99 protein-coding genes, 1 tRNA gene and 1 pseudogene (2 of these 101 cut by a window edge) are annotated in these 115,343 nt (G+C 55.6%); 43 read left to right on the top strand and 58 right to left on the bottom strand.

The features are described from left to right. A protein-coding gene (locus CPA56_RS03845; RefSeq protein WP_229707394.1) for an MFS transporter crosses the window boundary here: on the top strand, positions 1 to 521 show its end. The gene continues 877 nt to the left of window position 1, outside the view; 521 of the gene's 1,398 nt are visible here — the last part of the coding sequence; its start codon lies off the left edge, out of view; it ends in the stop codon at positions 519 to 521. Between the two features lie 70 nt (positions 522 to 591). Here the strand turns inward: CPA56_RS03845 and ubiA are convergent, their stop codons facing one another. Next, positions 592 to 1,509, bottom strand: a complete 918-nt coding sequence (gene ubiA / locus CPA56_RS03840; RefSeq protein WP_182040729.1) for a 4-hydroxybenzoate octaprenyltransferase — start codon at positions 1,507 to 1,509, stop codon at positions 592 to 594. 90 nt (positions 1,510 to 1,599) lie between these two features. Here ubiA and CPA56_RS03835 point away from each other — a divergent pair, with 90 nt between their 5' ends. The 3 genes from CPA56_RS03835 to CPA56_RS03825 all read left to right on the top strand — a co-directional run bounded on the left by CPA56_RS03835 (position 1,600) and on the right by CPA56_RS03825 (position 4,486). Then, on the top strand, positions 1,600 to 2,316 hold the full coding sequence (locus CPA56_RS03835; RefSeq protein WP_229707392.1) for a 16S rRNA (uracil(1498)-N(3))-methyltransferase: 717 nt from the start codon (positions 1,600 to 1,602) through the stop codon (positions 2,314 to 2,316). A 141-nt stretch (positions 2,317 to 2,457) separates the two neighbouring features. Continuing rightward, positions 2,458 to 3,843 (top strand): glutamate--cysteine ligase, encoded by a 1,386-nt coding sequence (locus CPA56_RS03830; protein WP_182040727.1) that lies wholly within the window; start codon positions 2,458 to 2,460, stop codon positions 3,841 to 3,843. A gap of 13 nt (positions 3,844 to 3,856) precedes the next feature. Beyond that, positions 3,857 to 4,486 carry a LolA family protein gene (locus CPA56_RS03825; RefSeq protein ID WP_229707390.1) on the top strand — a complete coding sequence of 210 codons (630 nt, stop codon included), beginning with the start codon at positions 3,857 to 3,859 and terminating at the stop codon, positions 4,484 to 4,486. Here the strand turns inward: CPA56_RS03825 and rsmI are convergent. Next, a complete protein-coding gene (gene rsmI, locus CPA56_RS03820; protein WP_229707389.1) occupies positions 4,483 to 5,382 on the bottom strand; it encodes a 16S rRNA (cytidine(1402)-2'-O)-methyltransferase in 900 nt (299 codons plus the stop codon). The two genes, CPA56_RS03825 and rsmI, sit on opposite strands and share 4 nt — an antisense overlap. Positions 5,383 to 5,462: 80 nt before the next feature. Between rsmI and CPA56_RS03815 the strand changes: the two genes are divergently transcribed. After that, entirely contained in the window at positions 5,463 to 6,893 is a 1,431-nt protein-coding gene (locus CPA56_RS03815; protein WP_229707387.1) for a penicillin-binding protein activator, read from the top strand. Between the two features lie 86 nt (positions 6,894 to 6,979). Here the strand turns inward: CPA56_RS03815 and CPA56_RS03810 are convergent, their stop codons facing one another. The 4 genes from CPA56_RS03810 to CPA56_RS03795 form a co-directional block, all read right to left on the bottom strand. Next, positions 6,980 to 7,378, bottom strand: a complete 399-nt coding sequence (locus CPA56_RS03810; RefSeq protein ID WP_182040726.1) for a hypothetical protein — start codon at positions 7,376 to 7,378, stop codon at positions 6,980 to 6,982. Positions 7,379 to 7,547: 169 nt separating this feature from the next. Further along, positions 7,548 to 8,453, bottom strand: coding sequence for a lysophospholipid acyltransferase family protein (locus tag CPA56_RS03805; protein ID WP_229707385.1), 906 nt, complete (start codon positions 8,451 to 8,453; stop codon positions 7,548 to 7,550). Then, positions 8,450 to 9,430, bottom strand: coding sequence for a tetraacyldisaccharide 4'-kinase (gene lpxK / locus CPA56_RS03800; protein ID WP_182040724.1), 981 nt, complete (start codon positions 9,428 to 9,430; stop codon positions 8,450 to 8,452). The genes CPA56_RS03805 and lpxK overlap by 4 nt, the downstream gene beginning before the upstream one ends. Beyond that, entirely contained in the window at positions 9,427 to 10,707 is a 1,281-nt protein-coding gene (locus CPA56_RS03795) for a 3-deoxy-D-manno-octulosonic acid transferase (RefSeq protein ID WP_182040723.1), read from the bottom strand. Before CPA56_RS03795 ends, lpxK begins: the two co-directional genes overlap by 4 nt. A gap of 173 nt (positions 10,708 to 10,880) precedes the next feature. On the opposite strand from CPA56_RS03795, the gene fabI reads away from it, so the two are divergent. The 5 genes from fabI (at position 10,881) to CPA56_RS03770 (ending at position 17,350) form a co-directional block, all read left to right on the top strand. Further along, positions 10,881 to 11,732, top strand: a complete 852-nt coding sequence (gene fabI / locus CPA56_RS03790) for an enoyl-ACP reductase FabI (RefSeq protein WP_182040722.1) — start codon at positions 10,881 to 10,883, stop codon at positions 11,730 to 11,732. A gap of 6 nt (positions 11,733 to 11,738) precedes the next feature. After that, on the top strand, positions 11,739 to 12,833 hold the full coding sequence (aroC, locus tag CPA56_RS03785) for a chorismate synthase (protein ID WP_182040721.1): 1,095 nt from the start codon (positions 11,739 to 11,741) through the stop codon (positions 12,831 to 12,833). Positions 12,834 to 13,032: 199 nt separating this feature from the next. Next, positions 13,033 to 14,940, top strand: coding sequence for a ribonucleoside-diphosphate reductase subunit alpha (locus CPA56_RS03780; RefSeq protein ID WP_407645647.1), 1,908 nt, complete (start codon positions 13,033 to 13,035; stop codon positions 14,938 to 14,940). Positions 14,941 to 15,045: 105 nt separating this feature from the next. Continuing rightward, positions 15,046 to 16,068, top strand: a complete 1,023-nt coding sequence (locus CPA56_RS03775; protein ID WP_182040719.1) for a ribonucleotide-diphosphate reductase subunit beta — start codon at positions 15,046 to 15,048, stop codon at positions 16,066 to 16,068. Between the two features lie 334 nt (positions 16,069 to 16,402). Continuing rightward, positions 16,403 to 17,350 (top strand): polyprenyl synthetase family protein, encoded by a 948-nt coding sequence (locus CPA56_RS03770; RefSeq protein ID WP_182040718.1) that lies wholly within the window; start codon positions 16,403 to 16,405, stop codon positions 17,348 to 17,350. Here the strand turns inward: CPA56_RS03770 and murI are convergent. Further along, positions 17,347 to 18,171, bottom strand: coding sequence for a glutamate racemase (gene murI, locus CPA56_RS03765; protein WP_182040717.1), 825 nt, complete (start codon positions 18,169 to 18,171; stop codon positions 17,347 to 17,349). The genes CPA56_RS03770 and murI overlap by 4 nt on opposite strands. A gap of 79 nt (positions 18,172 to 18,250) precedes the next feature. Beyond that, positions 18,251 to 18,994 carry an orotate phosphoribosyltransferase gene (locus CPA56_RS03760; RefSeq protein WP_052349051.1) on the bottom strand — a complete coding sequence of 248 codons (744 nt, stop codon included), beginning with the start codon at positions 18,992 to 18,994 and terminating at the stop codon, positions 18,251 to 18,253. A 204-nt stretch (positions 18,995 to 19,198) separates the two neighbouring features. On the opposite strand from CPA56_RS03760, the gene CPA56_RS03755 reads away from it, so the two are divergent. Continuing rightward, on the top strand, positions 19,199 to 19,453 hold the full coding sequence (locus CPA56_RS03755) for a hypothetical protein (protein ID WP_182040716.1): 255 nt from the start codon (positions 19,199 to 19,201) through the stop codon (positions 19,451 to 19,453). Between the two features lie 126 nt (positions 19,454 to 19,579). Here the strand turns inward: CPA56_RS03755 and CPA56_RS03750 are convergent, their stop codons facing one another. The 13 genes from CPA56_RS03750 to CPA56_RS03690 all read right to left on the bottom strand — a co-directional run bounded on the left by CPA56_RS03750 (position 19,580) and on the right by CPA56_RS03690 (position 36,384). Then, entirely contained in the window at positions 19,580 to 21,784 is a 2,205-nt protein-coding gene (locus CPA56_RS03750; RefSeq protein ID WP_182040715.1) for a pyrroloquinoline quinone-dependent dehydrogenase, read from the bottom strand. Further along, positions 21,777 to 22,157: a glycerol dehydrogenase gene (locus tag CPA56_RS03745; RefSeq protein ID WP_182040714.1), complete on the bottom strand. Its 381-nt coding sequence runs from the start codon at positions 22,155 to 22,157 to the stop codon at positions 21,777 to 21,779. The genes CPA56_RS03750 and CPA56_RS03745 overlap by 8 nt, the downstream gene beginning before the upstream one ends. A gap of 169 nt (positions 22,158 to 22,326) precedes the next feature. Then, positions 22,327 to 24,537, bottom strand: a complete 2,211-nt coding sequence (locus CPA56_RS03740) for a pyrroloquinoline quinone-dependent dehydrogenase (RefSeq protein WP_182040713.1) — start codon at positions 24,535 to 24,537, stop codon at positions 22,327 to 22,329. Beyond that, entirely contained in the window at positions 24,530 to 24,910 is a 381-nt protein-coding gene (locus CPA56_RS03735; RefSeq protein ID WP_326831290.1) for a glycerol dehydrogenase, read from the bottom strand. The genes CPA56_RS03740 and CPA56_RS03735 overlap by 8 nt, the downstream gene beginning before the upstream one ends. A 125-nt stretch (positions 24,911 to 25,035) precedes the next feature. After that, on the bottom strand, positions 25,036 to 25,374 hold the full coding sequence (locus CPA56_RS03730; protein ID WP_182040712.1) for a chorismate mutase: 339 nt from the start codon (positions 25,372 to 25,374) through the stop codon (positions 25,036 to 25,038). Next, positions 25,364 to 26,053 carry a metallophosphoesterase gene (locus CPA56_RS03725; protein ID WP_182040711.1) on the bottom strand — a complete coding sequence of 230 codons (690 nt, stop codon included), beginning with the start codon at positions 26,051 to 26,053 and terminating at the stop codon, positions 25,364 to 25,366. The genes CPA56_RS03730 and CPA56_RS03725 overlap by 11 nt, the downstream gene beginning before the upstream one ends. 114 nt (positions 26,054 to 26,167) lie before the next feature. After that, the gene (locus tag CPA56_RS03720) at positions 26,168 to 30,715 is read right to left on the bottom strand and encodes an AAA family ATPase (protein WP_182040710.1); all 4,548 of its coding nucleotides are present in this window, start codon (positions 30,713 to 30,715) and stop codon (positions 26,168 to 26,170) included. 48 nt (positions 30,716 to 30,763) lie between these two features. Next, the gene (locus tag CPA56_RS03715; protein ID WP_182040709.1) at positions 30,764 to 31,414 is read right to left on the bottom strand and encodes a thioredoxin domain-containing protein; all 651 of its coding nucleotides are present in this window, start codon (positions 31,412 to 31,414) and stop codon (positions 30,764 to 30,766) included. A gap of 77 nt (positions 31,415 to 31,491) precedes the next feature. Further along, the gene (locus CPA56_RS03710; RefSeq protein WP_182040708.1) at positions 31,492 to 32,373 is read right to left on the bottom strand and encodes a hemolysin family protein; all 882 of its coding nucleotides are present in this window, start codon (positions 32,371 to 32,373) and stop codon (positions 31,492 to 31,494) included. A 61-nt stretch (positions 32,374 to 32,434) separates the two neighbouring features. Further along, positions 32,435 to 32,923 carry an rRNA maturation RNase YbeY gene (gene ybeY / locus CPA56_RS03705; RefSeq protein WP_182040707.1) on the bottom strand — a complete coding sequence of 163 codons (489 nt, stop codon included), beginning with the start codon at positions 32,921 to 32,923 and terminating at the stop codon, positions 32,435 to 32,437. Continuing rightward, entirely contained in the window at positions 32,895 to 33,998 is a 1,104-nt protein-coding gene (locus tag CPA56_RS03700; RefSeq protein WP_182040706.1) for a PhoH family protein, read from the bottom strand. Before CPA56_RS03700 ends, ybeY begins: the two co-directional genes overlap by 29 nt. Further along, positions 33,995 to 35,380: a tRNA (N6-isopentenyl adenosine(37)-C2)-methylthiotransferase MiaB gene (miaB, locus tag CPA56_RS03695; RefSeq protein ID WP_182040705.1), complete on the bottom strand. Its 1,386-nt coding sequence runs from the start codon at positions 35,378 to 35,380 to the stop codon at positions 33,995 to 33,997. Before miaB ends, CPA56_RS03700 begins: the two co-directional genes overlap by 4 nt. Before the next feature lie 35 nt (positions 35,381 to 35,415). Then, a complete protein-coding gene (locus CPA56_RS03690) occupies positions 35,416 to 36,384 on the bottom strand; it encodes a lysophospholipid acyltransferase family protein (protein WP_182040704.1) in 969 nt (322 codons plus the stop codon). A 248-nt stretch (positions 36,385 to 36,632) separates the two neighbouring features. Here CPA56_RS03690 and CPA56_RS03685 point away from each other — a divergent pair, with 248 nt between their 5' ends. The 3 genes from CPA56_RS03685 (at position 36,633) to CPA56_RS03675 (ending at position 43,706) form a co-directional block, all read left to right on the top strand. After that, positions 36,633 to 38,666: an autotransporter assembly complex protein TamA gene (locus CPA56_RS03685; protein WP_229707378.1), complete on the top strand. Its 2,034-nt coding sequence runs from the start codon at positions 36,633 to 36,635 to the stop codon at positions 38,664 to 38,666. A 53-nt stretch (positions 38,667 to 38,719) separates the two neighbouring features. Beyond that, a complete protein-coding gene (locus CPA56_RS09560) occupies positions 38,720 to 42,988 on the top strand; it encodes a translocation/assembly module TamB domain-containing protein (protein WP_182040703.1) in 4,269 nt (1,422 codons plus the stop codon). A gap of 73 nt (positions 42,989 to 43,061) precedes the next feature. Further along, complete coding sequence (locus tag CPA56_RS03675; protein ID WP_182040702.1) at positions 43,062 to 43,706, top strand: YceI family protein; 645 nt, start codon at positions 43,062 to 43,064, stop codon at positions 43,704 to 43,706. 179 nt (positions 43,707 to 43,885) lie between these two features. Here the strand turns inward: CPA56_RS03675 and CPA56_RS03670 are convergent, their stop codons facing one another. The 3 genes from CPA56_RS03670 to CPA56_RS03660 form a co-directional block, all read right to left on the bottom strand. Continuing rightward, entirely contained in the window at positions 43,886 to 44,686 is an 801-nt protein-coding gene (locus CPA56_RS03670) for an SDR family NAD(P)-dependent oxidoreductase (protein WP_182040701.1), read from the bottom strand. Between the two features lie 87 nt (positions 44,687 to 44,773). Beyond that, positions 44,774 to 45,364, bottom strand: coding sequence for a CarD family transcriptional regulator (locus CPA56_RS03665; protein ID WP_182040700.1), 591 nt, complete (start codon positions 45,362 to 45,364; stop codon positions 44,774 to 44,776). 82 nt (positions 45,365 to 45,446) lie between these two features. Beyond that, on the bottom strand, positions 45,447 to 46,322 hold the full coding sequence (locus CPA56_RS03660; protein WP_182040699.1) for a bestrophin family protein: 876 nt from the start codon (positions 46,320 to 46,322) through the stop codon (positions 45,447 to 45,449). A 111-nt stretch (positions 46,323 to 46,433) separates the two neighbouring features. Here CPA56_RS03660 and CPA56_RS03655 point away from each other — a divergent pair, with 111 nt between their 5' ends. Together CPA56_RS03655 and fghA are read left to right on the top strand one after the other, a co-directional pair. Then, the gene (locus tag CPA56_RS03655; RefSeq protein ID WP_182040698.1) at positions 46,434 to 47,555 is read left to right on the top strand and encodes an S-(hydroxymethyl)glutathione dehydrogenase/class III alcohol dehydrogenase; all 1,122 of its coding nucleotides are present in this window, start codon (positions 46,434 to 46,436) and stop codon (positions 47,553 to 47,555) included. Further along, positions 47,552 to 48,403, top strand: a complete 852-nt coding sequence (fghA, locus tag CPA56_RS03650; RefSeq protein ID WP_182040697.1) for an S-formylglutathione hydrolase — start codon at positions 47,552 to 47,554, stop codon at positions 48,401 to 48,403. The genes CPA56_RS03655 and fghA overlap by 4 nt, the downstream gene beginning before the upstream one ends. A gap of 55 nt (positions 48,404 to 48,458) precedes the next feature. On the opposite strand, the gene hisI is transcribed toward fghA, so the two are convergent. Both hisI and ygfZ read right to left on the bottom strand, forming a co-directional pair. Next, entirely contained in the window at positions 48,459 to 48,881 is a 423-nt protein-coding gene (gene hisI / locus CPA56_RS03645; protein WP_182040696.1) for a phosphoribosyl-AMP cyclohydrolase, read from the bottom strand. After that, the gene (gene ygfZ / locus CPA56_RS03640) at positions 48,878 to 49,729 is read right to left on the bottom strand and encodes a CAF17-like 4Fe-4S cluster assembly/insertion protein YgfZ (RefSeq protein WP_182040695.1); all 852 of its coding nucleotides are present in this window, start codon (positions 49,727 to 49,729) and stop codon (positions 48,878 to 48,880) included. The genes hisI and ygfZ overlap by 4 nt, the downstream gene beginning before the upstream one ends. 108 nt (positions 49,730 to 49,837) lie before the next feature. Here ygfZ and CPA56_RS03635 point away from each other — a divergent pair, with 108 nt between their 5' ends. Genes CPA56_RS03635 through CPA56_RS03615 form a run of 5 tightly spaced genes read left to right on the top strand, consistent with a single transcriptional unit; the run spans position 49,838 to position 55,517 of the window. Continuing rightward, complete coding sequence (locus CPA56_RS03635) at positions 49,838 to 52,201, top strand: cache domain-containing protein (RefSeq protein ID WP_182040694.1); 2,364 nt, start codon at positions 49,838 to 49,840, stop codon at positions 52,199 to 52,201. Next, positions 52,198 to 53,016, top strand: a complete 819-nt coding sequence (locus CPA56_RS03630) for an MlaE family ABC transporter permease (RefSeq protein WP_182040693.1) — start codon at positions 52,198 to 52,200, stop codon at positions 53,014 to 53,016. Before CPA56_RS03635 ends, CPA56_RS03630 begins: the two co-directional genes overlap by 4 nt. Beyond that, the gene (locus CPA56_RS03625) at positions 53,016 to 53,750 is read left to right on the top strand and encodes a P-loop NTPase family protein (protein ID WP_182040692.1); all 735 of its coding nucleotides are present in this window, start codon (positions 53,016 to 53,018) and stop codon (positions 53,748 to 53,750) included. Before CPA56_RS03630 ends, CPA56_RS03625 begins: the two co-directional genes overlap by 1 nt. Positions 53,751 to 53,760: 10 nt before the next feature. Further along, positions 53,761 to 54,732 (top strand): MlaD family protein, encoded by a 972-nt coding sequence (locus CPA56_RS03620; RefSeq protein ID WP_182040691.1) that lies wholly within the window; start codon positions 53,761 to 53,763, stop codon positions 54,730 to 54,732. Next, positions 54,729 to 55,517, top strand: coding sequence for a hypothetical protein (locus tag CPA56_RS03615; protein ID WP_182040690.1), 789 nt, complete (start codon positions 54,729 to 54,731; stop codon positions 55,515 to 55,517). The genes CPA56_RS03620 and CPA56_RS03615 overlap by 4 nt, the downstream gene beginning before the upstream one ends. Before the next feature lie 63 nt (positions 55,518 to 55,580). Here the strand turns inward: CPA56_RS03615 and bioB are convergent, their stop codons facing one another. Then, positions 55,581 to 56,576: a biotin synthase BioB gene (bioB, locus tag CPA56_RS03610; protein ID WP_182040689.1), complete on the bottom strand. Its 996-nt coding sequence runs from the start codon at positions 56,574 to 56,576 to the stop codon at positions 55,581 to 55,583. Positions 56,577 to 56,696: 120 nt separating this feature from the next. On the opposite strand from bioB, the gene CPA56_RS03605 reads away from it, so the two are divergent. The 8 genes from CPA56_RS03605 (at position 56,697) to mltG (ending at position 65,202) form a co-directional block, all read left to right on the top strand. Beyond that, the gene (locus CPA56_RS03605; RefSeq protein WP_182040688.1) at positions 56,697 to 57,533 is read left to right on the top strand and encodes an acyl-ACP desaturase; all 837 of its coding nucleotides are present in this window, start codon (positions 56,697 to 56,699) and stop codon (positions 57,531 to 57,533) included. Between the two features lie 28 nt (positions 57,534 to 57,561). Beyond that, the gene (locus CPA56_RS03600) at positions 57,562 to 59,667 is read left to right on the top strand and encodes a M13 family metallopeptidase (RefSeq protein ID WP_182040687.1); all 2,106 of its coding nucleotides are present in this window, start codon (positions 57,562 to 57,564) and stop codon (positions 59,665 to 59,667) included. A gap of 121 nt (positions 59,668 to 59,788) precedes the next feature. Then, positions 59,789 to 60,514 (top strand): glycine betaine ABC transporter substrate-binding protein, encoded by a 726-nt coding sequence (locus CPA56_RS03595; RefSeq protein WP_182040686.1) that lies wholly within the window; start codon positions 59,789 to 59,791, stop codon positions 60,512 to 60,514. 46 nt (positions 60,515 to 60,560) lie between these two features. Beyond that, a complete protein-coding gene (fabD, locus tag CPA56_RS03590) occupies positions 60,561 to 61,505 on the top strand; it encodes an ACP S-malonyltransferase (protein WP_182040685.1) in 945 nt (314 codons plus the stop codon). A 12-nt stretch (positions 61,506 to 61,517) separates the two neighbouring features. Further along, on the top strand, positions 61,518 to 62,261 hold the full coding sequence (gene fabG, locus CPA56_RS03585) for a 3-oxoacyl-[acyl-carrier-protein] reductase (RefSeq protein ID WP_182040684.1): 744 nt from the start codon (positions 61,518 to 61,520) through the stop codon (positions 62,259 to 62,261). 161 nt (positions 62,262 to 62,422) lie between these two features. Further along, positions 62,423 to 62,665 (top strand): acyl carrier protein, encoded by a 243-nt coding sequence (locus tag CPA56_RS03580; RefSeq protein ID WP_182040683.1) that lies wholly within the window; start codon positions 62,423 to 62,425, stop codon positions 62,663 to 62,665. 129 nt (positions 62,666 to 62,794) lie between these two features. After that, a complete protein-coding gene (fabF, locus tag CPA56_RS03575; RefSeq protein WP_182040682.1) occupies positions 62,795 to 64,078 on the top strand; it encodes a beta-ketoacyl-ACP synthase II in 1,284 nt (427 codons plus the stop codon). A 44-nt stretch (positions 64,079 to 64,122) separates the two neighbouring features. Further along, entirely contained in the window at positions 64,123 to 65,202 is a 1,080-nt protein-coding gene (gene mltG, locus CPA56_RS03570; RefSeq protein ID WP_182040681.1) for an endolytic transglycosylase MltG, read from the top strand. Positions 65,203 to 65,297: 95 nt separating this feature from the next. On the opposite strand, the gene CPA56_RS03565 is transcribed toward mltG, so the two are convergent. Further along, complete coding sequence (locus CPA56_RS03565) at positions 65,298 to 65,987, bottom strand: lipid-binding SYLF domain-containing protein (RefSeq protein WP_182040680.1); 690 nt, start codon at positions 65,985 to 65,987, stop codon at positions 65,298 to 65,300. 46 nt (positions 65,988 to 66,033) lie between these two features. Next, positions 66,034 to 66,840, bottom strand: a complete 807-nt coding sequence (locus CPA56_RS03560; RefSeq protein ID WP_182040679.1) for an inositol monophosphatase family protein — start codon at positions 66,838 to 66,840, stop codon at positions 66,034 to 66,036. Between the two features lie 158 nt (positions 66,841 to 66,998). On the opposite strand from CPA56_RS03560, the gene CPA56_RS03555 reads away from it, so the two are divergent. Continuing rightward, complete coding sequence (locus tag CPA56_RS03555; protein WP_182040678.1) at positions 66,999 to 67,886, top strand: glucosamine inositolphosphorylceramide transferase family protein; 888 nt, start codon at positions 66,999 to 67,001, stop codon at positions 67,884 to 67,886. Between the two features lie 45 nt (positions 67,887 to 67,931). Here CPA56_RS03555 and CPA56_RS09555 read toward each other — a convergent pair whose 3' ends face one another. The 6 genes and pseudogenes from CPA56_RS09555 to CPA56_RS03530 form a co-directional block, all read right to left on the bottom strand. Continuing rightward, positions 67,932 to 68,204, bottom strand: coding sequence for a hypothetical protein (locus tag CPA56_RS09555; protein ID WP_326831300.1), 273 nt, complete (start codon positions 68,202 to 68,204; stop codon positions 67,932 to 67,934). A 162-nt stretch (positions 68,205 to 68,366) separates the two neighbouring features. Then, a pseudogene (locus CPA56_RS09550) lies at positions 68,367 to 68,576 on the bottom strand (hypothetical protein); the annotation flags it as partial. Positions 68,577 to 68,683: 107 nt separating this feature from the next. After that, positions 68,684 to 69,490: a sterol desaturase family protein gene (locus tag CPA56_RS03545; protein WP_182040676.1), complete on the bottom strand. Its 807-nt coding sequence runs from the start codon at positions 69,488 to 69,490 to the stop codon at positions 68,684 to 68,686. Next, positions 69,487 to 70,587, bottom strand: a complete 1,101-nt coding sequence (locus tag CPA56_RS03540; protein WP_182040675.1) for an LptF/LptG family permease — start codon at positions 70,585 to 70,587, stop codon at positions 69,487 to 69,489. The genes CPA56_RS03545 and CPA56_RS03540 overlap by 4 nt, the downstream gene beginning before the upstream one ends. A 3-nt stretch (positions 70,588 to 70,590) precedes the next feature. Beyond that, complete coding sequence (locus tag CPA56_RS03535) at positions 70,591 to 71,757, bottom strand: LptF/LptG family permease (RefSeq protein ID WP_182040674.1); 1,167 nt, start codon at positions 71,755 to 71,757, stop codon at positions 70,591 to 70,593. Then, positions 71,751 to 72,605, bottom strand: a complete 855-nt coding sequence (locus CPA56_RS03530; RefSeq protein ID WP_182040673.1) for a metallophosphoesterase family protein — start codon at positions 72,603 to 72,605, stop codon at positions 71,751 to 71,753. The genes CPA56_RS03535 and CPA56_RS03530 overlap by 7 nt, the downstream gene beginning before the upstream one ends. A gap of 203 nt (positions 72,606 to 72,808) precedes the next feature. Here CPA56_RS03530 and CPA56_RS03525 point away from each other — a divergent pair, with 203 nt between their 5' ends. Together CPA56_RS03525 and CPA56_RS03520 are read left to right on the top strand one after the other, a co-directional pair. Then, a complete protein-coding gene (locus CPA56_RS03525; protein WP_195805096.1) occupies positions 72,809 to 73,798 on the top strand; it encodes a diacylglycerol/lipid kinase family protein in 990 nt (329 codons plus the stop codon). Continuing rightward, complete coding sequence (locus CPA56_RS03520; protein ID WP_182040672.1) at positions 73,791 to 74,726, top strand: hypothetical protein; 936 nt, start codon at positions 73,791 to 73,793, stop codon at positions 74,724 to 74,726. The genes CPA56_RS03525 and CPA56_RS03520 overlap by 8 nt, the downstream gene beginning before the upstream one ends. 76 nt (positions 74,727 to 74,802) lie before the next feature. Here the strand turns inward: CPA56_RS03520 and spt are convergent, their stop codons facing one another. The 3 genes from spt to CPA56_RS03505 form a co-directional block, all read right to left on the bottom strand. After that, positions 74,803 to 76,002, bottom strand: a complete 1,200-nt coding sequence (gene spt / locus CPA56_RS03515) for a serine palmitoyltransferase (RefSeq protein ID WP_182040671.1) — start codon at positions 76,000 to 76,002, stop codon at positions 74,803 to 74,805. After that, a complete protein-coding gene (locus tag CPA56_RS03510) occupies positions 75,999 to 76,253 on the bottom strand; it encodes an acyl carrier protein (RefSeq protein WP_182040670.1) in 255 nt (84 codons plus the stop codon). Before CPA56_RS03510 ends, spt begins: the two co-directional genes overlap by 4 nt. A 77-nt stretch (positions 76,254 to 76,330) precedes the next feature. Further along, positions 76,331 to 78,079: a fatty acyl-AMP ligase gene (locus CPA56_RS03505; protein ID WP_182040669.1), complete on the bottom strand. Its 1,749-nt coding sequence runs from the start codon at positions 78,077 to 78,079 to the stop codon at positions 76,331 to 76,333. A gap of 400 nt (positions 78,080 to 78,479) precedes the next feature. Between CPA56_RS03505 and alr the strand changes: the two genes are divergently transcribed. Both alr and CPA56_RS03495 read left to right on the top strand, forming a co-directional pair. After that, entirely contained in the window at positions 78,480 to 79,520 is a 1,041-nt protein-coding gene (alr, locus tag CPA56_RS03500; protein ID WP_326831299.1) for an alanine racemase, read from the top strand. 122 nt (positions 79,521 to 79,642) lie between these two features. Next, positions 79,643 to 81,019, top strand: a complete 1,377-nt coding sequence (locus CPA56_RS03495; RefSeq protein WP_182040667.1) for a peptide MFS transporter — start codon at positions 79,643 to 79,645, stop codon at positions 81,017 to 81,019. A gap of 4 nt (positions 81,020 to 81,023) precedes the next feature. On the opposite strand, the gene CPA56_RS03490 is transcribed toward CPA56_RS03495, so the two are convergent. From CPA56_RS03490 to mutM, 10 genes are all read right to left on the bottom strand, one after another. Next, complete coding sequence (locus CPA56_RS03490; RefSeq protein ID WP_182040666.1) at positions 81,024 to 83,609, bottom strand: cation:proton antiporter; 2,586 nt, start codon at positions 83,607 to 83,609, stop codon at positions 81,024 to 81,026. A gap of 124 nt (positions 83,610 to 83,733) precedes the next feature. Beyond that, positions 83,734 to 85,557: a glutamine--fructose-6-phosphate transaminase (isomerizing) gene (gene glmS, locus CPA56_RS03485; RefSeq protein ID WP_182040665.1), complete on the bottom strand. Its 1,824-nt coding sequence runs from the start codon at positions 85,555 to 85,557 to the stop codon at positions 83,734 to 83,736. Further along, the gene (glmU, locus tag CPA56_RS03480; protein ID WP_182040664.1) at positions 85,557 to 86,885 is read right to left on the bottom strand and encodes a bifunctional UDP-N-acetylglucosamine diphosphorylase/glucosamine-1-phosphate N-acetyltransferase GlmU; all 1,329 of its coding nucleotides are present in this window, start codon (positions 86,883 to 86,885) and stop codon (positions 85,557 to 85,559) included. The genes glmS and glmU overlap by 1 nt, the downstream gene beginning before the upstream one ends. Positions 86,886 to 86,913: 28 nt before the next feature. Continuing rightward, a complete protein-coding gene (locus CPA56_RS03475) occupies positions 86,914 to 87,669 on the bottom strand; it encodes a DUF3108 domain-containing protein (protein WP_182040663.1) in 756 nt (251 codons plus the stop codon). 133 nt (positions 87,670 to 87,802) lie between these two features. Then, complete coding sequence (gene gyrB / locus CPA56_RS03470) at positions 87,803 to 90,250, bottom strand: DNA topoisomerase (ATP-hydrolyzing) subunit B (RefSeq protein WP_182040662.1); 2,448 nt, start codon at positions 90,248 to 90,250, stop codon at positions 87,803 to 87,805. Positions 90,251 to 90,378: 128 nt separating this feature from the next. Next, complete coding sequence (gene recF, locus CPA56_RS03465; protein ID WP_326831297.1) at positions 90,379 to 91,473, bottom strand: DNA replication/repair protein RecF; 1,095 nt, start codon at positions 91,471 to 91,473, stop codon at positions 90,379 to 90,381. A 15-nt stretch (positions 91,474 to 91,488) separates the two neighbouring features. After that, a complete protein-coding gene (dnaN, locus tag CPA56_RS03460; protein WP_182040660.1) occupies positions 91,489 to 92,613 on the bottom strand; it encodes a DNA polymerase III subunit beta in 1,125 nt (374 codons plus the stop codon). 74 nt (positions 92,614 to 92,687) lie between these two features. After that, positions 92,688 to 94,133, bottom strand: coding sequence for a chromosomal replication initiator protein DnaA (gene dnaA, locus CPA56_RS03455; protein WP_195805095.1), 1,446 nt, complete (start codon positions 94,131 to 94,133; stop codon positions 92,688 to 92,690). 270 nt (positions 94,134 to 94,403) lie between these two features. Then, a complete protein-coding gene (gene rpsT, locus CPA56_RS03450) occupies positions 94,404 to 94,673 on the bottom strand; it encodes a 30S ribosomal protein S20 (RefSeq protein ID WP_182040658.1) in 270 nt (89 codons plus the stop codon). Positions 94,674 to 94,734: 61 nt separating this feature from the next. After that, positions 94,735 to 95,634: a bifunctional DNA-formamidopyrimidine glycosylase/DNA-(apurinic or apyrimidinic site) lyase gene (gene mutM, locus CPA56_RS03445; RefSeq protein WP_182040906.1), complete on the bottom strand. Its 900-nt coding sequence runs from the start codon at positions 95,632 to 95,634 to the stop codon at positions 94,735 to 94,737. Between the two features lie 30 nt (positions 95,635 to 95,664). On the opposite strand from mutM, the gene ubiE reads away from it, so the two are divergent. The 5 genes from ubiE (at position 95,665) to CPA56_RS03420 (ending at position 101,017) form a co-directional block, all read left to right on the top strand. Beyond that, complete coding sequence (gene ubiE, locus CPA56_RS03440; protein WP_182040657.1) at positions 95,665 to 96,453, top strand: bifunctional demethylmenaquinone methyltransferase/2-methoxy-6-polyprenyl-1,4-benzoquinol methylase UbiE; 789 nt, start codon at positions 95,665 to 95,667, stop codon at positions 96,451 to 96,453. 25 nt (positions 96,454 to 96,478) lie between these two features. Continuing rightward, a complete protein-coding gene (gene coaBC, locus CPA56_RS03435) occupies positions 96,479 to 97,663 on the top strand; it encodes a bifunctional phosphopantothenoylcysteine decarboxylase/phosphopantothenate--cysteine ligase CoaBC (protein WP_182040656.1) in 1,185 nt (394 codons plus the stop codon). 24 nt (positions 97,664 to 97,687) lie between these two features. Continuing rightward, positions 97,688 to 98,140 carry a dUTP diphosphatase gene (gene dut / locus CPA56_RS03430; protein WP_182040655.1) on the top strand — a complete coding sequence of 151 codons (453 nt, stop codon included), beginning with the start codon at positions 97,688 to 97,690 and terminating at the stop codon, positions 98,138 to 98,140. 81 nt (positions 98,141 to 98,221) lie between these two features. After that, the gene (locus tag CPA56_RS03425; RefSeq protein ID WP_182040654.1) at positions 98,222 to 99,694 is read left to right on the top strand and encodes an ABC transporter permease subunit; all 1,473 of its coding nucleotides are present in this window, start codon (positions 98,222 to 98,224) and stop codon (positions 99,692 to 99,694) included. 3 nt (positions 99,695 to 99,697) lie between these two features. Beyond that, positions 99,698 to 101,017, top strand: a complete 1,320-nt coding sequence (locus CPA56_RS03420) for an ABC transporter ATP-binding protein (protein ID WP_182040653.1) — start codon at positions 99,698 to 99,700, stop codon at positions 101,015 to 101,017. A 46-nt stretch (positions 101,018 to 101,063) separates the two neighbouring features. Here CPA56_RS03420 and msrA read toward each other — a convergent pair whose 3' ends face one another. Next, entirely contained in the window at positions 101,064 to 101,603 is a 540-nt protein-coding gene (gene msrA, locus CPA56_RS03415) for a peptide-methionine (S)-S-oxide reductase MsrA (RefSeq protein WP_182040652.1), read from the bottom strand. A 167-nt stretch (positions 101,604 to 101,770) separates the two neighbouring features. Here msrA and ilvD point away from each other — a divergent pair, with 167 nt between their 5' ends. Beyond that, on the top strand, positions 101,771 to 103,624 hold the full coding sequence (ilvD, locus tag CPA56_RS03410; RefSeq protein ID WP_182040651.1) for a dihydroxy-acid dehydratase: 1,854 nt from the start codon (positions 101,771 to 101,773) through the stop codon (positions 103,622 to 103,624). Between the two features lie 106 nt (positions 103,625 to 103,730). Here the strand turns inward: ilvD and CPA56_RS03405 are convergent, their stop codons facing one another. Both CPA56_RS03405 and CPA56_RS03400 read right to left on the bottom strand, forming a co-directional pair. After that, the gene (locus tag CPA56_RS03405; protein WP_182040650.1) at positions 103,731 to 106,436 is read right to left on the bottom strand and encodes a valine--tRNA ligase; all 2,706 of its coding nucleotides are present in this window, start codon (positions 106,434 to 106,436) and stop codon (positions 103,731 to 103,733) included. Between the two features lie 96 nt (positions 106,437 to 106,532). Continuing rightward, on the bottom strand, positions 106,533 to 107,948 hold the full coding sequence (locus CPA56_RS03400; RefSeq protein WP_229707406.1) for a TolC family outer membrane protein: 1,416 nt from the start codon (positions 107,946 to 107,948) through the stop codon (positions 106,533 to 106,535). Positions 107,949 to 108,168: 220 nt separating this feature from the next. Here CPA56_RS03400 and CPA56_RS03395 point away from each other — a divergent pair. Next, positions 108,169 to 108,242 (top strand) — tRNA-Cys (locus tag CPA56_RS03395). A 122-nt stretch (positions 108,243 to 108,364) separates the two neighbouring features. Here the strand turns inward: CPA56_RS03395 and CPA56_RS03390 are convergent. The 3 genes from CPA56_RS03390 to CPA56_RS03380 all read right to left on the bottom strand — a co-directional run bounded on the left by CPA56_RS03390 (position 108,365) and on the right by CPA56_RS03380 (position 110,946). After that, positions 108,365 to 108,976 carry a phosphatase PAP2 family protein gene (locus CPA56_RS03390; RefSeq protein ID WP_182040649.1) on the bottom strand — a complete coding sequence of 204 codons (612 nt, stop codon included), beginning with the start codon at positions 108,974 to 108,976 and terminating at the stop codon, positions 108,365 to 108,367. Between the two features lie 92 nt (positions 108,977 to 109,068). Then, a complete protein-coding gene (glk, locus tag CPA56_RS03385; protein WP_326831296.1) occupies positions 109,069 to 110,061 on the bottom strand; it encodes a glucokinase in 993 nt (330 codons plus the stop codon). A 90-nt stretch (positions 110,062 to 110,151) separates the two neighbouring features. Further along, positions 110,152 to 110,946 carry an SDR family NAD(P)-dependent oxidoreductase gene (locus tag CPA56_RS03380; protein WP_229707369.1) on the bottom strand — a complete coding sequence of 265 codons (795 nt, stop codon included), beginning with the start codon at positions 110,944 to 110,946 and terminating at the stop codon, positions 110,152 to 110,154. Between the two features lie 84 nt (positions 110,947 to 111,030). On the opposite strand from CPA56_RS03380, the gene CPA56_RS03375 reads away from it, so the two are divergent. Beyond that, entirely contained in the window at positions 111,031 to 112,209 is a 1,179-nt protein-coding gene (locus tag CPA56_RS03375) for a GNAT family N-acetyltransferase (RefSeq protein WP_182040647.1), read from the top strand. A 43-nt stretch (positions 112,210 to 112,252) separates the two neighbouring features. Here the strand turns inward: CPA56_RS03375 and thiL are convergent, their stop codons facing one another. Genes thiL through nrdR form a run of 3 tightly spaced genes read right to left on the bottom strand, consistent with a single transcriptional unit; the run spans position 112,253 to position 114,170 of the window. Next, positions 112,253 to 113,203, bottom strand: a complete 951-nt coding sequence (thiL, locus tag CPA56_RS03370; protein ID WP_182040903.1) for a thiamine-phosphate kinase — start codon at positions 113,201 to 113,203, stop codon at positions 112,253 to 112,255. An 11-nt stretch (positions 113,204 to 113,214) separates the two neighbouring features. Beyond that, complete coding sequence (gene nusB, locus CPA56_RS03365) at positions 113,215 to 113,694, bottom strand: transcription antitermination factor NusB (RefSeq protein ID WP_182040646.1); 480 nt, start codon at positions 113,692 to 113,694, stop codon at positions 113,215 to 113,217. After that, positions 113,691 to 114,170: a transcriptional regulator NrdR gene (gene nrdR / locus CPA56_RS03360; RefSeq protein ID WP_182040645.1), complete on the bottom strand. Its 480-nt coding sequence runs from the start codon at positions 114,168 to 114,170 to the stop codon at positions 113,691 to 113,693. The genes nusB and nrdR overlap by 4 nt, the downstream gene beginning before the upstream one ends. A gap of 153 nt (positions 114,171 to 114,323) precedes the next feature. Here nrdR and CPA56_RS03355 point away from each other — a divergent pair, with 153 nt between their 5' ends. Then, positions 114,324 to 114,812 (top strand): copper chaperone PCu(A)C, encoded by a 489-nt coding sequence (locus CPA56_RS03355; RefSeq protein WP_182040644.1) that lies wholly within the window; start codon positions 114,324 to 114,326, stop codon positions 114,810 to 114,812. Positions 114,813 to 114,833: 21 nt separating this feature from the next. Here CPA56_RS03355 and recQ read toward each other — a convergent pair whose 3' ends face one another. Then, on the bottom strand, positions 114,834 to 115,343 hold the 3' end of the coding sequence (gene recQ / locus CPA56_RS03350; protein WP_407645646.1) for a DNA helicase RecQ. The gene runs 1,326 nt beyond the window's last position; the window shows 510 of its 1,836 coding nt (coding positions 1,327-1,836); its start codon lies beyond the right edge, outside the window; the stop codon is at positions 114,834 to 114,836.

The raw sequence follows: 115,343 nt of genomic DNA, 5'->3' as shown, positions 1-115,343 counted from the left end.
ATATCGTGGCCATGCCTTTCACGCTGGCCATTGCTTTCCATAAAAATCCGGCAACGGTTGGTCTGCTGATCGCCCCCTGGGCTGTGGGCGTGGCCGTGATGTCATTCATGGTTGGCAGGATTGCTGACCGTTTTCCGGCCTCCATGCTGTCCTCCATTGGTCTGCTGGTGACCTGCACAGGGTTCATACTGCTCTGCACATTGCCGCTGGATGCCAGCAACATGGCCATTGCCTGGCGGACGCTCGTGGCGGGCATGGGCTTCGGTTTCTTCCAGCCGCCGAACAACCGGGCCATCATGGTGACGGCCCCTCCCGGCAGGGAAGGTGGGGCAAGCGGAATGCTCTCCGTGGCCCGTCTTTCAGGTCAGACGACCGGTGCGCTGTTGGTGGCTGGGCTGTTCACGCTTTTTCCCCATCCAGCCTTCATCTGTCTTGGGGCGGCAGCGTTCGTGGCCTTCTGTGGAGCGGCCCTGAGTGCGGGACGGACCCTTCTGAAAAATCGGCCTGTCCAGCCAGTTTGAGTGGTTCCGGCTTTTCGGGCATGAAAGGAGCCTCCCGTGGGGAAGGCTCCTTTTTTGTGCGGACTGGGGGTCAGACAAGCCGCCCCAGAATGAAGGCGACGGCCAGGATCATGCCGACCAGCACGTTTTGCCGGAAGAAGTGAAGGCAGAGCGGTGCATCATGCGGAGCAAGGCGGACCGTCTGCCGGGCCAGGATGGCGCAGGCCAGCAGGAAGGGAGGCCAGAAGAGGGGATGAAGCCCGGCTGCCAGTGCTGATGCGGCGAACAGCCCGAGGGCCGTGGCATAGCAGAGGCCGACGAACAGGTGGGCGTGATCCAGCATCAGCCGGGAGGTGGATTTGACCCCTATGCGGGCGTCATCTTCCATGTCCTGAAAGCCGTAGATGGTGTCGAACCCGAGCTGCCAGATGATGACGCCTCCATAAAGCAGGAAGCCGGGTAGGTCGATGGTGAGCTGGCTGGCGGCATATCCCATCGGAGCACCAAAGCCGAAAGTGAACCCCATGACGAGCTGCGGCCACCATGTCAGCCTTTTGGCGGCCGGATAGAAGGCGACCAGAAGCATGGCCAGAGGAGCGAGTGCCCAGCAGAGCGGGGGAAGGGCCAGAAGGACGGCCAGCCCGCCCAGCAGGAGGATTCCGAGGAGGCCAAGCCCCTGTTTCAGGGTGAGGGCACCACTGGCCAGGGGTCTGCCTGCAGTGCGGGACACCTGGGCGTCGATTTTTCGATCCCACATGTCGTTGATCACGCATCCCGCCGAACGCATGAGCAGCGAACCGATGGCAAAGAGCACCGTATGGATGATGCGCTGTGTCAGGGAGGAAGGGTTCTCAGCCAGAAAGATGCCGAATATGCCGGGAAGCAGAAGCAGCCATGTGCCGACAGGCCGGTCCAGCCGTGCCAGCAGGGCGTAGGAATGCCAAGGCTCTTTCAGCCGGCCGATGAATCCGTTTCTGTGGATGTCTGTGTGGGGATGTATCAGGGACATGAGGACGAGTGATTGGACAGAAACGGGGGGAGGTCAATATTTTATCGTGGATGCTGGAAACTGGTCGGGGAAAACGGTATGCCCGAAATCATGAGCCGCACCGATCCCCGTCTTTTTGTTCCTGATGAATCGTCTCCCTGGAAAGAAGGAGGCGTGATTTCCCTGTCGGCTGGACAGGCCCATTATCTCGGCAAGGTCATGCGCCTTCAGCAGGGTGATGGTGTCGTCCTGTTCAATGGGCGGGATGGAGAGTGGCAGGCGACGCTTGATGAGATAGGGAAGAATCAGGCCGGAGTACGCCTTCTGTCCTGTCTGCGTCCCCAGCAGGAAACCGAAGGCGTGGAGCTGCTTTTCGCACCGCTCAAGCGGGATGCGACGGAACTGGTCATCCGCATGGGGACGGAAATGGGTGTTACGCGTTTCCGTCCGGTCCTGACAGCCCGGACCAACACGCACCGTCTGAATCTCGAACGCCTGGGCCTGATCGCTCAGGAAGCGGCGGAACAGTGCGAACGGCTGGATGTCCCCGCCATCATGCCGCTGGAGCCTCTGGCGACCGTCCTTGCCCGCTGGCCCGTGCGACGCAGACTGGCCGTTGCGCTGGAGCGGCGGGACGGGGGAGAGGCCCCTGGTCACTGTGATGCCCTGCTCATCGGCCCCGAAGGGGGGTTCTCCGAGGAAGAGGTGGTGCGTCTGTCCCGGCACGAGGCCGTGCAGTCCTTTTCTCTTGGGCCACGCATATTGCGGGCCGATACGGCCGCCTGTGCCGCTCTGGCCCGGATCGGAAGGACCGGTCAGGTGATGTGAAGAAGGCGGGGCACATGATGAATATGTGATGCTCCCTTGAATGGAGGCAAATGTGACCCCTACTATAGAACATCTGGCTTACGGACAGTCTGAGCGTCCTGCGGCATGTGGTGGTGGAATTTAGCCGGTAAGGTTTTGTGAATGTCCAATCCAGGTGAGAGCAACACGACACTGATCGAGAGCAGGGCGCAGCTTGTTGACGTGCTGGCCCGTGGCTGCAAGCCGCAGGAAGAGTGGCGTATCGGGACGGAGCATGAGAAGTTCGGTTTCCGGCTGCCTGAGCGTGCCAGAGGGGAGCTGAAACCGTTCGCTCCGCCTGCCTATGAGCCGGAGGGCATCGGTGCCCTGCTGGGTGCTCTGGAAGGGCCGGACTGGCAGGCCATCCGCGACAATGGCCATCTGATCGGCCTGAAAGGGGCGGGGCCGCACAAGGGCCGGTCCATTTCTCTGGAACCGGCAGGGCAGTTCGAGCTGTCTGGTGCTCCTGTCAGGATCCTTCAGGAAACCGAGCAGGAAATGATCGCTCATTTCCAGCAGATTGCGGAACCGGCCAGGAAACTGGGTCTGGGATTTGCGCCTCTTGGGTTCCAGCCCCTCTGGGAGCGTGACGCCATACCGTGGATGCCAAAGAGCCGTTACGCCATCATGCGCCGTTACATGCCCAAGGTTGGTCGGCGTGGGCTGGACATGATGACCCGGACCTGCACCGTGCAGGTCAATCTGGATTTTTCCAGCGAGGCGGACATGGCCCGCAAGATGCGGGTGTCTCTTGCCCTCCAGCCGCTCATCACGGCCCTGATGGCGAACTCGCCTTTTGCGGATGGCAGGCCGACGGGGCGTCTCTCCAACCGGGCTTACATCTGGCTGGATACGGACAACCAGCGCAGCGGCCAGCCGACCCTTTTCTTTGAAGAAGGGTTCGGGTTTGAGCAGTATGTGGACTGGGCACTGGATGTGCCGATGTACTTCGTGCATCGGGATGGCCGGAATATTGATGCTGCCGGCTGTTCTTTCCGCAAATGGCTGGATGGTGTGGAGCAGGAGCCTCTCATCGGCCTGCGACCGACCATAGGTGATTTTGAAGACCATCTGACGACCCTGTTCCCGGATGTCCGTCTCAAGCAGTTTCTGGAAATGCGGGGGGCTGATGCCGGGCGGCCCGACATGATGGTGGCCCAGTCTGCCTTCTGGGTCGGGCTGCTGTATGATCCTGACGTGCTGGCAGAAGTGGAGCGTGTGGTGAGGGAACAGCCCTGGCTGCGTTACCAGTCACTGGCGGAGCTGGTCGTGGAACAGGCCATGGATGCTCCGTTCCCCGGCGGTCTCCGTACGCTGGCGAAGCGTATTCTGGACCTCTCCGAGCAGGGACTTCAGAAGCGTGGTTTTGGAGAGGAATATTATCTTGCTCCGCTCTATGAGATTGCCGACGGCGCAAAAACGCAGGCGGAGCGGTGGCTGGAACGCTATCATGGTGTCTGGAAGGAAGATGTCCGGCATATTTTCCAGGAAGCGGATGTTGTCCTGTAAGGTGAGGAGCGGGATGATGATGTTGCGGCGTGCTGCTGTGGCCTGTGGGCTGGCCCTCGTGCTGGGTGGAACCGTCATGCCGGGAAGACAGGCGGAAGCGGCGGCGAGCCTGACACCGGCACAGCAGGGTTGGGTCGGTCGGATTGAAACCAGCCTTGCCGAGACGAAAAGTTTCCAGGCCCGGTTTGAACAGGTGACCGAGCAGGATGGCCGTTCGGTCGGCACCGTTCTGCTGGAGCGTCCGGGGCGGATGCGTTTCTCCTATGATCCACCAAGCCCTCTTCTGCTCGTGGCCAATGACGGGAAGGTCGTCTTTCAGGACCGCAGCATAGGGCAGATCACGACGATCCCGTTAGACCACACGCCGCTGGGTCTGCTGCTGCGGCCCAATCCCCGTTTTTCAGGGGACGTGTCCATTCTGGGGTATGAGCAGCATGGCAGTGAGATACAGCTGCGTGTGACAAGGACGGAGAATCCGGGTGAGGGGGAGATGACCCTGTTCTTCTCCACCCGCCCGCTCGGTCTGAAAGGATGGACGGTTCTTGATGCCCAGGGCCACAGGACGGTCGTGCATTTTTCTGAGGCCCGGACGGGAGTCAGCATTCCGGAGAGTAGTTTCGACCTGCCGAAGGATGAGGACTAGTCGTTCTTTTCTTCTCTGGCCAGCTCAAGAGCCCGGTTATAGACGGTGCGCTTGGGCAGGCTGACGATGCCCGCCACCAGAGTTGCGGCATCCTTGACGGAGTGGCTCTTCAGGGCCTCTTTCAGGACGGTGTCGAGTTCCTGTGCACTGGTATCGTCCCTGGCCGGTGGGCCAAGCAGCAGGGTGATTTCCCCCCGTGGAGCCGTTTCCTCAAAACGGGCGATCAGGTCGGCCACAGTGCCACGGACCATTTCTTCAAAATGTTTTGTCAGTTCCCGCCCGACGGCGGCAGGCCTGCCGGCCCCGAAAACTTGCTGTAGGGTTCTGAGCGTTTCCAGCAGGCGATGGGGGGACTCATACCAGATGAGCGTGGCGGCAAGCCCTGCCTGTTCGACAGCCCGCAGGGCTGCGAAATTCTGTCGACGTGCCTCTCCCCGTGGAGGAAAGCCGAGGAACATGAAAGGCAGGGGTGGCAGGCCGGACAGTGTCAGGGCCGTGACGGCGGCATTGGCTCCCGGAAGGGAGGTGACGGCGAGACCTTCTTCCTGCGCTGCCCGGACAAGCCGGTATCCGGGATCGGAGACGATGGGAGTGCCGGCGTCGGACACCAGGGCAAGACGCTGTCCCTGATGGAGACGGGTCAGGAGGCCGGGGGTTCTGTCCTGCTCATTATGGTCATGCAGAGGAATGAGCTGGTTGCTGATGCCATAATGCCGTAGAAGTTTTGTCGTAACGCGGGTGTCTTCGCAGAGGATGGCATCGGCCATCCGCAGGGTGTCCAAGGCTCGCTGGCTGATATCGGCAAGATTGCCGAGAGGCGTTGCCACCAGCATGAGCTGCCCGGTAGAAGAAGGAGACGTTCCGTGATCGGGGGGAGTATATGGTTTTTCAGACATCGCTATCCTCAATGAGCCGCTCCGGCCCTTATAGCCGTGACAGACAGGGGTACGGCAAGAGAGGAAAGAGCCAGACCGCATTGGCGGCGGGTATTTTCCTTCTTCTGGGGGCCTGTTCCGGGGGAGGCGGTCATGAAAACAGTGAGGCTCCCCGGGTGGTATCGCCCGTACCTGTGGAGAAACCGGCCCGTGTGGGGCTGATCGTGCCTCTCAGCGGGCCTCATGCGGCCATCGGGCAGCGGATGAGGGATGCGGCCCGTCTGGCCCTGCCGGACAACCAGCCGCCTTCGATGGACGTGTTTGACAGTGCTCAGCCAGCAGGACCGGCCCAGGCGGCCCGACAGGCTCTGGAGGCCGGTGACGGGATCGTGCTCGGCCCCCTGACGGCAGGTGACACGCAGGCCGTGGCGTCTGTCCTTCAGCCGGCGAACGTGCCGGAGCTTGCCTTCACCAGTGACGTGACACAGGCAAGGCCGGGTGTCTGGGTCATGGGGCTGACGCCGGAGCAGCAGGTCCGTCGTCTTGTTGATGCCGCCCGGCTGGATGGCAGGAAGCATTTTGCCGCTTTCCTGCCCGATACGGCCCTGGGCCATTCCATGGGTGAAGGGCTGACACTGGCCTGTCAGGAAGCCGGACTTGATGTGCCGCAGGTCATGTTTCATGGTGACAGCATTGATGACATCACGCAGAAAATGGCTCAGCTGAGCCGCAGACCTTCTGCGGCAGCCTCCGGGTCGGCGTCATCGTCTCAGGCCGGGGATGGCCCTTCTGCTGCCGATCCCATGAATGAGGATGGTGGTGCGGCGGTTTCTGCACCTTCAGGAGCGCAGGCCTCCGGCTCCGGCACGTCAGGCAGCACCGTGAATCCGCCGCCGTTTGATGCCCTGCTTCTTGGTGATACCGGGCTGGAGCTGGCGCGGGTGATCGTGGCCCTGAAAAATGATCAGCTGCTCGTGCCGCAGGTACGTATCCTCGGTCCCATGCTCTGGCGTTCTTTTGACGGCAAGCTGGGCGATCTCCGGGGGGCCTGGTACGTGGCCTTTGATGAGAGGCAGCGGAGAGGCTACGTGCAGAGCTACCAGAATGCCTATCATCAGAAGCCGTCGCCTGTGGCTGATTTTGCATATGATGCGGCCGCTCTTGCTGGAGCCCTGATCCGTCAGAACAAGCTGGATGTGGCGACGCTCACCCAGCCGAAGGGGTATATCGGCGTGAACGGCCTGTTCCATCTGCGTCTGGATGGCCGCATGACACGGGCTCTCGGTATCTATCAGATCGCACCCGGTGGCGGCAGTCAGCTGATTGTTCCTGCTTCCCGTGATCTGACGTCCTCGTCGTCCCTGTCCGCCTCTTCATCTGGAGCAGCTCCTGTGTCGTCAGCTGGTGTTGCCGATGTTCCTGTCTGGTCTCCTCGCAGGCAGGCACAGGGAACAGGCTCTTCTGATGTTGCCGTGTGGTCTCCGGCCCGGCAGGCTCGACCTGCTGCTGTGAGGGTGCAGCCTGTCCCCTGATGGGAGGCTGGAACGGTTTCTTCATGAAAAAGCCCGCCTGAAAAAACAGGCGGGCTTTTTCATGAGGGCATGATCTGGTGCTGCTGTCAGCAGGAAGCCACTCCGGTCTGATGCAGGGGAAGGACGGGACGGATGGTATGGAGAGCCTCGGGGAGGTCCCCGTAGCGTCCCAGTTCATTGTCCCTCAGGCAGTCCGTCAGGACCCATTGCGGGCCATGCAGGCTGATGACGTAAGCCGGATTGGCATTTTCTCGGACCCAGACAACCACAAGGTGGGAGTCGGCAGCTGATGGTTCTGGTGCATTCTCGATGGCGACATCAAGGATACCCATTCGTTCGCTGGCGGCGAACCACTGGGCGAGATAGCGATGATGGCGGGGGAGAAGTTTCTGGCGGAACGGGATGACGGTACCGGTCCTGTCATTCCGTGTGCTGGAGGAAGGGACCGTGGCGTGATCTGCCACGCGGAACGCTTTCTGAGCCATGTCAGTGTCTCCTTACATGGGAACAGGGAAGCCCTGTCACATCATCGTCCGAACAATTCCATGAGTACCGAAGCGCACTTTGTGAAAACTGGTCAGGAGGGCTTGGCAGTCAGAATATCGTTCGCATTTTGCAATCCTACCATGTTTCTGTTGCATGGCTAGGGAAAATTTACTTTTTCTTATTCTGGTAGAACGTTTTCTCCCACCGGCGATGCAGCCACAGCCAGTTTTCCGGGCGTTCGGTAATCCATCGTTCCAGTTCATCATTGAGTGTCTGGGTAAGCTGGTGGATCATTTCCTGACGGGGTGCAGGACTGACATCCTGCGGATCGAGACAGGAGGCCACATCCAGGACGAGACGGGCAGGGCCTTCCCGCCAGACATGTCCCGTGACGATCAGGGCTTTGAAGCGGAGAGCTAGGGCGGCGGCGGCTGGAGCCGTCATGGTGGGGTGTCCGAAGAGCGAGGCTTCGATACCGTCGTTCATCTTCTGGTCGCCCAAGACGCCAAGATGGCCTCCGTTGGACAGATGACGGACCGCATCCCGTGCACCCTGCCGACCTTTCGGGAAGAATGACGTGGGAACACCGGCAATCTTCTGGCGCATCTGGCGGAGAAGATGGTCCACATGCCTGTTGTTGGGAGCACGGTAGAAAGGCGAGAACCCCAGACCATAGCGGGCCACGATCAGGGGCATGAGTTCCCAGTTTCCCAGATGGCCCGAGAAGAAAATGACGGGCCTGCCGCTCCTGCGGGCCTGATGCAGGATATGATCGTTCAGGACACGCCAGCCCGGCCCGGTTGCCGGACTGGAGGGAAGGTCTGGCAGGTGGGGGAGTTCTGCCAGCGTACAGCCCAGGTTCTTCCAGCATCCCCGGATGATGTTCTGACGCTCCCATGCTCCAAGTTTGGGGAAGGCCCGTTGCAGGTTGAGGTCTGCAATACGGGATGAGGGAAGGAAAGGCCCGAGATGGCGGGCCAGTGCTCCTCCCAGGCGGGATGCTGAGGAGGCGGGCAGCATTCTGGAAAGCTGGAAAAGGCTTCTCAGGCCCCATGCCTCAAGATGATGTCTCATGCTGCCAGAAAACGGTCGAGCAGCTCGCTGGCCAGAGCCGGATTGTTCCATCTGGGTTCGATGTCCAGGCTGGTCACGAAATTCTGGAAGAGTGGCGGCAGCTTGACGTAATCTTTTTCGGTCGTGACCAGAACGGTGTCCGGGGCGTGAGCAAGCTGGGCCAGCTGTTTCAGCTCACGTCTGGAATAGATGTGATGGTCAGGAAAGGTCAGGGTGCGCAGCAGCGTGAGACCGGCATCCTGAAGCGTGGAAAAGAATTTCTGTGGGCGGCCGATGCCTGCAAAGGCGATGATCTGATGGCCCTGCAGTTTCCGGATGGCAGGACCGGCAGACAGCGTTCCTCTGAGCAGTGGCATGTCTGGAGGAATCTGGTTGATGATGTGGTGAGGATCCTTGCCAAAGAGGGTGACGGCATGCAGACGTGGCAGGGCGTCAGCCAGGGTTTCACGCAGGGGGCCGGCGGGCAGGAGACGCTGGTTGCCCAGCCCGGCCGGGCCGTCAATGACCAGAATGTTCATGTCCTTGTGCAGGGAGGGATCCTGAAGGCCGTCATCCAGAAGCAGGCAGTCTGCTCCAGCAGCGATGGCCTGCATGGCACTGGCCTGACGGTCCGGCCCTCTCCAGGTGGGGGCAATGCGGGCCAGAAGCATGGTTTCGTCGCCGACATCGATGGCTTTGTCCCGTTCCGGTCGTATCAGTCCGGTCCTGCGGGAGCGGCCACCATAACCACGGGTGATGGCATGGGGTGTGCGCCCCCTTTTGATCAGCTGCTGGAGCAGGTACAGGGCCAGCGGGGTCTTGCCGGCACCGCCAACGGTGATGTTGCCACAGCAGAGGACGGGTACGGGCAGTTTCAGGGAAGGCTGTTTCTGCCGCTGCCGGGCCATATGTCCCGTTATCCAGCTCACTGGAAGAAGAAGGTTGGATAATGTGGTTGGGGCAGGTTTCTGCCAGAAGGAAGGTGCAGTCAGTTTCATTTGTGGGCTTTATCGGGCTTAACTGTGTCTTTTATGTGACATGCGGCCTGTATGATGGCGTGGTTTCCGTGAAGTGGCCGGGGCCGGGGAAGAGAGGGGATTTTCAGCCATCGTGCGAGTGAGGCGGCATCCTCAACTGGATGCAGGGAAGCGGCGTGACGGGTACACAGATCATTCCAGTTCTGCATGTAGGGGCCAATGGCCGTTGGCCGCCGGAAACGGAGTGGCTCGAGAGGATTGTGGCCTCCGCCGGGCGCAAGGAGGGAATTGCCCACGAGAACACGCTCGGCAAGCTGAAGGAAGAGGCCAACCTCACCCAGCGTATCCGCAATCCATAGCGTATCATGGGGAGCAGGGCTCTGTCCTGTGGAACGTCGTGGTGCCTGAGTCTGGCCGGCCAGTTCGGCTCCCCGTTCTGGGTGACGGGGAATGATGATGGTCAGAAGGTCAGGTCTGGTCGCACGGGCCTCCCGGGCTGCGGCGAGGATGATTTCCTCTTCCCCGGGATGTGTGGAGGTCGCCACGAAAACGGGACGGAAGCCGAGTTTCTGGCGCAGGGTCATGGCCTCCTCCCTGTTGAAGGGAAGCGGGGGAGCATCCTCTTTCAGGTCGGCTGGAGGAAGCAGGCGATCTTTCAGTCCGAATCGGGAAAAGGCCCGGGCGTCTTCCGGGCTGCGGGGCATGACCCAGCGGATGGGGCGCAGGAGGTGATGAAGGAGGGGAGCAGCCAGCTGCCAGTATCGGGCGGAGCGGAAGGACAGGCGACCGTTGACCAGCATGACCGGCAGCTGTCTCTTCTGGCACAGGCAGAGGAGACCCGGCCAGAGTTCGCTCTCTGTCAGGACCAGTCCGATGGGCCGCCAGTATGAGAGAAAACGGTCGAGAAGACAGGGAACATCATAGGGAATGAGCTGATGTACCAGACGCCCGGTCTGGACTGCCGGATGCGACATGACGGTCTGTCCTCCCGTCAGGGTGGCCGTCGTCATGAGGATGGTCAGTTCCGGCCAGTCTGACAGGAGACGTTCGGCAACAGGGAGGATGCAGCGGCTTTCACCCACGCTCGCCGCATGAAGCCAGAGAAGTGGACCGGCGGCAGAGGGCTTTCGCAGCTCGGGATGACCGAAACGTTCCGGCAGGCGGGAGACGGTTTCTTTCCCCTGCCGGAGCCTCCTGTGGGCATGATGGTATAGCCACGGCATGGCGGCGTGGCCGATCAGGGACCAGAGCCACAGGACGGGATCGACCGGGAAGGAAGGCTGGGAAAAGCGGCTCATTGAACGTCCTGCCTGACACGGTGGTGCATTTTCGCATCATCTGCCGGGCACAACAGGGAGCGAAGCAGAAAAACTCTTTCTCGTGATAAGAGAGCCCTTGCCGTGTGACCATCCTTGTGCGACGAGATGACCCAATTATTACAGATGCAAGATTATCCTCAAGGGGGCTGACCATGTCAGAAACAGAAACGCATTCACAGCAGGAAACGGCCAAGGGGACGCTCATGGCTGGCAAGCGTGGTGTCATCATGGGCGTGGCGAACAAGAATTCCATTGCCTGGGCCATAGCCAAGGCCTGTGCCGATCAGGGAGCGGAGATCGCCTTCACCTATCAGGGGGAGGCTCTGGGCAAGCGTGTGCGTCCTCTGGCCGAAAGTGTCGGGTCCAGCATGGTTCTGGCCTGTGATGTTGGCGATGATGCGGCCATCAATGCAACATTTGATGAAATTGAGAAGAGCTGGGGCAAGATTGATTTTGTCGTCCATGCCATCGGCTGGGCAGACAAGCAGTATCTGCGTGGGCGTTATGTGGACACGCCCCGTGAGGCCTTCCTTCAGGCAATGGATATTTCCTGCTTCTCCTTCACCGCAGTGGCCCGTCGTGCGGCGGCGATGATGAACGAGGGTGGCTCCATCCTGACGCTGACCTATCTCGGTGCCGAGCGTGTCATGCCGCATTATAATGTGATGGGCGTGGCCAAGGCGGCCCTGGAGGCTTCCGTCCGCTATATGGCGGTGGATCTTGGACGTGACAACATCCGTGTCAATGGTATCTCCGCCGGGCCGATCATGACGCTGGCGGCGAATGGCATTGGCGACTTCCGCTACATCCTGCGCTGGAACCAGGTCAATGCCCCGCTGGAGCGCAACGTGTCCCTGAAGGATGTGGGCGGGTCCGGCCTGTATCTGCTTTCTGACCTGTCAACGGGCGTGACCGGTGAGATTCATCATGTTGACTGTGGGTACAACATCATCGGCATGAAGAATCCCGACGCTCCCGACATGAGCCTTTCATCGGGGGAATAAGGGTCAATGTCTGAGAACAGTTTCGGGCGTCTGCTACGTGTCACGACATGGGGAGAGAGCCATGGCCCGGCCATCGGCTGTGTCATCGATGGCTGTCCGCCGCGCCTGAAACTGTCGGAGGAGGACATCCAGCCGTGGCTGGACAGGCGGCGGCCGGGGCAGTCCCGTTACACGACCCAGCGTCGGGAACCGGATGAGGTCAGGATCCTGTCCGGCGTGTTCGAGGGACAGACGACAGGTACGCCCATCTCCCTGATGATCGAGAACACGAACCAGCGTTCCCGTGATTATGGGGAGATCGCCCGGCAGTATCGTCCCGGCCATGCCGACATCGCCTATGATCTGAAGTATGGCATCCGTGACTATCGTGGTGGTGGCCGGTCCTCCGCCCGGGAGACGGCCATGCGTGTGGCAGCCGGAGCTGTGGCCCGGGTCATTCTCCGGGAGCTGGTCGGGCCACAGCTTGTCATCCGCGGTGCCCTGACGGGCATCGGGGATCAGTGCGTGGAGCGTGACCGCTGGGACTGGGATGAGGTGGAGCGGAACCCGTTCTTTTCGCCAGATGCCGAGATGGTTCCGCTCTGGAGTGAGCAGCTGGAAGCGGTCAGAAAATCCGGGTCTTCCGTCGGGGCCATGTTGGAAGTCGTGGCGGAGGGCGTGCCTGCCGGTCTCGGTTCTCCCGTCTATGGCAAGCTGGATGCAGAGCTGGCTGGCGGGATGATGGGCATTAACGGCGTGAAGGCTGTCGAAATCGGGGACGGTCTGGCCGTGGCGAAGCTGTACGGGCAGGAAAATGCCGACCCTATCCGGCCATCAGGGAATCCCATGGAGCCTGTCTTCCTCAGCAACCATGCTGGCGGGATTCTGGGAGGGATATCGACGGGGCAGCCTGTCGTGGCCCGTATGGCCATCAAGCCGACCAGTTCCATTCTGGTGCCGGTCCCCAGCATCACGAGGGATGGTGAGGCGGTGGATGTGAGGACAAAGGGGCGGCATGACCCCTGCATCGGCATCAGGGCCGTACCGGTTGCCGAGGCCATGATGGCCTGCATTCTGGCGGATCAGCTGCTGCGTAACCATGCCCAGTGCGGCTGGCTCTGAAAACTGTTGCCAGCCGGTTGAAAATCTACTCGTCATTAACAAGATGTAGTGTCAGGGGGTGTACATTCACCCCCATATCTTCTTCGAAGACATAACTGCGAGAGAAAAACAAGCCTTGAAATGTGCTCTTCATCCGTGGGAGATGAAGGAACCTTTTAAGCCGAAAATGATGCCGAAATGAGGGGCTCGATTCATGAGAATGCATGATGCGCAGACGTTCGCTCAGCCGATGGGCGGAGCCGAAGACCCTGAGCTCTTCCCCAATGTCGTCCAGCTTCCGGGGCGTCATCCTGTCCGCACGGTTCCGGAGCGCGATGCCCTTCTCACGGATTTCGGACGGGCCACGCTGGATGACCGGTATCTGCTGGATGGCGAGACCTATCAGGGGCTGTTCGCCCGTGTGGCCTCACGGTATGGAGCGGATGAGGGACATGCGCAGCGGATCTATGATTACATGTCCCGTCACTGGTTCATGCCCGCTACGCCGGTTCTTTCGAATGGTGGAACGAATCGTGGTCTGCCCATTTCCTGTTTCCTGAATGAGTCCGAGGACAGTCTCGAGGGGATCGTCGGTCTCTGGAACGAGAATGTCTGGCTGGCCGCCAAGGGAGGCGGGATCGGTTCCTACTGGGGGAATCTGCGTTCCATCGGGGAGAACATAGGCCGGAATGGCAAGACATCTGGCGTGATTCCGTTCATCCGGGTGATGGACAGTCTGACGCTGGCGATCAGCCAGGGCAGCCTGCGCCGTGGGTCTGCGGCGGTCTATCTGCCGATATGGCATCCCGAGATTGAAGAATTTATCGAGATGCGTCGTCCGACTGGTGGCGATCCGAACCGTAAGGCCCTCAACCTGCATCATGGTGTTCTGCTGACGGATGATTTCATGCGGGCCGTGGTCGGGGATGAGGAGTGGCCGCTGATTTCTCCCAAGGATCACAGTGTCATCCGTAAGGTGTCAGCCCGTGCCCTGTGGATTCGGCTTTTGACGGCCCGTATGGAGCAGGGGGAACCGTATATCGTGTTCTCCGACACGGTGAATCGTGCCCGGCCCGAACATCACAGGCTGGCGGGGCTGGAGGTGAAGACGTCCAACCTCTGTGCCGAGATCACCCTGCCAACGGGGGTCGATCATCATGGCAAGACCCGTACGGCGGTCTGCTGTCTGTCGTCCCTGAATCTGGAATACTGGGATGAATGGAAGGACGAGCCGCATTTCATCAGGGATGTGATGCTGTTCCTCGACAATGTGTTGCAGGATTTCATCGACAATGCTCCAGACGACATGGCTCATGCCCGCTATGCCGCCATGCGGGAACGTTCCGTCGGTCTTGGCGTGATGGGATTCCATTCTTTCCTCCAGTCCAGGATGGTGCCGTTTGGCAGCGTCATGGCGAAGGTGTGGAACAAGAAGTTCTTCGAGCACATTTCAAAGCAGACAGCGGAGGCCTCCCGTGAGCTGGCCGCAACACGTGGCCCGTGCCCGGATGCCGAGGAATACGGGTTCCAGGAGCGTTTTTCCAACAGGATGGCTGTTGCGCCGACAGCGTCCATTTCCATCATTGCGGGCAATGCCAGCCCGGGTATCGACCCCATCAGTGCCAACGTGTTCCTGCAGAAGACACTGTCCGGCTCCTTCACGGTGCGGAACCGCCATCTGGCGAAGCTCCTTCAGAAATATGGTCGGGATACGGATGAGGTCTGGTCGTCCATTACCCTGAGCAAAGGGTCAGTCCAGCATCTGGATTTCCTGACCCAGGATGAGAAGGATGTCTTCAAGACGGCTTTCGAGATTGATCAGCGTTGGGTGGTTGAACATGCGGCAGATCGTGCACCGTTCATCTGTCAGTCGCAGTCGGTCAACCTGTTCCTGCCGGCGGACGTGCACAAGCGTGACCTTGTCCGCATCCATTATGAGGCATGGAAGAAGGGCGTGAAATCGCTTTATTACTGCCGTTCCCTCTCCATCCAGAGGGCCGACACGGTTTCCAACGTCGCCGTGAAGCGTGACATCATGGAGGGTGATGATGACCACCTTCCGCAGGCCACGCCACGTCATGCCGAGACTGGTGCCGGAAGCTATGAGGAATGTCTTTCCTGCCAGTAAGGCAGGAAGCGTGAGGGCGGGGACCTGCCTTTCAGGGTCTCTGCCGGCCGAGGAAGAATGAATCCAGCCCGGAGGGGGCTGTTCCAGAGAAAAAGGTTTCGAGAGATGACAGAAGGCACTCCATTGCCGCAGGCTCCTGAATCTGCCGAGCAGGCCAATCTTCTGGTCGAGAACCCGGTGTACAAGCCGTTCCGTTACCCTTGGGCCTATGATGCCTGGCTGACCCAGCAGCGTCTGCACTGGCTGCCTGAGGAAGTCCCGCTGGCGGAGGACGTGAAGGACTGGCACCGCAAGCTTTCGGAAGCGGAGCAGAATCTTGTCACGCAGATTTTCCGTTTCTTCACGCAGGCTGACGTGGAGGTGAATTCTGCCTACATGAAATATTACAGTCAGGTCTTCAAGCCGACGGAAGTCCTGATGATGCTCTCCTGTTTCTCGAACATCGAGACCATCCATATTGCGGCCTATTCTCACCTTCTGGACACGATCGGGATGCCGGAAACGGAGTATTCCGCCTTCCTGAAATATAAGGAGATGAAGGACAAGTATGATTTCATGCAGTCCTTCAACATTAACAGCAAGCGTGAGATTGCCAAGACTATGGCTGCCTTCGGGGCGTTCATGGAGGGCCTCCAGCTCTTTGCTTCTTTTGCCATCCTGCTGAACTTCCCCCGGTTCAACAAGCTGAAGGGAATGGGGCAGATCGTTTCTTGGTCCGTGCGTGATGAAACACTGCACTGCCTTTCCATGATCCGGCTGTTCCGCACCTTCATCCGGGAAAATCCGGAGATATGGACGGAAGACTTCCGGGCCGAGCTGGTGGAAATCTGTCGGCAGACAGTGTCCCATGAGGATGCGTTCATCGAGCTGGCTTTCGAGATGGGACCGGTGGAAGGTCTGTCCGCCGAGCAGGTGGAGCGTTACATCCGTTTCATTGCGGACCGTCGTCTGATCCAGCTGGGGCTGGACCCGATCTATGGCATTGAGGAAAATCCGCTGCCGTGGGTGGATGACATGCTGAATGCCGTCGAACATACGAATTTCTTTGAGAATCGTGCGACGGAATATTCCCGTGCCTCCACCCAGGGAACATGGGAAGATGCCTTCGAGAGTGGGGTCTTCTCCTGAAGGACGGGCAGAGGGAAATACCTGCCAGCTGGGCGGTTTATGAAGCGGACTGTCTTGACCGTGGCTTCTTTGCTGCTCATATGGATGGAACTATTTTCTAATCAGGGATGGCCGTCATTGTCCCTGTCGATGTGCCGTGAAAAAGGCAGAGAGGACAGGGAGGCAGCCATCCGATACTGCCCGTCCCGTCAGGCCGGGATGGGCAGAACTGGAGTTGTGCGTTTTGGTTTCTTCCTCATCAGGGCCCCACATTGCATCTGGCGGTGAGGCTGCGGGTAGGGAGGTCAAGGGGGAAGACGCCCTGAAGGCCCTCTCAGCCTATCTTGCCGATGATATGACAGCCTGCAATCAGGCCATCATAGACAGGATGCAGAGCTCCGTGCCGCTCATTCCCCAGCTTGGTGCGCATCTTGTGGCGGCCGGAGGAAAGCGGCTGCGTCCTCTTCTGACACTCGCTTCTGCCCGCCTCTGCGGGTATGGCGAGCAGGAAGGGCAGAAGAGGCACATCGGGTTGGCGGCCTGCGTCGAATTCATCCATACCGCCACGCTGCTGCATGATGACGTGGTGGATGAAAGTACGCTGCGGCGGGGCATGGCGTCGGCCAATGCCCTGTTTGGGAACAAGGCTTCCGTTCTGGTGGGAGACTTCCTGTTCGCCCGTTCCTTCCAGCTGATGACAGCAGACGGCTCCCTAGAGGTCATGGCCATCCTGTCGGCTGCGTCGGCGACGATTGCGGAAGGTGAGGTCCTTCAGATGTCCACGCAGAATGACCTCTCCACGCCGATAGAGCGTTATTTGGAGGTCATTCACGGCAAGACGGCGGCTCTTTTTGCTGCGGCCTGTCGTGTCGGGGCGGTGATTGCCCAGCATGACCGCAAGGCTGAGCTGGCCTTGGAGCAGTATGGAACCAACCTGGGCATGGCCTTCCAGCTGGTTGATGACGCGCTGGATTATGCCGCTGACCAGCAGGTGCTGGGCAAGACGGTCGGAGATGATTTCCGGGAAGGAAAAATCACGCTTCCCGTTCTGGCGGCCTATGAACAGGGAACGAAAGAAGAACGGCAGTTCTGGAAACGGGTGATCGAGGATAACGAGCAGACCGAGGCTGATCTGCCCCATGCTCTGGAGATCATTGCCCGCAGGGACGCCATCCGTATCACGATCGAACGTGCCCGTGACTATGCTGGGAAGGCCGTGGAAGCTCTGGCCTGTTTCCCGGAAAGCACCCTGAAAAATCTGTTGCGTGAGACCGTGCTGTATACGGTCGAACGGGCCCGTTAAGGGAAGACCTGCCACCCGCTGGTGAAGCCCAGCCATGCTATGTGGCTGGCGAGGTTCTGCCCTTCTGGTGGAGGAGCTGTCAGGAAAAAACGGTCCGATGGCGAGGCTGGGTTTGAAGCTGCTGGCGGTTTTGCGATTTCTTCCAGTCGCCTCAGGGCCTGCTGGGCGACGGCAGGGGCAGGGTCAAGCCACATGAGGCCTGCCGGGCCAAGACGCTGAAAATAGGGCATCAGGAACGTATAATGCGTGCAGCCTAGCCCGATGGTATCAATATGGTCTCCGCCAGACTGCTGGAAAAGGCAGCCCAGCTCCTGCTGGACTTCGAGCGATTCGAGCGGCTCTCCCCGGAAGGCCCGTTCGGCCATGTTGGCCAGATGGCGGGAGCCATGGACGATCAGCCGACAGTCAGCAGCGAATTCTTCATGCAGCTGTTTCAGATAGGGACGACGGGCCGTTGCGCTGGTTGCCAGAAGACCGATGGTGCGGGTGGTGGATACCCGTCCCGCCCAGCGTATGGGAGGGACACAGCCCACGATGGGCAGGGTCAGCCGTTCCCGTAGCAGGGGCAGGGCCAGCGTGCTGGCCGTATTGCAGGCGATGATGGCCAGTGAGGGGTGCAGTTCTGCGCAGGCCTGTGAGACCAGTCCGACGATGCGTTCCCGCAGCACATCATCCTGCTGTTCCCCATAGGGGAAGAGGGCGGTATCGGCGAGATAATCGACCGTCAGCGAGGGAGCCAGACTGCGCAGGGCCTGAACGACACCAAGCCCTCCGATGCCGGAATCAAAAACCAGAATGCGGGGCGAAGATGATGTCGGCATGGACTGTTCCCTGAGGATGGTGGTCTGGCGGGGAAAAGGGATGAATTCCCCGGCCGGACATCACGGAGAGCAGGAGGCGTCAGCCCCGCTTGAAGGCCAGGGCTTCTTCTGCGCTGCCCACACCACCATGTGCCTTGGACCAGCTGCATGGGTCTTCTAGGAAGCGGCGGACTTCGGCACTGTCTTCAGCTGAGAAATACTGACCGTCCGCACAGGCTTCCAGCACATCCCACCATGTGCAGAGGGCGTGCAGGCTTATGCCCATGTCCTGCAGGGTTTTCTGGGCACCCGGGAACACGCCATAGAAGAACACGACAAACGTGTGATCCACGATGGCCCCTGCCTCACGCAGGGCGTTGGCAAAGCGGATCTTCGAGGCACCGTCCGTTGTCAGGTCTTCCACCAGAAGGGTGCGCATGCCTTCCGGCACGTCACCTTCAATCTGTGCGTTGCGGCCAAAGCCTTTGGGCTTCTTGCGGACATAGGCCATTGGCGTCATCAGCCGGTCGGCAATCCATGCGGAGAAAGGAATACCTGCCGTCTCACCACCCACGACAGCATCGATGCTTTCATACCCGATGTGGCGGCCAATCTTTTCGACGGCCAGTTCCATCAGTTTCTTGCGGGCACGGGGGAAGAAAATGATCTTGCGGCAGTCGATGTAGACGGGGGATTTCCAGCCGGATGTCAGGGTATAAGGTTCGCTGGGGCGGAAGTTGATGGCCTTGATTTCCAGAAGAATGCGCGCCGTCGTCAGCGCAGCATCACGGTCCCACTGTGTGGGGCGGATGCCCAGATTGGATGCTGTGCCAGATGCAGGCATTATTCTCTCCGTAATCTCGAAAAATGGTTCCTTTGGAGACATCTACCCGTTAGAAGAAGGGAGGGGTAGGGCAAAGATGCCTTTTTTGCCCATTCTCTTATTGATGACGCTTTACTCTGTCATTTATGGGGGCGATAAGAGCTTTCATCCTCCCTGAGTGGAGGTCTTTCCTTAGGGAAACAGGGTATCGTAGGGGTATAGGATATGAAAGTTGATACCGGACATATCGGTCGTAAATGCGAACGCGCCGTAATCACAGCGTATCAGGAACTGCACGACATGGGGCAGAGTGAGATGAAAATCTTTGCTGCCTGCACGACACTGTACCGGATCCACCATCCGGAAGCTTCTCTGCCGGAGGCCCGGCTTCTCGTATCGGAATGGATCGATCATCATATCATCCGGCGTTCCAATGCTCCTACACGTGGCTGCAACTGCCCGCCGACCCACCCACGCTGAAGATAGCCGGTCAGAGCCGGAGACAGTGAGAAGCGGAACCTCGGGACATCAGAGGTTCCGCTTTTTTTGTTTCAGCAGCATTCCTTCCGGCCACCCGGTAGAAGGGTGGTCGGAAGGAACGGTCTGTCATTTCTTCTCTTCTGGCAGGGCGTAGACAACAAGAGCATCAGACACGGGCGTTCCCATCAGATGATGCCCTCCTGCCATGATGGCGACGTACTGGCGGCCATTGACGGCATAGGTCATGGCATTGGCCTGTCCACCGCCGGGCAGGACATCAGTCCAGAGCGTCTTGCCGGTCTTGAGGTCGATGGCATGAAGCTGGTTGTCGGTAGCGGCACCGATGAAGGCAAGGCCGCTGGCTGTCATGAGAGAGCCGCCATTGTTGGGCGTACCGATCGTTACAGGCAGGTGAGTGGCGATGCCCCATGGCCCATTGGCGCGGGCAGAGCCGAAAGGATGCTGCCACAGAACCTTGTGGGCCTTCAGGTCGATGGCCGTGATCATGCCATAGGGCGGAGCATTGCACATCATCCGTGTGAAGGTGTTCCAGAACGGACCAACCAGGGCACCGTAGGGTGTTTCGGCCTGGGAGGCATTGCCGGCCGTGATGCCGTGGCGTGGCGTGTACTCGGGAACGTCAATGGGGAAGAGTTTCAGCTTGTCGGCCTCCTTGCGGCTCACAAGCTGGTCATACATGGGCATGTGGCTCCAGTTGGCGAACAGGATGCCCGTCTGGGGGTTGTAGGAGATGCTGCCCCAGTCATTGCCACCATTATAGCCGGGGTCTTCGATCCAGGGCTGCTTGATGGTGGGCGGTGTGAACTCGCCGACATAATGCGCCCTGCGGAACTTGATGCGGCAGGCCAGCTGGTCCAGCGGGGATGCTCCCCACATGTCCGCTTCGGTTAGGTTGGGGAATCCAAGGCGGGGCACACCCGTGGACCAGGGCTGCGTCGGTGCCCGTGGGTCATCCTTGACAAAGCCTGGGTTGGGAGCCGGTTTTTCGACAACGGGGAAGTCAGGTAGGGGTTTGCCGGTCCGACGGTCCAGAATGAAGGTCTGTCCCCGCTTGGTCGGCATGATGAGGGCAGGAATGACGCTTCCGTCATCGGCATGATAGTCGAACAGGGTCGGCTGAGAGCCGATGTCATAGTCCCAGACATCCTTGTGGACGGTCTGGAAGACCCAGCGGGGCGCACCCGTGCGGACATCAATGGCCACGACGGAGGATGAGACTCTGTTTTCGGCCTCACTGCGCAGGGCACTGTAATAATCGGCGGCTGAATTACCCGTGGGGACATAGACGAGGCCGAGAGCATTGTCGCCTGTCATGGCCGCCCATGAATTGGGTGTCCCACGGCTGTAATAATGATCCTTGTCCGGCTGGTGGTGATTGTCCGGATTATTGACATCCCAGGCCCAGAGGAACTTCCCGCTTTCAGCATCATAGCCACGGACAACCCCTGATGGTGCCCAGCGGCGCTGGCCGTCCAGTACCTCATGATTGACGACGATCACGCCATTCACGATGGGGGACGGGCTGGTCACGCCAACAAAACGGGGGACTGACCATCCCATGCCCTGCATGAGGTTCACCTGCCCACCATGGCCGAACGTTTCGCAGAGTTTGCCGTCCTCGGCATCGACGGCGATCAGACGGTTGTCCAATGTTCCTTCGATGATGCGGTTATGGCAGGGCTGGCCTTCCGGTACCGTTGAGGACGTATAGTAGGTGACGGCCTTGCAGGCTGAGGTGAAGGGAATGGCGTCATAGCTTTCATGGGAATGGAAACGCCATTTCTCCTGCCCTGTGGCGGCATCGACACGCATCATGTCGTTGGTGGCGGAGCAGAGATACAGGGAGTCACCAACCTTGATGGGGGTCGTTTCCGCCGCAAGCCTGTTGATCTTGCCTTTGGGAGGGAGGCTGCCCGTGTGGTAGATGAAGGCCCGCTGGAGCTTGCCCACATTTTCCGGCGTGATCTGGGTCAGGGGTGAATAACGTGTGGCCCTGTCATCACGGCCATAAGCCGGCCAGTCATCCGGTTTCGGGTCTGCGCTTTCCTGAGGGACGGCCTGAGGCAGCTGGTCGATTGGCAGCTCGTCAATGTCAGGCAGGTTGGCGGCATTGACGCCTGCAGCCTGAGGCGTGTCGGGGGCCGGGTCATGAAAGAGGCTGGAAGCCGTCAGGGAGTCAGGAACGGTCTTGTGGCTCGTGCTGGGAGGGGTATCCTGCGGAGCGGGTGACTGGGCCTGAGCGGAGGAGAGGGAAACACCGAGGATGGTCCCTCCCAGCAGGGCACCGAGAAGATAGGCCTGATTACGCATCGAAATGTGCTTTCTGGTTATGAAGGAGACGGGGGAGGAAGGCTGCGACGACAATGGCGATCAGCGTGGGACCGAAAAGGCGGGGGAGCCATCCCCAGAAATGAAAGCCGACCTCGTAGATGGTCCACGGAATGGTCAGTGCCCAGGCGAGGAGGTAACTCCATGCTCCCACCGGGTTCTGGCGGAAGAGATAGACACCGGAGATGCAGAGCAGGATGCCGCATGGGGTGTAATACCAAGACCCGCCCAGCAGGATGAGCCATGACCCGAAAATGACGAAATAGAGGCCGAACAGCAGGATCAGCGCAGCGAGAGCCCAGATGGCCAGGTCGGCAGGCTTGGGCCTGGACCCGGGATAAGAAAGAAAGGACACGGTTCTGTCTCCAGTTTATCAGAAAACATGATGTAACTATGAGGGTAATGAAGAAAGGCACGGAAATTGATAGATGAGGTTAATATCCACTTTCCATAGGTCTGACAGGTTAACCATCATAGTATTCCGGCCACATTTTATTGATGATGTGGCCGGAAATGTTAATACGTCATTTCTCCTTTTCTGGCAGGGCGTAGACAACCAGAGCATCAGAGACCGGGCTACGCATGAAGTGATGCCCTCCTGCCATGATGGCGACATACTGGCGACCATTGACGGCATAGGTCATGGCATTGGCCTGTCCACCGCCGGGCAGGGCACCGGTCCAGAGCGTTTTGCCGGTCTTGAGGTCGATGGCGTGGAGCAAGTTGTCGGTGGAGGCCCCGATGAAGGCAAGGCCGCCGGCCGTCATGACCGATCCGCCATTGTTGGGCGTACCGATGTTCAGCGGAAGTCCTGTGGCGATGCCCCATGGTCCGTTGGACCGGGCCGTTCCCAGGGGCTTCTGCCACAGTATCTTGTGGGCTTTCAGGTCGATGGCGGTGATCATCCCGTAGGGAGGTTCATTGCACATGATCTGGGTGAAGCTGTTCCAGTATGGCGTGACGACAATCCCATAAGGTGTCTGGGCCTGGGCACCATTGCCTTCTGCGCCGCCCGCACCGGGATTGTACTGCGGTGAGTCAATGGGGATCAGCCCCATTTTGTCAGCCTTCTTGCGGCTCACGAGCTGGTCATACATGGGGAGTATGCTCCAGTTGGCCAGCATGATGCCCGTCTGGGGGTTGTAGGAGATGCTGCCCCAGTCACTACCACCATTATAGCCGGGATATTCAAGCCAAGGCTGTTTGATGGTGGGCGGTGTGAACTCGCCGACATAATGTGCTCTGCGGAACTTGATGCGGCAGGCCAGCTGGTCCAGCGGAGAGATGCCCCATGTGTTGGCTTCCGTCATTTTCGGTATGCCAAGGCGGGGCACACCCGTGGACCAGGGCTGTGTCGGTGCCCGTGGGTCATCCTTGACAAAGCCCGGGTTGGGGGCCGGTTTTTCGACGACGGGGAAGTCAGGCAGGGGCTTGCCGGTCCGGCGATCCAGAATGAAGGTCTGTCCCCGCTTTGTTGGCATGATGAGGGCAGGAATGACGCTTCCGTCATCGGCATGATAGTCGAACAGGGTGGCCTGAGAGCCGATGTCATAGTCCCAGACATCCTTGTGGACGGTTTGGAAGACCCAGCGGGGTTCACCTGTACGGACGTCAAGGGCAACGACGGAGGATGAGACTCTGTTTTCCGCTTCACTGCGCAGGGCACTGTAATAATCGGCGGCCGAGTTGCCTGTAGGGACATAGACGAGGCCGAGAGCATTGTCGCCTGTCATGGCTGCCCATGAATTGGGTGTTCCTCGGCTGTAATAATGATCCTTGTCCGGCTGATGATGATTGTCCGGATTATTGACATCCCAGGCCCAGAGGAACTTTCCGCTTTCGGCATCATAGCCACGGATCACTCCAGACGGGGCCCAGCGGCGTTGGCCGTCCAGCACCTCATGATTGACAACCACCACACCATTGATGATTGGAGGGGCTGTTGTCATGGCGACGAAACCGGGGACTGACCATCCCATGCCCTGCATGAGGTTCACCTGCCCACCATGGCCGAATGCCTCACAGAGTTTGCCGTCCTCGGCATCGACGGCGATCAGACGGTTGTCCAGCGTCGCTTCGATGATGCGGTTATGGCAGGGCTGCCCCTCTGCTGCGGTGGATGAGGTGTAGTATGTGACGGCCTTGCAGGCGGCCGTGTAGGGGATGGCGTCATAACTTTCATGAGCATGGAAATGCCATTTCTCCTGCCCGGTGGCGGCATCAACGCGCATCATGTCGTTGGTAGCGGAGCAGAGATACAGGGAGTCACCAACCTTGATGGGGGTTGTTTCCGCTGCCCATTTGTTGGGTTTCCCTTTCGGAGGAAGGCTGCCCGTATGATAGACGAAGACCTGCTGGAGCTGGCTCACGTTCTTCGGTGTGATCTGGGTCAGGGGGGAGTAGCGTGTTGCCTGGTCGTCACGCCCATAGGCCGGCCAGTCATCCGGTTTGGGGTTGGCACTTTCCTGTGGGACGGCCTGAGGCAGCTGGTCGATTGGTAGTTCGTCAATGTCAGGCAGGTTGGCGGCATTGACGCCAGCAGGCTGAGGTGTGCCGGGGGCCGGATCATGAAAGATTCTGGACTCGGCCTGTTTTGATACGGGCGTATCATCATCATCCGATCCGGGTGTGCCCTGCGATGGAGGGACCTGAGCCAGAACTGGACGGGCTGGCAGGGAGGCTCCCAGAATGGTTCCGCCAAGCAGGAGACCGAGAATATAGGCCTGATTACGCATGGATGTTGTCCTTCTGGTTACGGAGAAGGTAAGGCAGGCACGTTGCGACGGCGATGGCGATCAGCGTGGGGCCGAAAAGGCGGGGGAGCCATCCCCAGAAGTGGAAGCCGACTTCGTAGATGGTCCACGGAATGGTCAGTGCCCAGGCGAGGAGGTAGCTCCATGCTCCCACAGGGCTCAGGCGGAAGAGATAGACACCGGAGATGCAGAGCAGGATGCCGCATGGGGTGTAATACCAAGACCCGCCAAGCAGGATGAGCCATGATCCGAAAATGACGAAATAGAGGCCGAACAGTAGAATCAGCAGGGCGAGGGCACGAATGGCCAGACTTGCAGGTCCTAATGTTGGTCTGGAAGATGATAACGACGACACAATGCTATCTCCAGTCTAGCAGAAACCATGTAGTAACTATGGAGCCAGTTCTGGAGGAGGGAAAAATAAATAGATAAGATTAATCTATATGTTTAATAGGTAGAACAGATTAAACTGCTGTCCTGTCAGGGCGTGATATTGGATTCAGGGCCGTGTTCTGCGGCAATGGCCTTATGGTTGGCAATGACCTCACTGACCAGAAAAGCAAAAAACTTTTTGGTGAAGAGGACATCCAGTCCGGAATCCTGAGCCAGGGCATGCAGGCGGGTCAGCTGTTCTTCTTCCCGTGCCGGGTCACAGGCGGGAAGCTGGCAGGTGGCTTTCAGTTTTCCCACGTCTGCCGTGCAGCGGAAACGTTCGGCCAGCATATAGATCAGGGCTGCGTCAATATTGTCGATACGCTGACGGAGCGCAGCCAGCTCCAGTGAAGGGTCTGGACGGGTATTGTGCTGTTCAGAAGTCATTGAGGTCTATCCATGCAAGATGGCCGCCTTTTCCGGCACCAAGGTCCATGAAGATGGCCTTGCCTCCCAGCCGTCCCGTGCGGTGGAGGGGGCGGCCATCTAGGGAGCGTCTGTCATGCCCCACATAGACGGTGATCCCTTCCGGAATACGGTTGATCCAGCTCAGCCGTCGTTCCGGATAGCCGTCGGGCTGAAGGCGGCTGGTGGTCTCCCCGAAAAGGGCACGTGACAGGGGAGCAGACATGTCTGCCAGACCTGTGGGAGGTGGTGGCCCGGCCAGCATGGCCGTATGGAACCCTCCATGGACGAAGAGCAGGTTGCCGAGCCGCTGCCAGGCGGGAGCCTGGGCTATGGCCTCGTAGGAACGGCGGGCGAGGTCTTCGGCCGTGGAGGCCTGTATCTGCCTGAGGGTGGTTTCCAGGGGGAGGTCCCGGCGGAGGCGTCGGCCCTCCAGCGCACGTCCCAGCTTGCGGTCATGGTTGCCAAGAACGAACATGCCACGGCGGGTTTCCAGCAGGTCCAGCATGGTTTCCAGTACGCCGGCACTGTCAGGTCCATGATCGACCAGGTCGCCAAGCTGGACGACGAAACGCTTCGTGGCGATGGCGTGACGGAAGGCATTGAGATCACCGTGCACGTCTCCCACAATGCGAAGACCATGCTTGCGAATATGGGACAAAACCGATTCATCAAGCCGTGGTTCTGAAAAGATAGGTCGATCGCTCACGGTTTTGGAAACTCAGCCTCCAGTTGCCTTAAAGGGCACTAATTGTCTGATGATAATGGCAGAAGGTCAACCATTTACCATACGGATGCTTTCATCAAGATTCACGGAGAGCAGGCGGCTCACGCCCCGCTCCTGCATGGTGATGCCGTAGAGGCGGTCCATGTGGGCCATGGTCAGCTGATGGTGGGTGATGACCAGAAAACGGGTGCCCGTTTCTCTGGTCATGTCCCGGATCAGGGTGCAGAAGCGTTCCACGTTGGCATCATCAAGGGGAGCGTCCACTTCATCCAGTACACAGATGGGAGCCGGGGTACACTGGAAGGCGGCAAAGATGAGGGACAGGGCGGTGAGGGCCTGTTCTCCGCCGGAGAGAAGGGACAGGGTGGAGAGTTTCTTGCCCGGTGGCTGGGCGAAAATTTCCAGTCCGGCTTCCAGCGGATCGTCGCTGCCGACCATCTGGAGATGGGCTTTGCCGCCGCTGAACATGCGTGTGAAGAGCTTCTGGAAATGTTCGTTGATATCCGCAAAAACGGCCATGAGGCGTTGTCGGCCTTCACGATTGATGGCACCGACCCCGCCACGCAGCCGGGCGATGGCGGTGGACAGGTCCTGATGCTCTTTGGCGATTCGTTCGGCTTCCTGCTGGGCTGTACGGAATTCGTCCTCGGCACAGAGATTGACCGGTCCCAGCTCTTCCCGCCGCTTCATGGCCCGTTTCAGGGACTGTCGGAGGGACTGTTCAGCGTCTGCAGAAACCGTTTCCGGAGCTTCTGCGTCTTCTGGCAGAGGAGCATCGTGACGCAGGAGGGCAAGAGCCTCTTCGGCCTGCTCAGCCCGTTCTTTCAGGCGGATGGTCTCTTCACGGTAGCGGCTGCCGCTTTCCCTGTGATGGTCAAGCAGTGTCTGCTGCTCCTGTAGGGTGGCGATTGTCTGTGAGAGGCTGGTGGCAAGGGTCTGCTCTTCCGCTTCCAGTTTCTCAAGAACCTTCATGTCGTTCTGGATCTGTTTTTCGTGCTGGGCAAAACCGTTGCCGTCTGTCTGGGCCGTCGCCGTTTGCTGTAGGGCGCCACGGCGTTTCTTCAGGTCCGTGATCAGGGCCTGAAGCTGGGTATGGCGTTCTCCCTGTTTCAGACTGTCAGCCTGTAGATGGTCATGACGTTCTTTCAGCAGGGAGAGTTCCTGTACCAGAGCCTGATGGTCTGCCTGCTTCTGTTGCAGGGTCTCTCTCGTACTGGTCAGGGCTGCGGCTGTCTGGTCGAGCCATTCTTTCAGGGCGGCCATGTCTGGCAGACTGGCCTGATCTTCCAGGCAGGTTTTTTCTTCTGTGAGCCGTTCTTTCAGTGCGGCTTCAAGTGTCCGTTTCTGCTGGGACAGGCTTTCATATCGTGCCTGCAATCCTGTAAGAAGGCGGGTCTGTTCCTGAAGGTCCTCTTCCTGCCGGGAGGCTGCCTTGCGTACGTCTTCCGCCCTGCGGGCGGCTTTCACGCTGTCGTGCCGGGCCTGCTGGAGTGCAGACCGGGATTTTTCCATGTCTGCCTGAAGGGCGGCGATGTCGATCCGTGACAGTCTGTCCAGCAGGGTCTGTTTCTGGCTGGTCAGTTCCGTCAGGTCATGCTCCAGCTGGGTGACGGTCTGTTTCAGTTCGTCCAGACGTGTGATGAGAGACCGGTTTCTGAAGAGAGCCTGCTGCCGTTCGTCTGTGGTCTTCTGCAGCTGGGTTCGGGTTGTTTCAAGCGTCTGGCGTGCCAGCTGTTCCTGTTCCCGCAGGGCCTTCAGGTTTTTGGCGGCATCAGCAACCCTGCTGTCCGTCTCAGGAAGAGAGGACAGTTCCTTGCGTGTTGAGTCATGCTGGGCTTTTGTGTGTGCCTGCTGTTCAGCCTGTGTGGCCACTTCATTCTGAAGGAGTGCCAGCTGTTCCTGCTGCAGGGCATGACGCTGTTTCAGCCCTTCCAGGTGATGACGGAGACGTGCCTGCTCCTCCCGGTTTTCTTCATGTTTCTGCCGCTGCTCTGCCAGTGTCTGTTCCAGCTGTTCACGCTGCTGCCGCACCGTCTCTGTCAGCTCTGTCTGCGTTTCCAGCTGCTGCTGAAGTGTCTGTAGAGCCGTTTCGGTCTTTTTCAGTCTCTGTGCCTGCTGGAGGCGGACCATTTCAGCTGTGGGCGTGTTGGGCTGGCGGATGAAGCCGTCCCATCGCCAGAGTGCCCCATCTTTTGACACGAGAGACTGGCCGGGCTGGAGTTGTGTCTGCAGGGTTTCACCTTCTTGGTTGTTCTCAAGAAGGAAAATGGCCTGAAACGCCCTTCTCAGAGGGGCTGGTGTTTCAATGAGTGTCGCCAGACTAGGCAGGGATGACAGGGCCGTTCTGGGTGTATCCTGCTCTGTAAGAGGCGGCAGCGTGCACCATAGACGTGGTGTGTCGGCCAGCTTTTCTCCCTTCTTGGGAAGCGAGGCTTCCAGACCGTCAGTCAGGGCACTGGCAACGGCATTTGTCAGATCATCAGGAATGCTGAGCCGTTCCATGACCGGATGGGGAATGGCGAGCAGGCTGCCCTGAAGGCTGCGCTTCAACCCTTCATGTTCCCCTTTGCAGCGTAACAGGTCGCTTTCGGTCTTCTGTCGGGCGGCCTGTGTTTCCTGCTCCTGCTTCAGAAGGGAGGCGTGCTGTTCCTCAGTCTGGATGATGTGTTCATGCCGGGTTTTTACCTGCTCCTGCAGAGTGTCGAGGTCTGATTGGACTTTCTGTAGTTCGGCTTCCTTAACGGCTCTGGAGCCGGCTTCCTCTAGGGCAGTTTGTGCTCTGACATGGCGGCTTTGCTGTTCTTTCAGCCGTTCTTCAAGGCGGTCCAGCTCCTGTTCCAGGAAAAGACGACGTTGCTGCCGTTTTTCCCGATCAGCCTGTTCCCTGAGCCAGAGCTGTTCTGCTTTTTCCCGCTTCTGGACCAGTTCCTTTTCATTTTGTGCTGCACGTTTGGTCTGCTGTTGTGCGTCCTCGCAGGCCTGATGCAGCTGTTGCTCCCTGGCCTTGTCGAGTAGGTTGCCGCTGATCTGTCCGATCTGCTCCTGATCGGCTTTCAGGCGGGCCTGATGTCTGGAAATGGTCTGGGTCAGTTCTTTTTCACGCTGCTGGAAGTGCTGGAGCTGGTTCTGCGCTTCCTGGAGGTCTCGCTGCGTCCGTTCGCTTAGGAGACGCTGTTCCTGGAACCGGGTGTCGGCTTCCTTTGCCTGACGTTCGTAGGAAGCTGCCTGTTCCAGACTGTCTGATGCCTGCTGACGGGAGAGTTCGGTTGGAGTGTTTCGTTTGCATTCCTGTTCAAGAGTTTGCAGTTCACTTTCCAGACGAGTGAGCGCATGCCGGTCATCGGTTATCTGCTTGGCAAGGGCCTGCTGATGGCTCTGGAGACGTTCCTGCTGGAGGGTGCCCGCCTGATACTGGGAGGAAAGGGCCTCATAGGCAGTCTGCTGCTCGTTTTCCTGTTTTTTCAGGGCGTTCAATGCCTCGGTCAGGGCTGGAGAGGTGCTGGCAAGTGTCTGCTGCTGGCTGGTCAGCTGTTCCAGGGCCTGTGCCGTTCTGGCCTGCTGTTCCGTGAGCTGGGCCAGTTCTTCTGCCTGACGGGTAATATCCTCGTCCAGCTGGGTACGTTGGCGGGCATTGTCCTCGGCAGCCTGCTGCCTGTGCTTGAGTGAAGCCTGGGCGACGTTGATGCGGATGCGCTGCTGCTCAAGCTGCGGACGTAGAGTGGCCAGCTCCTTTTCCTGCTGCTGCTGTTTTTCGATCTGCGCCTTGACCTGTTCCTGTGCTGCCTGAAGAGCCTGCTCGCTTTTTGCCAGGGTCTGCCTGGCTTTTTCCAAGGCTGCCTGACGGCTCTGGACAAGCTGTTCGGCTCTGGCATGCTGCAGGATTAGCAGGGAACGTTCATGCTGACGTATCTCTTTCGAGACATTCCGGTAACGCTGGGCCTGTTCTGACTGTGTGGACAGCGTCCTGATCTGCTGGTCGAGTGTCTGACGGTGTTCTTCAGCCCGTTCAAGGTTGCTTTCAGCCTGTCGGAGCTTCAGTTCCGCATCACGGCGACGGACGTAAAGTCCGGTGATACCGGCCGCTTCTTCCAGCAGGAGGCGTCGTTCTTCCGGCTTGGCGGCAATAAGCTGACTGACACGGTTCTGGCTGATGATGGAGGAACTGCGGGCTCCAGAGGAAAGGTCTGCAAAGATGGTCTGCACATCCCGTGCCCGCATGACACGGTTGTTGATACGGTACGTACTGCCTGAACCACGTTCGGCCTGTCGGGAAATCTCAAGCTCATCTGCCTGCTGGAAAGGGGCTGGAGCCAGCCCTGTCGCTGAGCCCAGATGGAGGGTGACACGGGCCAGATTGCGGGCTGGACGACTGCCCGTACCCGCAAAGATGAGATCATCGCTTTCTCCGCCACGGAGGGCACGGGCAGAGGTTTCTCCCATCGTCCAGCGCAGGGCTTCCACTATGTTGGATTTGCCGCAGCCATTGGGGCCGACAATTCCGGTCAGGCCGGGAAGGATGTCCAGATGGACTTCATCAGCAAAGCTTTTGAAACCGACAATATCAAGGCGGGTTGTGGTCGCTTTGTGCTGTGTCATTGAATCCCGTCACGAACTGGAACGATGGAGAGAGGAAGGGGGAGAGGCTCAGGCCTTGCTGACAAGCTCAGCAAATTTTTCCAGTGTTTCAGGGTCCTGAGCGAAGGGCGTCTTGTTGAAACGGAAATAGGGCGTACCCTTGATGTCGTATGTCTGTCCATCCTGCTGGGTAAGCTGATACAGTTCCTGCCCGAAGGTCATGTCCTTGCTGATCCTGTCGAATTCATCAGGAGCGATGCCGGCCAGAGCGGCTTCCTGTTTGAGGTGGACGACAGGATCGCCACTGGAGAACGCCCACTGCATCTGGCGGGAGAAGAGGGATTCGATGAAGGGCAGATAACGGTCTTCCGGGAGGGAGCGGGCCACCATGGCGGCAATCAGGGCAACCTGATCCAGAGGGAAGTCATGGAACTGGTAGCGGATCTTCCCCGTGTCGATGAACTGTTCCTTGACCTTGGGGAAGATTTCCGTCGCAAAATGGGCGCAGTGGGTGCAGGTGAGGGAGAACCACTCCTGCACCAGCACGAGAGCCTGCTCGCTGCCAATGATGCGTGGAGCAAGACGTGGGTCCTTGGGGGCCGGTGTCTGAGCCAGAGCCGTTCCAGGAACGGTGAGGCTGGCTGTGGTCAGACCTGTAGCCAGAAGGGCAGAGCCATTGGTCAGAAAGTGGCGGCGTGACAGAGGGAAACGGGTTGTCATGGTGGGTCCTTTACGCTGGATCATGCAACGGGATGGAGTGCATCGCTGGGCCATGAATGGTAGGAAAGGGTCTGCCGTCAAGAGGCTGGCCCGGATGATGGCAGCTCTTCGGATGGATCGGGCTGGCGTCTGAGATGAGGAGGAACACGCATCCTCAGGGTCAGTATGTGACGGGCGTCAGAATCAATGACACGGAATTCCAGTCCGCTGGGGTGGACCAGAACCTCATCCCGGGCGGGGACATGTTCGGCCAGATGGAAGACGAGCCCGCCAACGGTTTCGATTTCGGCTTCCCGTTCCTCCCGGGTCAGGACCGGGCCGAGACGTTCCTCCAGTTCCTTGACAGGAAGGCGGGCATCCAGGTCGATCGTGCCGTCCGGACGATTGAACCAGGGGGTGGTGACGGGTTCGTCGTGTTCGTCCGAAATGTCCCCGACAATGGTTTCGATCAGGTCTTCTATCGTCACGAGGCCGTCGATGCTGCCATATTCGTCGATGACGAGAGCCATATGGGTGCGCCGCTGCCGCATCTGAAGCTGAAGATCCAGCACGGGAATGCTGGGGGCCACCAGAAGGGGCTGGCGCAACAGAGAACGGAGGTTGAAGGGGGCATCCGTACCGATATGAGCGACCAGATCCTTGACGTGGATCATCCCTATGATGTCGTCCAGCTCCCTGTGATAGACCGGCATGCGGGAATGGTTTTCTTCCCGCATCAGTCCCAGAGCCTCATCGAATGAGAGGTCATCCGGCATGGCTATGATGTCAGCCCGGGGGATCATGACGTCGTCGGCCGTGATCGTGCGCAGACGCAGCACGTTCATGATGAGGGCACGTTCCTGTCTGTCCAGTTCCTGAGAATCAGGGTTTGTCTTTCCCAAGCTGGCAGCTTCCCGGACGAGGTCAGTGATATGCTGCCTTATGGTCTTTGTGCGTGCCTTGCGACGGAAAAGTTTCATTGGAAGGGTTGTATTCCTGTTGATGGGCAGAAGAAGAAAAGTGGGTTGGAATGACCTCAGGTCAGATATGACTGTGTGGGCGTGGTTTCCAGGGGTCTCCAAAACCCATCCTGCGCAGGATGAATGTTTCCAGTCCTTCCATCCGCCGGGCTTCGCCGGGATGATGATGGTCGTGACCGGCGAGATGAAGCAGTCCATGAACGATCAGATGGACCGTGTGTGCCTTGAGGGTTTTACGGGCCTGTCGGGCTTCCCGTTGCACGGTCTGGTAGGCGAGAATGATGTCGCCGCCCAGCATGGGGGACGGCGGCTCGAATGTCAGGACATTGGTGGGTTTGTTCTTGCCACGGAAGCGGGCATTGAGATGCTGGACATGCCGGTCATCGGCAAAAACGAAGGAAGGACCGGGAACACCTGCCGAAAAGACATGACCATGACGCTGGGCCATCCCACAGGCACGCTGGACAAGCTGCGGCACGTTCCCCAGTGCGGCCCGCCAGCGTGGATCAGAAATCAGGACCTCAGCGTGAGGAACGGTAGGGCGTTTCATGGTGAGTCCGGTAGGAGTGGTGATGATCAGGTTCCTCATCGGTGGCCTGCCGATCGTAAGCCTCGACAATACGGGCGACAAGGGGGTGGCGGACAACATCGGCGGCCGTGAGTGGACAGATGGAAATGCCTTTCACGCCTTCCAGAGTGTCGATGGCATTCTTCAGGCCAGAGGTCACTCCACGGGGAAGATCGATCTGGCTCAGGTCGCCCGTGATGGCCATGCGTGTTCCGGATCCCATGCGGGTGAGGAACATCTTCATCTGGGCAGGTGTGGTGTTCTGCGCCTCATCGAGGATGACGTAGGCATGGCCCAGTGTCCGGCCACGCATGAAGGCCAGGGGAGCAACCTCGATTTCTCCGCTGGCCATGCGGCGGGACACCTGGTCGCCGGGCATCATGTCATGCAGGGCATCATAGAGGGGACGGAGATAGGGATCGATCTTTTCCCGCATGTCTCCTGGCAGGAAGCCCAGCCGCTCTCCGGCCTCCACGGCAGGACGGGAGAGAATGATCCTGTCCACCTGTCCGGCCTGAAACATGGCGACGGCCTGTGCCACTGCCAGATAGGTCTTTCCCGTACCGGCGGGGCCGACACCAAAGACAAGTTCCTGGCTGGCCAATGCTTTCATGTAGGTGCTCTGTCCGGGGGAGCGTGGCGCGATGGCTCCACGTTTTGTCTGGATGTGTGGAAGGTTGTCCAGGGAGGAAGCATCCATGGCGGGAGTCGTTTCTTCAAAAGAAGGGGAGCGTTGGGTTCGGCGGTGAGACGGAAGGGCTGTCAGCCGGATGACGCCATCGACCTGATCACCGTCGAGGGGCATTCCCTTGCCAGCCTGCTGATAGAGAGCCTGAAGGACAGCCTGAGCCCGGTTCACGGACTCTGTTTCGCCAGAAATGGCGACACGGTTGCCACGGCAGACCAGACGCACCCCCGTTCCCTGTTCCAGACGGATGAGATGACGGTCGTGGTCTCCGAGGACTTTTTGCAGACGATGATTGTCCTCAAAGCGCAGGGTTGTCGTACGATGCCCTTCCTGACCGGAAGAAAAGGAAGTTCTGGGGGAACGGCTCAAACGGCTTTACCTTCCTGTTCATGGAGGTGACCACCAAGGGAATTGGTGAAGGGAGCTGTGATATGGACCTTGACGATCTGTCCGATCAGGGATTTATCGCCATCAAAATGGACGGGCTGGAGGTAGGGAGAGCGGCCGTTCAGCTGCCCCGGCTTGCGTCCGATTCCGGTCACCAGAATATCCTGAACCGTCCCGACAAGAGAAGCGTTGAATGCATCCTGCTGCTCCCGCAGGAGAGCCTGGAGGGCAGCCAGCCGCTTTTCCTTCACGTCTTCGGGCACCTGAAAAGGCTGTCCGGCGGCTGGTGTGCCAGGCCGTTGGGAATATTTGAAACTGTAGGCACTGGCGAAGCGGACATCACGGACCAGCTGCATGGTGGCCTCGAAATCCTCATCCGTTTCGCCGGGATGGCCGACGATGAAGTCGGATGTCAGGGCAATGTCAGGCCGTGCTTTTCTGAGGCGACGGATGATGTCCCGGTATTCATCGGCCGTATGCCCCCGGTTCATGGCCTTGAGTACCTTGTCGGATCCGCTCTGGACCGGCAGATGAAGGTAGGGCATGAAAATTGGATTGTCCCTGTGGGCGTCTATCAGGGACTGCTCCATGTCTCTCGGGTGAGACGTGATGTAGCGGAGCCGTTTCAGGGTTGGAAGCTGCTCATGCAGAAGAGTGGCCAGTTCTGGCAGGCTGGCGGTACGGTCTTTCCAGTCGCCGTGATAGGCGTTCACGTTCTGCCCCAGAAGGGTGATTTCTTTCACACCACTGGCAACAAGACGCTGCGCCTCGGCCAGAATGGATTCCACGGGCCGACTTGTTTCAGCCCCCCGTGTATAGGGAACCACGCAGAAGGAGCAGAATTTGTCACACCCTTCCTGGATGGTGAGAAAGGCCGTGAGGTTGCCTTCATTCTGGGGGGCGGCCTCTTCCGGGAGGAGGTCGAACTTGGATTCGACAGGGAAATCCGTATCAATCACGCTGCCACCAGCCCGGGCGATGCGGGCGACCATCTCCGGCAGGCGGTGGTAGGTCTGTGGCCCCAGAACGAGGTCCACATATGGGGCTCGTGCCAGAAGTTCCTTGCCTTCGGCCTGAGCGACACAGCCCGCCACGGCAATGAGGGTGTCTTTCCCTTCCAGCTTGCGGGCTTCACGGATCTGGCGGAGCCGCCCGAGCTCAGAAAAGACCTTCTCGGCAGCCCGCTCACGGATGTGACAGGTGTTGAGGATGATCATGTCCGCATTGTCAGGCAGGTCGACCGGGCTATAACCAAGAGGACGCAGAACATCCGCCATGCGCGCACTGTCATAGACATTCATCTGACACCCCCAGGTGATGATGTGCAGACCGCGTGACGGAGAGGAAGAAATCTGTTCTGGCATGATGGTTATGACAAGCTGTTCCGTATGGTTGTAGGTCAGGAGAGTGTGTGGTCGGGAGACGTGGCGTCTTCCCTCAGTCTGTTCTGACGAAGGTCTTCACTGCCCTGTTCGATGATGGCCCGGGCAGCGTTGGAAAGGGCTTTGCGGGAGGGATAGTCCTCAGGCTTGATGGGGGGATGATACAGGACCGTGGCCCGCATGGAACGCCACTTGCCCAGCTGCATCAGATGGGGGCCGAAATCCATGTCACCAAACCATGAGAAGACGAATGAGCGGCGATGCCGCCCGACGGGAAGCCCTTCCAGCCGGTCATAGGCTACCGTCACGGGCTGGATGATGCAGGATGGATGATCATCAGGTGTCGTGTCATTGCGACGTCGGACAGGTTTGGCTATGGCGAACAGGGAAGACATGAAGGGAAGCATCCCGTTGCCTTTGGATGTTGTTCCCTCGGGGAAAAAGGCGATGTCATATCCCTTGCGCAGCTGCTCGATGATCTCCTGAACGTCCTGCCCGGATTCCTGACGGTTGCGGTTGATGTAGATGGTGCGTCCAAGAAAGGTCAGGTAGCCGATGACAGGCCAGTGGCGCACTTCCTGTTTGGCGATGAAGAAGGCCGGCAGGACCTGGCCCAGAACGAGAACATCCAGCCATGAGCAGTGGTTGGCGACATAGATGACACGGCGTCCATCCGCACGTGGCGTCAGGGAGCCGGCACGTTCACCGATCGTACGCACCTTTATGTGGAGGATGCGGTTGGCCACGCTCCAGAAGAAGAGAGGGAAGCGTCGGTACATCTTGCCAGGCATGAGCAGGCTAGAACCCTGCCCCACGATGCCGGCAGCGGCCCAGCTCAGCAGGGTACACGCCCGCACCCGTGCTCGCAGACGGTCCAGGAAGGTGTCCTGTGAGGCACGTTCATCTTCGGCAAAAAGGCGGTCTGGATCAAAGACAGGCCGGTTATTGTTTCGTTTTCTGGTTGGATAAGGCTTTGCAACGGACATGGCTGACTAAATAAGCATTTTATGAAGGAGAGACAATCTTTATCAGCAGGTGCGACTGATCTTCCTCTTCAGGCGTGGAGAAAAGGTTACAAATGACAGAACAGAAACTTTTTTAAGGTAGAAGGGTCTGCCATAAAGGGCCGGACTGGCCAGATATCCGGATGACGGATGGGGTAGAAGGCTGGAGAAACAGGTGTGAACATAGCGGGTGTCATTTGATAGGCGGGATGGAGAAACGGTCAGGTCACTTGGCAGGGCTTCTGCTCTGCATAAGCATGCTGGGCTGGGACATCGTGCCAGCGCAGGGTGAGGATGGCGACATGCCTGTCGTTCATGAGCTGGTACGGCAGGCTGTTTCTTATGACGCCAGTGTGGACCCGACGGCCGACAGTGCTGTCAATGACAGCCTGAAGGCGGCCTCCCAGCTTGTCAGCCTCCAGAAGACCCAGAAGGTGGGACCGTATGCCTTGGCGGGGCGGATAAGGTCGGATTATGACCGTCTTCAGGGGGCATTGCAGTCACGGGGTTATTACGGTGGCCATGCCACCATCAGGCTGGAGGTGGCCGGCAGGAGTATTGATGGTCACTCTCCTGATCTCGCTGCTTTTCTGACCTCCGTGAAGTCCGGTGAAACGGTGCATGTTCATCTGGGGGGCGTGCTTGGTGACCAGTTTACGGTGGGGCGGATCATTGTGGCTCCTGAAGATGGCGGTGCTGGTGCCAGCCAGACTGGCTCTGCTGGGGAGGCTGCGGCTTTTTCGGTTGTCAGGAATACGGTGACCCTGTCAGATGAGGAGCGGGATAGCCTGGGACTGAAGGAAGGAGTCCCAGCCATTGCGGCGGATGTGCTGGCCATGCAGGGGCGGCTGCTGACACATCTTCAGGAGGAAGGGTATGGTCTTTCAGATGTGCAGACACCCCAGGCCATTCTTCACCCGGAGAAAAAGCAGATTGATGTCCAGCTGCGGGTAAGGCGCGGACCCAAGCTGGTCATTGGTCCCATGACGCTGAACGGACTGAAGAAGGTCCGGCCTGATTATGTCAGGAGACGGATGCTGCTCAGGGAAGGTCAGCTCTATCAGCCGTCCGCCATTGAGCAGGCCCGTCTTGATTTGGGAAGTACTGGTCTTTTTGCGGCAGTTGTTCAGCATAATGGGGACAAGGTCCTGCCTCTGTCCTCGCCGCCTCAGAAGACCACCTCCGGAAAGAAACCTGCTGCGCGGCCTGCCGGAGTGGAGGGAGAGCTGCCGATTGATTTTGATTTCACCGAGGGCAAGCGTCATCGTGTGACCGGCGATGTCGGTTATTCAACCGATCTGGGTGGACGGGCTGGTGTCTCCTGGCTTCACAGGAATCTCCTAGGGCGTGGTGAGCAGCTGCGTGTCTCGGCCATGGCGACCGGGCTGGGTGGCACAGCACAGCAGGGGCTGGGATATGACGGATATGTCGATTTCATGAAGCCTGACTTCATGGAACGCAGTCAGACATTGGGCCTACGTGTCGAGGCCGTGCGGCAGCTTCTTTATTCGTATCACCAGACGGCTCTTCTGGTTCAGGGGCATGTGTCCCGTCCTCTGTGGAAAGATTTTTCCGGCAGTGTGGGGGTGACGCTGGAACAGGAGCATATTCGCCAGTTTGGGAGAAAGGCTGAGTATTTCATAGGCTCCATACCGATCAGGCTGGATTATGACGGAACGCATCGGGCCAGTCCTATTGAACCGGCAACACATGGTTTTCGGATGACGCTGGGCATCACCCCATCCGTTTCACTGGAACACAAGACGTCGTTTTTCATTCCCATGAACGGGCAGGCCTCTACCTATTTTGACCTGCATCATCTGGGGATGGGAAAACCGGGGTATAGCATCATTGCCATGCGTGTCATGGTGGGGTCGATCCAGGGAGCATCCACGTGGAATCTGCCTCCTGACCAGAGGCTTTATGCTGGTGGCCCGGGGTCGGTTCGTGGTTTCCGTTATCAGGGCGTCGGACCACAATATGGTACGACCAAATATGCCATTGGTGGCACATCCATGGACGCCGGAACCATTGAATTCCGCCAGCGTCTGCCGAAAAACTTTGGGCTGGCAGCGTTTACGGATGCCGGGCAGGTCAGTTCCAAGTCCATGCCTGGACATGGAAAGCTGCGTGTGGGGTGTGGCGGAGGTGTCCGTTATTTCACGCCGATCGGTCCGGTGCGTGTGGATGTGGCCGTACCACTCAACCGTCCCAATCGTGGGGACAAGTGGGAACTCTATCTTGGCCTTGGGGAGACTTTCTGATGCGGGGACTGGGGCGCAGGCTATGCAGATATGGTCTCATTTTTCTGGGAGGAGTGATTCTCCTTCTCGCCATCGCATTGATGGGTATCAATCTGCCACCGGTGAAGCGGTTTGTGGAACAGAAACTGCCGGAATGGTCGGGGGGGATGGTGCAGGTGGAAGGAATGCGGGGTACGCTGCCCTGGCATCTTTCCCTGTCCCATGTGGTATTGAAAGACCCGCAGGGTGTGTGGCTTGAGGGGCGTGATGCGAGCCTGCGGCTGGGGCTTCTTGCCCTGCTGCACAAGCAGGTACATGTACGCAATCTTTCTGCCGACCGGCTGGATTATAGCCGTAATCCGTCTTTCCCTCCTGATCCGGCAGCTCAAACAAAGCCCTCCACGGGCCTGCCAGACTGGGGGGTGCGGATTGACAGGCTGAACCTTGATTTCCTGGCGGTGGGACCGACCGTATTCGGGCAGGCGGCCAGTTTCAGGATTGGGGGAAGGGCACGTCTTGAAAGTCTGAGTGCTCTGACGAGGATGCCTTCCTTTGGGAAGATGTCCAGAATTGAACTGCTTCTGAGGGCGGAGAGGCTGGATGATCCGGCTCATCTCCTGATTGATCTTGATGCGGGGCGGCATAAGGTGGAGGGGCGTCTTCATTATGATGAAGGGGCGCAGGGTTTCGTCACTTCTCCGGGGCGTCTGGGGGTTCTGGATCCTCTGGCTTTTGATCTGTCCCTGACTGGCCCCTACCAGGCCGTAGCCGTCAAACTGAGGGCCAAGGCCGCCACACGTAAGGACAGTCCACTGGTGATGGCTCTGGGCGGCAGTCTAGACCTTGTTCATCTGAAGGATGATCTGACGCTGGCTTTCCATGCTCCTCCCATGACTGTCATGCCGGGTATTGGTTGGGAGGCACTGGATATTTCTGCCGCTCTGCACGGTGACATGCTGGATCCAATGGGGACTGTCCAGCTTGATGGAACGGACCTGATGGCAGCGGGGACCGGAGCCGGGCATCTGCATGTTCAGCTGAAGGGTCAGGACGGTGGAGTGCAGGCCATTCTCGCTCGGGACGAAGCGTCTCTTCAGAAGGTCAGTCGTGGGAGGAATATTGATGGCAGACTGGCCTTATCGGCCAGACTGGACGGTATCAGTCTGCCGGGGAAGGCCTCTTCCATTCTTGCTGCTGCCCCACTGGTCCTTGAAGCCACGATGCAGCCCTATCATGCCGATCGGCCCTATCAGATACATCTGGAGCATGATGCCGTGAGACTGGATGTGGCCGGGACCATGGGGGGCGTTTTGGCGGGGCACATGAATCTGGACGTGGAAAAATTGCCAGACCTTACGGTTCTCACAGGACAGAAGCTGGCGGGGATGGCCTCTGTTGGTGGGGATTTTACGCTTCCTCTGAAAGCGGCTGGAGACATGACAGCTGTGCTTGACGGACATTTTGGTCTCAGGGAGGGACCGGCGCAGGCTGTTTCCTTGATCGGTGATCAGGGTACGCTGCGTGTCCGTGCAAGGAAACAGGGTGATGGGACGATTGCCTTGGAAGAAGCTTCGTTGGGAGGGAAGGCATTTCATCTGGATGGAAAGGCGCGGATGAATCCGAGGCAGCAGCTATCTGCTTCCTTGAAGTTGACCCTGCCCGATCTGAAGGCTCTGTCACCTGCCCTGCGTGGGCGGGCGGGTCTGGAAAGTGATGTGACGGGTTCTCTGACGGATCTTGCGGTGAAAGCTCATCTTGGTGGAGAGCTTGGCCTTGCTCATGCTGGTGTGCCTATACCGGAGGCTCCGCTGGATCTGAATCTTGAGCTGGTTCATCTTCCGTCACGACCGGAGGGAACGTTGCAGATGTCCGGCACGCTGGACCGTTCTCCGGTGAATCTGCACATGGCTTTTGCCCGCAAGGCTGATGGGGACATGGTGGCCACGCTTGACAGTCTTGCGTGGAAAGACCTTCAGGGGAAGGCGAACGTGTTTCTGCCCGCCGGGCGGCATATTCCACAGGGCGACGTCGAACTGCACGTCGCCAGGCTGGATGGATTCAGTCATCTTCTGGGGCGACCGATGTCAGGGCATCTTCAACTGGACATGCATACATTGCCGGGTGTGCAGAAAGGAGCAGCTGAGAACGTTCCTCATGACCGGCTGATTCTGGGGCGACCGATGTCAGGGCATCTTCAACTGGACATGCATACATTGCCGGGTGTGCAGAAAGGAGCAGCTGAGAACGTTCCTCATGACCGGCTGAATCTTGGACTTGATGGTCAGTTCCGAATGGGTCCTTACGCTGTGAACATGATCCGGATGAAGGGAGACATTCAGCACCTTCAGGAAGATCCCGTGGCGGATGTGGCTCTCCAGCTTTCTGGCCTGAAGGCCAACGATATTGGAGGCAATCTGAAGATGTTTGTGAGGGGACCTCAGTCCGCTCTTGGCGTACAGGTTGATGGGGCGTTCGAGAATGTCATGAAATCCCCGGCCCATGTCAGTCTGTCGGCACAGGCTAATATTCCGGATCAGGAAGTCAGACTGACAAAACTTTCTGCCGATCTGAAAGGTGATTCGGTCCGGCTTCTGTCGCCGACCGTACTGAAATATGGACGGACTTTGGGGATTGATCATCTGAATGCTGAATTGCGGCCACCTCATGGTCCTGCGGGGCGGATCAGTCTCAATGGGGGCATCAAGCCTGATCTGAATGTAGAAGCACGACTGGAACATATCACGGCCGCCTTGGCGGAACCGTTCATTCCATCTCTGCATGTGGCAGGAGAAGTGGGGGCTACGGCCCGATTGAAAGGGAGCATGACGGCTCCCGTGGGGCGTGTCACTCTTGATGGCACGGGGTTGCGCTTCATAAGTGAGCAGACGGAGGCTCTCCCCGCCGGGCGACTACATGTTCAGGCCGATATGGATGGAAAGCAGGCTCTGCTTCGAACGGAGTTCCGGGCTGGGGATCCCATGGCGTTTCTGGTGGCGGGGAAAGTTCCTCTCTCTCCTGCGGGGGCAATGGATATTACGGCGAAAGGGAAGGTGATGCTCTCTGCCGCCAATGCCTTCCTCGGTGCCAACGGTATGGGCGTTGGAGGGCAGCTTATTCTTGATCTGGGGGTAAGAGGGCCTGTGAAGCAGCCACAGGTCACGGGAAGCATACAGATGCATAAAGGATCATTTGATCAGTATGCTGATGGTGTGCATGTGCATGATATCGATGTTCTGGTGACGGCCCGGGGAGACAGCTTCAATATCGATCATTTTACGGCTCGTGCAGGGCAGGGTTCGCTGGGCCTGACGGGAATGGTTGGTGTGCTGCGTCCCGGCATGCCGCTGGATCTGCATTTTGTCATGGAGAAGGCACAACCCATCCAGAGTGACATGCTGACGGAAATGATCAACAGTCGTCTGCACATTTTTGGCCAGGCCACGACACGCGTTGACGTCGAGGGGGACATTACGGTGCCTGAGGCGTCCATAACGTTGCCGGATTCCATGCCGGCCTCGGTGCCCCAGCTGGAAATCATAACGCCGGAACAGGCAAAGGCGGCACCACATGCAGCACCCAAGATGATAGTTGGTCTGAACATCAATTTCATGTCTCCGGGACGACTGTTCGTAAGAGGGCATGGTCTGTTTGCCGAGATGCAGGGGAAACTGCATATAGGTGGTGTCAGCACTGCGCCGGTCGTGACGGGGGGAATCAACCTGAAAAGGGGTAATTTCAATCTGGCAGGCATCAACCTCAATTTTACATATGGCCAGGTTGGTTTCAGCGGTGCCAGTGCCGCTCACAAGCTGGACCCGACAATAGATTTTCGGGCGGATCGCAATGCCAACGGAACGTTGGCCAGCCTGCTTGTGAAGGGCTATGCCAGTGATCCAAAGATTGACTTCGTCTCCAATCCGAGCCGTCCTCGGGATGAGGTTCTGTCCATCCTTTTGTTTGGAACAGAACGGAGTTCTCTGTCGTCCACACAGCTAGCGTCTTTGGGACTTGCCATCGTGCAGATTGGTGGAGGTTCAGCTTTCGACCCGATGGGAAAGGTTCGTGGTGCTCTGGGGCTTGATCACCTTGCCATTGGTGGCGGTGGTAGTGTGGGGAATGGGGCGGCCAGTGTGGAGGCGGGGAAATATGTCATGAAAGGTGTTTATGTTGGAGCGAAGGAAGGTCTGTCAGGGAAAGGAGCTCAGGCCCAGGTCAAGGTAGACCTCACGAAAAGGCTCCAGCTGAATACTACGGTTGGCACGGGTGGACAGGTGACAGGGTTCACGACGCCTGAGAATGATCCCGGTTCAAGCATCGGGCTGTCTTATGGGATAGATTATTGATGGCAGCCTCTGTAAACAGGAGGGACTGTTGCCTCATGGTCTCGTGATGGCCGTTTTGGAAGGATGATCTGTCATGCTGTTCCGGCTACCTGCTGTTTGTGCTGCCGCTGTTTTTGCCTGTTTCATTCCGGTGGCAGCGTCGGCGCAGGTGGTGACGGATTCCGCCCAGATACAGCCTGGCTATTATAAGGTTGAACCTCAGCATACTCAGGTCAGTTTTTCGGTCCTTCATTTTGGGTTTACTGTCTACGAAGGGCTTTTCTCTGGTGCTTCGGGCACGTTGCAGCTGAATCCTCAGCAGCCAGAGTCTTCCAGTCTGTCCGTTTCTGTTCCGGTCTCCTCAGTAATGACAACCAGCAAAAAGCTGACTGAGGAGCTGCGTGGAAGTGAATGGCTGGCTGCTGGGCAGTTTCCGAGAGCAGAGTTTGTATCTGTCAGTGTTAAACTGACGGGGAGGGATGATGCTCTGGTTACAGGTAACATGACAATGCACGGCATAACTCATCCTGAAACGCTGCACGTCCATTTTGTCGGGGCAGGCGTCAATATGCTGGATAAGAAATATACGGTTGGATTCGATGCAACGGCAACAATCAAGCGTAGTGATTTTGGCATTAAGATGTTCATTCCGTATGTCAGTGATGAAGTGGAGTTGCGGATTGCTGGGGCTTTTGAACGGCAGGATGTGGCCCTCTCGACGAATTCGGATGATATGTAAAATTTAGGAATGTTTCTCTTGAGGGAGAGAGGCAGAGATATTGTTGGCATAATAAGTTGGCATAAAGCTTATTTTTTTCCTTAAACCTACCTATCAAAAAAGAAGAGAGAGTGAATGCACGCTCTCTCTCCATACAAAACAACCTTTTCCTCACGGAGAAGGGGAAAACTCATATTAAATCATGAAGACCAATTATGCTCAAAATCTCCATAAAGAGTCAGCCCCCCATCAACATAGAGTGTCTGGCCAGTTACATAGCTACTCTCATCCGAAGCAAGAAACCCCATTGCATCAGCAATTTCCTTGCTCTCACCAGGACGTTTCATTGGGATGTGACTGGCGACGGCTTCATACTGTTTGGGATCTTTAACCCAAGAGTCATTGATCGGCGTAACGATAGCTCCAGGTGCGACTGTATTGAAACGGATACCACGAGAAGCATATTCCAGAGCCAATGTACGGACAATATTGTCCACAGCCCCCTTGGACGCCGAATAACCCAAATAATGTGGTTTAGGAATCAGTTGATGTACAGAAGAGTTGACTACAACCCGCCCCTTGATGCCATGTTCCAACCAGTAACGTAGGGCTGCACGACAGCAGAGCATGACCCCGGTTACATTGACTGCCATGACTCCTTCGAAGTCAGTCAGTTTCACGTCTTCAGAAGGTGAAGGTATCTGATAACCTGCGTTGCAGATCAGAACATCCAGACCTCCCATGCTTGCAATACTTTTCTGAAAAATGCTTTCCACGGCATCTTCCTGAGAAATATCACCAGCAACGATAACATGTTCACCAGAAGCAGCTTTTGGCAAAGATGCCAATACAGGCTTCAGTTTTTCTTCTTTACGGCCGTTAATGGCAACCTGTGCCCCATGCTGAGCAAAATACTGGGCAGCAGCTTCACCAATCCCCTGTGAAGCTCCAGTAATCAGAACTTTCTGACCGGCGAAACGCTTCGATGACATTGTAGACATAACCTCAAACCTTTCCCACCAGAATATCTGACGGACGTTCCCCCCCTCAGAAAAGACAACAGGTCGGGGAGGGGGGTATTGAGAGGATCAGGCGTTTTTCATGGTCTGGGTCAGGTCTTCCAGAACCTTGGCCGGATCCTTGTTTTCCAGAACGGCCAGCTCAGCAACGAAACGCTCCTGAGCTGCCTCAAAAAGCTTACGTTCAGAGAAACTACCATCAAGACTGTCGACATTACGACGAAGATCACGAAGGACCTCAGCAATCTGAACGAGATCACCAGAGTTGATCTTTTCCTGATAGGCCACAGCCCGACGTGCCCACATCCCACGGCTGACATGCGGCTTACCCTTGATGACCGCCATGGCCTTGTCCACGATCTCACGGGTGGCAATCTTGCGCAGACCGGACTTGCGAGCCTTGGCCAGTGGAATGCGCAACGTCATTTGGTTCCCGGGGAAAGAAATCTGGATCATTTCGATCTTCGTATCTGCGATTTCTTCCTCACCGATCCTGTCAACACGACCCACACCGTGAGCGGCATAGACAATGGCATCACCCTCGCGGAAAGGATTCTTTTCCTGCTCTGGGTCTTTCTGACGGGCAGTGTGCTCGGCGGCCGCACGGGCCATCTCGTCAGTGACACCACCCTTCTGGGGCATTCTGAAGCTGTTGTTCATGTGCGGGAGAATAACAGAAAAACACGAATGTGTCTTGCATAACGTAAAAAGCTACTCTCCCGTAATCTGTATCTTCAGTTATTCAGGGCATTTGTCCGAAACGGAGTGTTGGTAATGGGTGATATTCCAGCCCTAAAGGCTGGAGCAGATCACGTTCAATCGTGCGACTCATGGTCAGCATGGGCAAAGCATGAGGGCTGACCTTGAAAGGTTCCTGAAGGTTGCGGCCACTACGATCCAGCATCTGGAAAAGAACGCCAATGATGCTGGAACCGAGAGGCGTGATCCAACCCAATGTCTGCACGGCTGAAAGGGGCAGCAGAATACAGAAAAGATGAGTCACCGCATTGGGAAGAATCGAATACTGTATTGGCAGAGGCGTGTTGCGAATACGCTCCAGTCCGCCCTGCGCATTGGCCAGATCAGACAGGATGCGATCCACCGTACCATGTACGGCACCATCCACATGCCTTTCCTCTACAAGCTGACGCACCGACTGTCCGATTCGATAAAGGAGTGCATTGGCCGGATTGCCGCAGGAAAAGACAAATTCATATGTCTCTGCATCCAGAAGACTCCTGATGGCCTCATCAGGCTTGTTGCCACTCAGCGATGCCTTCAGGATGTAGGGGTAGGCAGCCATGGCCCGGACAAGGTCAGGCTGTCCTCCAAGGAGGGAGGCTACTTCTCGTCCAAAAGAGCGACAGTTGTTGGTGATGGATCCCCATAATGTCCGTCCTTCCCACCAACGGGCATAGGCAGCATTGTTGCGGATACCCAGAAAAATGGCCAAGGCCGATCCCATGAGGGAAAAAGGAAGGGCGGGCTGTTCCATCCATTCCTGATGAAATATCTGGAAAAGAATGACCACCACGCAGTCCCATCCCGTGAGGATGACAAGAGGTGGGAGGATTTCCCGGAACAGTATGGAGATGCCGTAGCGGCGTTTGATGATCAAGGTGGCAAATTCCTCACATATGGAGTGGTGAATATGTCAGGGCTTGAAGCCCGCTCATTCTGTGGCACAATTCGGACCAAAGAAACAGCGACAGATCAGGATAATTAAGATATGGACGTTCGTGCTGCAATCGCTCTTGAAGCAGGCCAGCCTCTGGTCGTGGATACCGTCCAGCTGGAAGGACCTCGTGATGGTGAGGTGCTGGTGGAAATCATGGCGACAGGGCTATGTCACACAGACAAGTATACACTGTCCGGTAAGGACCCGGAGGGTCTGTTCCCGTCCATTCTGGGGCACGAAGGTGCCGGAATCGTCAGGGAAGTTGGGACAGGAGTAAAACACCTCAAACCCGGCGATCATGTCATTCCCCTGTACACGCCGGAATGTCGTGAGTGCCCGTCATGCCTGTCCCGCAAGACAAATCTCTGTACGTCCATCCGTGGAACGCAGGGAAAAGGTCTCATGCCTGATGGAACGACACGTTTTTCTTACAAGGGAAAGCCGGTCCATCACTATATGGGCTGTTCCACCTTTGCCAATTTCACGGTCATGCCAGAAATTGCACTGGCAAAGATCCGTCCGGATGCACCATTCGACAAGGTCTGTTACATCGGCTGCGGAGTAACGACCGGCATTGGAGCCGTACTGTTCACGGCCAAGGTTGAGGCCGGATCGACCGTTGCTGTATTCGGGCTTGGTGGGATCGGTCTGAATGTCATCCAGGGGGCCAAAATGGTTGGTGCCAACCGCATCATTGGCATCGACATCAATCCTGAACGGGCAGCCATTGCCCGGAAATTCGGCATGACGGATTTCGTCAATCCGAAAGATCTGGGTGAGAATGGCGATCTGGTCGGTCATCTCATCGAACTGACCGGAGGTGGAGCCGATTACACGTTTGAATGTGTGGGTAACGTGACCCTGATGCGGCAGGCTCTGGAAAGTGCCCATCGTGGCTGGGGGGTATCCTGCGTGATCGGCGTGGCTGGTGCTGGGCAGGAAATCAGCACGCGTCCGTTCCAGCTGGTGACGGGCCGCCGCTGGATCGGTTCTGCTTTTGGTGGTGCCCGTGGTCGCACGGATGTTCCGAAAATCGTGGACTGGTACATGGAAGGTCGCATCAATATTGATGATCTCATCACACATGAGATGAAGCTGGATGACATCAACAAAGGCTTCGACATGATGGCACGGGGTGAGGGCATCCGTAATATCGTGAACTACGCATTATGACAGTATCGCCATTCACACTCATCGAGCGTCATGCCTGCTGTGGAGGGGAAGTTCACTTCCTCTCCCACAGGTCTGAGACACTTGGACTGACGGCAAGGGTCAACATCTTTCTTCCGGAGAAGGCACTGGCCGGGCAGACAGTTCCGGCAGTGTATGTTCTGGCTGGACTGACCTGCAATCAGGATACGTTCCTCATAAAAAGCAATGCCATCCGTCATGCGGCTGAACATGGATTGGCTCTGGTGGCACCGGATACTTCCCCAAGAGGAGCGGATGTGGCTGGCGAGGATGCGTCCTATGATCTGGGGACGGGGGCCGGCTATTATGTTGATGCCACTGCAGACCCATGGGCAGCCCATTATCGCATGGGATCATATGTCCGCCATGAACTGCCCGCTCTCATAGAAAAACATTGTCCCGTCAGGACAGAAAAACGAGGCATCATGGGGCATTCAATGGGGGGTATGGGAGCACTTTCAGTCGCACTGGGTGATGCCGACGCTTGGACGACCGTTTCCGCCTTTGCTCCCATTGCAGCACCTTCACAGGTGGACTGGGGGCAGAAAGTAACGTCCAGCTATTTTGGTGGCCATGAGGCGGAGTGGGGACAATATGACCCATGTCTTCTTCTGAAGGGTGGGCGTACCCATCCCGGAACGCTGCTGATTGATCAGGGCCTTGATGATGAATTCCTTGACCGTCTGTGTCCGGACGCTCTGGAAAAAGCAGCGCGGGAGGCCGGACAGTCCTTATGCCTACGCCGTCACAAGGGATATGATCATTCTTACTGGTTCGTACAGAGTTTCATACAGGATCATCTGAAGCATCACGCTGAAGGCTTGTCCTGACCCAGTTTCGGGAGAGTCCCCCTTTCATCGGATGTATGGAAGGGGGATTTTTCTGTCAGGCTGATACATCCTTTCCGTAAAGGTATTCTGGCTGAATGTCCGGTTCAGTCAGGCTGACGAGACCGGACGGAGTGATGCTCTTGTAGAAGCAGCTGCGACGGCCAGTATGGCAGGCCACTCCTTTCTGCTGGACAGTCAGAAGCAGGCAGTCTGCATCACAGTCCAAGGCTGCTGCCAGAAGATGCTGTTCCTGACCGGAAATTTCTCCTTTACGCCAGAGCTTCTTACGGCTGCGGGAATAATAGCAGACCCGACCAGTCTGCAAGGTTTCGGTCAGGGCCTCCCTGTTCATCCAGGCCAGCATGAGGACATGCCCTTCACTGTCCTGTGCAATGGCACTGATCAGACCATGCTCGTTGAACTGTACCATATTCAGCAGGGTGTGCAGTGCCGTTATCGGTAAGGGAGTCCACGTCATGTCGGTTGCTGACCTTCTTCACTACTATCATTTTTGGGAAGCCAGTCTGGCCAGTCCAGTCTGATGGGCTGATCGCCCAGCATCAGTTCCGCTTCGGTAGACCAGGCCTTGCGATGGAGCAGAGCCAGACCACGCTGACCTTCACGAGATCTTAGCTCTCCTACGTCCTGGCCGTTCAGTGTCACGGTACCGCCATCAGGCAGGGTTTGCCCGGTGACTGAAACGACAGGCAATATCCGTTTCTTAATAAGACCCCGGTAATGGGTACGGGCCGTAACCTCTTGTCCCAGATAGCACCCTTTGGTCCATGAGACACCGTTGAGATGGTCCATGTTGGCTTCCAGAACCAGAGTCTGACCGATAATGATGTCTTCATCATCCGGAACGCCGATCAGCAGGCGACGGGACAGCAGGGTAGGGTCCTTTGAAAAATCATTGTCATCACCAGAACTGACGGGGACCAGTGCCCGCCACCCGAGGGCGGGATGGCGCGGGTCCATTGCTTGAATGATGGCATTTTCTAGAGGAGGAATGTCCGGAGCCCCCGTCAGGACGAGATGATCCAGCCGCTCGATCTGCACGTCGGCACGCAGCCTGAAACGGCGCAGGGATTTCATGAAAGAGTCGACCTGATTCTCAGGCAGGTCCAACAGGAGAGACGTTTCCGTCTTCCAGAGAAAAAACAGTGTCTGGATGCGGCCCTGCGCATTGAGCATGGCCGTCCAGCAGGTGCTGTTGACCGGGAGGGACTGGGCATCACCGGTTATGAGGCCATTCAGAAAGCTGGTACGTTCACTCCCTGTTAATGAAATGACAGCACGGCGTAAAAGATGGTTGCGCTTCATCATTGTCCGCATGATAGTGGTGAATAAGGGAAAGAGAACTTCGCCCTATTTCAGCATGGGATACAAGGTATCATTCCAGGATACCAGACGACCAAAGGGGATTTTGAAGCCTTGGCGACAGATGAGATCATCAATCCTGCCATTGATACGACAGGACGAAGGTGGCAGCTCTTCCAGTTCATCGGGCCAATTCTGGGCGTGATTCTGGTCATCGTGACCATCGCCATCGTCACTCTGTATACTTATCGGACCATGCGGGAAGGGGCGATCACCCTCTCACGGAATCTGCTCAGAAGCCAGCAGCGGTATATCACGGAAGAAGTCAGTCACTACCTGTCACCGGCAACGGGCATTTCCTTCATGGCCAGTGGCCTGCTTGCCGGTAATGACATGAAAGTCAATGCTGACAACTTCATGGCTCTTGGGCGTTCCGTTCTCCGGGGGATGCCCCATGTGGACAGTTTCTACCTGGCGGATGATCAGGGACATTTCTGGATGTCCACCCGTCGGGAAGGGGAATATGAGGAGACGACACTCCAGCAGGAGGATGGTGCTCCCTATTACCGGCACAGGATCACCGACAAGGATGGCCGGTTCATTTCCACGGACCGTCTGTCAGCAGAGGGTTATGATCCCCGTCTGCGTCCCTGGTACAAGGGAGCACTCCGTTTTGAGGATCGTGCGCCAGATCACCGCCTGTTCTGGACAGACCCGTATCCTTATCTTTCGACACGCCAGTTCATCGTGACGGCTTCGATGGCCTTCCGGACATTGGACGGGCATCATATCGTGTTCGCCATCAGCATCTCGCTGAATCAGCTGACGAGATTCGTCAATAGCCTGAAGGTTGGGAAGAGCGGGCAGGCCGTGATTGTGGATCTGAGCGGGCATGTCATTGCTGGTCATAACATGATGGATATTGGCAAGCCCGGCTTTGATGCCACCAATGTGCATCTTGATCCAAAAACCCAGCCGGTTTTCGTCAAGGCCCTCAATGTGTTCCGCATCATGGGAGATGGAACGGGCATGGTGAAGGCTCGGGGCGAGAGCTATGTCACAATTGCCTCGGCTATGCCTTTGGCCAAGCGGTCCTGGGTTCTGCTGCTGAATGCACCTGAGAGTGACTTTGCCAGCTTCACACATGCGGTGCAGAAACAGGCGGTTTACTTTTCCATCATCATCGTCGGGCTGGCTCTGGTGCTTGCGATGGGGCTGATCTATCAGGGGCGGCGGGTCGTGAAACTCCAGAAAGACCTGACGGCCGTAGCGGAGAAGAAGAAGGAGGATAATGTTGTCCTCCTCAGGATCACCAACACTGAAGGTCTTCTGAATTCCGGACGTGAGCAGCCATATTTCAGTGAAGCACTTGCGGAGCGGGCATCGGCCCGGCGGGCCAGCGTATGGCGTCTGCTTTCCGATGGTGACAGGCTTCTCTGCGAGGACATGTTTGATCGTGGCAGGGATGCTCATGGTTCAGGGATGGAGCTGACCCGGACAGGGCATCCCGGCCTGTTTGAGTGTCTGGACGGCGGTCATGTGATTGACCTACCCAACGCTGAGGAAGATCAGCGTTTTCAGAGCGTGCAGCGTGTTTTCATGCGGATGATCGGTTCCCGACATCTGTTTTTTCTGCCCGTGATGGAAGAACACCGTCCTGTTGGGGCCATCATGCTGGAGGACCCATATCAGCTGGGTGAGGCGGATCGGGTGATCATGCTGATTGCCTCCGTCTTGGCGGTCCGCTTCGGGTATGTGCAGGAAGAGGAAAGGAAGCAGGCCTCCCAGCAGCCGGGGCAGGTGCCTGTGCCGTCTGCGGTTCATCAGTCGAGGCCACAGATGCGGGTCGTGGAAGGTTTTCTGCTTCAGCCGGAAGAGCATGATGGGGACAGCAGGCCAGCCGCAGGTCTTTATCCAACTGTGCCCATCATGGTTCTGGAATTCTCTGAGTCCTATTCTTCCAATAAGGACACGGCTCAGGCCATGCTGGAGCTGGTGGCCGAGCTTGTGAGCAAGATTGAAGGCATTGCGAAGGAGCGGGGCCTGTTCTCGGCGCAGGTGGCAGGTAACCGGTTCATTTTTCTGGGAAGCTGCTCCCAGAATGTGGATGCGGAAGGGGCTGTTCATCTGGCAGAAGCGGCCATCGGGATTCGTGAGGCTTGTCTCATGATCATTTCCCAGATGAACACGCAGCTCATGTTCCGCATTGGCATTGATGTCGGACCGGTTCTCATTGCCTATTTTGGAGAGAACAACGACATCTTCAACCTGTGGGGTGAGGGCCTGACAATGGCCGAAGCTCTTGCTCACAATGCCCCTGACGGTGGACAGATACAGGTTTCCGAGCGGGCCTACCAGACATTGCAGGGAGCGTTCCTGTTCCGTCTGAGGGGTGAGTTCTTCCTGCCCAATAATGGCATTTCCAACAGCTATATTCTGGCGGGCAGGAGCGAGACCGCCGTGGCAGGGAACGCATGAATTTTTTCGAGCGTTTTGCCATCATCAACAGCGGGCTGGCCATACTGGGACGTTTTTCCCGGTCCCAGCCCCGCTTCTTTCTGATCATGATTGGAGCGGCCTGGGGAGTTCTGTTTGAAACATTACATCCCAGCGCATGGCGCAGGACGGTCATCATCGAATTCCGGCGGAACCTGCGTCAGCTCGTTGGTAGCGGTTTTTTCAGTGTCGTTGTCGTGGCCGTCATCACGGGGCTTGGTCTTGTCTCGCAGGCCGTTTACTGGCTGGGGTTCGCAGGCATGTCCCAGATGACGGGAAGCCTGATTTCCAGCGTCCTGCTGCGGGAAATTGCACCCATTCTTGTTGGTGTCATCCTGCTTGGGCGTTCTGGAATGTTGATGCTGACGGAAATGGGGAACCTGACCACAGGCGGACGGCTCAAGATACTGACAGGGATGGGAATCGATCCATTTCTGGTTTTTGTCGTGCCACGGACCATTGCGACGACGGTCAGCGGTTTTACGCTGGGGACCATCTTCAGCGTGATCGCTCTGGCCATGGGGTACGTCGCCTGCTGGATGAAAGGGATCGTGACCACGTCGATCTGGTCTTTCATCTTTGAGGTCGTCAACAGCATGGAGCCGGGGGATTATCTTGGCATTCCCCTGAAATTTCTTCTCAGCGGAGCGAGTGTCGGTCTGTGCTGCTGTCTTTCTGGCATGGACGTGACGGCGGACGACAATCTGACGACATTCATGCCGAGGGGATTCTCGCGGGGCATCATGTCCATTCTGGTCATCAACGTGCTGATCGACATCATTCTGGGGAGTTTCTGATGGCCGAGGATACATCCCTTCCAGAAAGTGATTATGGCTTTGTCCTGAAGCTGGATGATGCCGTTCCCGTTTCTGATTCTACGGGTTTGCCGCCGGTGAAATACAATCTGGCCATGGAGCCCGGCGAGTGTGTGTTCATAGAATGCCGCGATCAGTTCAGGATATCCCAGTTCACTGATTTCTGTGCCGGTCTTCTTCCGGTCAAGAAGGATGCCGTTACGGGAAAGGAGCAGGGAACCGTCAGATGCATGGGGCTGGACTGGTCTGAACTTGATGAGAGGCGGGCACAGGCCCTGCGTGGTCGGATCGGTCGCATAACGGAAGAGAGCGGCTGGATAGATCTCTATGAGATGCACCTGAACATCCTGTGGCCTAGTCTGCATCACAGTCGGGCCTCTTATGACAGGCTGGTGGAAGAGGCAGTTCATCTTTCCCAGTCCTTTGGCATGCCGGGGCTGCCGACACAGTTACCGGAGAAGCTGTCTCCTCTGGACAGGAAGCGTTCTGAATATGTACGGGCTTTCATGAACAGGCCTTCCTTGCTTTTGCTGGAAAATCCCGTCAGTCTCGGCGCACCGGTTGAGCTGTACAATGCGTTTCTGACAGAATTGACGGCAGCACGGGAGCGGGGCTGTGCGGTTCTGTGGATTGGGGCGGAACGTTCGGCATGGGCTGGTTATGCCAGGCCGGGCATGCAGCGTTTCCGGCTCGGTGGTAATGGTCTCGTAAAGTGAGAGATATGTGATGCGTCCCCTACGTTTACGTCGGAACTCCGGTCTGGCTGCTCCCCTGTTCAGAAGTTCCTTCATGGATGAGTGGGTAGGGCTGCTGGTTCTGCTGTCCTTTGTCATTCTGACGGCCGCACTGATAGAGGCAGGTTTCCTCAAGCAGTGGCTGACGCCAGCCGGACGTCTTCATTTTGTTCTGCCAGAGAGTGGCGTGGCAGGGCTGGCCGTCAATAACGACATTGAGGTCATGGGGGTCCGTGTAGGCGAAATCCGCAAACTTGACCTTAACGAGTCTGGACGCATGTATGCGGAAGGTACGATCGAGCCTCATTTTGAAAGGTATATCCGGAGCGACAGCGTTGCGACCATCAAACGTCGTCTTGTTGTCACGGGAGCCGGATATATTGAGATCAGTCGAGGGCAGGGTGCGCCACTGAACTGGGATTATGCAGTGCTGAACACCAGTGTAGAACCGAATCCCGCCGACATGATCGTCCAGACCCTGGTTGATCTGCGTGCCCGCCTTCTGCCGGCCATGGACAATGTGGAAGAGATCACCAGACAGGCCCGGGATATCATGGTCGATCTTCATGCCGGCAAGGGTACTGCGGGTGCCCTGCTGACAAAGGAAGAAACGGCCCAGCGGGTGAACACGATTCTGGCTTCCCTGAACCAGGCCATCCAGGACGTACAGCCTCTTGAGAAAAAGCTTCAGACTACGCTGAATGAGGCCAATGGCACAATACGCAACGTACATGGCATGACGGACAGCCTGAAGGGGGCGACCCCTGACATGAAACGGGCCATCCATAACGTAGCCGACGCTACCGAGCAGCTTCCTGCCGTTCTGGCGGAGGCTGAAGCGACAGCGGACAGTCTGCGCAAACTGAGCGATCAGTTGCGGAGCCTGTGGATACTTGGTGGAAGCGGCAATGGAGGCAAGCCGAGACCCAGTCGTAGGTTGCCCGCTCACGAGGTACGGCCATGAAATTCCGTCATCTCTTCATGTGTCTGTCACTTTGTGCAGGAGGGCTGGCCGGCTGTTTTGGGGGAGGTCATGCTGAATGGGAAGACCCCCGTTATGCAACGATGATGGAAGCAGCTGATAGCGTTTTCAGACTTGGTTATGTCAGGCAGGCCCAGCAGCAGTATCAGGCAGCCTTGGACAGGGCTTTTCTGATTGATGATCCTCGGGCCATTCATGATGCTGGATTCAATCTGGCGACCAGTGAGCTGAGGCTGAAAGACTACAGGAACAGTCTGACCACGTTGGATCGTGTCTCGGCAGCCCTGACGACACGAGGGTGGACAGGGGAGCAGCAGGCGGACCTCCATCTGGTGCGTGCTTCCGTCCTGTATGCTCAAAAATACTGGCAGGATGTGGAAAGCGAAGCTGTGCTTGCCAGAAACAGCACGGACGGAAGTGTACGCTCCAAGGCTTATGCCTTGACTGGGCTGGCAGCAGTTGAGCTGTCTGATCGGGCCACGCTGGAGGATGCCATCAATCATCTGACGGCCAGTAAAAAACTCAGCAATCCGACTGATCTTCAGGAGCTTCTGGTTCGTCGGTCCATGATGGATCAGACCTGGTCTCAGGCCGTTGATGAAGCCAGAAAACTGGTCAGTAGCCGTGAAGAGGAAATGGACTATGAAGCAATGCGTCGGGCATTGCTTCTGGAGGCAAGGGCCTTGCAGGCTGCCGGTCAGCAGGGAGCGGCGGATGATGTGATGAGGCGGTTCACCGACAGCGAGAAAGCGCAGGCGGGTCAGTAACAATAAAAAAACGCTCCAGAAAAATTCTGGAGCGTTTTCCTTTTTCCGTGATGGCTGTTCCTGTCAGGCAGTGGCAGCCTTGTGCAGCATGGGGCTCATGCCCAGCATGGCCAGAAGTTCCGTATCCCTGTTCTGGGCCGGGTTGGGAGTCGTCAGCAGCTTCTCGCCCCAGAAGATGGAGTTTGCCCCTGCCAGGAAACAGAGCGCATGAGTGGACTCGGACATGTTCTCACGCCCGGCGGCCAGACGGACGTGACTGGCAGGCATCATGATGCGGGCTGTGGCAATGACCCGGGCGAAGGTGATGGGGTCCACGGCTTCTTCATCGGCCAATGGCGTTCCTTCAACCCGGACAAGAAGATTGATGGGAACACTTTCAGGATGGGTCGGCAGGTTGGCCAGAGTGGTCAGCAGGCCTGCACGGTCCTGAACATCTTCACCCATGCCGATGATGCCACCACAGCAGACCTTGATTCCGGCATCCCGCACGTTGGCCAAGGTATCCAGCCGTTCCTGATAGGTTCGTGTCGTGATGATCTTTCCGTAGAAATCTTCAGATGTATCGAGATTGTGATTATAATAATCCAACCCGGCTTCTTTCAGGCGGGCGGATTGGCTGGGAGTGAGCATCCCGATCGTCAGGCACGTCTCGAGACCAAGGGACTTGACTTCTTCTACCATCCGGCAGACGGCATCCAGATCACGGTCTTTGGGTGCCCGCCAGGCGGCTCCCATGCAGAAACGGCCAGCCCCGGCCTCCTTGGAGCGTTTCGCATCGGCGATGACACGTTCCAGAGGCATGAGTTTTTCGGCAGCCATGCGTTTGTCGTGGTGGGCACTCTGCGGGCAATAGGAGCAGTCCTCCGGGCAGCCACCACTTTTTATGGAAAGCAGGGTGGAAATCTGTACTTTTGTCGGGTCGAAAAATTGCCGGTGCGCCAGCTGGGCCTGAAAGATCAGTTCCGGAAATGGCAGCGCAAGAAGGGTTTCTGCTTCTTCGCGGGTCCAGTCGTGCCGGAGGGAGGCCGTCTGTGGCGAGGGGCAGGTATGTTCAGTCATCTAGCTTTTGTCTCCAGGGTTGGCCGCCTACACCTACCCAAAAGCCGTTCAGTATGCCATCTGAAAAGTATGGCAAATGCATGAAGTGTTAATGCCGTCACGAGAAAAGAGGGTTTCTCTATGAAACATTGGCAGATTGATCAGATGGACTGGAACGCTTTTGACGCCACAAAAGTGAATCCTGACATCCTCGCTCTGGTAAAGGCGGCATCCGTCGTGGAACGCAATGCACGGGATTACACCCTTTATCTTAAGAATGTGTTTCATGATGATTCAGGTTTTAGTGATGCGGCCCAGAACTGGGCAGAAGAAGAGGTCCAGCATGGGGATGCACTGGGCAAATGGGCCATGCTGGCAGACCCGAACTGGAACTATGCCGAATCTTTTGACCGTTATCGTGAGGCCTACAAGATCGACACTGAGGTGTCTGCCTCCATCAGGGGATCACGTACGGGGGAACTGATTGCCCGCTGTATGGTGGAGACGGGAACGTCTTCTTTCTATACGGCTCTGGCCGACGCCACGGAAGAGCCGGTGCTGAAAGCCGTCTGCAAGCAGATTGCTGCAGACGAGTATCGTCATTTTAAACTTTTCTATGACAATATGCACCGCTATCTGGAACGGGAGAAGCTCGGCCGGTGGTTCCGCCTACGTATCGCCCTCAGCCGTGTCATGGAGAGTGAGGATGATGAGCTGGCGACGGCTTTTTACATCACGAACAGTGAGCGGTTCAGTTCTTATGACCACAAGAACTGTATCGCAGCCTACATGGCCCGGGCTCTGTCATTCTATCGGCAGAGGCACCTTGACCGTGTCACTGCCATGATCCTGAAAACGTCAGGGCTGACTCCACATTCCAGAATGCAGCAGTGGTTGGCCAGAGGACTTCATGCCCTGATTTCCTGGAAACAGCGGTCCTTTGCCCGTCAGCTTGCCAGTCAGGCTGAGCCGGCCTGATTCATAATTTTCCAGCCGGGGTTGTGTCATGAAGATTCCATCGTTCCGTTCTGCTCTGAAACAGGGCAGCATACTTGTGGCTCTGGGGGCAGGGCTGGTTGCAGGGGGGATCCCTACAGGCCAGGCAGCGGCGAAACAGGCTGCCATCCAGCCTTACAGGAACGGTTGGGGATTCGACCAGGCGGGCATGGATCCGTCCACATCTCCGGGGCAGGATTTCTTCACCTATGCCAATGGCCGGTACATCAGGCAGCTGCATATTCCTGATGACATGAGCAGTTACGGCCCCTTTCATGTTCTTTTTGAACTGTCACAGGCAAGGCAGAAGACCCTGCTGGAAGAACTTCTTCCTTATGCCGAGGTTGGGGATGAGCGGAGCAAACTGGCCATATATTATGGCAGCTTCCTGGATCAGAAAGCTGTGGATGCTAGAGGGGGTACGCCTCTGGCTGCTGAGCTGGACCAGATAAGGAGGATGGAGGACAGGCCTTCTTTGGCCCGTCTGTTTGGTCTGGCGGCCGGTTCGCTGTTGTACAGTCCGTTTGCCCTCGATATTGAGCAGAACCAGCAGGATCCGGAGCATTACATGCTCATGCTGGACCAGGGGATGAGCATTGGGATCAGTGGTGGTCTCGGGCTCCCGGACATCAGCTATTATCTTGATCCTGCCCTAGGGTCCAAGAAGAATGCATACAGGGCTCATGTTGCCCGAGTGCTGGCCCTTCTGGGCTGGCCTGAGCCGGAGAACAATGCCTCGGCTGTCGTGGCTCTGGAAACGGCTCTGGCAAAGGTTGAGACACCACGTGACCAGACACGTGATCCCATCAAGCTGTTCAACCCCATGACGGTAAGACAGCTTGTTGCTCTTGCTCCCGACATTGACTGGGTAACCTATCTGAGAACCATGGGGGTTCCGGAAGCCGGCCTCATGGACCGTGTCATCGACGTGCGGGAGCCGAAGTCCATTGCAGACATGGCCAGGGTCCTTGCCCGGGCCGACAGGGTGACTGTCAGGGCTTGGCTGGCTTTTCATCTGGCAGACAATGCGGCTCCTTACCTATCCCATGATTTTTCGGATGAGTCCTTCAATTTCAACGGGCGTGTCCTGACAGGTGTGACGAAGCAGCCCGTCCGCTGGAAGCGGGCCATCCGGGTTACGAACGCCGCCATGGGCTGGGCCTTGGGACGTCTCTATGTACAGCGTTATTTCCCGCCGGAAGCCAAGGAGCGGATCACCGGCCTTGTCAATGAGCTGAAAACGGCTTTCCGCTGGCGGCTGGAACATAATGACTGGATGGATGACGCCACCCGGCGGGCCGCTCTGGTCAAGTTGGACCATTTTGCCATGCAGGTTGGTTACCCCAAAAAATGGTGGGATTATTCGGCACTGGTCATCAAGGCGGGTGACGTATACGGCAATGCGGTCCGCAGTACCGCCTTCAACTGGCGTCATCGTCTGGATCAGCTGGACCGTCCGGTGGATCGGGATGAGTGGGACATGACACCTCAGACGGTCAATGCTTACAATGATCCGGTGAAGAATGAGATCGTGTTCCCGGCGGCCATCCTTCAGCCTCCCTTCTTTGATCCCAAGGGAGACATGGCGGTCAATTATGGTGGCATCGGTGGGGTCATCGGACATGAGATGAGTCATGGTTTTGACGATCAGGGCCGTCACTATGATGAACATGGTCGCCTTCATGACTGGTGGAGCCACGAATCATCACTTGCTTTCGAGGCCAGAGCCAAGAAGCTTGGGGCACAGTATGATGCAGAGGAAGTGCTTCCCGGCCTGCATGTGAATGGCAACATGACCATGGGAGAAAACATCGCTGATCTCGGGGGGCTGAATCTGGCCCTTCAGGCCTATCATGACAGCCTGAAAGGGAAGCCGGACACGACGGTTCATGGCTGGACAGGCAACCAGCGCGTCTTCCTGGGGTGGGCACAGGTATGGCGTGAGAAGGACAGGCCTGATGCCCTGAAGCGTCAGGTCCTTTCCAATGAGCACGCTCCAGCCAGAAGCCGGGTGAACATGCCGGCTCATAATATTGATCTCTGGTACCAGGTTTTTGGCGTGAAAGCCGGGGACAAGCTGTATCTTGCACCAGAGCAGCGGGTCAAAATCTGGTAAGGAAGCTGGACAGGTCATCGTGTGAAGGCCTTCTCCTGCTGGAAAAGCGGGGGCAGGGCTTCACAAACCATCGGGTGGTGGCTATCCCCAGATCTGCTTTTTCATCATGCGAGGCTCTTTCATGTCGTATCTCACTGTTGGTCATCTCTACACGGCGTTGCATGCCGCCTGTGCCAGTGGCGTGGCCCGTGTCATCGAGGCGAATGGTGAGGACGTCGCCTATGCTGATCTGGGGAATGAAGAGCGTCTTCAGGCACTGGATGAGGGTGAGATCGACATTCTTGTCTCGGCCTGGTTCCCGCAGGATGAAGACATCCTGAAACATGGGCATGAGGTCATTGGCAGCCTGTATCATCCGGAACTCAACTTTTCGGCCCTGACAAGCGCAGGGAAGGGGCAGGGATGGACGGCAGGTGATTTCTCCTCTCTTGTGACGACGGCGGAGGCCAGACCTTTCGTGGAAAGAGTGCTGGAACGGCGTGCCGATCTCAAGGAGCTGCCTTTTGAAGTCGTTGCTACAGAGAATGTCCTGTCCCGCCTGAAGCAGGATGAAGAAGCAGGAAAATGTCCCCTTGTCGCCGTGTGGCAGCCGCACGCCGTTTTCCATACGGACATGCTGGACAGCCTGCCTGACGGTGATCTGCTCGATGGGCAGGTACAGACGGCCAGGCTGGTTCTGCGGAAAGGGTTTCGTGATGAGGTGGATGAGGATCTGATTGACGAGCTCTCCATCATGATGCTGAGCAACAAGGTCATGAGTGCTCTTGACCATGCCGTCAGTGTTGATGGCATGGGGCCGGAAGAGGCTGCTGAATCATGGCAGCGTGGGCGTCTGATCCCCCGCTGATATTTTTACTGTCGCTGCTGATAAACTGAAGATGGAAGGTGTCTGTATGACACGTCATGCGTTTGTATTTCCCGGCCAGGGAAGCCAGTCTGTCGGGATGGGGCTGGAGCTGTACAAGGCTTTTCCCGTGGCCCGTGCCGTGTTCGAGGAAGTGAATGAGGCCCTGAAGGTCAATCTGTCCCGCCTGATGTTTGAGGGTGACCCGGCTGAACTGACCGCAACGGAAAATACCCAGCCGGCCCTGTTTGCTGTCTCCATGGCTGTGGTGCGGACGCTGGAACAGGAAGGAGGATTTGCCTTGGAGGAGAAGGCTGCCCTTCTGGCAGGGCATTCTCTCGGAGAGTATGCAGCCCTTACGGCAGCAGGTGTCATGGGGATTTCTGAAGGGGCCCGTTTGCTCCGTCTGCGTGGGCAGGCCATGCAGCGGGCCGTCCCGGCAGGGCAGGGCGGCATGGCGGCCATTCTTGGTGTGGAACCAGAACTCGCCCGGGAAATCTGTGAGGAATGTGCCCAGGGTGAGGTGCTGGAAATTGCCAATGACAATGGTGGTGGTCAGATTGTCATCTCCGGTCACCTCGGTGCCGTGGAGCGTGCCATGACTGCCGCCAAGGACAGGGGCATTCGCCGTGTCGTGAAACTTCCCGTGTCGGCACCTTTCCATTCGTCATTGATGGCTCCGGCTGCGGAGGAAATGAAGACGGCTCTTCAGGAAGCAGAACTTCATGCCGCTGCCATTCCTGTCATTGCCAACGTTACGGCAGAGGAAGTCTCCCGTCCTGATGATGTCCGGAACCTGCTGGGCAGGCAGATCACCGGGCAGGTCCGCTGGCGTGAGACCGTGCTGGCCATGCCGGAAAAGGGAATCACCTGCCAGCATGAGCTGGGGGCCGGAAAAGTTCTGACAGGTCTGGCACGTCGTATCGTGCCGGATATGTCTGCTGATCATGCTGGTACGCCAGCAGAAATCGAAACAATGCTGAAAAGCCTGTAAGGGGTAAATCTGATGTTCTCTCTTTCTGGTAAACTGGCCCTCGTGACAGGGGCCTCTGGTGGTATCGGTGCAGCCATTGCCCGTCAGCTTCACGAGCGTGGAGCGACGGTGGCCCTGAGCGGTACCCGGGAGGGTGCCCTTCAGGAAGTGGCCAGTTCTCTGGGTGGTGAGCGGGTACATGTCGTCCCGGCAAATCTGTCCGATGATGCACAGGCAGACGGGCTGATTGCCCGTGTTGAGGAGGAGGCGGGTCAGCCGCTGGACATTCTCGTCAACAATGCCGGGTTGACGCGGGATACGCTGGCCGTACGCATGAAGGATGAGGACTGGTCACAGGTTCTCAAGGTTGATCTGGAAAGCCCCTTCCGTCTGGCCCGTGCGGCCCTGAAGGGAATGCAGCGTCGCCGGAGTGGCCGTATCATTTCCATTGCGTCCATCGTGGGGACGACCGGCAATCCGGGGCAGGCCAATTACTCTGCGGCAAAGGCTGGTCTCGTGGGAATGAGCAAGTCTCTTGCGCAGGAAGCCGGGCGTCGTGGCGTGACGGTGAACGTGGTTGCCCCGGGCTTCGTGGAAACAGCCATGACGGATGTCCTGCCGGAATCCGTACGGGAGAAGCTTCTGGGGAGCATTCCTCTGGGCCGCATGGGTCGCCCGGAAGACGTGGCTGCCGCCGTGGTATATCTGGCTTCGGATGAAGCCGCATGGGTGACGGGAACGACGCTTCATGTTAACGGTGGGATGGCCATGGTCTGAAAAATTTGGCGTTTGCAGGAAAACATGCTAAGCGCGGCCTGCTTGGCCTGACCAAAGATCAGAGTATGGCTTCGTTGCCGGGCATTTCCATGTCTTGAAGCTGACAAGCAGGCAGGTTTTTTCTTAGGTACACCCGGTAGGGTAGCAAGGATTTAAGGCAGATGAGTAACGAAATCGCTGACAAGGTGAAGAAAATCGTTGTCGAGCATTTGGGTGTCGAGGAAGATCAGGTGAAGCCTGATGCTTCCTTCATTGATGATCTGGGTGCAGACAGCCTGGATACCGTTGAGCTGGTCATGGCTTTCGAGGAAGCATTCTCCGTTGAGATTCCGGAAGATGCAGCCGAGAAGATTGCTACCGTGAATGATGCCATCGAGTACATCACCAAGCAGAAGGCCGCCTGATTCCTGCTTACTGGAATCGGATGGTAGGGGGCGGTCTGGTCAAACCGGACCGTTCCCGTCATAAAGAAGAGCGAAGCGGACTCCCCGTTTCGCTTTATGCGTATTTAGGAATGATGAGGTAAGGCGGCGATGAGCGGCTCTGGAACGAACAGAAAACGTGTGGTCGTTACGGGAATAGGCGTAGTAAGCCCGTTGGCTGTTGGTGCAGAACTGACATGGAAACGCCTTATTGAATCTCGATCCGGTATTGGCCCGATCACACATTTTGATGCTTCTGGCCTGCCGGCCCAGATTGCAGGTGAGGTGCCGGAAGGTCCGACCGCGGAAGGTGGCCTGACTCTGTCTGACTGGGTTCCGGTCAAGGAACAGAAGAAGATGGACCGCTTCATCCATCTGGGGCTTGCGGCTGGTATCCAGGCGGTGGAAGATTCGGGCTGGAAGCCCGAGACTGAAGAAGACCGCTGCGCCACCGGCGTGCTGATGGGGTCTGGTATCGGTGGGCTGAAAACGATTTACGACAATTCTGTTGCGGTCTCCACGGGGAAGGCCCGGCGTCTGTCCCCCTTCTTCATCCCGTCCTCTCTGATCAACCTTACGGCTGGCCATCTTTCCATCCGGTATGGCTTCAAGGGGCCGAATCATGCAGTCGTGACGGCCTGTGCCTCCGGTACTCATGCCATCGGTGATGCCTCCCGTCTGATCCAGCACGGTGACGCCAAGGTCATGATCGCCGGTGGTGCAGAGGCGGCCATCTGTGAGCTGGGTATTGCCGGATTCTGCTCCGCCCGTGCCCTTTCAACAGGTTTTAATGACAATCCGACAGCGGCTTCCCGTCCATGGGACAAGGAGCGTGATGGCTTTGTCATGGGCGAGGGGGCTGGCGTGCTGGTGCTGGAAGAGTACGAACATGCCAAACGTCGTGGGGCCAAGATTTACGGAGAGATCGGCGGGTATGGCCTGTCGGGTGATGCCTATCACATCACGGCACCCGCCGAGAATCATGAAGGTGCCTATCGGGCCATGCAGGCAGCCCTGAAGGATGCCCGGGTCACTCCGGATGCAATCGGGTATGTCAATGCTCATGGTACGTCCACCATGGCGGATGATCTGGAACTGGGAGCTGTGGAAAGGCTGTTCGGGGAGGCTGTGGCCAAGACGAGCATGTCATCCACCAAGTCGGCCATTGGTCATCTCTTGGGAGCAGCTGGTGCTGTGGAGGCCATTTTCTGCCTTCAGGCCATGCGGGATGGAATCCTTCCGCCAACCCTCAATCTTGACAATCCCGCCAGTGAGAGTGTCATTGATCGTATTCCTCACAAGGCGAAGGAAAAGCAGGTTGATGTGGCTCTTTCCAACAGCTTCGGCTTCGGCGGAACCAATGCCAGCCTGATCCTGAAGAAATTCAAGGACTGACCTGAATATCTGATGCAGTTTTTTGTCGGTTTAAGGATTTTGACATGACACAGGAATCTGCATCAGAGGGCCGACAGGATGGGTCTTCTCCTCCGGTCCAGGAGGGGAAAGAAAATCGGGGGAAACGGCGTTTCCGCCTTGTGACGAAAGGACGGGTTTTTGCCCTTCTGATTGTTGCCGCAGGTGGAATGTTGTTTGCGGGCTATGGTCATTATACGGACCCAGGGCCTTTGCAGACGGAACGTGTGGTTGTCATTCCTCGTGGCGGTGCGGATCGTGTCATCACTGTCCTGCAGGACAATGGCGTTCTTGCCCGAGGCGTCGTCTCTTCTTTCTTCTTTAAGGCGGCCATGTTGGCGACCCATTCACAGGGAAGCATTCATGCTGCCGAACTCAAATTTCCTGAACGGGTATCCATGGCTCATAGCCTGGATATTCTGCGGCATGGTCGTCCCGTTACCCACAGTCTGACCATTGCGGAAGGGCTGACAGCCCGACGTATCAGGACGTTGTTGACGCAGGCCCCAGCCTTGCAGGGAGAGACTCCCCCCATCCCCGAAGGATCTGTTGCGCCTCAGACATTTTTCTATGTCTGGGGGATGGAGAGGAGTGCTCTTCTCCAGCATATGACAGGTCTGATGAAAGATACCGTGCAGGATGTCTGGGCACGGCGGGACCAGTCTGCTCTTGAAGGGGTTGTCACGACGCCGGAGCAGCTTCTTGTTCTTGCCTCCCTGATTGAGCGGGAAACATCTCTGCCAGAAGAACGACCTCAGGTCGCCCGGGTTTTCCTGAACCGTCTGAAACAGAGGATGAAGTTGCAGACTGATCCGACGGTCATTTATGCCCTTAGTGACGGAGAAGGAGTCCTGTCACGTTCCCTGACGCATGAAGATCTTCAGTTTGACAGTCCATACAACAGTTACCAGCATTCAGGTTTACCTCCTGGGCCAATATGTTCTCCTGGGCGTGACTCACTGGAGGCAGCGGCTCACCCGGCGGAAGGAGATGCGCTGTATTTTGTTGCGACAGGTCATGGGGGACACAGGTTCGCCCATACATTGTCTGAACAGACGGAGAATATTCGTGCCTATCGTCGGGCCAAGGCGACGGGAGCACAGTAGGTTTAGCCTGTTTCAGGTAAAAAAAGAGGCCGCTCTCTTTTGGAGAGCGGCCTCTTTTGCATCGTCAGGTTATCCTGAACCAGAAGAACTTTCCCTTATTGGTTATTGAAAACCTTCATCACAACGCGACGAAGCGGATCAGCAGCCTTGTTGTTGACCTGCATACGGACAACGATGTCTTCGGGACCAACGATCTGCTTATAGTAGCTGCGGTTTGCCGTACTGTCGGCCTTCAGCTTGCTGCTTCCAAGGGAGACACCGGCGAAGACGCCATTGCTCTTCTGCATGGCATAAACTTCTTTGGGGGTGTTCTGTGCACTGGTTCCGCTGCCGAACGCTGCATCAGCCTTGGCGTCGAAGGAGTATTCGTGGTCCATCAGGTTCAGCAGGGCTTTCTGAGAGGTCACGAAGAGGAACAGCTGGCTGTGCTGATACCCAGCCTGAAGGCCGAAGGAGCCGGAGCTGAGGCGATAGAAAGCCGGGTTTGACCAGGAATTGCTGGCCCCGCGAGCCAGCAGGAGGCACTGGCCACCGCTACCACCAAAAATCAGGGACATTTTCGTGACATCCGGGCAGACCACCACGGCCTTCGTCTCAGCAAGAATGCGGGCCGTTTCCGGTTTTACCTGGGAGTCCACAAAAGCGGACTGCACGGCAAAGGTTGCCTGATTGATCAGAGACTGCTCCTTGGAGATTTTGGAGGCCTCGGCAGCGTAAGCATTCACGGCCAGCAGACCGGCAGCAACCGCCAGTGTCCGGGAGACAACGGAGAAAGATTTGAACATGGAGAAACTCCTGTGGGTAATAACGGTTGACGTAACTGTTATAAACTTAATCAAACGGAACGCCTAGTGTATCCGACAGGGTGCTGGCGATTGTCGGCGCACTGGCAAGTATGGTCGTACGCTGCGTCAGGCCACCCATTTTCAGAAATGGCGACACGCATGCTCCAGCCTCTTCCAGAAGAACCAGAGCAGCTGCTACATCCCACAGGAAGATGACAAATTCGTGATACCCGTCCGAGCGTCCACAGGCGACGTCAGCCAATGCCAGTGCGCCAGAGCCGAGGGAACGAGGCATGGCTCCCTTGTTCAGAAGGGCCTGCATTTTTTCTGGGTACCATCCTTCCGGTACGTAAGGAGACCAGCCCACTTCCACCATGGCTTCCTTCAGGCTGGAGGTTGTGGACGCCTTGATGGGGCTGTCATTCAGAAAGGCCCCTTTGCCCTTTCGTGCGATGAAAGTTTCCTGAAGGGCAGGGGCCTCGATGATGCCGGCAACCGGGACGTCCTGATACATGAGACCAAGAGAGATGCACCATCTGTTCCGGCCTCTTGCGTAGTTTGATGTGCCGTCGATTGGGTCGATGATCCAACGGAACAGGCCGGAGGAGGCCCCTCCATGTTCTTCCCCCAGAAAGGCATCTTCGGGAAACAGTGCAGCCAGATGGGTCGTGACGAACGTTTCAACGGCTCTGTCAGCTTCTGTCACATAGTCCTGATGACCCTTGAGGTCCGCAACAGGTTTGCCCGGCGCAGGCTGCATGGCTTGTGCAAGAGATGCAGCTTTCCTGATGATGCTGTGGGCAGCATGGAAGCGAAGGTCAATGGCTGTTTCAAGATCGAATATGTCAGTCATTCAGATATCCCTGTTCTGGAAGCCGTCTGGGCGTGTATCCATTGCAAAATAAAGGAAGATTACAGAAATGTCAGCAGAGCATGAAGCCCTTTTACTGGTGAAGGGACGGATGTATGATGAGGGACAATTATGAATATGTCTCTACGGGATGGCAGATTATGAAGCTGTTTAAGACGGATTACTGGCGGTCAGCCATTCTCCACGCTCCTTTCGAGCAGATCATCAGGCAGAACAGTCTGGATGATATTGATGTCACGTTTCTTCCTGCCTGCGGCAAGGAGGGCTTTCTGGCCGATCCATTCGGCATATGGCAGGATGACTGCCTGTATGTTTTTGCTGAATTTTATGATTACAATCAGGGGAAGGGCATCATAGAAGTGCTGATCTATGACAGGCACTTCACCCTTCAGGAACGTCGTCCTGTTCTGAGTGAGAACTGGCATCTGTCGTATCCACAGATTTTTCGGTACGAGGGGGCGGTCTACATGCTTCCTGAGGCGTACAAATCGGGGCGTCTAACGCTCTACAAAGCCACGTCTTTTCCCTATGAATGGGAGAAGGTACCCACGTTCGACTTTCCCATTGGCGCAATCGATGCCACGCCACTTCATCATGCTGGCCGCTGGTGGCTTTTCTGGACACCGCCGACTCCCAAACCGGCTAGGCAGAGTACGCTGCATATCGCTCTGGCAGAGGAGCTGACAGGGCCGTGGTGCGACATGGGCCGTTTCCTTATCGACCGGAGCGGAGCCCGTCCAGGAGGAACACCCTTCATAGAAGGGGATGACGTTGTTCTTCCCGTACAGGATTGTTCCGAGACCTATGGGGGAGGGTTGCGCCTGCTGCGCATCAACGGGTTCAGCAAAGGCAGGCCGTCCATCAGTGGTGGGGATGCCATTCCGTTACACGTTCCAGAAATGAAGGATTACCCGGACGGCATACATACGCTTTCAGCGGCAGGTGATGTGACGCTGGCAGATTTCAAGAAAATCAGACGTGGTCTGGGTTCTGCGCTCATCAATATCAGGACAAAATTTCTGAAATAAAGAAGTGGCGTCCTGCCCGACCAGAACTGTCGGGCAGGACGTTTTCTACTCTTGAAAGAGCAGCTGTTCGACGAGAGCGGCGTCGGCGGGTTTGTCAACATCAACAGCAGCTCGGCCGTCGGAGAGAGGGACAAGACGGACACGTGCACCGGTCAGGGCCTGAATGCGCTGTTCCAGCAGGTCGGAACTGAATGTTCGGGTGAGTACCCGCAGGATGGTGGACAATCCCAAGATCATGGCCATCCGTAGTGGCTGTTTTCTGTATTTCTGGAGCCGCTGCCAGAGAGCAACGACGGCCCCGGATCGGGGCGTGGCCATCCAGAACAAGTTGCATCCCGAAAAATGGATATCAGATAAACGGATATAGGTGCGCTGTGTCTGAGGAACATCCCGTTGGATGGTCTCTTTCAGGGCAATGCCAGCTGTCAGATCCGCTCTGGTTTTTTGGCTGTTCCGAATGAATTCCGTTACCCATGCAGGGCAAAGCAGGGCATGGTCTGCCGTCGTGACAAGACAGGGCATTCCGATCGTTTCAAGAGCCTGGGCCACGCTTTCGCTGGGAGATGGAGCCGCCTTCAGAAGGGTGGCCCGATTTCTTAAATGTCCAAGCAGATCCGGCTGCTCGATGCTGATCCATATCTTCCCGATTTCAGGAACCTGCTCCAGAGTCCGAAGGACACGTTCAATCATGGGAACGCCCTGGATGGGGAGAAGAGCCTTATGGGATACGTTTCCCAGACGGGCAAGCGGGTCACGTTCTCCATCACGTGACCCGGCCAGTATCAGTACGGGGGTACTCATGCGCTCTTTGAAAGCTCTTCACTTTTCGGTGCACGGGCAGGATCGGGCCGGTCACGGGGAGGGGCTCCCGTCCGGCGCATGACCCATGGATAACGCTCCGCTTCTTCAACCGTGTACCCCAGATTGAACACATACGGGCTACGGGGGCGTTCCTTGGCGGCCCGATAGAAAGTTCCCATCAGCCTATCCGGCAGATAGTTGGTGATTCCATAATTGCCATCTTCATCATGAAAATGATGAAGGACATGAAGCTGCTTGATGTAGACCACCCACTGCCACTGGGGCTTGTAGGCCAGATGCTGGATGCAGTGGAAGAATTCGTAAATGCAGGTCATGACCAGAGCCGTGGAAAGGGCAGAAAATGCTCCACCCCAGCCGCCAATCAGCCAGCCGATGGGCATGGTGATGACCATCATGGTTGGAACCGTATTCAGGGGAGAACCGAACAGCACTTCCAGCAGATGGGGGTCCTGATGATGATCGAAATGGATACGCTTCCACATGGAAGCCGTGATGGGGTTACGGTAGAACCAGCGGCCGTGCAGGATATAACGGTGGATGATGTACCAGGCTGTAGGATAGACGGCAACGATGACCGGGATGGGAATGATCAGACCCCACCAGCTGTGACGCAGATGCAGGCTGAGTATGGCCGTGCCTATGATGAGGGCAAAATAGAGCAGAATGGTTGGATAGGTCAGATAGGCCGCCCATAACTGCGAAAGATTCATCTTCCCCAGGTCGTAACTCCTGCCCTTCTGCATGAGAGTCGTTCCCTGGAAGAACTGTTTCAACGTACTCATTTTTCCTCCATTCGCAGTATCCAGGCCAGACCAGCCAGCGCTGCCACGATCTGGCCTGAACTTATAGCGATTAATATGGGAAGGGAACCTGAATTTCCCAGTGCGGAGATCATACCCTGAAGAATGACCACTCCCAGTCCTGCCGCCATGACGTAGACAGGCAGCGGGTTCCGCAGCCCTGCACGGGGGGGGATGTAGGTGATGGGCAGGGTGATGAGAAGCATGACAGCCATCTGTATAGGCAGAAGCAGGGTGGCATACAGGGCCATCAGATAATTTGATCTGGGCAGGTTGGATGGAGCCTCCCGGGAAAATATCTTCCTGAATTGATGGGGCGTGTAATAGACGCCCTGCAATGTCATGTTGATGATCTGCTGTGGGGTGGCTCTTAGGTCAGGAAGGACAGGAAGGTCACTGACTTTGGCCTGGGTCTGTTCTTTTGAAAGAGTCAGCTGTTTGGCGCTTCCCTGAGGTGCCCAGTGTCCATTTTCATAGACCAGTTTTTCATAATACTGGCAGCCGATGAGAATCCCATCCTGTGCTCGCCGACTGTAGAAAACGACCTTTGACAGACTGTTTCCCCCATGACTGACCGTCTCGACATGGATGATGTCCGGTCCAAGATGAAACCAGAGACTGTGAAGGTCATCCGTTGCATTGGCCTGTGTGGCACCCTCGTTCCACCAGCGGTTGAGTTCCTGCTCGCAGGAAGGGATGACCCAGAACTGGACGGCCATACAGGTAAAGCCCAGAAAAATGGGGCCCGGCAGGAGATAGCGGAACATGTTGATGGTTGAGAGCCCCGCCGCTTTCAGGACCGCAATTTCGCTGGAAAGTGCCATCTGAAGCAGGGTGAACAGGCCACCGATCATGACCGAAAGTGGCATGATTTCAACGATCAGCGTGGGCAGATGAAGACCGATATATTTGAAAAGTCCACTCATCCCAAGATGGCGGTCCAGAATGGTGGAAGCATCATCAAGAAGGGCCAGAATTTCAAGGAGAGCTGTCAGGACGCCGCAGCATATGAAAATCTTGGCGAGAAGTGGCTTGAGGAAAACCTTGAGCAGCGTGGGATGGGAAAGGGGAAGCCTCATGATTTAAGCCTCCTGCGCCGTGTGCCTGTGTCCATGACGCCAGGAGACCTGGGAGCGGGCAAGCAGGGCGATTGTGCAGCCAACACAGAAGATGATTTCTGGCGCCCAGAGCGTCAGCCAGACGGAGGCCTTCCCATTGGTGGCCATGCTGTGACCGAAAAGCAGTATCTCGTTGAAACCGACGAGGATGATGGCCAGCATGATCTGTCCGATCACGGATTTCCGTCTTTTGCGTCCCACTGCGAAGGCAATGGTCAGCAGCGGGATGAACATGATGCTGATGGCTCTGGTCAGCCGGAAGTCCAGCTCGGATCGCAGCACGATGTAGGAAATGCGGGGTGAGCCATGATGAAGGGCCTGAAGGAGTTCAGGAGTGGTCATTTCCCGTTCGTCATCACCGCGGGAGCGGAAGGCCTGACGGCTTCTGGTCCGTTCTATGATCCGGGCGATGTGTTCAAAGTGGGTGATGGTGACATGGTTGTCATCGGGCAGGTCAGGTGTGTTGACGTGCACGATTACACCGTCCCAGAGGTCAAGCTGGGTGGCCTGATCACGTTCTGACAGGGTCAGAAGCCCCCGGGGAGCCGTGATCAGTTCGGCCTTGCCATTGTTTTTCAGGTTGCGGATGAAGATGTTTTTCAGGCGGGAGCCTCCCTGATCGACATGGTCAGCCGTCAGCATCGTGGTGGATGATGTGGAAGCGAACATGTCGGACTGGAGATGAGGTGCCCAGCCCGTATGTCTGGCAAAGTAGAAACCTTCCCGGTAATCATAGCGGGCGATCGGCTGGATGTAACCGTACAGAAATACACTGAGCACGGCCAGAATGGCCCCGACCTTGATGTAAGGCTGACTGATCCGCAGAAGGGAAATATGGCCAGCGCACAGGACGTCAATCTCGTTATGATCACTCATGCGATTGACGGTCATGAATATGGCGATGCAGAGAGCTGCCGGCAGGGCCAGCCCCATGTAATGGGGTAAAAGATCACTGAGGAGCGACAGCAGCGTCGCAATGGAGCTGCCACTGCTGGCCAGATGATTGAACAGCGTCAGCAGCCGTTCCAGAAGGAGGGCAACCAGCATGGTCCCCAGTGCGATAGCAAAGGGGGGGACGAGCTGACGGAGCAGATATCGGTCCAGTGTTGGCAGGTTGCTCTTTATCAGCATGCAGTCTGTCCTACCGGAGTATTGGAGAGCCATGTCAGGTGTGACAGCGTCTCTCCCTCATGATCCTTGCGCATCAGTTCGATCTGCCAGCCAGTATCCTGCGGCGTGAAGGTAAGATGGTTCCAGGAGGCCCTGCGCTCGGGAGACGTGCTGTTCATGGCAGCGGCACTGATCCCGAGAAGAGGAATGCTGGTTCCTTCCACTGTTGTTACCGTGGCGTCATGGGAATGACCGTGAAGTACAAGTTCCGCTCCATGAGTGCTCAGCACTCTGGAAAAGGCTGGCGTGTTGATGAGGGATTTCCTGTAGGGGAGCAGCCCTTTACGGGGAGGGTGATGGAGCATGATCACCCGGCAGTATCGCTCTTCACCCAATTCTGCAAGCAGTCTTGCCAGTTTCGTGAGCTGTTTCCTGTCAATGCGGCCATAGGCCGTGAAGGGAGGGGTAGGCAGGGCAGAGTTCAGGCCGATGACGGCGACCTTCCCGAAATATCGAACGAAGGGAAATTCTTTTCCCGACCAAGGTTCCCACAGGGCAAGGCTACGGTCATGAGCGATGGGGGCCATCAGATCATGATTTCCAGGGATGACCACGGGGGAGAGTGGAAGTGATTTCAGCCAGATGGCAGCCTGCTTATACTCTTCGCTCGTGCCAAAATTGGTGATGTCGCCACTGATCAGGAGGGCCGACAGTTCTTTGTGGGTGGCAATATTGTCCAAGAGCTGTGCGGTGACTGATGGGCGCAGAACATGACGGCGTCTGCTGATCCAGAGAATACGGCTGAGTAAACGTTTGTTCAGAAAAGAAGGCCACGCAATATGGGGTGGTGGAAGATGCGGGTCTGACATGTGTGCCAGACAGATGGAGAGGTCGCGCCGATTGGAACAGGTGGCGGACGGGTCGGAAAACATTATGGCACCATGTTCATGATGGGGATGATTTTTCAGGGGAACTCCCTGCTGGCTCCCTTAGCATAGCCATGTTAAAGGAATTCGACCAGCGTATGAAATGGTCTGGTTTTTATGTTTCTGGGCGGATTTGTGGTGGATAGATGCAGAGATTAGAGAAGATTATACAGCCAGCCCTGATACATAATCCGAATAGCCGCAAAAATGCACAGGATCACGGTCAGTTCGTGAGGATGGCACGACGCAAGATGGGGGATTTCTGTGTTTCTGCTCTGAATGACAGTCATCTGCCGGCCCATCTGACAGACCTGAAAAACAAGGGGGTCGATCTGATTGCCATCAGTGGGGGGGACGGCACCGTCAGTGCCTGCCTGACCACGATTGCCAACATTTATCATGATGTTCCGCTGCCTGCCGTAGCTATTCTTCCATCTGGCAATACGAACCTCATCGCTGGCGATGTAGGGTTCGGTCTTCATGGTGCGGAGGCCATAGACCGTCTTTTGAGGCCGGAAGGACTGAGAAGCTGCATCCGTACCCCGATCAGACTTTCCTGGCCAGAGGATGAGCGGCCATCAGTACTGGGCATGTTCGGGGGGTGTACCGGGTACGCTCGGGCTGTGCGGATAGCTCACTCTCCCAGTGTTCTGAAATTTGCACCTCATGATCTCGCAGTTTTTTTCACCCTGTTCAGCAGTATGGCCAGCCTTCTTTTCAGGCGGAGCCGTGAGTCATGGATGCGTGGTGATGAGCTGTTGTGGTCAGCAAAGAATGGAGCGGTTACAGGTACGGAAGCGGACGATCGCAGCTTTCTGTTCATGGCAACGGCACTGGAAAAGTTGTCACATGGTATCTGGCCATTCTGGAATGCGACCTCCGATGTAAATGATGGTTTTCGTTTTCTGAACGTGAAGGCTTTCCCCAAAAATCTGCTCGGAGCCTGTTTCAATCTTCTAAGAGGACAGGCACCAGACTGGCTTCGCTCTCATGAGGACTATGTCAGTGCAGTGGCTAAAGAGATGCTTTTGAAAACGGATAGTAATTTTGTACTGGACGGGGAAGTGTTTCCAGCCTCGGTTGGAGGCCACATAAAGCTGGAAGAGGGACCGGCTTTTCGGTTTGTTTATGTCTGACGCTCTGGAGAAAATGCTCGCTGGTGAGCTGACGACGATCGTTCCTAGTCAGGTTGGGCAGTTTGCGGAGTTCATTGTCAGCAGGCTGAAACAACGTCCGTTAGGTGTTCTGTTTTACGGTTCTGTCCTCCGTAAGGTCGATCCTGAAGGTATATTGGATTTTTACGTCATCACTGACCGGCCTGCCAGTTTAAATGGGAATCATTTGGCGAGCTGGGCCAATCAGCTTCTTCCACCGAATGTTTATTACATGGAACATGAAGTGGGTGGACGGGTCATGCGGGCCAAGGTGGCCTTTCTGTCCAGCCGACAGTTCAGGAAGCGTAGCACGATTTTTTCCGTGGATACGACCATCTGGGCTCGGTTCTGTCAGCCTGTGCGGCTGGTCTGGGTGCGTGATTCTGTAAGTGCTGATCAGATATTGCAGAGTGTGAGACAGTGTGTAGTCACTGCTTCCTGTTGGGCTGCCCTTCTGGGGCCTGAGAAGGGCAGGGCTGCCGATTACTGGCATCATCTTTTTGCCTGTACATATGAGGTTGAACTGCGTGTCGAGAAAAAGGGACGCAGTTACAATCTGTTACAGGGGAAGGAGGATCGCTATGCAGTCATGTTGAAAGAAGCGTGGCTTCAGGCTTCCCTTTGGTATCGGAAAGAGGGTGATCTGCTTCATCCCGAGTTGACGGCTACAGCCAAAAGTAAGGCTAGGAAGAACTGGCAGACAATAAAGAGCTGTGGGAAGCCTCTGAATGTCATCAGGCTGATCAAAGCTGCCTTTACGTTCAGGGATGGGGTATCTTATCTTCTTTGGAAGATAAGGCGGCACACAGGGAAAGAAATCCAAGTGTCTGCGTTTGAGAGGAAACATCCCATTCTGACGTTACCACTCTTTCTCTGGCGTGCCCGCCATGTCCGTGACAGCAGACAGTAAATTTTAAAGGTGGTGTTCCTTTCTGCCTGTAATGTTTTCAGACGCAGAAAGGAACATTCAGAACTGGTCGGCGATATCAGACCAGTTTCAGTTCCTTGGCAATGGAACCAAAGGTATCTACTGCTCGATCAATTTCAGCGGCAGAGTGAGCTGCCATGACTGAGCAGCGTAGCAGGGGTCTGTTGTCCGGAGTGGCCGGGGGGAGGGAGAGATTGACATACACCCCAGCATCAAGAAGGGCATTCCAGAAGGCGATAGCCTGTGGAATATCTTCTAGTGTCACGGCAATGACCGGTGAGATAAAATTGCTGGTGTTCAGGCCAACGGCCTTGAAGCCCTGATGCAGACGGGCCGCATTGTCCTGAAGTTTCTGACGCAGCTCTGGTCTGTTGCTAATTTCCTCAAGAGCAGCCAACGTGGCGGCGATGATCTCGGGAGGAAGAGAGGCCGTGAACATGTACGGACGTGAGCAGAGGCGCATCAGATCGATTTCATCGTGATCTGTGACGCAGTAACCCCCGACCGTTCCCAATGACTTGGAGAATGTGCCAACGATGAAGTCGATATCTTTCTCACACCCCTGCATCTCAGCGACGCCACGGCCATGATCACCGAGAACGCCAAAGGAATGTGCCTCATCGACCATCAGAGGAACATTGTGGCGTTTTTTAACGTCCACGAATTCATTTAGAGGGGCAATATTCCCTGTCATGGAATAGATGCCCTCGGCAATGATGAGGCGTGCTCCAGTGGTTTTGTCTGTCCGTGCGATACGTTTCTCAAGGTCGGCCGGGTCATTGTGACGGAACCGGATCACCTGCGCGCCGGAAAGGCGGGCACCATCGTAAATGGATGCATGGCTGTCCGCATCAAGGAAGAGAATATCGTCCTTGTTGACCAGAGCCGAAATCGTGCCGAGATTGGCCTGATAACCCGTGGAGAAAACCATGGCATGTTTTTTCTGAAAAACATCTGCCAGAGCCTTCTCCAGTTTCTGGTGAAGACCGAACGTACCATTTGCAATACGGGAGCCCGTGGTGCCCACACCCATGGTTTCGGCGGTATGAATGGCAGCATCTCGGGCCAAACCGGACTGGCTGAGACCAAGGTAGTTGTTGGTGCCGAATAGCAGTGTCTCACGCCCTTCGATAATTCCTACGGTAGCGGAAAGAGGGCGTTCGATGACAACTCCAAAAGGATTCCTCGGGCTGGCAGCCATGAGGGACTCATAGTTTCCCTTCAGGGTAGAATACTTGTCAAAAAGTCCAGCACTCATGCCTGTTCTGCCTTGATAGCATGCAGGCAGGCGGCCAAGTCATTGATCGTGCGAATGTCGGCAAGTTTATCGAGCGGGACGGAGACATCAAGAGTGTCTTCAATCTCCATCACGAAGTTCATGACGGCCAAGCTGTCAAAAGCCAGATCTTCAACGATGCGGCTGTCTCCAGAGATGTCACGTGGCACTTTGGGGTTCTCCAGAAGTTTCTGGAGAATGAGATGAGAGATATCGGCAACACTGTCTGTCATGTCTTGTCCCTTTGTGACCAAGCGAAGAAGGAAGAATTATATAATCTTCCCAAGCCGGGAGATAGCCTTTTCGGTGTTCAGGCGAATTCCTTGTTGAGATACATGGCCTTGGCCTTGGCCCGTGTCAGCTTTCCGGAGGAAGTCTGCGGCAGGGAGCGTGGTGGAACCAGTACGACATCCACATCAATACCGTGAAGGCGCCGGAAAAGGGCTACCAGCTCATCCTGCAGTCTGGTCCTAGGTTCTTCATCCGTATAGCGGCACTGCACGAGAGCGACAACACGCTCTCCTTGGCTGTCATCTACCGAGAATACGGCCACATCACGGGAGCGAAGAGAAGACACTTCATGTTCGGCCGCCCATTCCAGATCCTGCGGCCAGATGTTGCGGGCATTGATGATGATGAGATCTTTGGCACGACCTGTGATGACGATCTGCCCATCCAGCATATAGCCGATATCCCCGGTATTCAGCCATCCATCAGATGAAAGGGCCTGCGCCGTTTCATCAGGACGATTGAAATAACCTGACATCAGGCTGGGACCACGGACATGGACGGTACCGACTTCGCGATCCTGAAGAACCTTGCCCGAGCTGTCACGCACCTCAATCTGATGGCCAGAAAGACAGACACCGCAGAGAACGAAGTCACGGGCCGTTTCCGTCCCTTCCTTGGCAGGCTGTGCGTAATCTCTCTGTTCCATGACGGAAAGATCAACCGTATCGGTGCACAGTCCCGTATTGAGGGGAGCAAAGCTGATGGCGAGTGTTGTTTCGGCCATTCCATAGCTGGCGACGAAAGCTCGTGCATCGAAACCACGTTTTGCAAAGGTTTCTGCGAAATTGTGTATGATGTGGGGGCGGATCATGTCGCCGCCAATGCCGGCAATCCGCCATGAGGAAAGATCAATGTCTTCCCGTGCTCCACGGCGTGCACAGAGTTCATAGCCGAAGGAGGGGCTGTAGGACATGGTGCCTTTATTACGGGCAATCAGCTCCAGCCAGATATGCGGACGACGGGCGAATTCCCGTGTGGGCAGAAGATCAACGGAGAGCTGGCATGTCATTGGTGTCAGGAAGAATCCGACAAGCCCCATGTCATGATATAGGGGAAGCCAGGAAACACAGCGGTCGTCCCGTTCATCTGAACTCGGATAGACCTGCAGGCCATAACGGGCAATGGCATGTGCGTTTGCCATTCCTGCTTTTTGCGTCACGCTGATTCCCATGGGGAAACGGGTACTGCCGGAGGAGAACTGAAGATAGGACAGACCATCTTCCCGAATTTCTGGAAGGGGAATGTCCTGTTCTTCCAGAGCCATCAGTTCAGCAGGGGAGCCACCGAAAAGAAGAGGGAAATCAGCAACGATATCCGCAGTCCATCCACCGATGACATCCGGCACGACGACGGCTTTGGCATCGGCACTGGTGATCATGCCACGCAGGGTATTGATGTAGCCTTCCTTGCCACCAAAAGCGACAGGTAGGGGAAGGGGAGCAGGGACAAGGCCGGCGTACTGACAGCCAAAGAAAATACGGGCAAAGTCACCATCGCTTTCAGCCACGATGGCCACACGGTCGCCCGGTTTCAGGCCAAGGCCAAGCAGACGGCGTGCCGTAGCGTGTGCCTGCTGGCGTAGTTTACTGTAGGGAAGCACCTCAAGCAGGGTGCCACGTCCGGAATAAATGTTGAAGCCACTCTTCCCCTGCGCCGCATAGTCAAGAGCGGCCGGAAAGCTTGGGAAGTCTCCATACCGACGCTCAATACCCGAACGGCTCGGCGTGATGGAAAGGGTGGGACTGGGTTTCTGATTGGCCTCGGTCAAACCTGGACTAGCTCCGTTTGGACCATCAGACTGGAAATCTTAAGGCCCCTGCGAAATCAAAAAAACTTAACCCCTGTGCATAGGGTAAAGGCCGCTCCACACATGGCAGAGCAGCATGGTGTGCCCTGTCTCTAATACAAAAGCCCCCTTTGCCTCAAGCATATGTCATCAATTTCGCAGACAAAATTGCGGGGTCCATATACTCATGGACAGGCACCCTGTAGGAAACTGACAGAAAAGTCTGGAAAAATGATGACAGAGCGGGCTTGGTCCAGCATTAAATAATAATTTCTCTGAAAGAACCTTCTTGTAAAATCAGGGAAACTGATAGGAAAATCGTAACGGAAATGAGAGGTTGGGTGTGAGATATTCCTGTAAACAGACGAGCACACGTTTGACGGTGAATCTTTCTGCCATCAGGGAAAATCATGCCGACCTTTCCAGAAGGGTTGGCAAGGCAGAGTGCGCTGCCGTCGTCAAGGCGGATGCCTACGGGCTGGGCATGAGAGAAGTGGCCAGCAGTCTGGCTGGCAGTGTGCAGACTTTCTTTGTGGCTCAGCCGGAGGAGGGTAGGCAGCTCAGAGTCTTCCTGCCAGATAAAAGAATTTTCGTCCTTCATGGTTTTTTGCCCGGGCAGTCGGAGTTCATGATCAGACACGGACTAATCCCGGTGCTCAACAGCTTACAGCAGGTAAGGGAATGGCGGTCTTTCTGTCAGAGGGAAGGAAGAAATTATCCTGCTGCCTTGCAGTTTGATACGGGAATGTCCCGTTTTGGAATATCATCTGATGAAATGCATGATGATGCCGTGATCGGCTTGAAGCCGGTGCTTGTATTGAGTCACCTTGCCTGTGCTGACATTTCCTCGGATTGTGCCAATCAGGAGCAGCTTCGACGCTTTCTTGAAATGAGTTCAGTTTTTCCAGGTGTTCCGCGGTCTCTGGCAGCTTCGTCAGGTATTTTTTTAGGGGAAAGCTATCATTTTGAAATGGTTCGTCCGGGAATAGCCCTGTATGGGTTGGCCCCGGGGAAAGAAGAGGGGCAGCTTCGTTCAGCGGTGACACTGGATGCACGGATTTTACAGATACGGCATCTGAAGCAGGGAGATCGCATAGGCTATGGACTGACTTATCGTGCAAAACGTCCCATGTGCGTGGCCACGGTAGGCATTGGCTATGCGGATGGAATTTTTCGGTCTTTCTCTGAATCCGGAGCCTTGTGGATAAAAGGAAGGCGTCTTCCTGTTCTTGGGCGTATTTCGATGGACAGCCTTTCAGTTGACCTGACAGATATTCCTGCAGGATCATTAAAGGAGGGTGACTGGGTGAATGTCATTGGTGATGACCAAGCTCTTGATCAGATGGCCAAATCCGTAGGTACGATTGGGTATGAAATCCTGACATCTCTGGGGGATCGTTTTGATCGTCTTTATCAGGATTGACGCACCAGTTTTGAGGACCTCAGAGCGGTTGTTGTCCAGTGTTTTTCTTTTGCGTGTTTTAGTTGTCATAATATATATTATACGACTTTTGTGGTTGGCCATCTAATGATATAGGATCCTATATGACCGATCATCAGACACGAATTCCTCATTCCAGCACCAACAATCTTTGGGGACATCCCAGAGGCCTGTGGGTGCTTTTTTGGACGGAAGGTTGGCTTTCATTTGCTCAGTACGGAATGCTTTCGATACTGGTGATTTATCTGAAAGATATCCTTCAGCATCCCGAACGGGCTGCAAGGATTGTAGGCCTCCCTCCCCTACTCACCCTTGATGCAAAACTCTATTCACCAAAAGGACTGGATGCGACGGCGGGCAGCCTTTCGGGGCTGATCATGGCGATCATTTTTGCCGCACCATTTTTAGGAAGTTTTTTGGCAGACAGAGGACTGGGACGAACACGATCTGGCATGATTGGAATCGTTCTTCTGACGGTTAGTTTCTGTTGCATGATTATGGAACAGCTCTTTGTGCTGGCACTCGTCATTTTTCTTATTGGAGTAGCTTTTTCAGGAAGCCTGAAAGCCCAGGTTGGAGCATTGTACGAACTTACCGACCGTCGTCGCTCGGATGCTTACCAAATATATAGCCAGAGCATCCAGATTATGGCGATTATCTCTCCCCTACTCTGCTCTTTTTTGGGGACGATTGCCTGGCATTGGGCTTTCTTCACTACAAGCTGCGCCATGATGATCGGCCTAGCCTGTTATGTTGGGGGACGTCGTTATCTACCTGAAGAAGCTGCCCTTTCGAGACAATCAACAGAGAAGCGGATCAGATGCACCAGTCTTGAGAAGAAACGTATCTTATTTTTGATCTGGCTGGTTGGTCTTTTCGCCGTGGGAATTTTACCCAATCAGGAAATCATGGATGGTTACCTGTTGTGGGGCAGTGAGCATTATCAGCTGACGGTGATGGGAATCGTCTGTCCTGTCAGTACGCTTGTCTCATTGGATAGTGTGGTAAGCATGGTGACAGGCCTGCTGGTTCTGTGGTTCTGGCGTTGGTATGATGGGCGGTATGGTGTCGTCTGTGACATGACGAAGATCATCATTGGTAGCGGGATTGCCACATTAGGGCCCCTCTTCTTGATCTGTGGAGAATGGTTGCATCCCGAACCCCATCAGCTTTCTTTATGGTGGGGGCTGGCCTTTCATACATTTAACGATATTGGCTGTAGCATGACTTTTGCGATGGGAATGGCCTTATTTTCTCGTCATGCGCCAGCCCAGCATAATACGACTCTTGTTTCCTGCTTCACCCTGCATATTTTTTTAGGAAACCTGATGGTCGGTAAACTTGCGGGGATGCTCCATCAGATACCGGATTCACTTTTCTGGTTTCTACATTCAGGAGGCGCACTTCTCTCCACGCTCGGCCTGCTTGCTTCCAGCAGGATGGCAAACAGGCTGTTTTCCATTGAAATGGAAACAGTCTGAAGTTCTACCGTTTCTCCATGATCGGTGAAATGATGAAGCCGGCTTCATGGGCAGGAGAGATGGTATTACCTTCTTTGGTAATGACCACGTTGGTTTCTAGAGACCCTTTCAGCCGCATGTCATGCCTTTTCATGATCTGACGCTTGACGATGGGATAGTTCTGCAAAAGTCTGTCAAAGTCCGTTCTGGGAATGGCCAGCATGTGGGAGAACTGTAGAGATCTGACCGTATTCTGGGCACGTTTTCCCTGAATATGACTGTTGGCCCCGATAAGGTCCCCTGCCCCCAGCATGACTTCCTGTGTTTCTGCACTGGTGGAGGTTTCAACAAGACCGGCCACCTGAGCATAAACGGTGTGAATGCGTTCCCCCTTCTTGATAAGAATTTCTCCGGGGGACAGAAAACAGATGAAGACACGACCGGCCAGATCGTGAAGTGCTCCATCAGGAACACCATTGAAAGCCGGAAAAGATCTCAGTCGCTGTTCGATACCACTTCGCAGGTTGAAACGCAGAGGTGTATCAAGACGGTTTCTCTGTCTTTCTATGGATTTGTGGAGCTCCCGATGCAATTCCTGTGAAATGAGATTGTCTTTAGCCAAGGTTGCATATTCTTCATCTTCAAGACGAAGAGCGATCTGCCGAAGAAGCCGACTTTCCAGAGCTTCGGAGTATCCGGAATAATGCAGCCGGAGTGTGGCCAGAGCATCATCCAACAGTTTGCGTTGACGTCCTAGAACTTCAGACACGATTTCCGTGATGCGGAGACCGAGCGTCGGTTCCATCCGTTCACGAACAAAACGGATCAGGGACGTTGATACGAGATGGGAGATGATCAGCGTTTCAAACCGTTCCATCATGCAGACGGTCAAAGGACGATCTATATGAAAACGTTTGTGAAGCATCTGTGCGATGCGCAGCCTCAGAGATGGCTGGAGACTCTTGCGTCGGGTTTTCACATAACCGTAACGCCCCTCAAGCTGGGTCGCATCAACAATGGCTTCTGTAGCCCGCAGCAATGTCTCGATGACCCGGCGACTGGACATGCCCTGGACTCTGAAAAGGTCCAGAAGAAGTGACCTCTCCTGGTTGGCGATTGTCAGAAGAGCCATATTGACACGGTCCTTGTCATTAAGGGCTGTCTCAAAATTGTTGCTGGCTTTTTCTTTTTCAGCCCGCTGTTCCAGTCGACTGATGACCCCTCCTCTAGTACGAGCACCAAAACTGAGTTCATCCGACACATGGGCGACCCGCTGGGCCACGTGGCTGAGGCCGATGCCGATGATCTGATTTCTCAAGGCTTCATCGATAGGTGACAGCCTGTCCAGTTTTAGGAAAAGGACCAGTGAACGTAGCGTCGTACCATTGATGAGAAGTGTGGACAGTACGAATCCCGTGGCAACAATCCCGACAAAATGGGTGATGGAATCGTTGATATGAGGATTCTCATTGACGGCAAGAGCCAGAGCAAGTGTGATGGCACCACGCAGGCCACCCCATGCCATCGTCATCTTGAACCGGATCGGTACGGGAGGTGACAGACGCGTGACGATGAGTAGAGGCAGAAGACCGAAGATGACGGCGGCTCTGGCTGCCAGCCCGGCCAGACTGGCAATGAGAATCAGGAAAAAATCCCATTTCGTAATGCCAATCATCATGCGGGGAACCAGCATGGCCGCCAGCATGAAAACGAGCGTGCTTGCCCAGAATTCGATCTGCTCCCACAGCTCCCTGAGGAAACGCCATGTCTGCGGCCTGAAAGTGGAAGGCCCGAAGGCGGAAATGGTCAAACCTGCCGAAGCTGTGGCCACAACGCCAGAAAAGCCGAGAATGTCATCGCAGAGGATATAAACACCGTAAGGCAACACAAGCGAAAGTGTGATCTCGGCGGCAGGAAACCCGCTGATTGATGTAATCATGAACAGGGCAAGCCTGGCTACGGCAACCCCGATGATGACAGCACCGGCGAAACTGGTCAGAAAATCAATGCAGGCTTCACTGAAGCTGATCTGGTGATGGGCCGTGATGGCCGACACAAGAATTGTAAAGATGGCAATGGCAGCCGCATCATTCAGGAGGGCCTCCCCTTCCACCAGGCGGCTCAGACGGGCTGCTGCACCAATTTCACGGAAAATGCTGGCCACGGCAGAGGGATCAGTCGTGGCAACAATGGCCCCCAGAAGGAGACAGGCCACAAGACTCTGTTGCGCAAAAGGATACAGGGCGAAACCGATTGTCGCAGTGGACACGATCACCGCCACGATTGCCAGCAGCAGGACGGTAGCGATCTCATGTGTCAGACTGCGGACATTGATCCCCATTGCGCCCTGAAAGACCAGAAGCGGCAGGAAGATGAGAAGGAAACCTTCACTGTTGATGGGGAATGACAGGAGGGCCCCGGCCGGCCCTTCCAGCAGGTCGAGTCCCATTGAACTGTTGATGAGCGAAGACAATGCCCCCAGACCAATACCCAGAACGGCAATGATGACCGTTTCAGGCAGATTGATCTTTTTGGCCAGCGGCGGAATGAAGCTGATAAGAAAGAGGAGAAAGGCGAGGGTCAGAAGAACAGCGGCAAGCCCTATTTCCATCTGACATCCCCTTTCTCATTCATCCAGTCACAGTCCCCGAAGGGTACGAACAAAACCATTTTCAGGCAAGTCTCACACGATATCCCCTGCTCTTCACTGGGGAAGCACAACGGGTTGAAAAGATTTACTCCACAGTAACGGATTTGGCCAGATTCCGTGGCTGATCAACGTCAGTCCCTTTCAGAAGGGCGACCTCATAGGCCAGAATCTGCACGGGGATCGTGTAAAGGATGGGGACAGCAAAGGCATTCACATCAGGCAAAACGATGATGTGCTCAGCGACGGTCTCCAGCTTTTCTGCACCGGCCGCATCCGTAAAGACAAGGATACGGCCCCCACGGGCCCGTGCTTCCTGAAGGTTGGAAAGCGTCTTGTCAAAAAGGATGGTGGACGGTGCAATGGCCACCACAGGGACATCCGGATCAATGAGACTGATCGGTCCGTGTTTCAGCTCTCCAGCAGCATAAGCTTCGGCATGAATGTAGCTTATTTCCTTGAGTTTCAGCGCCCCTTCCTGTGCGACCGGCATGCAGATTCCCCGTCCCAGATAGAGAACATCCCGGGCCTGGGCGATGACACGGGCCATCGTGCGTATCTGATCAAAAAGGCCAAGAACCTCCATGGCATGGGATGGAAGGTCCAGCAGGCTGCTGGTGAGTTCCTTCTCCTTCGCCTCATCAATCAGTTTTCGCCTGCGGGCAAAATCAATGGTCAGGGCTGCCAGAACAGAAAGCTGGGCGGTGAAGGCTTTTGTGGAAGCGACTGAAATTTCGGGACCAGCCACCATGCCAAGAACGAGATCACTTTCCCGTCCCATGGTGGAATGCTCCACGTTCAGGACGGAGACGATATGCTGTCCAGAAGATTTCAGTTCCCGTAGCACGCCGAGCGTGTCGGCCGTTTCACCAGACTGAGAAATCAGCAGGGCCAATCCTCTGTCCAGTTGCGGTGGATTCCGGTACCGCAGTTCTGAAGCCACATCAATGTCCACGGGCAGGCGGGCCAGTTCTTCCAACCAGTAACGACCAACCATGCCAGCATAGAAAGCTGAACCACAGGCCGTGATCGTGACACGGGAAAGGCTGGCAACGTCGAACGGCATCTCAGGAAGGGAAATGCGACGTGTCACAGGGTCTACGATGCGCTGAAGAGTCTGGCCAATGGCCACGGGGTGCTCATGGAGTTCTTTTTCCATGAAATGCCGATAACCATCCTTGCCAATCTGACCTGCCGTGAGGGCTGTGGTCTGTATGGGGCGCTCTACAGATCGCCCCTGCCCATCCATGATTTTGACATTGTCACGGGTCAGCACGCACCAGTCACCATCTTCCAGGTAGGTGATCCGGTTGGAGAGTGGGGCCAGAGCCAGACTGTCTGACCCAAGGAACATCTCTCCGTTGCCATAACCGATGGCGAGTGGTGCGCCATGCCTGGCTCCGATGAGAAGATTGTCATGACCTTCAAAGATCATGGCAATGGCATAGGCTCCCTGAAGCTGACGGATGGTTGCGAATGCGGCGTCCTCGGGAGACATGCCCTGCTGGATATGATTATCCAGCAGATGGGCGACCGCCTCTGAATCCGTTTCCGTTTCAAAGGTGCGTCCCTTCGCTTCCAGAGCCCGTTTCAGATCGGAGAAATTTTCAATGATGCCATTATGCACGATGGCGACCTGACCGGCCCGATGGGGGTGAGCATTGTTTGTGGTCGGGGCACCATGTGTGGCCCACCGGGTGTGACCTATGCCTGTCGTACCGGTGAGAGGTGTCTGTTCCAGAGCTTTACCCAGATTGTCCAGCTTTCCAGCTGCACGGCAGCGTGAAATCCTGCCATGCTCCACCGTGGCGATTCCTGAAGAATCATACCCACGATATTCCAGACGACGGAGACCTTCAAAAACGATTGGAGTAGCGGGACGGTGCCCTACGACGCCACAAATACCACACATCAGCCCTGCTCCTTTTTCTTCCGTAAGGCCTGCTGGAGAGCAAGTCCTTTGTCTGCCCTGTTTTCCTGTCTGGCTCGACCAAAAGCGAGAGCACCAGACGGCACGGACTTTGTGATGATGCTGCCGGCGGCTGTCATTGCCGCATCTCCAATGCTCACAGGAGCTACCATGATGCTGTTGCTCCCGATGAAGCAACGCTCCCCTATGGTGGTCCGATGCTTGAAAACACCATCGTAATTGCAGGTTATGCTTCCTGCGCCGACATTGCTTTTCGCACCTATCTGACTGTCTCCCAGATAGGTCAGATGGTTGGCTTTCGCCCCGACACCCAGATCGGTATTCTTCAGTTCCACGAAATTGCCGACGTGGCTGTTCTCATGGCAGATCGTGCCTGGACGCAGCCGGGCATAGGGACCGATTTTGGCACCGGATTTTACGACACAGCCTTCGAGGTGAGAAAAGGCCCGGATCAGGCAGCCCTCTTCCAGCGTGACACCCGGCCCGATAAAGACGTTGGGTTCAATGACGACGTCGGGCGCAAAAACTGTATCAGAATCCAGAAAGGTGCTGTCCGGATCAATCAATGTCACGCCCTGTGTCATAGCCTGCTGACGAAGACGCCTCTGCAGTCGTTTTTCGGCCTGAGCCAGTTCACTCTTGGAATTTACTCCAGCCAATTCTTCTTCCGAACCTTCCACACAGCTGACCCTACCTTTTCGGGTGGCCAGAGCGACTATGTCGGTCAGGTAATATTCTTTCTGGGCATTGTCGGGCGTAATGGTGCCCAGCCATTCTTTCAGATCCGTGACGTCTGCACACATCATGCCTGCATTGCAGAGGGTGATCTTTTTTTCATCCTCTGAAGCATCCTTATATTCAACGATACGTTCTGTTCCACCATCTGATCCCGTAACGATTCTGCCATAAGAGCCGGGATTGCTGGGGCGCATGCCCAGAAGGGAAAGAGCATTGCCATCTCCGTGAGCGGAGAGAAGATTCTGCATGGTATCAACTGTCAGAAGAGGATTGTCTGCATAGAGGATGACAGCCTTCCCTTCTTCCAGAACATCTACACCCAGCCTGGCAGCATGCCCCGTGCCCAGACGGTCTGTCTGTATGACAGTTTCATGGGGCGAAACTATCCGTGCGAGCTGGTCCATGTCGGGCCCGATGACAACCACGATACGATCCACCACTTTTCTGGCTGTCTCGATGAGATGTGAGATCATGGGGCGATTGCCCAGACGCTGCATGGCTTTCGGGTGGCGAGACTTCATGCGTGTCCCCATACCGGCAGCCAGAATGACGGCGGTGGTCGTGGAACTCATGCGAGATGCCTCCTGTGAGTGTGGAAGGTCAGTGGGCCTGATCGTGGGATACGGCAGAGAGTTTAGGTTCTGTCTGCAGCACGATCAGAATCTCGCCCATTTTGTAATGCTCAAACTCAATACGTGCAGGGAGCATTCCCGCCTTCGGATCCTGAACGAACCATACGCTCCCGGGATGTGGGGTTGACTGGGCAGCCTTGAAGCGGGAGCCAATGGAGAACCCGCCAATCTGGCGTCCGGTAAAATCACATCTTAGGGAGTCACCCTTGAAGTACGCCCCATGATCTTTGGGGATGATGGCTTGGGTTGGGCCGTGTGATTCCAGATAGGAAAGATGGATGCCATCGAAAACAGGTTTTCTAACGGTACAGTCACCCTTCATGCTCATGCGATGAGTTAGGAAGACGATGTAACTCAGCATGTCGATGGACTGTTTCAGCTCAGTCTCGGGAAGGGCCTCTCTCTGCTTGTCCGGCGGTACCAGTGTCGTGACATGTGGCCCCGACAGATCAAAGTCGATATGGGCTTTCTGTTCCTCACCATGAGAAAACCCGTTGTTGCTGAAGGCAACAGGGGCAATTTCTTCACCCTTGAAGTGCCCCTGAGCATTGCTAAGAAGATTGAGGGTCAGGAACCAGCTTGCCAGCCCGACGGTATAGAGATGCGTCTCTACACCATAACCCCAAGGCTGAAGGACATAATCAGCATCGGCACTCAGTGCGTGGTACCCATGGATGAAAACACCAAAGTGCAGATGTACGTTCTGGGTAGAGGACGTCTTCACGATTCCTGATGGCTGCGGAATAACAGGAAGAGCCGACTGGGCGTACGCTCCGGCGTCACCCAACAGGCAGGCAGACACTGCCGTAAGAACCGCCAGCCTGCGAGTCATGGATCGCCAGAATGAGGGGAAAGAATCAGACGTCAAGATTGGCTACCTTCAGAGCATTGTCCACAATGAATTCACGGCGTGGTTCAACAACATCTCCCATTAGGGTGGAAAAGACCTGCCCCGCCTCTTCCACGTCGCCAATCTGGACCTGAAGCAGTGTACGGGTGGACGGATCAAGCGTGGTATGCCACAGCTGTTCATCATTCATTTCGCCCAGCCCTTTGAAGCGGTTGATGGCCAGACCACGACGCCCTTGGGCGAGTATCTGTTCCATCATCATGCCTGGCCCAGAAAATCCAAAGTTCTTCTGATCCAGCGTCAGAAGGACAGGTTCCCTGAAGAAGGATGCCAGCCAGTCTGCCTGATTCTGAAGGCGACGGGCCTCGCTGGAACGCAGAAGTGTGGTTTCAAATGTATAACGCTCCCCGACACCACGCAGGAAGCGCCGGCAGATAACCCCCTGTGCGTCAGCTTCCACTTCCCAGCCTTTCTCATTTTCAGAAGAAGTGGCATTCAGAAGAGCTGCGAACTGTTCCACTTTCTGCTGCCGTACTGTGGCATCGACATTGATGATACCACTGACGGCCGCCTGTTCGACAATCCAGAGTGGAATGCGAGATGACAGGGCCCGCATGTCCTGTGCAACGTGGCTGAACCGGTCAACGATATCCCGTAGGGCCGTGCCCTCAAGCACCTGTCCATCAGGAAGGGTCAAGGAGGCATTGGCAAGGGCCTTGTCCAGCAGATAGGCGTCAAGAGCCGGTTCATCCTTGAGGTAACGTTCTTCCTGCCCTCGCTTGGCCCTGAAAAGTGGCGGCTGGGCAATATAAAGATGCCCATTCTCAATAAGCTGTGGCATCTGGCGAAAGAAGAAGGTCAGCAGAAGAGTCCGGATATGGGATCCGTCCACATCGGCATCAGTCATGATGACAATCTTGTGGTAGCGGAGCTTGTCAATATTGAACCCCCCCTGCTCCGCAGGGCCATGACCAATCCCGGTGCCAAGAGCCGTAATGAGGGTGCCAATCTCAGCGGACCCCAGCATACGGTCAAACCGGGCCCGTTCGATGTTGAGGATTTTCCCTCTCAGGGGAAGAATGGCCTGGAAACGTCTATCCCGCCCCTGCTTGGCAGTTCCCCCTGCGGAATCACCCTCCACGATGAAGAGTTCCGCTCCCTCGGGGTTGCGCTCCTGACAGTCTGCCAGTTTTCCCGGCAGTGATGAGACATCCAGCACACCCTTGCGCCGTGTCAGTTCGCGCGCACGACGGGCAGCCTCACGGGCACTGGCAGCATCGGCAATCTTGGCAATGATGATCCGGGCTTCTTTGGGATGCGTCTCGAACCAGTGGCTGATCATGTCTGCCGCAATGGTGTGGACCACGGGCTGGACTTCCGAGGAAACCAGCTTGTCTTTCGTCTGTGACGAGAATTTGGGGTCTGGCACCTTGACGGATAGCACGGCTGACAGCCCCTCACGCATGTCCTCGCCGGTAAGGTTGCTGGTTTCCTTTTTATTGCCAAGCTGGGTAGCGTATTTTCCGACGGCCCTTGTCAATGCCTGCCGGAAGCCGGCCAGATGTGTTCCACCATCCCGCTGTGGAATATTGTTGGTAAAACACAGCATGGTCTCATGGAAGCTGTCATTCCAGCACAGTGCAAACTCAACCCGAATGCCGGATGTTTCGTCCTGAAGCTCACCTGTGATGGGAGGATCTATCAGGGGAGTTTTGGAGCTGTTGAGCCATTTTACGAAAGCGGTCAGACCACCCTCATAGTGGAACACGACCTCCCGTGTCTCGCTGTGTCGTTCATCCCGGAGAGTGATCTTCATCCCGGAATTCAGAAAGGCCAGCTCCCGGACACGACGCTCCAGAATGCTGAATTCGAATTCGGTTTTGGAGAATGTCTCTGCGCTGGGCTTGAAGGTGACCTCCGTTCCATTCTCTTCGTCTGAATCGCCAATCACTTCCAAGGGGGTGACCCGCTCTCCATGACGGAAATGGATGGCATGTTCCTTGCCCTGCCGCCAGATACGGACATCCATGGTCTCAGAAAGGGCGTTGACCACGGCGGCCCCCACTCCATGCAGACCACCGGACACCTTGTAAGAATTCTGGTTGAACTTGCCGCCGGCATGCAGTTTCGTGAGAACAACCTCAGCAGCACTGACTCCTTCCTCTTCATGCATGTCCGTAGGAATGCCCCGGCCATTGTCACGAACAGTGACAGACCCGTCTCCATTAAGGGTCAGGATGCAGTAGGACGCAAAACCTGCCTGAACCTCATCAACCGCATTGTCGATGATTTCGAAGACCATGTGATGCAGGCCGGATCCGTCATCCGTATCCCCAATATACATGCCGGGCCGCTTGCGGACCGCATCCAGCCCCCGGAGGACGGAGATGGAAGAGGCATCATACTCCTCACGATCGGAAGGCTTGATTTCCGGCTGGATATGGGATTCTGACATGCCTAGGCATTACTCCGGTTAGCTGACGGATTTGAAAGCTGAATATACTGCGAGAACCCTCTTCTGACCAGTGCATTCCCCGGTTTATGAGGGGAAACCTTGCGACTGGAAGCTACATTCTGGATGCTTCAGATCGGCTGAATGGTTCCATCATGAACATGAAAGAAATCAGCAACTTTTCTGATCGTGGAGAAAAGCTCTGCATCAGTTCCTGTCAGAAGCGTTGTCGTCCTGAGACTGGACAGGCTGTCCATCAGACACATGCGCCGCTTTCCATCCAGATGGGTCAACGGTTCATCCAGAAGAATGACCGGGGGCTGCCCCCATATCCTGTCTATAGCGTGAGCATGAGACAGGATGACGCTCAGGAGCATGATCTTTTTCTGCCCACTGCTGGACCGGGAGGCATCTCTGCCGGTAAGAGCTTCCCTGAATGTCACGTCAGCCTTGTGGGCACCTGTGGACGTGCTCTTTCTGAGCCTGTCCTGATGACGGGACTGCTTCAGAAGGTGGCGCAGCCAGTCCTCTACTTCAAGTGCGGGCTTTTCTTTCAGGGAGGCGGCAATCGGGCAGTTCAGCTTCATTACGGTGTGAGGAAATGTATCATGCCCAAATGGCGTTTCATTCAATGTTTCAATAAGATGCAGGCGACCTGCCGTTGCTGCGACGGCATGACGACTGATGGATTCTTCCAGAGAGTCGAGCCAGGCAGTTTCATGAGACTGTTCCAGAAGAACACGGTTCCGGCTCATGACCGAACGTTCATGAGCCATGAGCTGCTGGGTATGGTCAGGAATGAGGGCAACGGTCAGCCTGTCCAGAAAACGACGTCGGGCTGATGCTCCATCAAGAAACAATCGTTCCATCTGTGGGGTCAGCCAGATGCAGGAATAAAGCTGCGCAATTTCGGCTAGCGTACGTGTTTTCTCGCCATCCAGCAGAAATACACGCCGCCCACGTCCTTCTGTCAGTCCGGTAGACAGATGCAAATGCTGTCCATTCTTTTCCAGCTCAGCAGCAATGCCCCACCGGGATGTTCCATATCGGGGGAGTAATTGAGGAGCCGATCCCAGAAGTCCCCTGCCTGGAGCAAGAAGGGAAAGGGCTTCCAGAAAATTGGTTTTGCCACTGCCATTTTCACCTGTCAGAACAGATATGGAAGCAGACGGTTCCCAAGTGCAGCGTCTGTAATTACGAAAATCCGTTAATGTCAGACGCTGCACTCTCAAGGGAGCAGATCAGACCCGGATGGGCATGAGAACGTATAGGGCGTCTGGCTGCCCCGTATCACGGATCAGTGTGGGGGATGAACTGTCAGCAAAGGCAAACTCCGCCTCAACATCAATCTGGTCTGTGATGTCGGTCAGGTAGCGGGCCTGGAAACCGATCTCCACGTCATCGCTGTCGTAAGTGACGCTGTTTTCATCCAGCTCTTCCTGTGCGATGCCCTGATCAGGGCTGACGGCAGAAAGTGTCAGATGGTTCTTGGTAACGGTCAGCTTCACGGGGCGTGACCGCTCCTGACTGATGGCGGCTACACGTCCTACCGCAGCTGCCAGGTCCTGCTTGGCAACACGCAGGATGCGTGAATTGTTCTGGGGGATGACCCGGGAATACTCCGGGAAGGTCCCGTCAACCAGCTTGGAGGTCAGCAGGATGGTCCCGATGCGGAACTGAATGCGTGTCTCGGAGAGGGCGACCTCCACGGAGGAGCCATCACTGTCCAGCAGCTTCCTGACTTCAGTCACTGTCTTGCGAGGTACGATGATGCCTGGCATCGATTTGACTCCCAGAGGAGCTGGAGTATCGACCTTGGCAAGCCTATGTCCATCAGTAGCGACGGCACGTAGATAATTCTTCTTTTCTTCCAGCACAACGTGCAGATAGATGCCGTTCAGATAATAACGGGTCTCTTCGTTGGACATGGCAAAACGGGTGCGGTCGATCAGCCCACGAAGATCAGTGGTATCAATGGAAAAATGATGAGGCAGGTCACCTGCCACCATGGCCGGAAAATCATCAACTGGAAGGACATTCAGGTTGGTCTCATAGCGACCAGCCTTCAGGTGAAGCGGCTCTTCCGTGCTCTCCTGTTCGAATTCGATCAGGGCTCCGTCAGCGAGTTTCCGGACGATCTCGAACAGGACGGCGGCAGGTACGGTCACGGCACCTGCCCGTGTCGCTTCGGAAGGCAGTTCTTCCACAACGGCAATTTCCATGTCTGTTGCCGTCAGCTGCAGAACTTCACCATCATGCTTCATCAGCACATTGGCCAGAATGGGGATGGTGTTCCGTTTTTCGGCGACACCCTGAATGTGAGACAGTGCACGCAGAAGCGGCGCGCGATCAACCGTGAACTTCATGAAAACCCCAGAGCCTTATCGGTAAGAGTAGCGTCTGCTTCTAGCAAAATAAGGACACGTTTGAAAAGACAGGATCAACTTTCCAGCATATGCCGCAGAAGTTCTACACTTTCCGCTAGGCCGGGATCCTGCTCCATGAGCTCCGAGACACGGTTGACTGCATGCATCACGGTCGTATGGTCCCGGTTTCCAAATTTCCGTCCAATCTCGGGCAGGCTGCGGCTTGTAAGCTGTTTGGCCAGATACATGGCAATCTGCCTCGGCCGGGCTACAGCCCGTGCCCTACGGGCAGAAGACATGTCAGTCAGGCGGATGTTGAAATGTTCAGCAACCTTGCGCTGGATTTCATCAATCGTGACACGGCGTTCATGAGCCTTCAGCATGTCCTTCAGGACATCCTGTGTTGATTCAAGTGTGACGGGGCGACCAACCAGATCCGCATGGGCGATCAGACGGTTTAGTGCGCCTTCAAGTTCCCTCACGTTGGTCGTGATCTTATGGGCAAGATATTCCAGAACCTTGGGGGGAACGGGCGTGCCCGAAGCCTTGGCCTTGGCCTCCAGAATGGAGATGCGCAGTTCAAATGTAGTAGCGTGGATATCAGCCACCATCCCACAGCCCAGCCGTGTACGCAGCCGGTCTTCCAGCCCCGAAAGGTCTGACGGACTTTTGTCTGCGCTGACGATGATCTGCCGCCCAGCATCCACCAGTGCATTGAACGTATGGAAGAATTCTTCCTGAGTGCTGTTTTTACCGATCAGAAACTGAAGATCGTCAATCATCAGCACATCCACGGAACGTAGCTGTTCCTTGAATTCCATCTGGGATTTTGACTGCATGGACGCAATGAAACGGTACATGAATTTCTCAGCAGACATGTAGGCTACTGAAATGTTGCCACGGCTCATCAGCTTGAGGCCAATGGCATGCATGAGATGCGTTTTCCCCAGCCCTACCCCGCCATACAGGAAAAGCGGATTGAAGCCTGGACTGGCCGGATGGTCTGCAACACGGCCGGCACAGGCATAGGCAAATTCATTGGGCTTCCCGACGACAAAATTGTCGAAGGTGAAACGTCGGTCCAGAGGTACGGCCAGATCGTTGCGGACTTCATTGACTGAAGGAGCTGACGTGACGGCTGTCTCCTTCTCCAAGGCTGCAGCATCTTCTCGAGCCAAGGATTGTATGTCTGTACTGGCACCATGTGTGCCATATGCAGCGGAGACAGTTTCCGTTGTTATCGGAGTGCGCTGGGCTCTCTTGTCAACACGTAACTCGACGTGCTGGACGACGGAACTCTCCTCCCGCCACAATGTCTGGAGACGCTGTCCATATTGGACCCGGACCCAGTCTCGTAAAAAACGTTCCGGCAGGTAAAGCGTGATCTCGTCTTCATCAAGCGGACCCAGCGTGATGCGTTGTATCCACATCCTGTATTCGACATCCCCTACTTCGCCCTTCAGGCGTTCGCAGATACGCAACCAGGATATTCTAAGAGACGTCACATCAGAAGAGGCCATAGCAGCGTCCTGGGACTGAGCTTTTTCCACTTCTGATCTCCGTACTTATGAGCCGTATATCTTCAGGCAGGGTAAAGCCCGCCCGGAGGAGTAATCAAGTATTTTTGCCCGCAATGATGGACTGTCCGTTAACTGCTTCTCTCAGGAAAAGCAGGTCACTGCGGTCATGTCTGTCTGACTGGAGACGACAAAAAAAGAACGCGCCCGCAGGCGCGTTCAAGACCGTCCCTTTTTTGAAGAAGAGACGGTTTTCCCTGCCCTAGAAGCTGATCAGGCAGCAGCAAGAGACTTGATGCGGGCAGACAGACGGGAGAGCTTGCGGCTGACCGTGTTGCGAGCAATGACGCCCTTGCCTGCTGCACGCTGCATCTCAGGCTGGGCAGCCCGCAGAGCTTCTGCCGCTGCCGCCTTGTCACCGGACAGGATGGCCTTCTCAACGTTCTTGATGAAGGTACGCATACGGGACAGACGAGAAGCGTTGCGCAGACGGCGACGCTCATTCTGGCGGATGCGTTTACGGGCAGATGCGTTATTTGCCATGGACTTCAGGTTTCCTGCGGATGGTTCGCTAAAAAATAATGCTTGCTCCTCTACTCTCCTGTCAGCATGGCGTCAAGCTCTGTCTTCGGTTCTTCTGGAGATCACAGGTTAGTCGCTCCTGTTTTTTCTGACAGTGTGGACAGAAAAATGTGGACCGGCCGCTCTGCGTCATGCGTTGTATGGAGGAACACCTCTTTTCCTCTAGGCAGACGGGACATGAGAGCCCTTCTCTGCCATAAACAAGATGGAGCTCCTGAAAGGCTCCTGGCTGGCCATCCGTATGGACATAATCCCGCAGGGTAGAGCCTCCTGCATCAATGGCTGACTGGAGAATGTCTTTGATGAAACCATGCAGGCAGTTCAGTTCTGCGTAGGTCAGCTTGTTGGCTGCTCTGGCAGGATGAATGTGTGCCCTGAAGAGGGCCTCGCAAACGTAGATGTTGCCCAGTCCAGCAATTTTACGTTGATCAAGTAGAACATCCTTGATTGATCTGCTCGTATCGCAAAGGGGGACCAGATGTCCTGTCGTGAATTCATCCGAGAGAGGCTCCATTCCCAGAAAGCGCAAAGAAGGATGCTTCTCCTCTTGACCCTGCCGGAAAAGGTCGACCATACCGAACCGTCTGGCGTCTACCAGGCCGATGCGGCAGTTGTTGTCCGTCCATATCACGAGATGCTCATGCTTACGTGGAGGAACATTCTGCTCTGCCGGGTCAATGAACAGTCGTCCAGACATGCCAAGATGGATAAGCATGCTCCATCCATGCTGAAAATCGATCAGGATGTATTTGGCACGGCGACGTAACCCCGTGACCGTCTGATGCAATGGTATGGTGGCAAGATCGGGTGGAAAAGGTGTACGAAGATTGGGTCGGTTAATGTTCATGGCGACGATGCTCTGCCCTTCCAGAGCAGGTTTCAAGCCTCGGAGAATGGTTTCGACCTCGGGGAGTTCTGGCATAAATATCCACAATGAGATAACGATGGTCACATGACTGAAAACCATTCCTCCCACACCTTTTCTTCTCCGTCAGCTGATTTTGAGGCTGACACGATTGATTTCGGCTATCGGGACGTGCCCCGAGGGGAGAAAAAGCCTCTTGTCCGTCAGGTTTTTGAAAGCGTTGCGGGCAAATATGATGTCATGAATGATGCGATGTCCCTTGGCATCCACAGGGTCTGGAAGCGCATTTTCGTGACCATGCTTTCTCCTCAGCCTGGGCATCGTCTGCTTGATCTGGCTGGCGGAACAGGTGACATCACTTTTGGTTGGCTGCGTCGTGGTGGTGGGCAGGCCGTTCTGTCCGATATCAACGAGGCCATGCTGGAGGTGGGGCGGAAACGGGCCATCAAGGCTGGACTGATCGGCAAGATGGATGTCTGTGTGGCCGACGCCGAGGCCCTTCCTTTCCCTGATGCCTCCATGGACCGGATATCCATGGCTTTTGGTCTGAGAAACTGTACGGACAAGGATGCTGTACTGCGGGAGGTCCGACGTGTACTGAAACCAGGCGGGCGGTTTCTGTGTCTTGAATTTTCAAAAGTGGACGTTGCAGCTCTTTCGGCTGTTTATGATGCCTGGTCTTTTCAGGTGCTACCCCGTATGGGGCATATGATTGCCGGTGATGCCGAAAGTTATCAGTATCTGGCTGAAAGCATCCGCATGTTTCCAGATCAGGAGACGCTTGCCGGGATGATGCGGAAAGCTGGGATGGAGCGTGTATCCTATAGCAACCTGTCTGGTGGCATCGTGGCCATTCATTCAGGCTGGAGACTCTAACATCCAGGCTGGAGACTCTAACATCATGCCTCGAGTTGTGCTTGTTCTGGGAGGCGGCATAGCCGCCTACAAGGCTCTGGACGTAGCTCGACAGCTACGACGGAATGGCGTGGAGGTCGTTCCCGTCATGTCACAGGCCTCTCGCCAGTTCGTGACGCCACTGTCTCTGGAGGTATTATGTGGTCGTCCCGTTCATGATGAACTGTTCCTGCCAGGGCAGGAAAGCAAAATAGGTCACATAAGTCTGGCCCGTTCGGCTGATCTGGTACTGGTCTGTCCTGCAACGGCCAACCTGATGGCCCGGATGGCTCATGGAATGGCCGATGATCTGGTCACAACTCTTCTGCTGGCAACGGATGCGCCGATTCTTCTTGCTCCGGCCATGAACCCACATATGTGGGCACATCCGGCAACGCAGGCCAACATGTCCCTGCTGCTGCAGCGGGGAGTGATGTTTGTCGGTCCAGCTCATGGAAATGTCGCCTGTGGGGAAACCGGGACGGGCCGTCTGGCTGAGCTGGAAGACATGATGGCTGCGGTGCATGCTGCCCTGCATAGGGGTGATCTCGAAGGCCGCAGGATACTCGTCACCGCTGGGCCAACAGTCGAACCTGTCGATCCGGTCCGCTTCATTTCCAATCATTCTTCCGGTCTTCAGGGTTATGCCGTCGCTGCGGCTTTGGCCGGAAGAGGAGCTGACGTCAGACTGGTCAGTGGGCCTGTGAGTTTGCCAACGCCGCCCGCCGTGAAACGGATTAATGTGAAGACAGCGGAAGATATGAAAGCAGCCTGTCTGGAACAGCTTCCGGTTGACGCTGCCGTCTGTGTTGCTGCCGTGAGCGACTGGCGGCCAGCGTCCATTCATGGAAGCAAAATGAAGAAAACCGGGAAGGAGCCGCCTGTTCTTCGGCTTGTCGAAAATCCGGACATTTTGGCGACGCTGTCCCATCTCCCGGACAGGCCAGAATTGGTGGTTGGTTTTGCAGCAGAGACGGACAACCTGCAGGAACATGCCGAACAGAAACGGCAGCGAAAGGGCTGTGACTGGCTCCTTGCCAATGATGTATCGAAACACCATTTCGGTGGGCTTCGTAATCAGGTTCTCTTCTTGACCGGAGATGGTGTAGAATGCTGGCCTGAAATGGATAAGACGGCTCTGGCCAATCAGCTGGCTGAGCGGGTGGCCTTCTTTTTCAGGGGCCAATCCTGATTTTTGATCCTTGGAATGTAAATTATGTCGAACGATGTGACTGTCCGTGTTCTTCGTCTTCCTCATTCTGAGGGACTGGACCTGCCTGCCTATGGTACGTCTGGGGCTGCGGGTGTTGATTTTCAGGCTGCCATAGAAACGCCTCTTACCTTGAAACCCGGTGACCGCATTCTCGTTCCGACAGGGCTGTGCCTTGCGCTTCCGACAGGGTATGAGCTCCAGATACGTCCCCGGTCAGGACTGGCCCTGAAACATGGCATCATGGTGCCGAACAGCCCGGGTACCATTGACGAGGATTATCGTGGAGAAGTCCGCATCATTCTCATCAATGCTGGCATGGAAAAGTTTGTCATCGAACGGGGCATGAGAGTGGCACAGGGCGTTCTGGCTCCTGTTGTGAGAATGAAGTGGCAGGAGTGCAGCAGCCTTGATACAACCGAACGAGGGCATGGCGGTTTTGGCAGCACCGGTCATTGAGCTGGTTTGACCTTCCTGCCTGGACCATAGGACTAACTGTTAAGGTCTGGTTATGGACGTCCATTTGTGTCTGGACCTGTCATGAAGAGACGGAACTGGCCGCTGGCCTATCTTCCCAGACTGGAGAACCGCTGTTTACGCTGGTTTATGGCCTATCATGGCCGTGGGCTGTCCTGCTGTTTTCTGGTTGTCGGGGCCTTGTATGGTCTTTATCGGGGCTGTGGCTTCACATTTTTTCCTCCACTTTCCTCTCCGTGGGAAGATGTATTCTGGACCTTAGGCAAGGTGGCTGCAGCTCTTCTATTGGCTGCGCTGGGGCATTGTGTCCTGTTGTCCATGGCCGCCTGTTCGGCGGATGTGCGACACGTCCTGATCAGGATTACGGCCTTTCTGGCTGAAATTCCCTCGTTCTGTCTTCTTGGATTTTGCTGTGCGGTCCTTTCCCCTTTCTGGAGTGTGGCAGGACTGGCTTTTTTCAGCCTTCTGACCAGAAGTGTTCATGCCACCCTAAAGGCCGGAAACAGGATACCATCCAGTTTTCTGAAAACGGCCCGGGCTTTGAGACTGGGGCGGTGGCAGAGTTTCTGGCGTCTTCATGTACCTTTTGCCTTTCCGGAGCTGGTTCGTGCCGTACTGCGTGACCTTCCGGGTTTCTGGCTACAGATCTTGGGCGGGGAATTGATTATCTCCCTGTTCCTCTCTCAGTCAGCCCCTGGACTTGGGGGAGCTTTTCTGTCTGCCCTGAAGGGAGGAGAGACAGGGGTACGTCTGATCATCCTGTTCCTCATGTTGGGACTCATCCTTCTGGTGCAGCACGGTCTTATCGGGCCTCTTCGTGGGTATGGGCGTCATTATGCTGTCTGCGATCTGACTCAGCTTGGCAAGGACAGGCGGGATGACCGTACTTTTTCATGGCGGAAGCATTGTGTGGCTGGAATCTTGGGAACGGTTCTGACATCCATCCTCCTTTCTTACGGTTTTTGGGGGAATCCCGATCCATTGAGTCTACTGGTCATTACGGTCTGCATGATTGGTGGATTTTGGGGCTTTGCCGGAGGTCTACTTCTGGGGGCTTCAGATGGTGTGAAGAAACTGGGCCGACAGTATTGCCTGATAGGAGGAGTCGTACCCCTGTTCCTGTTCTGTCTGGCCTCGCCATTTCCCATACCGACAGTTTTCATGCCGGCTCTGGCGGTCACTGGTTTGAGTGGCTGGACATTTTTTCAGTACGATTCCGCCTCTTCTGGCAGACAGTTTGTCATGATGGGTAAATATCTGCGTCTACCGCTGCTGTCTTCCTGGAAGGATGTCAGGTTTCCCTTACTGTGTCCGGCTCTGCTGCAGGCAAGTGTCGTGTCCCTGCCCTTCTTCTGGGATAATGTTTATCTGGCAGCTTTCTTGGAAAAAGGGACACTTCATCTTCCCATTCTTCGTGCCCATGCTTACGGAATGCAGGCAGTGCTTCTTTGCCTGATGACACTGCTGGCCATTTCCGTGCGTTGGGGGATTTTCCTTCCGTTGCAGGAACGTATGGCTCATCGTTACAGGATCTAGCTCATGGGTGGTATTTTACGTCTCGCTGACTGTGCCCAGTTTGCACACAAATCCCGTAATCAAGATGTGCCGATTGTTGAGCAGATCAACATGGAGGTTCGGGAGGGAGAGATTCTGGGTCTCGTTGGACGTTCAGGGTCTGGGAAGTCGAGTCTTCTCAAGATCATGGCCGGGTTGGAAACGCCCAGAAAAGGAAAAGTCTTCTGGCGGGAAGAAAAGGCTACACCGCAAGCCCTCGAAAAGGTTTCCATTGTTCTTCAGGATGATGTCCTGTTCCCTTGGCTGACAGTGCGGGAAAACATCCTTCTTGCCCTGGAAGCAAAAGGCCAGCCTAGAGACGAACGAGAGAAAATCGCGGGAGCCATCATCGAGGTCCTTGACATGGATGGGTATGAAGGAGCCTATCCTCGTGAACTGTCCGATGCTCTCAAAGAACGGACATCGCTGATCCGTGCCCTTGCCCGACAGCCTGAAATACTGCTGCTTGATGAGCCATTCCTCAACATAGACCATCTGAGCGCAGAAAACCTGAGGACCGACCTGATAGAACTCTGGCAGGAACATCGGCTGGGACCATTGAAAGCCATGGTTCTTGCCACACATGCCATAGAAGAGGCTGTGCTGATGTGCGACAGAATACTCCTCTTTTCGTCTGGGCCGGGGCGTATCACCCATGAAATTGTCGTTCCCTTCCCTCATCCCCGTAATCGGCAGGACGACGCCTTCCGGCATTTTGTGGACCAGATATATACGCTCATGACACTGCGTGCCCCCAGTGTTTCCGAGGCGGAACTTGCCTCACCTGAGGCAGGAATGATTCAGGATGACACTGGATCTTTCATCGTGTTGCCGGACATTTCCATCGAACTTCTGGTCGGGCTTATGGAAGCTCTGGATCATGCTCCCTCATCCGGCCGGGCTGATCTGCCAGAACTGGCCAACCAGTTGCAGATGACTCTTGATGATCTTTTTCCGCTTGGGGAAACCTTGCAGCTTCTTGATCTGGCAGAGCTGGAAGATGGGGATATCATGCTGACCAGTACGGGGCGTATCTTTGTGGAGGGAGATGCTGACGCACGACGGGATATCATGAGAACGGCCCTGCTTCACTCCGTCCCTCTTCTGAAACTGATTCGTGGGACACTGGATGAACGAGCTAGTCACGCCATGGATGCCGACATTTTCCGTCGCAGACTGGAAGAATCCATGTCCACCACCTATGCCCGTCAGACCCTGAATACGGCCATTTCCTGGGCCCGCTATGCGAATCTATTTGGTTATGATGAAGAGACGGACAGGGTTCTGCTGGAGGAGGATGAATGAGCAGGAATTCTGATCTTGAAAACGAGACTTCCTGCTCATTTTTCTGTCAGGCTAACTTCAGTCGATCGCGATAGAGTTTACGTGCCTTGGCCACCTTTGGTGCCACAACGGCGGCGCAGTAGGCTGTATCTGGATTCCGGGCAAAATAATCGTGGTGGCTTGCCTCGGCCTCCCAGAAATGCGCAGGTCCCTCAATTGCCGTTACGATGGGGGCTTCCCATATGCTCTGCCCCGCAATTTCATCACGGATTTTATGGGCAACAGCCCGCTGGGCTTCATCTCCAAAAATGACGGACCGGTACTGGGTGCCCACATCATCGCCTTGCCTGTTGAGCTGGGTTGGATCGTGGGTTGTAAAAAATACCCGTAGGATATCGTCCAAGCCAATTTCATCCGGATCGAAAACGATGTTTACGACCTCTGCATGACCTGTCTTGTCTGTGCAGACATCCTTGTAACTGGGATGTTCCATATGACCACCAGCATATCCTGGCTTGGCTGAAATAATTCCCTTGAGGCCTGTAAAGATGGCCTCAACACACCAGAAGCAGCCGCCTCCAAGGATGATGGATGATGTCTGTGTCATGACTGTCCTGTTCATATAAAACAATGGGTACGCTGCATATGGTTCCCTAAGGACTGGAAACCTAGGGGAAAATCGTCATGCTTTTCATATATTTCAATTTTTATGTTTTATAGTTCCGTTTCTTACGATAAGACGCCATGGTACGTTTTTTGCAAGAGGTTTTGCCGATGCCCGCCTACCGCTCCCATACAAGCACCCATGGCCGTAACATGGCAGGTGCCCGTGCACTCTGGCGGGCAACGGGCATGAAGGATGATGATTTCAACAAGCCCATCATTGCCATAGCCAATTCCTTCACCCAGTTCGTACCCGGCCATGTGCATCTCAGGAATATGGGTGCACTGGTCGCCTCCGCAGTGGAAGAAGCTGGCGGGGTGGCACGAGAATTCAACACGATCGCCGTGGATGACGGCATCGCCATGGGGCATGGAGGGATGCTGTATTCCCTCCCCTCTCGGGAGCTTATTGCTGATTCTGTTGAATACATGGTCAATGCCCATTGTGCCGATGCGCTTGTCTGTATCAGCAATTGTGACAAGATAACGCCGGGCATGCTTATGGCCTCCCTGCGGCTGAATATTCCGACCGTTTTTGTGTCTGGTGGCCCCATGGAGGCAGGCAAGGCTGACATGGGTGGCATTGAGCGGGCTGTGGACCTTGTAACATCCATGGTTGCCGCAGCGGATGATCGTGTCAGTGATGATGTATCTGAGCAGGTGGAACGCTCGGCCTGCCCTACCTGCGGGTCATGCTCTGGAATGTTCACGGCAAATTCCATGAACTGTCTGACGGAGGCACTTGGTCTGTCCCTGCCTGGCAACGGCTCCCTGCTGGCAACGCATAGCCAGCGGAAAGGACTCTTTCTGGAAGCAGGTCGCCTGAGCGTTGAGCTGGCCAGACGGTGGTATGAACATGAAGATGGTACGGCTCTGCCCCGAGGCATTGCCACGAAGGCAGCCTTCATGAACGCCATGACACTGGATATTGCCATGGGGGGCTCAACAAATACGGTGCTTCATCTGCTGGCAGCTGCCCGTGAGGCTGGTGTTGACTTCACGATGGATGATATTGACGCTCTTTCCCGAAAAGTACCGCATCTCTGCAAGGTGTCTCCCTCCGTTGCAGACGTACATATGGAGGATGTGCATCGGGCTGGCGGAATTCCGGCCATTCTGGGTGAGCTTGATCGTGCAGATCTGCTGGAAACGAACATCCCTATGGTGCATTCTCCCACTCTGGCTGATGCTCTGAAGAAATGGGATGTCGTGCAGGGCGATGGAGAAGCGGAAGCATTGTTCCGGGCTGCACCGGGTGGAGTGCGGACGGTTGAGGCGTTTTCACAGAACAGCACCTACAAGGAACTGGATAAGAATCGTCAGAGTGGTGTACTGCGGGACAAGGCTCATGCCTTCTCACAGGATGGTGGGTTGGCTGTTCTGTATGGAAATCTTGCTCTGGACGGAGCGATTGTCAAAACTGCAGGTGTTGCGGAGCATATCCTGAAGTTCAGCGGCCGTGCCCGTGTCTTTGATAGCCAGGACGCTGCCGTGAATGCCATTCTGGGAAAAAAAATTATCCCCGGTGATGTTGTCGTCATCCGCTATGAAGGGCCCAAAGGGGGACCTGGGATGCAGGAGATGCTCTATCCAACCAGCTATCTGAAATCCATGGGACTGGGTGAAGTCTGCGCTTTGATTACTGATGGTCGTTTTTCTGGAGGCAGTTCAGGCCTTTCAGTAGGCCATATTTCACCAGAGGCCGCCGAAGGTGGTTTGATTGGTCTTGTGGAAGAAGGAGACTCCATCATCATTGATATTCCAGCGCGGTTGCTGCATCTGGATGTAAGTGAACAGGAACTGGAAGCCCGTCGTACGGCCATGCATGAAAAAGGAACCGCAGGTTGGCAACCACGGCGTGAACGTATTGTTTCCACTGCCCTGAAGGCTTACGCCGCCATGACGACCAGCGCCGCCCATGGAGCAGTGCGTGATCTGTCACAGATCGTTGTAAAGAAACGCTAAATTTTTTGTGGGGAGAGAATCATTCCTCCCCCTCCTTTGCCTGCCAGGCAATAAAAAAACCTGCCCTCTATAGGGCAGGCTTTTCTGTGGGCCGAAAGTGCATCGATCAGCTGATGCGTCCTAGAGCTGTTTTTTGCTTGTTCAGCTCCTGCTGGAAACTCTGAAGACGGTCACGATTTTCCTGTACGATGTCAGGTTTCGCCCGGACTACGAAATTTTCGTTGGACAGTTTTTTCTCAATTTTGCCGATCTCATTTTCCAGCCGTGATATTTCTTTGATCAGGCGGGCCTTTTCTGCTTCCAGATCAATGATTCCTTCGAGAGGCAGGAAAATTGTCGCTTCATCCAAAATAAGCTGGGCGGCCATTTTGGGAGGTTCACCTGTCAGCGGTGCAATCTCGGAAGCACGTGCCATCTGATCAATGGCAGCCTGCCACTGGCGGGAACGAACGATTGTCTTCTCAGAAGCATCCCTCAGAAGCAGGGGAGCTTTCTGGGAGGGAGGGACATTCATTTCCGCACGGATGGTCCGAACATCACTGATCAAACGAATGACCCAGTTCACTTCATCAGCAGCGTCTTCAGCTCCGGCAATTTTGGGAAGCTCTGGCCAGCTGTCGATGCCAAACGCTCCTTCATAGCCCAGTTTCTGCCACAGCGCGCCCGTCACAAAGGGAATGACCGGATGCATCATATGCAGAATGATGCCCAGAACGTAAGCGGCTGTTGCTCTCAGCTCATCGGCTTCGGCTCCGTCAGACCGGAATACCGGTTTGGAGAATTCCACGAACCAGTCACAGAAAATGTTCCAGACAAAACCATAACAGCAGCGTGTATATTCGTCGAAACGGGATGCTTCCAGTGCTGCATCAGCCTGATTGATAGCCTTGCGAGCTTCTTCCAGTATCCAGCGACCCAGAGTGGACTGAACGGCAGATGGAGTAAAGCTCGGTTCTGGTTCCACGCCATTCATCTGGAGGAAGCGTGAGGCGTTCCACAGTTTGGTGATGAAGGCCCGGTGTTCTTCGACACGTCCCCGTCCCAGCTTGATGTCACGGCCCAGCCCGGCTCCAGCAGCGATGGCGAGACGTGTGGCGTCTGCTCCGTATTCTGTAATCAGATCGAGAGGATCAATGCCATTACCACGAGATTTGGACATCTTCTGCCCTTTCTCGTCACGGACAAGTCCATGGATCAGTATCTTGCGGAAAGGCACATCCCCCATAAAGTGGAGGCCCATCATCATCATCCGGGATACCCAGAAGAAAATGATGTCGAATCCGGTTACGAGTGTACTTGTCGGGTAATAAAATTCCAGAGTTTCAGTCTTGTCAGGCCAGCCAAGAGTGGTGAATGGCCAAAGGGCAGAACTGAACCAGGTATCTAGAACATCCTCATCTCTGGTCAGGGTAACTGAGTCTCCCGCCTGTTTCTGGGCTTCTTCCTCCGTTTCGGCAACATAGGTCTTCCCGTCACTACCATACCAGGCCGGAATTTGATGTCCCCACCAGAGCTGTCGACTGATGCACCAGGGTTGCAGATCCCGCATCCACGCAAAAAAGGTATTCTCCCACTGTCGAGGTTCAAAAACCATTTTACCGTTTTTGACGGCATCAACAGCTGGCTGGGCCAGTCTGGGAGCATCACAGTACCATTGTAGAGTCAGGCGAGGCTCTACGATGGCCCCACCACGTTCAGCTGTTGGAATCTGAAGAGTATGCGGTTCGATTTTTTCCAGCCATCCCATCGTTTCCAGCTGTGTGACGATTTTCTTACGTGCTTCATCCCGGTGAAGCCCTGCAAGGGACCGCACAAAAGCAAGGTCACTCACACCGTCATGCTCGCATAGCTCTGCCTGGATTTCATCCAGCCAGATGCAGGCACCTTCATCAAGAATGGTTGGAGATGGAAGATCATGCCGCTTGCCGACTTCGAAGTCATTGAAATCATGAGCGGGCGTAATTTTGACGGCTCCGGTTCCTTTCTCCGGGTCTGAATGTTCATCGGCTATGACAGGGATAAGACGGCCTGTCATAGGCAGGATGATGTTCTGCCCGATTAGAGTTGTATAGCGGTTATCGTCCGGATTGACGGCAACGGCAACATCGCCCAGCATCGTTTCCGGCCGTGTCGTGGCAATCGTTATGGTTCCGCCGTTTTCTAACGGATACCGGATATGCCACATTGAACCCTTGGTTTCCTTGTTTTCCACTTCGAGGTCAGAAATGGCTGAACGGAATACCGGGTCCCAGTTGACCAGACGACGGTCCCGATAGATCAGTCCTTCCCTGTGAAGCTGAACGAATACTTTTCGGACAGCCCGGGACAGTCCTTCATCCATGGTGAAACGTTCACGTGTCCAGTCTGCGGAAGCACCTAGACGACGTAGCTGCCTGATGATGGTTCCGCCATATTCGTTTTTCCATTCCCAGACACGATCAATGAATCCGGGACGGCCAAGTGTTTTGCGATCAATGCCTTCCTGATCAAGGGCACGTTCCACAACCATCTGTGTGGCAATGCCGGCATGGTCCGTTCCGGGCTGCCACAGAACATTGGCCCCCTTCTCCCTCTGCCACCGAATCAGAATATCCTGCAATGTGAAGGTCAGGGCGTGTCCGAGATGAAGTGTTCCTGTCACATTGGGTGGCGGGAACATGATGGAATATGGTGTGCCTTTTTTTTGAGGATCAGCCGCAAAGAGGTCTGAGTTCTCCCACTGTCTGTACAGGGTATCCTCGTAATCGGCAGGGATGAACGTTTTTTCCAAAGTGGATGGTGTCAGGGATGTATCTGTGAGCTGAATGGTCATGAGATTCCCGATTTTTCATGTTCGTTTCAGGTGGCAAATTTCATATCATCAGGCATGACACTTGCCGATAGGCATGGTTGAAAAACAGTTCGTATTTCAACGTCCTGGAAGATTTGTCTTGTAATCGCCTATCCCCCACAGGCGGTTGCGGACGGCGTAGTAATAGGCTTTTTCATCATAGAGCGGAACATTCAGTTTGAGGTCGACTGCTGTCAGATGTCCGATAGCTCGTGCAATATCGTATGATGACGTAACGAGAGAAATTACACTCTGGATCAGAGCGCGCTGGGACTGAAGTAGTGTGGCCTGCTGCTGAAGAACGGATAGTGTTGTTGCCGTGCCGACAAGTGCCTGTCTTTCTACTCCAGCCAAGGCGGCCATGTTGGACGTGACAGCCATTTTATGACTCTGAAGGGTTTCCTTGACAGCTTCGTATAACTGCCAGCTTGACGAGGTCTGTTGAAGGGCGAGCCTACGCTGCACATCAACTTCATTTCGGGCTGCAATGGCAGTCTGTCTGGCCTGTCTGATGGCTGCATACTCACCACCACCCTGATAGATGGGAATTTGAAGATTCAGGGTGGCATATTTGTTATCTTCAAGAGACTGGTCCTGCCCCTGATCTTTTGATCGCTGGTATGTTAGCCCTGCCGAGAGTTTCGGCATGATAGCTGACATCTGGACAGAAATATTATCTTTCTGCTGTGCTTCGTTGAAAAGTGCTGCAATGACGTTGGGATTATTACGAATTGCTTCTGTGACAGCTTCTTGTTCGGTTCGAACTGGAAGTGCCAGAGGTTGTGGAGGTACAAGATCAGGTGGAGCTGGAACACCTACCGTTTGCAGATAAGTGGCTTGGGCGGACTGGACCGCTCCTTCAGCTTGGTGGAGTTCAGCCGTGGCTGAGGCCAGGGCCCCTTGTGCCTGTGCGACTTCGGTTCGGCTCAGTTCTCCCAGACGGAAACGCCGGTTTGTAGCGTCCAGTTGTTGACGAAGAGAGCGTTCATTGTTGATGCTAACCTGTAAAAGTTGGATGTTTGCGACGAGACGAACGTAAGCGTTCATCGTGTTGTAAAGAACTTCCTGCTCTGTTTCGATGAGGCGGGCACGTTGAGAGAATATCTGATTTCTGGCCATGTGTATGCCAGCAACAGTCTTACCGCCCTGATATATTGGTTGGGTCAGTGATACTGATGTATTGTATCCACCGTTATTATAGTGCTGGGTGTAAGGTAGTTTTACATTCTTTCCGTCGATTATGGTCTGCTGCGAGTAGCGATTGCTTCCTTTGTAGTAGGTTAAAGAACCTGACGCAGATATTGTAGGACGCCAGCCCGCCTGAGCAACAGACATCTGTTCATCAACGGCACGAAGTTGTGCTCGTGCTTCTCTCAGCTGTGGATTGGTGAGATATGCAAGAGAAAGAGCTTCTTTGAGGGTATGTGGGATGAATTCTGGATTGTCACTTGGAGTTCTGATCATCTCTTGGGCATGAACTTCTTGCCCTCCCATCGCAGTTATGATGCAGAAACTCATTCCACACTGAATTGACAGTTTGATTTTTGAAAAAAAATTGGAGGAGAGTTTCATGTATCGTAATCTGCCGGGCTGACTGTTCGTTGCTGAGGCGGATTATAGGGTAGAATCTGTCTGAAAATAAGTGAAAAATGCTTTACGACGTTTTCTCTCTTGACCTTTTAATAATAGTCTTTATTAAAGGGACAGCACATGAGGTCTGGTGGCAGAATGGCTATGCATCGGACTGCAAATCCGCGTATGTGGGTTCGATTCCCGCCCAGACCTCCATTGCTCTTTTCCTCCAAAAAGATCGTTTTGGTAGTCCTTCCTCTTCCTCTAAGGAAGGAGGAAGATAATTAAATAAAAAATTAACTTTATGCCAACTCAGTATAACACAAAATCCTTCCTTTTCACCTCAATCTGCTAGCCAACATATAAGCAAACTGCTTCCCTGCCCTGACATCCGAAGCCCAATGCATTCCACAAATAATGCGGCTTTCTCCAAATTCACGAGCCTGGTTCAAAAGCTGCTGCTTATGTGAGGGATACATATCTCCCAAGATCAAGGCAATGATATAAGCCCTGACTGTATGACCCGACGGGTAGGACCAACTGGTGACAAAATTTTTGTAATCGAAAACACAAGTCTTACCTCCACGATCTATGAAAGGCCGCCTTCTCTGCCAGATATTTTTTTCACGCTCCATTGCATTACGGGCCAACTTTTGAGCCTTCCCGATACGACGAGTCAATTCTTTTTCATCCTCGGGAGTCAACCGTATCTGACTCAGATCAATAAAATTCTGAACAGTCTGATCATCATTCATGCCAGCTTCATATGCCGCCCGTTTCCAACGAACGGAATCAGCCATACCTCTGGTCTCAAAATAAACCCGACTATCCTCTTTCGCTTCGGGAGAAGCCATGTCTGGAGGAGGCTGCAACCATGCTTCCTGCAGAAGCGGCTTGTGACGTCCAACCGTCCAGCCATAATATCCCGACAAAACCGCTACACCCATCATGAGGACGGGCAGCAGGCATCTCTTTCGTTTTTTGTTTTCCATAAGATAAGGACGGTGATCATCCCTGAAAAGGAATGATCACCTGCAACATATTACGAGATGACTTTACGAGCATCCTTGCTCGCATAAGCGGCCGCAGCACCATACAGCCCCGGCTGAGGATGCGTGATGATTTTCACCGGCATATCACTCATCATGGACTCGAAGCGTCCTTTGGCAATGAAACGCTCGGAAAAACCGGAATGAGGCAAAATATGAGCCAGACGCTGACCCAGACCACCGGCAACCACGACACCATGCGCACCATGCGCCAGAGCCAGATCACCTGCGACAGCCCCCAGGCTCAGAAAGAAACGTTCAAGAGCAGCAGCAGCCAGAGTGTCTGTTCCCTCCATTGCTGTGGTCCACAATGTCCGGTTATCCTTGATGGTGATGGGACGATCCTGCAACTCAGCAATCACTTCATACAGGTTGGTAAGCCCCGGACCAGAAACGATTCGCTCAACGGAAACACGACGAAAACGGTCACGCAGAGCACGCAGGATATGATCCTCAATCGCATCCAGAGGAGAGAAATCAACATGCCCCCCCTCTGTTTCAATTACATGATACCCATTTTCTCCACGCAGGAGAGTGGCAACCCCCAGCCCTGTGCCTGGGCCAAGAATGGTGATTGTCCCTTTGGCCGGCAGATCAACATCCGGACCACAGAGATGATTCATGTATTCAGGACCAACCTGTGCCACGGCATGACCGATAGCCCCAAAGTCATTGACCAGAGCAAAATCATCCAGCTTCAGTCGGCTACCCAACTGAGCCGGCTGGATGATCCAGGGATTGTTGGTCATTTTCAGAATGTCACCCGTGATCGGGCAGGCCACGGCGATGCCAGCTTCACGCGGGACAGGGCGTCCTAGAGAACGGCCAAAAGCCTCCCACGCCAGAGCCAAGGACGCATGCTCAGCACATTTCAGTGTCGTGGCTTCCCCGAGGGAAAAGACATGACCATCCTTGATCTCAGCAATTGCAAACCGGGCGTGAGTTCCGCCAATGTCAACGGCAACAATTTCTTTCATGCAATTTATCCCTTCACTACACAGAGAGATGCGTTGCTTCCTTTTCCCACGCCCTCCCTGCGGCTGCAAGAGTCCAGCCGACAGGGCAATAATTAATTATCAGTTACCGCCAGTCTCATTCTCCGGATGCTGCATGACATCCAACTTCCGCAAAATCCTATGAGCAATCGGACGAGGCAGAACCATTTCCAGAAGACGGGTCAGCTGGAATACCCACGGGAAAACCAGAACTCCCCTACCCTGATTGATGCTCCGCGCGATCTTGCGGGCTGCCTTGTCTACCGGAACAAGGAATGCCTGCTCACCATCCAGACGCTGGCTCATTGGAGTATCAATGAATCCAGGGGCAATCAGGCAGACCCGCACATTGTAAGGAGTCATGGCTGCCTGAAGGGCAGTGCTGAAACGGCCAAGCCCTGCCTTGGATCCACTGTAGACCGTAGCCAGTGGCAGATCGTGGAAAGAAGCGACCGATCCCATCATGGCAATGCGCCCACGCCGACGGGCGGCCATACGGTTGGCCATTTCGGTAGACATGGCCACCGGAGTGGCAAAATTGACCATGGACATCCTGAGAGCCGTCTCTGCTGACTCAGCCAGGGCATTATGAGGCCGTATGTCAGCCATCCCTGCGGAAAGGATCAGGATATCAACCGGAATCTGATCATCAGCCTCAATGAGAGATTTCAGGGCGTCATCAGCCTTTGTCAGATCAATGCTGAGTATGTCTGCACTTGCACCTTTCGTGCGTACGACAGACGCCGTTTTTTCCAGACGCTCTTCACTCCGTCCCCATAATGTCAGATGAACGCCAGGACGTGCATAATATTCTGCCAGTGCAGCCCCAATACCACTGGAAGCCCCAGTTATGAGGATATGATGCCGATGCGTCATTGGGTTCTTTTCTGGTCTGGACATGAGGCCCCTTTCTTTTTTGCCCTCTAGCGAGAAAGCCCGTGTACGAGTATAGCCATTGCTATGCAATGCGAAGCGCCAAACTCTCAATATGCCGAGGTCGATGTTCGCCCCGTGAACACACGGGGAGATTTACGTCGTTTTATCACACTTCCACGCCATATCTATAAGGGAATGGAAGGGTTTGTTTCTCCACTGGACATGGAGCAGAGACATCTGCTCAGCCCCAAGGAATCACCGGTTTTCCGTCACGCTGAAATCCAGTATTTCCTCGCTTGGCGCGATGGACGCCCTGTCGGGCGAATCGCTGCCATAGTCGATCATAAGGCAATTGAGCATTGGCAGGAAGTTATCGGCCAGTTTGGTGCGCTTGATGCCATCCCTGAAAAAGGGATCGTATCATCTCTTCTACAGGCCGTTGAAGACTGGTTCAGAAAACGGCAGATTTCCAAGCTTCGCGGCCCGGTCACACTGAGCGGAAATGCGGAGACTGGCACAATGGTGGAGGGGCAGCTGTCCGCTCCCATGATCGCCATTCCGTGGCACCCGAAAGGGCTGGATGCGCTCATTCGTGAATCTGGCTACGAGACAGCCCAGAATCTGCTCAGCTACCGTCTGGATCTGGACAGCAATACGGAGGAACGTTTCAAGGTTCCCGGCAATCTCAGACTTGGTCAGGGGCGTCTTAGCAGCATCACGACCCGGGATCTTTCCAAAAAAGAAATCACCACTCAGGGTGAGGTTCTTCGCAAACTCTACAACGATGCATGGTCGCACAAATACAATTTTGTGCCCATGCAGGACTACGAGATGACGGCCATGATCGAGCAGATCAAGCCACTTCTCCGTCCTGAACATTATGTCCAGATTGACCAGAACGGCGAACCCGTCGCCATGGCCATGGTGCTTCCCAATCTGTACGATATTGCAGGAGACCTTGGCGGCTCCCCCTCACCGCTCGGATGGATGCGTCTGGGTTATCGGCTTGCGACGCACAAATTTCGTTCGGCTCGGGTCATTCTTCTAGGTGTCTCCAGCAAAATGCGTGGCACGATGCTGGGCTCCCTTCTTCCGTCGCTGGCCATCGTGGAGCTGATGCGACGTGGCCACACGCTGCCTTACCGATGGGTCGAACTGGGATGGGTTCTGGAAAGCGATACGGGCATGCGTAACTTGGCCGAATCACTCGTGCCTCATCCGCACAAAACACATCGTTTATACGAAAAGAACCTTCTTTCCTGACCTCAGGGAAGAAGGTTCTTTTCTCCTACAATAAAATCTCTTTTTAGAAGTGCTGCCATCCTGTCCGTGTGAAACGGATAGGTTCATGGTTTTTGTCCAGCATTGTCACTCCCTGTCCCTCTGTGACCTTCCCTATTTTTGTGACAGGTACAGCATGTGCACGACAGTGAGTCTGCAAGGCCTCTTCCTGCTCCACAGGACAGGTCAGCAGCAGTTCATAATCATCCCCCCCCAGAAGAATGGTCTCCCGCCAGTCAGGTAGATACGCTTTCACCTCGGCAGAAAGTGGCAAAGCTTCCTCAAAAAGAGTGATAGCCGTCCCCGATTCCTCAGCGATATGGCCGCAATCTTGGACAAGGCCATCAGAAATATCCATGGCTGCACTGACAATTCCATAAAGGGACAGTCCGACACGTGGGGAAGGTATCCGATAAGACTGCACAAGAATCCCGTCCGGAGAAGCATCAATCTTGCCTAACCGTACCTGCAGACCGAGTGCAGCACGGCCAAGAGTACCCGTTACCCAGACACCATCCCCTGGCCGACCGCCGTCCCGCCGCAGGGTCTCTCCCCGACGGACAGCTCCCAGTATGGTCACGTTCAGCATCAATGGAGAAGGACTACCTGTCGTGTCTCCTCCAAGAAGGGTGATGCCAAACCGTTCCTGATCCTCAGCCAGACCAGCGGCGAACTCAGCAAACCAGGCTTCATCGTAATGCCGCCCTACCGGGACACTGACATTCAGCATGTAATGTCGAGGAGAGCTGCCCATGGCCGCAAGGTCAGAAAGATTGCAGCGCAGGAGCTTCTGAGCCACGGTCCTCGCAGGGTCATCAGGGAGAAAATGCAGGCCTTCCACCATGGTATCACTGGAAAGGACAAGCTCCTCGCCCTCAGGAAGAGACATGGTTGCCCCGTCATTACGGAGTTCCATGGCACCCTCACCAGCCAAAGGACGGAAATGTCGGGCTATGAAATCAAATTCTCCCACAATTCCCTCCCTTTTCAGGCGTTCTGGTCCCCATCTTTCTGACGGGCAAACCTGTCCAGTATCCCGTTGACCATTTTCGGCTCATCACCACTGAAAAAACCATGAGCCACATCCAGATATTCATTAATGACAATCTGGGCTGGAAGCTCCGTCATCATCTCTCCAATGGCCGCCCGTAACAGAGCACGCAGAACCGGATCCAGACGGTCCATCGGCCAGTTCTCTGGCAGAAGATTCCCCAGTGCCCTGTCCACACTGTCCTGCCGTTTCACCGTATTCCGAACAATTTCCTCCAGAAGATTCAGGTCTGCATCAGGAATGTGTCCATCATCAAAACTTGCCGTAGATGCAATGTGCCGGTGACGGATGAATTCCATGATGACATTCTCAGGATTGGCTCCCGTCTGTTCGCACTGATAAAGGGCCTGGGTCGCTGCCATGCGGGCAATGGTCCGGCTGCGTGTGCGGGATGTGGCTGACGACGGTTCAGTCATGGTGTCTCCTGAGAGGAGGGATCAGAAGGCCGATTCATATCAACAAGAATCTTTGAGAAAGCCTCTATTTCCCGAAAATCTTTATAAACACTGGCAAAACGGACGTAAGCCACACCATCGATATCCCGTAGCGCATCCATGACAAGCTCTCCTATCCTGTAGGATGGGATTTCCTGATCGCCAGATGATTCCAGCTGCCGTACCAGACCGTTGAGCAACCGCTCCTGACGGACCTCATCAACAGGACGTTTTCGCAGTGCAATACGGATGGAACGGGCCAGCTTGTCCCGATCAAACGGGATACGGCGGCCATCCGCCTTGATAACGGTCAGCTCACGCAGCTGCACACGCTCCACGGTCGTAAAACGCTGGGTACAGGAACAGCAGAAACGCCTGCGACGGATGGCCGTGCCATCCTCAACCGAGCGGCTGTCCTTGACCTGCGTCTCCTGATTTCCACAAAAGGGGCAGTGCATGGCATATTCCAAAAAGAAAAACCAAAACAGGGTCTTCCTTGACCCTGTCTGCCGCACAGTCTATCGGAAACAGCAGCATTGAGGAATATGGCAGGGCTTTTTTCTTTATACTGCCCTCCGGTTCCGGTAGCGGGAACAAGGATAATGAACAGAATGATGCGTATTCACCTCGCAATGACAGTTTTTTTGGCTGGACTAAGTGCAGAAGCCGCTCTAGCCACCGAAAATACTGCGCCTGCTTCTCTCAAGAACATTTCCATTGACGACACCGCATTGCATACACGGTACAAAGAAGCACCTTTTGCCTTCGGTACTTTTGCACTGACCAATCACGGAACGACGGATTTTCTGCTCCGTGGCATCACCTCTCCCGGCTGCCAGTCAGTCACCTCCAACCGGAACAGTCAGGTTGCCATCCAATCCCCGAGCCAGACATACGACATTTTCCAGCGCATGGCTGTCCCTCATGAAGGAACGCTGTTCTTCCCGACAAGCGGCTACCACCTGATCTGCCATGGGCTGAAAGTCACATACCAGCCGGGCCATACTCTGGACTTCGTCTTTCATTTTCAGAATGTCGGCGATGTTACCGTTCCCTTCCGTATGCAGCCCATCGTGGAAGAAAAACACGTCGGTCCCTGAGAGACTCTTTTCAGAACATCGTCAGACAGTCTCCTGCAATATGGCCAGAACAGCTTCACCGTAGCGGTCAACCTTGCTCTGGCCAACGCCCCGCACCTCCCCCAGCTCCTGCCGGCTAGTAGGGCGGGCACGGATGATCTCCTTCAATGTGACATCCCGAAAAATGATATAAGGTGGAATCTCCTGCTGATAAGCCTCCTCCCGCCGCCACATTTTCAATGCCAGAAAGTAACGATGCTCTTCCTCAGTCAGGTCATCTGCGAAGTTCCCCTTCCCTGTCTTTTCTCCCATCGCTGTCAGATGACGCAGGGACGCATCCTCTCTCAGACTGACCGACTCATCACCCCGTAAAATAGGCCGGGCGGTCTCCCGTCGCAGCCCAAGACCCCCATGATCTCCCACCATGCCGATAGCCCCCCGGGCGATAAGCTGCCGAATAACCATACGCCACCACACATCCGTCCTGTCTTTCCCGATTCCAAAGACGGACAGATGGTGCAGGGCATGACGTTCCACAGCCTCCGTCATCTT

Origin of the sequence: Bombella mellum, from assembly GCF_014048465.1 — a bacterium.
In the GTDB taxonomy this organism is placed as follows: Bacteria; Pseudomonadota; Alphaproteobacteria; order Acetobacterales; family Acetobacteraceae; genus Bombella; species Bombella mellum.
The sequence above is the reverse complement of the archived record's forward strand: the minus strand, read 5'-3'. Positions and strand labels throughout refer to the sequence as shown.

Bases quoted from the DNA above. Each gene is read 5' to 3' on its own strand.
- CPA56_RS03670 (WP_182040701.1), bottom strand. From the start codon at position 44,686: ATGTCTACAATGTCATCGAAGCGTTTCGCCGGTCAGAAAGTTCTGATT.
- CPA56_RS03355 (WP_182040644.1), top strand. From the start codon at position 114,324: ATGATGCGTATTCACCTCGCAATGACAGTTTTTTTGGCTGGACTAAGT.
- miaB (WP_182040705.1), bottom strand. From the start codon at position 35,380: ATGCCAGAACAGATTTCTTCCTCTCCGTCACGCGGTCTGCACATCATC.
- CPA56_RS03720 (WP_182040710.1), bottom strand. From the start codon at position 30,715: ATGACACAGCACAAAGCGACCACAACCCGCCTTGATATTGTCGGTTTC.
- CPA56_RS03615 (WP_182040690.1), top strand. From the start codon at position 54,729: ATGAAATTCCGTCATCTCTTCATGTGTCTGTCACTTTGTGCAGGAGGG.
- rsmI (WP_229707389.1), bottom strand. From the start codon at position 5,382: ATGTCTGAAAAACCATATACTCCCCCCGATCACGGAACGTCTCCTTCT.
- CPA56_RS03835 (WP_229707392.1), top strand. From the start codon at position 1,600: ATGAGCCGCACCGATCCCCGTCTTTTTGTTCCTGATGAATCGTCTCCC.
- CPA56_RS03540 (WP_182040675.1), bottom strand. From the start codon at position 70,587: ATGAGGCTTCCCCTTTCCCATCCCACGCTGCTCAAGGTTTTCCTCAAG.
- spt (WP_182040671.1), bottom strand. From the start codon at position 76,002: ATGAGTGCTGGACTTTTTGACAAGTATTCTACCCTGAAGGGAAACTAT.
- CPA56_RS03655 (WP_182040698.1), top strand. From the start codon at position 46,434: ATGGACGTTCGTGCTGCAATCGCTCTTGAAGCAGGCCAGCCTCTGGTC.
- ubiE (WP_182040657.1), top strand. From the start codon at position 95,665: ATGACTGAAAACCATTCCTCCCACACCTTTTCTTCTCCGTCAGCTGAT.
- CPA56_RS03825 (WP_229707390.1), top strand. From the start codon at position 3,857: ATGATGATGTTGCGGCGTGCTGCTGTGGCCTGTGGGCTGGCCCTCGTG.
- CPA56_RS03775 (WP_182040719.1), top strand. From the start codon at position 15,046: ATGACAGAAGGCACTCCATTGCCGCAGGCTCCTGAATCTGCCGAGCAG.
- CPA56_RS03810 (WP_182040726.1), bottom strand. From the start codon at position 7,378: ATGGCTCAGAAAGCGTTCCGCGTGGCAGATCACGCCACGGTCCCTTCC.
- fghA (WP_182040697.1), top strand. From the start codon at position 47,552: ATGACAGTATCGCCATTCACACTCATCGAGCGTCATGCCTGCTGTGGA.
- CPA56_RS03665 (WP_182040700.1), bottom strand. From the start codon at position 45,364: ATGAACAACAGCTTCAGAATGCCCCAGAAGGGTGGTGTCACTGACGAG.
- CPA56_RS03830 (WP_182040727.1), top strand. From the start codon at position 2,458: ATGTCCAATCCAGGTGAGAGCAACACGACACTGATCGAGAGCAGGGCG.
- CPA56_RS09555 (WP_326831300.1), bottom strand. From the start codon at position 68,204: ATGGCCACGCCCCGATCCGGGGCCGTCGTTGCTCTCTGGCAGCGGCTC.
- fabI (WP_182040722.1), top strand. From the start codon at position 10,881: ATGTCAGAAACAGAAACGCATTCACAGCAGGAAACGGCCAAGGGGACG.
- mutM (WP_182040906.1), bottom strand. From the start codon at position 95,634: ATGCCAGAACTCCCCGAGGTCGAAACCATTCTCCGAGGCTTGAAACCT.
- CPA56_RS03525 (WP_195805096.1), top strand. From the start codon at position 72,809: ATGCAGAGATTAGAGAAGATTATACAGCCAGCCCTGATACATAATCCG.
- CPA56_RS03530 (WP_182040673.1), bottom strand. From the start codon at position 72,605: ATGTCAGACCCGCATCTTCCACCACCCCATATTGCGTGGCCTTCTTTT.
- fabF (WP_182040682.1), top strand. From the start codon at position 62,795: ATGAGCGGCTCTGGAACGAACAGAAAACGTGTGGTCGTTACGGGAATA.
- CPA56_RS03425 (WP_182040654.1), top strand. From the start codon at position 98,222: ATGAAGAGACGGAACTGGCCGCTGGCCTATCTTCCCAGACTGGAGAAC.
- nusB (WP_182040646.1), bottom strand. From the start codon at position 113,694: ATGACTGAACCGTCGTCAGCCACATCCCGCACACGCAGCCGGACCATT.
- CPA56_RS03535 (WP_182040674.1), bottom strand. From the start codon at position 71,757: ATGCTGATAAAGAGCAACCTGCCAACACTGGACCGATATCTGCTCCGT.
- lpxK (WP_182040724.1), bottom strand. From the start codon at position 9,430: ATGAAACTGACTGCACCTTCCTTCTGGCAGAAACCTGCCCCAACCACA.
- CPA56_RS03780 (WP_407645647.1), top strand. From the start codon at position 13,033: ATGCATGATGCGCAGACGTTCGCTCAGCCGATGGGCGGAGCCGAAGAC.
- CPA56_RS03620 (WP_182040691.1), top strand. From the start codon at position 53,761: ATGCGTCCCCTACGTTTACGTCGGAACTCCGGTCTGGCTGCTCCCCTG.
- ybeY (WP_182040707.1), bottom strand. From the start codon at position 32,923: ATGAAACGCCCTACCGTTCCTCACGCTGAGGTCCTGATTTCTGATCCA.
- CPA56_RS03805 (WP_229707385.1), bottom strand. From the start codon at position 8,453: ATGAGACATCATCTTGAGGCATGGGGCCTGAGAAGCCTTTTCCAGCTT.
- bioB (WP_182040689.1), bottom strand. From the start codon at position 56,576: ATGACTGAACATACCTGCCCCTCGCCACAGACGGCCTCCCTCCGGCAC.
- CPA56_RS03580 (WP_182040683.1), top strand. From the start codon at position 62,423: ATGAGTAACGAAATCGCTGACAAGGTGAAGAAAATCGTTGTCGAGCAT.
- hisI (WP_182040696.1), bottom strand. From the start codon at position 48,881: ATGACGTGGACTCCCTTACCGATAACGGCACTGCACACCCTGCTGAAT.
- nrdR (WP_182040645.1), bottom strand. From the start codon at position 114,170: ATGCACTGCCCCTTTTGTGGAAATCAGGAGACGCAGGTCAAGGACAGC.
- glmS (WP_182040665.1), bottom strand. From the start codon at position 85,557: ATGTGTGGTATTTGTGGCGTCGTAGGGCACCGTCCCGCTACTCCAATC.
- CPA56_RS03420 (WP_182040653.1), top strand. From the start codon at position 99,698: ATGGGTGGTATTTTACGTCTCGCTGACTGTGCCCAGTTTGCACACAAA.
- CPA56_RS03510 (WP_182040670.1), bottom strand. From the start codon at position 76,253: ATGACAGACAGTGTTGCCGATATCTCTCATCTCATTCTCCAGAAACTT.
- fabG (WP_182040684.1), top strand. From the start codon at position 61,518: ATGTTCTCTCTTTCTGGTAAACTGGCCCTCGTGACAGGGGCCTCTGGT.
- fabD (WP_182040685.1), top strand. From the start codon at position 60,561: ATGACACGTCATGCGTTTGTATTTCCCGGCCAGGGAAGCCAGTCTGTC.
- CPA56_RS03595 (WP_182040686.1), top strand. From the start codon at position 59,789: ATGTCGTATCTCACTGTTGGTCATCTCTACACGGCGTTGCATGCCGCC.
- murI (WP_182040717.1), bottom strand. From the start codon at position 18,171: ATGCCGACATCATCTTCGCCCCGCATTCTGGTTTTTGATTCCGGCATC.
- CPA56_RS03495 (WP_182040667.1), top strand. From the start codon at position 79,643: ATGACCGATCATCAGACACGAATTCCTCATTCCAGCACCAACAATCTT.
- ilvD (WP_182040651.1), top strand. From the start codon at position 101,771: ATGCCCGCCTACCGCTCCCATACAAGCACCCATGGCCGTAACATGGCA.
- gyrB (WP_182040662.1), bottom strand. From the start codon at position 90,250: ATGTCAGAATCCCATATCCAGCCGGAAATCAAGCCTTCCGATCGTGAG.
- msrA (WP_182040652.1), bottom strand. From the start codon at position 101,603: ATGACACAGACATCATCCATCATCCTTGGAGGCGGCTGCTTCTGGTGT.
- CPA56_RS03795 (WP_182040723.1), bottom strand. From the start codon at position 10,707: ATGAGCCGCTTTTCCCAGCCTTCCTTCCCGGTCGATCCCGTCCTGTGG.
- CPA56_RS03770 (WP_182040718.1), top strand. From the start codon at position 16,403: ATGACAGCCTGCAATCAGGCCATCATAGACAGGATGCAGAGCTCCGTG.
- CPA56_RS03380 (WP_229707369.1), bottom strand. From the start codon at position 110,946: ATGACGCATCGGCATCATATCCTCATAACTGGGGCTTCCAGTGGTATT.
- glmU (WP_182040664.1), bottom strand. From the start codon at position 86,885: ATGAGTTCCACGACCACCGCCGTCATTCTGGCTGCCGGTATGGGGACA.
- rpsT (WP_182040658.1), bottom strand. From the start codon at position 94,673: ATGGCAAATAACGCATCTGCCCGTAAACGCATCCGCCAGAATGAGCGT.
- CPA56_RS03715 (WP_182040709.1), bottom strand. From the start codon at position 31,414: ATGACAACCCGTTTCCCTCTGTCACGCCGCCACTTTCTGACCAATGGC.
- CPA56_RS03520 (WP_182040672.1), top strand. From the start codon at position 73,791: ATGTCTGACGCTCTGGAGAAAATGCTCGCTGGTGAGCTGACGACGATC.
- CPA56_RS03755 (WP_182040716.1), top strand. From the start codon at position 19,199: ATGAAAGTTGATACCGGACATATCGGTCGTAAATGCGAACGCGCCGTA.
- dut (WP_182040655.1), top strand. From the start codon at position 97,688: ATGTCGAACGATGTGACTGTCCGTGTTCTTCGTCTTCCTCATTCTGAG.
- CPA56_RS03625 (WP_182040692.1), top strand. From the start codon at position 53,016: ATGGCCGAGGATACATCCCTTCCAGAAAGTGATTATGGCTTTGTCCTG.
- CPA56_RS03605 (WP_182040688.1), top strand. From the start codon at position 56,697: ATGAAACATTGGCAGATTGATCAGATGGACTGGAACGCTTTTGACGCC.
- CPA56_RS03750 (WP_182040715.1), bottom strand. From the start codon at position 21,784: ATGCGTAATCAGGCCTATCTTCTCGGTGCCCTGCTGGGAGGGACCATC.
- CPA56_RS03400 (WP_229707406.1), bottom strand. From the start codon at position 107,948: ATGGGAGGGCAAGAAGTTCATGCCCAAGAGATGATCAGAACTCCAAGT.
- dnaN (WP_182040660.1), bottom strand. From the start codon at position 92,613: ATGAAGTTCACGGTTGATCGCGCGCCGCTTCTGCGTGCACTGTCTCAC.
- CPA56_RS03490 (WP_182040666.1), bottom strand. From the start codon at position 83,609: ATGGAAATAGGGCTTGCCGCTGTTCTTCTGACCCTCGCCTTTCTCCTC.
- ubiA (WP_182040729.1), bottom strand. From the start codon at position 1,509: ATGTCCCTGATACATCCCCACACAGACATCCACAGAAACGGATTCATC.
- CPA56_RS03600 (WP_182040687.1), top strand. From the start codon at position 57,562: ATGAAGATTCCATCGTTCCGTTCTGCTCTGAAACAGGGCAGCATACTT.
- CPA56_RS03760 (WP_052349051.1), bottom strand. From the start codon at position 18,994: ATGCCTGCATCTGGCACAGCATCCAATCTGGGCATCCGCCCCACACAG.
- CPA56_RS03690 (WP_182040704.1), bottom strand. From the start codon at position 36,384: ATGTCCGTTGCAAAGCCTTATCCAACCAGAAAACGAAACAATAACCGG.
- CPA56_RS03675 (WP_182040702.1), top strand. From the start codon at position 43,062: ATGCTGTTCCGGCTACCTGCTGTTTGTGCTGCCGCTGTTTTTGCCTGT.
- CPA56_RS03545 (WP_182040676.1), bottom strand. From the start codon at position 69,490: ATGAGTACGTTGAAACAGTTCTTCCAGGGAACGACTCTCATGCAGAAG.
- CPA56_RS03390 (WP_182040649.1), bottom strand. From the start codon at position 108,976: ATGATGGGTGTAGCGGTTTTGTCGGGATATTATGGCTGGACGGTTGGA.
- CPA56_RS03630 (WP_182040693.1), top strand. From the start codon at position 52,198: ATGAATTTTTTCGAGCGTTTTGCCATCATCAACAGCGGGCTGGCCATA.
- mltG (WP_182040681.1), top strand. From the start codon at position 64,123: ATGACACAGGAATCTGCATCAGAGGGCCGACAGGATGGGTCTTCTCCT.
- CPA56_RS03555 (WP_182040678.1), top strand. From the start codon at position 66,999: ATGAAGCTGTTTAAGACGGATTACTGGCGGTCAGCCATTCTCCACGCT.
- CPA56_RS03565 (WP_182040680.1), bottom strand. From the start codon at position 65,987: ATGTTCAAATCTTTCTCCGTTGTCTCCCGGACACTGGCGGTTGCTGCC.
- CPA56_RS03560 (WP_182040679.1), bottom strand. From the start codon at position 66,840: ATGACTGACATATTCGATCTTGAAACAGCCATTGACCTTCGCTTCCAT.
- coaBC (WP_182040656.1), top strand. From the start codon at position 96,479: ATGCCTCGAGTTGTGCTTGTTCTGGGAGGCGGCATAGCCGCCTACAAG.
- CPA56_RS03375 (WP_182040647.1), top strand. From the start codon at position 111,031: ATGCAATGCGAAGCGCCAAACTCTCAATATGCCGAGGTCGATGTTCGC.
- dnaA (WP_195805095.1), bottom strand. From the start codon at position 94,133: ATGGCCTCTTCTGATGTGACGTCTCTTAGAATATCCTGGTTGCGTATC.
- CPA56_RS03730 (WP_182040712.1), bottom strand. From the start codon at position 25,374: ATGACTTCTGAACAGCACAATACCCGTCCAGACCCTTCACTGGAGCTG.
- aroC (WP_182040721.1), top strand. From the start codon at position 11,739: ATGTCTGAGAACAGTTTCGGGCGTCTGCTACGTGTCACGACATGGGGA.
- ygfZ (WP_182040695.1), bottom strand. From the start codon at position 49,729: ATGATGAAGCGCAACCATCTTTTACGCCGTGCTGTCATTTCATTAACA.
- CPA56_RS03405 (WP_182040650.1), bottom strand. From the start codon at position 106,436: ATGACCATTCAGCTCACAGATACATCCCTGACACCATCCACTTTGGAA.
- CPA56_RS03740 (WP_182040713.1), bottom strand. From the start codon at position 24,537: ATGCGTAATCAGGCCTATATTCTCGGTCTCCTGCTTGGCGGAACCATT.
- CPA56_RS03710 (WP_182040708.1), bottom strand. From the start codon at position 32,373: ATGAAACTTTTCCGTCGCAAGGCACGCACAAAGACCATAAGGCAGCAT.